A 115,343-nucleotide genomic window follows, 5' to 3' on the forward strand; every position below is an offset into this window, starting at 1 on the left:
CCGCACGGTCGTTACGGACCATCCGACGAACTCTCCCGCTTCTTCAAAGCGGGAACCGTCCGCTACCTGTTGCCAGAACGACTGAACAACCTCAGAAACCAAACGATTCGAGAACTTCACCACGGCAATCGACACCCTTCAATAATCAGGTGTTGCGATCACCGCATGATTCGAAGGGCTCAGAACAACCACAACTGCCAGCCAGTTGGGCGAATATCTGCAAGAGCTCTTTCACATATCGGTGGGCGCTACTAGTCTGCTGAGGGTGCACAATGAAGCAACCCGCCCTGCAGCCCTCCCGGAATCGCAGCACGAAACGTCCGCCATGAACCCACCCACCGTCATCCGCGCGCACAACCTCACCAAGACCTATGGTGAGCTCACCGCCGTGGATAACATCTCCTTCGAGGTCCCGGCGGGGGAGTCCTTCGGACTGCTCGGTCCCAACGGCGCTGGAAAGTCCACCACCATGAAAATGATCGGGGGTGTCTCCCAGCGCACCTCCGGGACCCTCGACATCATGGGCCTGGATCCCGAATCCCACGGTCCGGAAGTGCGGGCGCACCTGGGCGTGGTTCCGCAGCAGGACAACCTCGACGAAGAGTTGAAGGTCCGCGAAAACCTGATCGTTTACGGCCGGTACTTCGGGTTGCCGCTGAGCTACCTCAAGCCCAAAGCCGACGAGCTCCTGGAATTCGCGCAGCTCACGGACAAGGCGAACTCCAAAGTGGATGCCCTGTCCGGCGGCATGAAGCGCCGCCTCACCATTGCCCGCTCGCTCATTAACGAACCCCGCATCCTGCTGCTGGATGAACCCACCACCGGCTTGGATCCGCAGGCCCGCCACATCCTCTGGGACCGCTTGTTCCGGCTCAAGGAAAGCGGTGTCACCCTCATCCTCACAACCCACTACATGGACGAAGCCGAGCAATTGTGCGACCGGCTGATCGTGGTGGACAAGGGCCGGATCATGGCGGAGGGTTCGCCGGCCAACCTGATCCGCGAGCATTCCTCCCGCGAAGTACTGGAGCTGAGGTTCGGCTCCGAGCGGAACGCGACCATCGGCGTCGAGCTTGAAGGGATCGGCGAGCGGCTCGAAACGCTGCCCGACCGTGTGCTCATCTACGCCGACGATGGCGAAGCCGCTCTGGAGCAGGTCTCCGCCCGCGGCCTGCGGCCCTTGACCTCGCTGGTGCGCCGGTCCTCCCTGGAGGACGTGTTCCTGCGGCTCACGGGCAGGAGCCTCGTTGACTGAGGATGAGCTCACGACGGCGGCGCGACCGTTGCGCGCCCACTCACCTGCCGTCTCGGCCGCGAGGGCAAGGAGATGGGGTTCGTTCTTCTACGCCGAGCAAGTGCTCCGCGTCATGCGCAACTACGGCTGGTCCGTGGTCCTTTACAGCGTGGGGCAGCCGGTGGCGTACCTGTTCGCCATGGGGGTTGGCCTGGCCAGCCTGGTGGATGCCAACAGCGAATCGGTCTTCGGCGGGGTCAGCTACCTGGAATTCGTGGCTCCAGCGCTGCTCGTGTCGGCCGCGGTGATGACGGCCTCGGGGGAGTTTTCCTACCCGATCACGGACGGCTTCAAGTGGCGGCGGGTGTTCTACGGTCCGCACGCCTCGCCACTGATCCCGCAGCAGATCGCCACGGGCCACATCATGGCCAGCAGTCTGAGGTTCCTGCTGCAATCGGTGGTGTATTTCGCCGTGGTGGCCCTGTTCGGTGCCTCGCCCGGTCCGTGGGGTTGGGTCTCGGCGATCGTGGCGACGGTGGCGGCACTGTCCTTTGGCTTGCCACTCATGGCCTATGCCTCGAGCATCACGCAGGACAAGGGACAGTTCGCCTTGGTGCAGCGCTTCATCGTGATGCCGCTGTTCCTCTTCTCCGGCACGTTCTTTCCCCTGGACACGCTGCCGCTGGCCGTCCGGTGGATCGGCTGGATCTCCCCGGTTTGGCATGGGACGGAATTGGGCAGGGTGTTCACGTACGGCATGGACGAGAATCCGTTGCTGACGCTCACGCACGTGCTGTACCTCCTGGCCACCGCGGCCGTAGGATTTGTGCTGGTCCGCCGGCAGTTCGTGAAAAGGATGGGCTCATGAGTGTCCTGACCGGCGGCCACAGCGCCACCGACGTGGCCCGCGAACGGAAGTTCGGCCCCCTGTACTCCCGCAACGCCAAGGCCGTAGTAGCCCGGGGACTGATGGCGGCGAAGTCCAGCACATGGCTGGTGCTGTTGTCCGGCTTCTTCGAGCCGGTGTTGTTCCTGCTGGCCATGGGCGTGGGAATGGGCTCCATCGTGGGCACGGTCCAAGGCCCCGGCGGCGAGGAGATCAGCTATGCAGCGTATATCGCGCCGGCACTCCTTGCGGTCTCGGCCATGAACGGCGCCATCTACGACTCCACGTGGAACGTCTTCTTCAAGATGAACTTCGCCAAGCTCTACCAGGGCATGCTGTACACGTCCCTGGGGCCACTGGACGTTGCCATCGGTGAGATCTTCCTGGCCTTGCTCAGGGGCCTGCTGTATGCCACCGGATTCACGGCAGTCATGGGTGTCATGGGTTTGCTGACCACATGGTGGGCCATCCTGGTGATTCCGGCCTCGGTACTCATCGCCTTCGGTTTTGCGAGCTTCGGCATGGGCATCACCAGCTTCATGAAGACGTTCCAGCAAATGGACTGGATCAACTTCTTCCTGTTGCCCATGTTCCTGTTCAGTGCCACGTTCTACCCGCTCAGTGTTTACCCGCAGCCCATCCAGTGGTTCATCCAGGCAATGCCGTTGTGGCATGGCGTGGAGTTGCTGCGGCAAATCAGCGTTGGCGTCTTTACCCCTGCCACGGCCATCCACGTGGGCTACTACCTGGTGATGATCGTGCTGGGCATCATGTTGACCACGGGAAGGCTGCGCCGGCTGTTCCTCAAGTGACTGTTCGCCGTGCGTGGAAGCCGGTCCGGGCACCTGCGGGCGTTTGAGACAATGGATCCATGCAATCTCTCGGTGACCCGCACCCTTCCACGTCCACTTCCGCCCGCGGCCCCCTCAAGGGCTTCCGCATCGGCGGCCTGGGGATGACTGTCGTCATCATCGCCTTCCTGGTCGCCGTGATCTTCGCGGCCAACCAGAACGACGTCGTGGGCTGGGTCGTTGCTGTTGTCTCCTTCGGCTGGCTCGCGCTCGCAGCGTTCGTCGTCTTGAGCATCCAGCGGGCCGCAAAGCGGGCCGGGGCCAAGCTGACCGAAGCGCAAAATGCCTTTGCCGCGGCAACCGGCCGCGCGCCGTCGTCGTCCTCCGCGGACCATGGCGGCACCCGGGTGGTGGCCGAACGCAGCCAGGCGGACGAGGTTCGGGACCTCAAACTGGACCACTCCTTCAAGATCGTCCAGGTCCAGGTCCGGGTGGTGGAAGACGAGCGCGCCAAGGGTGCCGATGCCAACCAGGACACCATCAACCGTGCCCTCGAAACCATCGCCATCACGTCCACCAACGCACGGGACATGATCAAGTCCTCGGGTGACTCCGACGAGCCCGTGGCCGGAACCATCATCGACTAGAGTAGAGCGGGTGAGTACGGCATTGAAGAAGGATTTCCTTCGCATCGCATCGGTCAACGTCAACGGCCTGAGGGCTGCCTACAAGAAGGGCATGGCGGAATGGCTGGAGCCGCGCGAAGTCGACATCCTCTGCCTTCAGGAAGTCCGTGCACCTGACGAGATCGTCAACTCGCTGATCGGTGAGGGCTGGCACATCCTCCACTCCGAGGCGGAAGCCAAGGGCCGTGCCGGCGTAGCCATCGCTTCACGCCAGGAGCCCACCGCCACGCGGGTCGGCAACGGAGACGAATACTTCGATACTTCCGGACGCTGGGTCGAAGCCGACTTCGCCCTGCGGAACTCCTCAGGTGAGGCAACCACACTGACCGCCGTCAGCGCCTATGTGCACTCCGGCGAGGCTGGAACGCCCAAGCAGGATGACAAGTACCGTTTCCTGGACGCCATGACCACCCGCTTGCCTGAACTGGCCAAGCACAGCGATCACGCACTGGTGGTGGGCGACCTCAACGTGGGTCACACCGAACTCGACATCAAGAACTGGAAGGGCAACGTCAAGCGTGCCGGCTTCCTCCCGGAGGAGCGTGCCTACTTCGACCGCTTCTTCGGCGAAGAGATCGGATGGAGGGATGTCCACAGGGGCCTGGCAGGAAATGTCGCCGGCCCCTACACCTGGTGGTCCCAGCGCGGCAAAGCCTTTGACACTGACACTGGCTGGCGCATCGACTACCACCTGGCTACTCCCGCACTCGCTGCCGCGGCTTTCTCGGCAGTAGTGGACCGGGCGCCTTCGTGGGACACCCGCTTCTCCGACCATGCACCGGTGGTTGTTGACTACCGGCTCTAAAGCTTGACGAAAGTATCTACCCCATGACTACAGCTGAAACTGACGCAGCCGTTCTTCCCGCCGCCAACCCCGTGACCTCCACCAAGCTTGCTGCCGGGGCCAAGCACCGCGTGCTCTCCGGCATGCAGCCTTCGGCCGACTCCCTGCATCTGGGCAACTACCTTGGTGCCCTGGTCAACTGGGTCCGCATGCAGGACGAGTACGATGCCGTCTTCTTCATCCCGGACCTGCACGCCATCACGGTCCCGCAGGACCCGGCCGAACTCGCACGCCGCACCCGTGTCACCGCAGCGCAATACATTGCCGGTGGGGTTGACGTGGAGAAGTGCACACTGTTCGTCCAGTCCCAGGTTCCCGAACACGCGCAGCTCGCTTGGGTCCTGAACTGCATCACCGGCATGGGCGAAGCCGGCCGCATGACCCAGTTCAAGGACAAGGCCCAGAAGCAGGGCTCGGACCACGCCAGCGTGGGCTTGTTCACCTACCCCATCCTGCAGGCTGCGGACATCCTGCTCTACCAACCGCACGGCGTACCGGTAGGCGAAGACCAGCGCCAGCACGTGGAGCTTAGCCGGGACCTCGCCAACCGCTTCAACAGCCGGTTCGGTGAGACGTTCCAGGTGCCCGAGGCCTTCATCCAGAAGGAATCGGCCAAGATCTACGATCTCCAGAACCCCACGGCCAAGATGTCCAAGTCAGCGGAATCCCCGGCGGGCCTCATCAACCTGCTCGACGACCCCAAGACCGTGGCCAAGCGCATCAAGTCGGCCGTGACGGACACCGAGACCGAAATCCGCTACGACCGGGAGAACAAGCCCGGCGTTTCCAACCTGCTGACCATCTACTCGGCCATCAGCGGTACCCCGGTGGAGAAGATCGTGGCCGACTACCAGGGCAAGATGTACGGCCACCTCAAGGTGGACCTTGCCGAGCTCGTCTCAGGTCACTTGGCCCCCATCCGGGAGCGCGCCAACGAACTCCTGGCCGACCCCGCCGAGTTGGACCGCCTCCTGGCCGTTGGCGCGGACAAGGCCCGCGAGATTGCCGCCGCCACCCTCGCCGACGTCTACTCCAAGGTTGGGTTCCTGCCCTACCGCGGTGCAGAGCAGGGAGTCCGCTAAATCCATGTGCGCCGCTGGTCAGCTCAACGTCCAGGCCGACTCCCACCCGGGTGCCGGTCCGGACGATTCGCCCCAGCCCACTGTCACCGGCACCGGCTGCGGTGCCGGTGACGCCATGTGCGTTGGCGTGATCCTCGGATTCCCGCCGGACATCGCACAGGAACTGCAGGATTGGCGGGCGTCGTTCGGCGACCCCATGGCCGAGGTCATCCCGGCGCACATCACCCTGATCACCACGACGCCCACGCAGGACTGGGAAGCCACCCGGGACCACGTTCGGGCGGTAGCGCAGACCCAGCCGCCGTTCACCATCACCATTTCCGGTACCGGTTCCTTCCGTCCGGTCTCGCCCGTGGTGTTCGTGAACGTGGAGCAAGGCTTCGAGGAATGCGTGCAGCTCCACGAGAAACTGCAGTCCGGTCCCTTGGAGCGATTGCTCCCGTTCCCGTACCATCCGCACGTCACGGTGGCCCACGATGTCGCCCAGGAAAATCTTGACGAGGCCGAAACGGTGCTCAGTGATTACCGGGCTACCTTCCCAGTGGTTAGCATGGGACTTTACGAGCACGACACCAATGGAATTTGGCAGCTACGGGAAGAGCTCGACTTTGGCGGCGACAGTGACGAAGACCAGCAGGCGGAATCCACGTCAACAGGCGGACAGTCCTCCACTGCCAACTGAACTGGCGAAGCTTAAACTCGAACTCCTCCACAAGCGGCAGGACTGGGGCCACAGCAAGCGTGCCGGTGACGGCTTGGCCAAGAGGGCGGGCGCCTTTTTTGCGTTGGCCCTCGCCAAGTTGAATACCAACCGGGCCATGCGTTCGTTCCAGCATTACTCCCGCCAACATGGGCCGCTGTTAAGTGCCGGCATCGGATTCAACATGTTCTTCTCAGTGACCGGCCTTCTTACCACCGGCTTCGCCATTGCGGGCATTGTCCTGGGCGGCAACCCGGTTCTGGAAGACGCCGTGATCCGGAGCGTGGCTTCCGCGGCACCCGGCCTCCTGCAGGTCAACGGCGGGGAAGGCCTGGTGGATCCACAGACGCTCTTGAATCCGTCCGGCCTCGGCTGGACAGCCGCCATCGCCGCCGTCGTCACCGTCTTCACCTCGTTGGGCTGGATCGCGAGCGTCCGGGAAGGCGTGCGCGTGGTCATGCAGGCGGACCCCCTCCAGCGCAGCGCCGTGTTGCAGAAGCTCGTGGACGCCGGAACCTTGCTGCTCCTCGGGGTCATCCTGGTGGTCAGCGCCGGTGCCTCGCTGGTGTTCGGTACTGCTGCGGACTGGATCTTCGGGGTACTCCGTTTGGACGAGTCGATCGCCGGTCCTATCGCCGCCGTCGTCAAGATCGTGGTCCCGCTGCTCTTGAACTGCGCGACGGCGGCAGTGTTGTTCCGCTTGGCCGGCGGGCTGAAGCTGGGGCGCCAGGCGTTCCTGGAAGGGGTTGTCCTGGCCGGCGTCGGGACCACGGTCCTTCAGTTCTTCAGCACTGAACTCCTTGCGCGCGCAGGTAACAATCCGGTCCTGGCTTCCTTCGCGATCATCATCGGGTTGCTCATCTGGTTCAACCTGGTCAGCCAGGTGTACCTCGTCTCGGCAGCATGGTCGGCCATTCGGGAGGCTGACGTGCGGGCGGGGGAGACGCCCCGCAAGAGGTTCCTCGGGGCCCGCCGGGCCACCCCGCAAACCTGACCGGCCCCCTGGAGGCACCATGAACAACCAGTTGTGGATCGCTTGCCTCATCGGTGCTGCGGCGGGGCTCATTGTCGGCCAGCTCGTGTTCAACTCGCCGTTTCTGGGCATTCTCGTCGGCCTGGGTCTCGGGGCGCTCATTGGAGCATCCCTCGGCCCCAAACGCCCCTAGCAACCCCGCGTGGCGTTCGGCTACGGCGCCTTCACTAGGCCCTCCCAAGCCACGGTCCAACCCGGCGGGAACCCGGGGGCGTGGCGTTCGGGTCCGTCGTCCCACCCGGCGGCCATCAACGCCACTGCCGCCAGCAAGCCACCATTGCCGGGGAGATACAACGGCAGGGAATCGGTTTGCCGGTTGTGGCCGTTCGGTAGCACGGTGTTCTTTCCCGCGTCCAGCAGCAGCGCGTCCACCGCGGCTTCCGGGTCCTCCAGGCGCGCTGCCGTCATGGCCATCACCGGGTAGTCCCAGCCCCAGGTGCTGGCCCAATCCCAGTCCGCCAGTACGTCGTGCAGGGTGGCCCGCATGGTGTCCGGATCGATCAACCCGGTCGTGGGCACGAAACCCAGGGCACACAGCATGGACGGGTGGTCGGTGCGGATAGTGAAAGGCTCCACGTCGATCGCGGTATACACCCCATCCGCCACGTGCGGCTTGACCATACCTCCTGCTACGTCCTTCCAAGCGGCAACGGGCTCCAAGCCCAGCCGGTCACGCCAAGCAGATGCGATGCCCAGCGCCCACTGCCAGTAGGCCAGCTCGAACGTGGGGTTGCTGACCCTGCCGCGGATGGAACCGTAACTTTCCTGTGCGGGGACCAACGGCGGTCCGAGTTCGAATCCCCGCTGCGTCGGATGCGCAAAGCCGGCCATGAACGCCGCCGACTCGAACACCATCTCTGCGAATTCTTCCAGCACCTCGTGGCAGGGGTTGGCGCGGTAGGCCAGTTCCGCGAGGTAGATGGGGTGCGGCTGCTGCCAGATCAAAAAGGTGCCGATGGTGCTGGGGCTCTCGCGTCCATCCGGGCCGACCTGCTTGGGCCAACGCACTCCCTCGAAGCCCTGTTGCTTGGCCGTTTGCCGGGACCTCTCCAGCACCGTGGAGTACCAGCGCAACGAGGGCAGCAGCAGTTCCGGGCGGTTCCATTGGGCAAAGTGGGCAGCGTGCCACCAGTGCATTTCCAGGTGGAAGCGGCCGCGCCACGAGTTGCACACCAGCCCCGTTTCCTGCGGCGGCAGCGAGCCGGAGCAGTTGATCGCCGTCAGGTACTGGGAGAGGACAATCCGGCGTTCCAATTCCTTGGCCCGAGGGTCATCGGTGGCGTGGAGTTCGATCGCGCCACCGGAGTTCCACAAATTCGGCCAGTACGCGGCGGACGCTGCCGCGACGTCGCTGCCTGCCGCCGGTTCCAAGGAACGTACGACGCCGGATGCTGGCCCCGTGCCGGGGCTCGCCTCGGTTGCCGCCCGAGTCGGCTCGGGTGCCGGTGCCGCCTGCCCGATTCCGGCGGTGCCGCGCGGGATGCAGTCGCCATCGCCCGCGGAGAGGAAGGCAATGGACAGGTCCAGAATGGAACCCCGGGCGCCGGATTCTACGTGGTCGTCGGCGCCAATACGGAGGGAATGCTGGCCCGTCTGTTCGATCCGGAGGCTCTTTCCGGTAATGACCACCTCGTAACGCGAGTCATCCAGTTCCCGGTGCACCACCCAGCCCGTCTTCCCGGCGAGTGTCGGGGTGGGCTGCTCCAGGGTGGTCGTGTGCGCGTCCGGCCTGCTCCAATCAGCGGCGTCGTGCCAGGCCTCGGATCCGTACGGGAAGTCCAAGCCGACAACCAGGCGGGGCCCCATTCCCGGCGAGCCCAACGCAGCCGACTCCACGCGCAAGCCGAGCTGGTCGCGGTCCGGGTGGCACGCCGTCGTGACCGTCACGGGGTGGCCCGCCACGGTGAAGCGGCTGGTCACAATTCCGGACCAGAGGTCCAGTGTTTGTTCGGTTCCGGTGATGTCGGCCGGTTCGAGGGCGCGTTCCTTCCCGCCTTCCACCCACCGGAAGCCGATCCTGCCCAGGTCCAGGCGGTGCGCGTTGGCGCGGAGCCACGTTTCTGCCCGGGAAGTTCCGGTTTCCCGGTAATCCACGATCTCTCCCACCATGTCCACGTAGGGCACGGGCCCACGGGGTGAATCGTAGAGGACAGTGGACCCCGACAAGTCGTAGGAAGCTTCCGGCGGGACGGAGTGCCAGCCCCATTGTGCCTGGGTGCCCAGCAGTGTTCCGGGCGGGAGCTCGTCCCGGGCCCCCACGGGGTAGGAGCCGGGAAATGTCTGCAGGCCAGTGAGGTCCATGGTGAAGGCGAATTCGCCATTGCCCACTGAGACGGGGCTCCGTGGGTCCAGTTCCTTCTGCGTCACGTTGTGGCGCCTGACCAGCGACTCGCGGTCGATGCCGGCTCGGGCAGGCTCCAGCACAACGGTGTCCTCAAGCTCACGCAGGGGGAAGAAGGCCGCACGTTCGTTGGGACTCTGGTTGGGCTGGTGCAGGGTCAGGAACAGGCTTCCGTCGAGGGTCCGGGCGATCATGCCGTGGCCGCCGTCCTTGCTCCACAGGGCTTCAGGCTCCTGGATCCAAGGACCCAGCACGGTGCCGGATTGGCTGCGGGCGATGCCCATGGAATAGCCGTGGTCTCCGAAACTGGACCACAGCATGATGAGTTTGCCGCTGGCCAGCCTATGGAGGAAGGGGCCGTCGGTGACATGGACTGGAGCGCCCGTGTGGGACGGTTTGTCCAAGGGACGTGACCACGGAGCCTCGGAAGCCGTGAACAGGACCGTCGGTTCACCCACAGCGCTGCGCAGGTCCGGGCTGAGGCGCTGGGCGACGATGGCGCCGTCGTCGATCTGCTTCCACTCGTGGCAGAAGACCATCCACGGCTGCCTGTCGGCGTCCAGATGGAGTGTTCCGTCAAGGCATTCCCAATCGGGTGGGGTCACCGGCCCGTTGCTCCACGGTGTGTACGGCCCTTCGGCCTCGTCGCTGGAAAGTATCTGGGTTCCGCGGAAATGACCCGGTGCGGTAAAGGTGGCAAACAGGTAGAAACGCCCCTGGTATTCGTGTACTTCGGGTGCCCAGTACTGTTCGTGGCTCCAGAAACCGGGGTCTGGCCGAAAGGCTGGGATCGGCCCCTCCCACTCATTGAGGTCGCTGCTCCGGTAGCAGTCGAATCCTGTGGCGGGACCCGACCAGATGTTCTTGTCGGTGCTGCCGAAGAGCAGGTATTCACCTGTTGCGGGAAGGGTGAGGACGTAGGGATCGCGGATCTGGATGTCGGTAAGTTTCAGGGTCAAGACGGGGCCTCCGGGAAGCTTCCTAAATAGTTAACGATCAGAACTATTGACGCACATGAGAGCGCTTGATACGTTTCAGGAACCGTTTTCTGAGTCTGAAAGAAGCTTACCCAATGGCGCGTAAATCTCTAGGTAGTATCCGAAAATCGTTGGCATTCATTGCCGCACTGGGCCTGGCCGGCTTGGCCACAGGGTGCTCAGCAGGCAGCAACACCCAGGCCGAAAGCGGTCCGGTGGAGATCAGGTTCTCCTGGTGGGGGAACGCCGGCCGCGCAGAGTTGACCAACAAGGCCATCGCCGAATTCGAGGCAGCCAACCCCAACATCAAGGTCAAGCCGGAATACGGCGACATCGGCGGTTACTTCGACAAGCTCGCCACCCAGGTTGCGGCCAACGATGCCCCGGACGTCATCACCATGGGCGGCGCGTATCCCGCAGAATATGCCAACCGTGGCGCCCTCCTGGACTTGTCCAAGGTCAATGGTTCCCTGGATCTGTCCAAGCTGGACCAGGGAGCCCTGGAGAACGGCCAGGTGAAGGGCACGCAGTACGGCGTGTCAACGGGAGCCAATGCTTTGGCGATCGTCGTGAACCCGGCAGTGTTTCAGGCAGCCGGGGTTTCCCTCCCGGACGACAGCAAGTGGAGCTGGGACGACTTTGCCCGCATCGCCAGTGACATCACGTCCAAGAGTCCCAAGGGAACCTACGGCACCGCAACCGTCCTGACCCACGACTCACTCGATGCCTTCGCCCGCCAGCGAGGACAGTCCCTCTACACCCAGGAAGGACAGCTGGGGCTGGACAAGGGTACGGTCCAGGCCTACTTCGACTATTCGCTCAAGCTGAGTGAATCCGGGGCCGCTCCGAGTGCGTCCGAGACCGTCGAGAAGCTCAATGTCAGCACGGAGCAGACGCTCATGGGCATGGGCAAGGCCGGCATGATGCTCACGTGGAGCAACTCGCTCTCGGCGCTCAGCAAGGCATCCGGTGCCGAACTCAAGCTCCTCAAACTGCCGGGGGAGACGCCCACGCCGGGTATCTGGCTCCAGTCCTCGCAGTTCTACACCATCTCCGCCCGCAGCAAGCACGCGGATGCTGCTGCCAAGCTGGTGAGCTTCCTGGTGAACAATGAGCAGGCAGCCAAGATCATCCAGAGCGACCGGGGCGTGCCCAGCAACTCCGGCATGCGCACGGCCATCCAGGACCTGCTGACTCCGCAGGGCAAGGTTGAGGCGGCCTACATCGACCAGATCGGCAAGATGGACTTCGCGCCCACCTATATCGGCCCCACGGGTTCCACGGCGGTCTCCGAAATCACGGCGCGCATCAACACCGAGGTGCTGTTCAAGCGGCTGAGCCCGGACAAGGCGGCCGAGCAATGGATCAGCGAGAGCAAAGCCGCCATCGGCAAGTAGCCACCCAACTAAGTCGCAGTTAAGCGCGTTTTGGGCGCCCAGAACGCGCTTAACTGCGACCCAGTTGGGAGTCAGCCGGCGTCGCGGACCTCCAGGTACGGGTCAGCCCACGCACCAATAATCCGTGCCACGCGCGCCGCCTGCCCCTTACCTGTGAGCAGGTGTTCGCTGCCTTCGAGCGAAATGAAGCTCCGGGGATGCCGCGCGGTGCGGAAGATTTCGCTGGCATTGTCGATTCCCACTGTATTGTCCGTGGGGGAGTGCATCACCATCAGCGGCTTGTGGAGGGTCCGGATGCAGTCGCGCAGGTCGGCCCGCTCCACGTCTTCGACGAAATGCCGGCGGATCTCCATGGGCCGGCCGCCCAGGTCCACCACGGCGCTCCCATCCCGCAGGATCGCATCGATTTCGGCGTCGAACATGTGCTCCACGTGCTTGGGTTCGAACGGCGCGCCAACGGTCACCACGGCATTGAGTCCGGGAATGTCCCGGGTGGCCGCCAGGACGGCGGCGCCACCGAAGGAGTGGCCCACCAGCAGCGAAATCGCGCGGCCTTGCTCTTTCATGAACGCTGCGGCAAGGATCGTGTCGGCGACCTTGACGCTGAAGGACCCCGCAGACCATTCGCCCTCTGACCCGCCCAGCCCCAGGTTGTCGAAGCGCAGCATGCCGACGCCCTGCTCGGCCAGTCCCTTGCAGATGCGCGAAGCCGCCGGGCTGTCCTTGCCCAGGGTCAGGCCATGCGAGTACACGCCCCAGCCCCGGACGGGACCTTCGGGCACATCGACGATTCCCGCCAAGGCATCGCCGGTGCTTCCCGTGAAGCTGATCTTCTCAGAGCGTGACACGCTGGTCTCCTTGTTGTTCGGACGCCCGGTTCGGAGCGTCTCCGCTGATGATTAAAGCCCGACGGCGCCGCCCACCAAAAGTGGTGAGCGGCGCCGTCGTCGTGCTGTCCTTGGGGAACGGCTGACTAGATCTTGCGCGACAGGATAGCCTGCTTGACCTCGGCGATGGCCTTGGTGACCTGGATGCCACGCGGGCAGGCCTCGGAGCAGTTGAAGGTGGTGCGGCAACGCCACACGCCTTCCTTGTCGTTGAGGATTTCCAGGCGGATGTCGCCGGCGTCATCACGGGAGTCGAAGATGAAGCGGTGGGCGTTGACGATGGCTGCCGGGCCGAAGTACTGGCCGTCGGTCCAGAAGACCGGGCAGGACGAGGTGCAGGCAGCGCACAGGATGCACTTGGTGGTGTCGTCAAAGCGCTCACGGTCCTCGACGGACTGCAGGCGTTCCTTGGTGGGCTCGTGGCCCTTGTTGATCAGGAACGGCATCACTTCGCGGAAGGACTGGAAGAAGGGTTCCATGTCCACGATCAAGTCCTTCTCCACCGGGAGGCCCTTGATGGGCTCAACGGTGATGGGCTTGGTGGTGTCCAGGTCCTTGAGCAGCGTCTTGCAGGCGAGGCGGTTGCGGCCATTGATGCGCATGGCATCGGAGCCGCACACGCCGTGGGCGCAGGAGCGGCGGAACGAAACCGTGCCGTCAATCTCCCACTTGACCTTGTGCAATGCATCCAACACACGGTCCGTGCCGTACATGGTCAGCTTGTAGTCGTCCCAGCGGGCTTCGTCGGAGATCTCGGGATCGTACCGGCGCACGCGCAGGGTGATGTGGAACGTGGGGATTTCCCCGCCGCCGCCAACGCCCGCAGGAAGCTCGATCTTGGAAGCGGGTTCTGCCATTTCGGTCGTCATTAGTACTTACGCTCCATCGGCTCGTAACGGGTGAAGATCACGGGCTTCGTCTCCAGACGGATGCCCGCAACGGATTCCGCCGACGAGGCGGCTGTGACGGAATTGTCCAGGTAAGCCATGGAGTGCTTCATGAACTTTTCGTCGTCGCGGTCCGGGAAGTCCTCGCGGTAGTGGCCACCACGGGACTCTTCACGGTGCAGTGCACCGACGGTCATGACCTTGGCCATGTCCAGCAGGAAGCCCAGCTCCACTGCTTCCAGGAGGTCCAGGTTGAAGCGCTTGCCCTTGTCCTGGACAGTGACGTTCTTGTAGCGCTCCTCGAAAGAAGCGATGTCGCTGAGGACCTGCTGCAGCGACTCCTTGGTGCGGAACACCTGCATGTTGGCATCCATGGTGTCCTGCAGTTCCTTGCGGATCTGGGCCACGCGTTCGGTGCCGGTGCCGTTGAGCAGGCCGGACAGGATGCCACGGGTCATGGCCTCCGGATCCTCGGGAAGCTCGACGTAGTCGGCAGTCTTGGAGTACTCGGCTGCGGCAACGCCGGCACGCTTGCCGAAGACGTTGATGTCCAGCAGTGAGTTGGTGCCAAGGCGGTTGGATCCATGGACGGAAACGCAGGCAACTTCACCGGCGGCGAAGAGGCCCGGAACCACAGTGTCGTTGTCCTGGAGGACCTCGGTTGCGATGTTGGTGGGGATGCCGCCCATGGCGTAGTGCGCCGTGGGGAACACGGGAACCGGATCCGTGAACGGTTCCACACCCAGGTAGGTGCGGGCGAACTCGGTAATGTCCGGAAGCTTGGCTTCGATGTGCTCCGGCTCCAGGTGGGTCAGGTCAAGGAGCACGTAGTCCTTGTTCGGGCCACAGCCGCGGCCTTCGCGGACCTCGTTGGCCATGGCGCGGGCCACGATGTCACGGGGTGCGAGGTCCTTGATGGTGGGGGCGTAGCGCTCCATGAAACGCTCACCCTCGGAGTTACGCAGGATGGCACCTTCACCACGTGCACCCTCGGTGAGGAGGATGCCCAGGCCGGCGAGGCCGGTCGGGTGGAACTGGAAGAACTCCATGTCCTCCAGCGGAATACCGCGGCGGAAGGCGATGCCCATGCCGTCACCGGTGAGGGTGTGGGCATTGGAGGTGGTCTTGAAGACCTTGCCGGCGCCGCCGGAGGCGAACACCACGGACTTGGCCTGGAAGACGTGCAGCTCACCGGATGCGAGGTCGTAGGAGACCACGCCGGCAACGCGCTTCTGCTTGTACGGAGTACCGTCTTCGCGTACTGCGTCTTCTTCGACGATCAGCAGGTCAAGGACGTAGTACTCGTTGTAGAACTCAACGTTGTGCTTGACGCAGTTTTGGTACAGCGTCTGCAGGATCATGTGGCCGGTACGGTCGGCGGCGTAGCACGCACGGCGGACGGGGGCCTTGCCGTGGTCGCGGGTGTGGCCACCGAAACGGCGCTGGTCGATCCGGCCTTCGGGCGTGCGGTTGAACGGCAGACCCATCTTTTCCAGGTCCAGCACGGCGTCGATGGCTTCCTTCGCCATGACCTCGGCTGCGTCCTGGTCAACCAGGTAGTCGCCACCCTTGATGGTGTCAAAGGTGTGCCATTCCCAGTTGTCTTCTTCGACGTTGGCCAGTGCTGCACACATGCCACCCTGGGCCGCACCGGTGTGCGAACGGGTGGGGTAGAGCTTGGTCAGTACCGCTGTGCGTGCGCGCTGACCGGACTCGATCGCGGCGCGCATGCCGGCGCCACCTGCACCGACAATGACGACGTCGTACTTATGGACCTGCATACCAGATGCTCTCTCTTTCAAAATTCAGATGGTCGGCGGAGCCTGCTCCGCTAAGTCAGGTGCGGCCCACGGAACAGGCCCACCGGAGGAGCCGCTACGGCGCCGGGCAGAAACCGCCAGGCAGCTGAACGCCGTCGACGACGGGGCACGGGTTGAAGGTGAAGATCACCAGGGTGCCGAGAATGACGATCACCGCAGTAGCTGCGTACAGGACCACCTTGAGCCAGAAGCGGGTGGAATCCTTTTCCGCGTAGTCGTTGATGATGGTGCGGACGCCGTTGGTGCCGTGGAGCATGGCCAGCCAGAGCATGGCGAGGTCCCAGAACTGCCAGAAGGGATCTGCCCACTTGCCTGCCACGAAGCCGAAGTCGATCGCGTGGATGCCTTCGCCCACCAGCAGGTTCACGAACAAGTGGCCGAAGATGAGCACCACCAGGACGATGCCGGAGAGGCGCATGAAGAGCCACGCGATCATTTCGAAGTTGCCGCGGCTGCTGCCGGTCCGGTTGTACTTCGGGGCGATCTTGCCCGAACGGGGGGACTGGATGGTGGTCATGGCTTAGTGGCCTCCCAGCGCGAGGGAAAGGTGGCGGATGGCGAACCCTGCGAACGTAACCAGCCACAGCGCAAGTACGACCCACAGCAGTTGGCGCTGGTACTTCGCGCCCTTCTTCCAGAAGTCGATGGCGATCACGCGCAGGCCGTTGAAGGCGTGGAAGATTATCGCAGCGACCAGGCCCGTTTCACCCAGGGCCATCAGGGGGTTCTTGTAGGCGCCGATAACGGCGGTGTAGGCCTCAGGGGACACGCGCACCAATGAGGTGTCCAGCACATGGACCAACAAGAAGAAAAAGATCACTACACCGGTAATACGGTGTCCAACCCAGGACCACATGCCTTCACGGCCGCGGTACAAGGTGCCAGCTGGTTTTGTCGGCACTGAATAAACCTTCCTGCAACACAGCGGCGCTGGCATGGGATCCACGCGGGGGGAACGCCTGCTGCGAGAGCACTCGTAGCTCACGCCTAAATCTAGGCTTCGCTTACAGCTTATTCAATTTAGGACCGGCTTCTCTGCTTGTTAATTCTGTGTTTCCCGCCCGGGATTCCGGGAATTTTTCCGCTGCATGAGACTAATGCCACATGTGTGGCGCGCGGCGGGGCCTGGCAGCTGTGTCCGATAAAGTGTTGAGGTGAGTACAGAAGACGCGACATTCCCGGAATCACCCTTGGACCGCTTCCATGCAGTCATTCCGGCCGGCGGCGTGGGAACCAGGCTGTGGCCACTCTCGCGTGCCGCGGCACCGAAGTTCCTCCATGACCTGACCGGTTCCGGCAGCACTCTCTTGAGGGCTACCTACGATCGCCTCGAGCCCTTGGCCGGCGAGCGGGTCCTGGTGGTAACGGGCCAGGCGCACAAGGCCGCCGTGTGCCGCCAGCTTCCCGAAGTGGGGGACGACGAGCTGGTCCTCGAAAGCGAACCCAAGGATTCCGGCGCAGCCATTGGCCTGGCCGCGGCCATCCTCTACCAGCGGAACCCGGAGACCATCATGGGCTCCTTCGCCGCCGACCAGGTGATCAGCCCGGACGAGCTCTTCCAGGACACCGTCCGCGAGGCGATCTTCACCGCGGCCACGGGCAAGATTGTCACCATCGGCATCAAGCCCACGCACCCGTCCACCGGCTTCGGCTACATCCGTTCCGGCAAGGAACTTAAGGTTGATGGCGCGCCCAACGCCCTGGCCGTCGCGGAATTCGTGGAGAAGCCCAGCGAGGACGTTGCCCGCAAGTACGTCGAGGCCGGCGACTACGTCTGGAACGCGGGCATGTTCGTTGCTCCGGTAGCCCTCATGCTCCAGCACCTGAAAGCCAACCAGCCCGAGCTCTTCGCCGGCATCCAGGAGATTGCCCAGGCCTGGGACACTCCGGAGCGTGACGAGGTAACCGCCCGCGTGTGGCCCACCTTGCCCAAGATTGCCATTGACTACGCTGTTGCCGAGCCAGCAGCGGCAGCCGGCGATGTCGCCGTCGTACCTGGTACTTTCCGCTGGGACGACGTCGGTGACTTCGCCGCCATCGGACGCCTTAACAATGCCGGCGACGTTGACGAGGTGACCGTCCTTGGCGAAGGTGCGCGTGTCTTTGCCGAAAACGCCAGCGGCGTGGTTGTTTCGGACACCAAGCGCGTGATCGCACTGATCGGCATCAAGGACGTTGTCATCGTGGACACCCCCGACGCGCTCCTGGTGACCACCAAGGAACACGCACAGCGGGTCAAGGGCGCCGTGGATGCCCTGAAGGCCAGCGGCGACACGGACGTGCTCTAGCCCAGTCCGTATAACTTAAGCCACCTCTTTGGTTGTCCTGCGCCTGAACGCAGCGTAACCAAGAGGTGGCTTTCGTTCTTCCGGGGCCGTGCATGGCTAGAGTTGTGACGTGCGCAATTACACGACTGAAACCGAGCCCACTCCTGTTGTAGGTCCTTGGGTTGACGAGCTCTTGCCCGGACTCATCGAATTCAGGCGGGACCTGCACGCGCACCCTGAACTTTCCTTCAAGGAGTTCCGCACCACGGACAAGCTCGTGGAGCGGCTCGAGGCCGCCGGATTGAAGCCGCGCCGCCTCGAGAACACTGGCCTGACGGTGGATGTGGGGGAAGGCCCCATTGCCACGGCCCTCCGCGGCGACATCGATGCGCTGCCGATCATCGAGGAAACCGGACTGCCGTTCGCCTCCAAGAACCACGGGGTGACACATGCGTGTGGCCACGACATCCACACCACCACCATGCTCGGCATTGCCCTGACCCTGCAGCGCATGCACAAGAACAACCCGCTGGGCGGCACGGTCCGCATCATTTTCCAGCCGGCCGAGGAAACCATGCCCGGCGGTGCGTTGTCCTGCATCGAGCAGGGGGTGCTGCTGGGTGTTCCCCGTATCCTCGCGCTTCATTGTGATCCCCGGATCAATGTTGGCCAGATCGGCACGCGCATTGGCGCCATCACGTCGGCGTCGGACACCATCAAGATCGAACTGACGGGCCGCGGCGGACACACCTCCCGGCCCCACCTGACCGAAGACCTGGTCTTCGCGCTGGCGCAGATCGCCATCAACGTCCCCGCCGTCCTGTCGCGCCGAGTTGACGTTCGCAGCGGGGTCTCCGTGGTGTGGGGGCAGATCTCTGCGGGCTCAGCCCCCAACGCCATCCCGGGCAGCGGCTACATGGCCGGGACCATGCGCTGCCTGGACCGCGATGCGTGGCACAGCGCCGGAGAGTTGCTGGACGACGTCGTGAAGCAGGTTGCTGCCCCGTATGGCGTGGATGTTCACCTGGAACACACCCGTGGCGTTCCTCCCGTGGTCAACTCCGAGCACGAGACGGCGCTGATCGAGGCGGCCGCCCGGGCGGAACTTGGCGAGAACGCGGTGGTCCTGACCCCGCAGTCCATGGGTGGCGAAGACTTCGCATGGTTCCTCGCGGACCTCCCCGGCGCCATGATGCGCTTGGGGACCCACACGCCCGGCGGCGAGGAGTACGACCTCCACCGTGGCGACTTCATCGTGGACGAGCGGGCCTTGGGCTACGCGGTCCGCGTCCTGTCAGCTGCGGCCCTCCGGACCATCCGGGACCTCCAAAACTAAACCCAACCGGGGGACAGATGGAGGCCCACTGAGCGTTCAGTGGAGCGTGATCTGTCCCTCAGTTGGGTGCACTCGGCCAAATTGAGTTGTGCACAATTCAATTGTGCGCTACCGTTTTACCCATGAGTGATGCTCCCCGCCTCCGCCACCAGGTCTGCTTTGCGCTGTACTCGGCATCCAAGGCCGCGACGGCGGTCTACCGCCCCGTGCTGGACGATCTGGGCCTGACGTATCCGCAGTACCTGGTGATGCTGGTCCTGTGGGAGCAGGAGCCGCGGAGCGTACGAGAGTTGGGGGCCGAGCTCGGCCTGGATTCCGGGACGCTGTCACCGCTCCTGAAGCGCCTTGAGGCACTCGGCCTCGTGGAGCGCCACCGGTCCGCCGAGGACGAACGCCGTGTTGACGTGGTCCTCACCGAGGCGGGGAGCCGGCTGAGCGAACGTGCAGAAGCCGTTCCGCAGCGCCTCGCGGACGCCGCAGGACTGTCTGCCGCGGAGATCCAGCAACTGCACGCCACCCTCGGCAAACTCACTGCGGCCCTGCAGAAGTCACTCTGAAGACGTCGAACGAGAAGAAGATTTCACACCAGAAAGGGACACTACCCATGAAGACCCTCTACACAGCTGAGGCCCTTGCCTCCGGCGAAGGCCGCGACGGCAACGCCCGCACCAACGACGGCAAGCTTGACGTTGCTCTGGCAAGCCCGGTGGAACTGGGCGGCAACGGCCAGGGAACCAACCCGGAGCAGTTGTTCGCGGCCGGATACGCGGCTTGCTTCCACTCCGCGTTGCGCTTGGTGGGCCGGAAGGAACGCGTTGACCTGACGGACTCTGCGGTCGCCGCGAAGATCCACTTCGGAGCCTTGACCGACAGCGAAGGCTACGGCCTGGCCGCCGAACTTGAAATCGCGTTGCCCGCCCTGGGCAAGGAAAAGGCCGAGGAACTCATGGCCAAGGCGCACACGATCTGCCCCTATTCCAATGCCACCCGTGGCAACATCGCCGTGGACCTCAAGCTCGTGGAGTTCGCAGCATGAGCGCCCTGACGCAGGAGCTTCCTGCCGCAACCCGCGAAATCCAGCTCGCCTCCCGGCCTTCCGGCAGGCCTGTTCCGGACAACTTCCGCCTGGCCGAGGCTGGGCTTCCCCAGCTGGAGGAAGGCCAGGTCCTGGTGAAGAACCAGTTTATGTCCGTGGATCCCTACATGCGCGGCCGCATGAATGATGCAAAGTCGTACTCGGCGCCGTTCCGCATCGATGCAGCGCTCGACGGCGGTGCGGTGGGTGAGGTGATCGCGTCCCGTTCGGACGCGCACAAGGTGGGTGACGTCGTCGTGCATCAACTGGGGTGGCGTGAACACGCGGTGGTTGACGCCGCAACGGCCACCACGGTGCCGGCGGGGCTTGCGCCCGCATCGGCGTTCCTCGGGGCGTTGGGCATGACCGGCCTGACTGCCTACGCCGGACTGCTCAAGGTGGCCGAATTCAAGGAAGGCGACGTCGTCTTCGTTTCCGGTGCTGCCGGTGCCGTGGGTTCCATGGTGGGACAGATCGCCAAGGCCATGGGCGCCGGCAGGGTGATTGGCAGTGCGGGCTCGGCAGCCAAGGTTGCCAGGCTGTTGGAGCTCGGCTTCGACGCCGCCTTCAACTACAACGATGCCCCCGTGCTGGAGCAGTTGCGGGAGGCGGCGGGGGAGCGCGGGATCGACGTCTACTTCGACAACGTGGGCGGCGAGCACCTTGAGGCGGCCTTGGCTACGCTCAACGTTGGCGGTCGGGTCGCCATGTGCGGGGCCATTGCCCAGTACAACTCCACCGAGCCACCGGCAGCGCCGCGGAACCTCGCCGTGGCCATTGGCAAGCAGCTGACGCTTCGCGGCTTCCTGGTGGGCGGCCAGCGGCAGCATGCTGCGGAGTTCCGGCAGAAGATGGCCGGCTGGTTGGCTGATGGGACCGTGAGCTATGACGAGACGATCGTGGATGGACTGGAAAACGCGCCCCGTGCCTTCATTGATCTGCTGGACGGAATGAACACCGGAAAGATGCTGGTCCGCCTGTGACGCACGCCCCTGCCTACTGATTGGTAACAAAAAGTCAACGATCTGGGGCAGGGGCCAGCTTTGTGCTATCTCCGTGTGGTGTACGCCACTAGGGTGGTGGTTATCAATGCGCTACGGCGCAATGCTGCGAAGCATCAGTGAAAACAGAATTTCTGCCCCGGGGTTTTGGAAACGGACACTCATTGACCACCAGTCGTAGCGATCATCACTTTCTTCCTGGAGGAACATTGAAGAAACCACTGCGTGCCACCCTGAAGCGCGGTTCGATGGCCGGTGTGGCCACCTTGGGCGCCAGCGCGCTCCTGCTCAGCGGCTGCGGACAGGCTCCCGACGCCGGCTCCGCCAGCAATACCGCCAGCAACTACACCGGTTGCATCGTCTCCGACTCCGGTGGGTTTGACGACCAGTCCTTCAACCAGTCCTCCTTCGAGGGCCTCAAGAAGGCCGAAAAGGACCTGGGCATCAACACCAAGTCCGCGGAGTCCAAGGCCAACAGCGACTTCGAGACCAACCTGAACGGCATGGTGTCGGCCAACTGCAACATGACCATCACTGTCGGCTTCCTCCTCGGTGACGCAACCAAGGCCGCTGCCGAGAAGAACACCGACAAGCACTTTGCCATCATCGACTACTCGTACCAGACCCCCATCGCCAACGTGAAGCCGGTTGTCTACGACACCGCCCAGGCCGCCTACCTGGCGGGCTACGCCGCTGCCTCGGCCACCAAGACCGGCAAGGTGGGAACCTTCGGCGGTATCAAGCTGCCCACGGTCACCATCTTCATGGATGGCTTCTACGACGGCGTCCAGGCCTACAACAAGGCCAAGGGCAAGACCGTCCAGGTTGTCGGCTGGGACAAGGCCACGCAGGACGGCTCGTTCACCGGTGACTTCGAAAAGCAGGACACCGGAAAGCAGATCACCAAGAACCTGCTGGACCAGGGTGCAGACATCGTGATGCCCGTGGCCGGACCTGTTGGCAAGGGTGCAGGCGCTGCGCTCAAGGAAGCCAAGGCCGCCGGCAAGGACGTCAAGCTCATCTGGGTCGACTCCGATGGCTTCCTCACCGCTCCCGAATACAAGGACCTGATGCTGACCTCCGTGGTCAAGCAGATGGGCGAAGCGGTGGAAACCGTGGTGAAGGACGACAAGGACGGCAAGTTCAGCAACGAAGCCTACGTTGGCACGCTGGCCAACGACGGCGTGGCGATCGCCCCGTTCCACGACCTTGACTCGGCCATCTCCGCCGACACCAAGAGCGAACTCGACGCCCTGAAGGCGGACATCATCTCCGGGAAGCTGAAAGTCGAATCGGCGGCCAGCCCCAAGAAGTAGCAACTCCTGGACGCGCCGCCAGTACCGTTCCGCGGTACTGGCGGCTCGTTTTTGCCCTGACGTAGGCTGCTGCCATAGGTAGTGAGCAGTGCAGCCGTCCCTCGGACTCAAAGAACGGTGGGAGTTGTGAAACTCGAATTAAAGGGGATCTCGAAAGCGTTCGGGAGCTTCTACGCCAACCAAGACATCGACCTCGTGGTCGAATCCGGCCAGATCCATTGCCTCCTCGGCGAGAATGGTGCCGGAAAATCAACCCTCATGAATGTGCTGTACGGGCTCTATGAACCTACAGCCGGACAAATCCTGGTGGATGACCAGCCCGTGAACTTCCGCGGCCCTGGCGACGCCATGGCGGCGGGAATCGGCATGGTGCACCAGCACTTCATGCTGGTCCCGGTGTTTACCGTGGCCGAAAACGTGGCGCTCGGTGCAGAGCCGACGTCCTTCGGCGGCGTCCTCAGCATGGATGAAACCCGCCGCAGGATCCGCGAGATCTCGGCGAAGTACGGCTTCGACGTGGATCCCGACGCCCTGGTGGAAGACCTGCCGGTAGGTGTCCAGCAGCGCGTGGAGATCATCAAGGCGCTGGTGCGCGAAGCCAAGGTACTCATCCTGGATGAGCCCACGGCGGTCCTGACGCCGCAGGAAACCGATGAGCTCCTGGACATCATGCGCCAGCTCAAAGCCAGCGGGACCTCGATCGTGTTCATTTCCCACAAGTTGCGGGAAGTGAAGGCCGTTTCGGACGTCATCACCGTGGTCCGGCGCGGCAAGGTGGTGGGCGATGCTCCGCCGACCGCCTCGGCCACCGAACTTGCCTCCATGATGGTGGGCCGTCCGGTCAGCCTCAGCCTGGACAAGGCGGCCGCCCAGCCCAAGGAAACTACGTTCGTCGTCGAGAACCTCACGGTCCGTGCCCCCAACGGCACCAACGTGGTGGACGGAATCAGCTTCGATATCGCCCAAGGCGAGATCCTCGCCGTCGCCGGTGTCCAAGGCAACGGACAAACGGAACTTACCGAGGCGATCCTCGGAGTGCAGGAACACGTCACCGGTTCCGTCACCCTTGACGGCAAGCAGCTCTTGGGGTTGCCGGTGAAGGATGTCCTGCGTTCAGGTGTTGGCTTTGTTCCTGAAGACCGGACGGTTGACGGCCTCGTGGGTCCCTTCTCCGTCGCCGAAAACCTCGTCCTGGACCTGTATGACCAGGCTCCTTTCGCCAGCGGCGTGAGCATGAAGCCCGCCAAGGTGGCAGACAATGCCAAGGCCAAGATCGAGGAGTTCGATATCCGGACTCCGTCGGCAGGTGCCGCGGCCGGAACCCTCTCCGGCGGCAACCAGCAAAAAGTGGTCATGGCCCGTGAACTGTCCCGCCCGTTGCGGCTGTTCATCGCCAGCCAGCCCACACGCGGCGTGGACGTTGGCTCCATTGAATTCCTGCACAAGCGCATCGTCGCCGAGCGCGATGTTGGAACGCCCGTGATGATCGTCTCCACGGAGCTCGATGAAGTCATGGAACTTGCAGACCGCATCGCCGTGCTTTACAAGGGCAAGCTTGTGGGCATCGTTCCCGCCGGGACTCCCCGCGACACCCTCGGCCTCATGATGGCCGGCGTCAGCCCGGAAGGGGGCTCCGATGACAACCAGTGACCAGACCAGCAGCGATCAGTCCAAGAAGGACGCAGCACCCCAGGAATCCACCGCTGATGCCCGGGCGGCGGACGTCGCCCTGGACACAGCAGGCGGCACCCTGGAGCCATCAATCGTTCCGGTCTCCTCGCAGAGCGGGGATATCGGGCACCAGCAGGGGAGCCTGTTCCGCAGGATCGTCATGGGCAACGGGTTCGTTTCCGTCCTCGCCGTGATCGTGGCACTGATCCTCGGTGGCCTCCTGATCGCCAGTACGGATGCCCGCGTGGCAAGGACCGCCGGCTACTTCTTCGCCCGGCCCACCGACTTCCTGCTGGCCCTGTGGGACGCCATGACCAAGAGCTACGTGGCGCTCTTCCAAGGCGCGGTGTTCAACACCCGCCAGGGCTTCATGCCTTTGCTGGAAACCATGACCGTGGCTACGCCGCTGATCTGCGCCGGCCTGGGCGTTGCCCTGGCCTTCCGTGCCGGTTTGTTCAACATCGGCGCCCAGGGGCAGATCATCATCAGCGCCACCCTCGCCGCCTACGTGGGCTTCACCTGGCACCTGCCCTTCGGCCTGCACCTCCTGGTGGTCATCATCATGGGCGTCCTCGGTGGCGCCGTGTGGGGTGGAATCGTTGGTGTCCTCAAAGCCCGGACGGGCGCGCACGAGGTCATTGTGACCATCATGCTGAACTATGTTGCCCTGTTCCTGCTGGACTTTCTCCTCAACACGGCAGCGTTCCGCCGGCCGGGGGACAACAGCCCCATCTCGCCACGGCTGGACGAATCGGCGACCTACCCGGTACTGATTCCGGGCTCACGGCTCCACCTCGGCTTCCTCGTGGCCGTGTTGCTGACCTACGGCGTGTGGTGGATGCTGAACCGGTCCACCATTGGCTTTGAATTCCGCGCGGTCGGCGCCAACCCCGCCGCGGCGCGGACCGCCGGCGTCAAGGTTCCCCGCGCCACCATCCTGGTGATGGCCTTTGCGGGAGCCTTGGCAGCGTTCGGTGGCGTGGCCCAGGTTGCCGGAACGGAGAAGGTCCTCACTGGTGGCGTTGCCGCCCAGATCGGCTTCGACTCCATCACGGTTGCCCTGCTGGGCCGCAGTACTCCGTGGGGTACCTTCTTCGCGGGCCTGTTGTTCGGCGCGTTCCGGACAGGTGCAGTCCAGATGCAGATCCAGACCGGCACACCGATCGACATTGTCCTGGTGGTCCAGTCGCTTATCGTCCTGTTCATCGCCGCTCCGCCCCTGATCCGGTCCCTCTTCCGGCTGGACAGCAAGAAGAAGAAAAACAAGAAAGCGGCACCGCATGCCGCCGTTGCCACCGGAGGTGCCAAGTGAGCGCAACAACCACCGCTCCCCGGGCTGGAGCAACCGCACTGCCGGGCACGCGCCCCTCGTTGAAGGTTCCTGTTTCCCTGGGTGTCCTGGCCCTGCTGGCCCTGGTGTTCTTCGGACTGCTCGGCCCCGGACAGACTGCCGAAATGAAGATCAGCGATCCCGGCGACAGTGTCCAGGTTCCGGCCCTCATGATTCCCGGCCAGGTAGGCGGGGTGGTACTGGCCATCCTGCTGCTGGCCATGGCGGCCTACTCGATCTACCTCTGGACGCGCGGGGAACGCTCGCCCAAGTGGTTGCCGATCGCGTTCGCCGTGGTGTTCGTCTTCGCCCTGCTCGTGTGGATCGTGGCCGGCGCACGCCAGCCGTCCATCTCCCTTGCCGGCTTGGTGGCGGGTTCCGTGACGCTGGCCGTTCCCTTGGTGTTCGGTTCGTTGTCCGGCGTCCTGTGCGAACGGGTTGGCGTGGTTAACATCGCCATCGAGGGCCAGTTGCTGGGCGGAGCCTTCACGGCCGCGCTCGTGGCCACGGTGACGGGCAGCCCGTACATCGGCCTGCTTGCTGCTGCGGCGGCAGGTGCCGCGGTGTCCATGGTGCTGGCTGTGTTCAGCATCAAGTACCTCGTCAACCAGATCATTGTCGGCGTTGTCCTGAACGTCCTGGTCTCCGGCCTCACCGGCTTCCTGTTCGGCACGGTCATGGCTCCGAACAAGGACCAGTTCAATACCCCCGGGCGCCTGGATATCCTTCCGATTCCCCTGCTTTCCGACATTCCCATCATTGGCCCCATCCTCTTTGAACAGTCGATCGCCGGCTACCTGATGTACATTGCGGTGGCCGTAGTGTGGTTCGGGCTGTTCAAGACGCGCTGGGGCCTGCGTGTCCGTGCCGTGGGTGAGCACCCCCAGGCAGCAGACACCCTGGGCATCAACGTCAACGCCACCCGTTTCTGGAACGTGACCTTGGGTGGTGCCATTGCCGGCATCGGTGGCGCCGTCTTCACCTTGGTGACCATCGACTCGTTCACCAAGGAGATCTCCGGCGGTCGAGGCTTCATCGCTCTTGCGGCGTTGATCTTCGGCCGGTGGAACCCCATCGGCGCCTTCCTGGCCTCGCTGCTGTTCGGCTTCGCGTACAACCTGCAGTCCATCCTGGGCATCATCGGAACTCCGGTGCCCAGCCAGTTCATGGCCATGCTGCCGTACCTGGTGACCATCTTCGCCGTCGCCGGCTTGGTGGGCAGGTCGAGGCCACCGGCCGCGAGCGGCATACCGTACGTGAAGGGCTGACCGATGCGCGATGTCAATTGGCAGGTCCTGGAGGACGCCGCCAAGGAGGCCATGGCCAAGGCCTACGCACCGTATTCGAAATTCCCGGTGGGGGCTGCGGCCCTCACCGAGGACGGCCGGATCATCAGCGGCTGCAACGTGGAGAACGCCAGCTACGGCCTGACCTTGTGCGCGGAATGCGCGCTGGTGGGGCAACTGCACATGAGCGGCGGCGGCAGGATCGCGGCCTTCTACTGCGTGGATGGCCAAGGAAACGTCTTGATGCCCTGTGGCCGCTGCCGCCAGCTGCTGTACGAATTCCGCGCACCCGGCATGCAGCTCATGACCACCCAAGGCATCAAAACCATGGACCAGGTGCTGCCTGACGCCTTCGGTCCGGAACACCTGGAGGAAAACACGTGACCAGTACCGAAGCGTTCGACGCCGTCCAGATCATCACCATCAAACGGGACAAGGGCACCCTGACGCCCGAACAGATCGACTGGACCATGGATGCCTACACCCGGGGCGTCATTGCCGAGGAGCAGATGGCGGCGCTCAATATGGCCATCCTCCTGAACGGCATGGACCGGGAAGAGATCTCGCGCTGGACGTCCGCCATGATCGCCTCGGGGGAGCGGATGGACTTTTCGTCGCTGACAACGCCCGACGGCGGCAGGAAGGCTACCAGCGACAAGCACTCCACCGGTGGGGTCGGGGATAAGATCACGCTCCCGTTGGCGCCGTTGGTGGCTGTTTTCGGGGTGGCCGTTCCGCAGCTTTCGGGCCGCGGACTGGGCCACACCGGCGGAACGCTGGACAAGCTCGAAGCCATCCCCGGATGGCGGGCCAACCTCAGCAATGCAGAGATCATGGCCCAGCTCCAGGACGTCGGCGCAGTGATCTGCGCGGCGGGATCGGGGCTGGCTCCGGCGGACAAAAAGCTCTATGCCCTCCGCGACGTGACAGGGACTGTTGAAGCGATCCCGCTCATCGCCTCCTCGATCATGAGCAAGAAGATCGCCGAGGGCACTGGCTCCCTGGTCCTCGACGTCAAGGTGGGCTCCGGCGCCTTCATGAAGGACGAGGCCAAGGCACGGGAGCTCGCGGAGACCATGGTGGCCCTGGGCAAGGACGCCGGCGTGCACACCGTTGCGCTGATGACTGATATGTCCACCCCGCTCGGCCTGACCGCGGGAAACGCGATTGAGGTGGAAGAGTCAGTAGAGGTCCTTGCCGGCGGTGGTCCGGAAGACGTCGTCGAACTGACCGTCCGGCTCGCCGAAGAGATGTTGGCGGGTGCGGGAATCCATGACGCCGATCCCGCCGCCGCGCTCAAGGACGGCCGGGCCATGGACGTGTGGAACCGCATGATCGAAGCCCAGGGTGGCGATCCCCGGGCAGCCTTGCCGGTAGCCCGGGAATCCGAGGTGGTCTACGCGCCGGCAGATGGCGTGCTGGTGGAAATGGACGCACTCGCTGTGGGCGTGGCTGCGTGGCGGCTCGGCGCCGGGCGGGCCCGCAAGGAAGACCCGGTCCAAGCGGCAGCTGGTGTACGGCTCCATGCCAAGCCGGGTGCCCTGGTCCGGGCCGGTGAGCCGCTCATGACGCTCCTGACGGATACTCCGGAGAAATTCGGCCGTGCCAAGGAGGCGTTGCAGGATGCCGTGGTGATTGCGCCGGAGGGTTCCCGCCCGGCCCGGCGACTGATTATCGACAGGATCGCCTAGGCTTAATTCCTGTGCAGGCCATCAACGATTTCATCCTCGCCGCAGCCGGGCAGCCCTGGGTGCTGTTCCTGGTGTTGGCCTGTTGCGTCATCGACGGTTTCTTTCCGCCGATCCCCAGCGAATCGGTGGTGGTAGGGCTCAGCGCTGTCTCCGGAAGCAGCGGTTCACCGAATGTGTGGCTGCTGGCCCTGGTGGCAGCGCTGGGTGCTTTCTCCGGGGACAACATCGCGTACCTGATCGGCCGCCGCATCGGCATCCAGCGGTGGCGCTGGATGCGGACCCAGCGCATGCAGGGTGCCTTCCGGTGGGCGGGCAAGGAACTGCGACGCCGGGCCGCCTCCCTGATCATGGTGGCGCGGTTCATCCCGATCGGCCGCGTCGCGGTGAACCTCACAGCCGGGGCCACCCACTTCAACCACCGGCGCTTCGTGGCCCTGACGGCCTTGTCCGCCGTCCTGTGGGCCGGCTACTCGGTGGTCCTTGGCTACTTCTTCGGTGTGTGGTTCGAGCACAACCATTTGCTCGGTGCTGTCATTGCGATCGTGGTTGCCGTGATCCTGGGCATCGTGATCGACCGCATCATCAGCAAGGTCCGTGGCTCCGTGCCCTTGGACGGCAAGGACATCCCCGAGACGGAGATCCAGCCGGGGGAGAGCGCCCCGCCTCCACCCAAGGTATGAGACCCGAAACAGGGCAAGATCACCCCGCCGGTTGACGCCGGAACAACTCCCTCGCGGCTAGCGTTAAATGTGTGATCCCGAGGCTGGGGCGTAGCGAACGACGTCCCGGCCATGGGACACTAAGAGCGACTTCCGTCACAGTGTCAAGTCATATTCATCTAGGAGCTACCGCCGCGTGGAGTTTTTGAACCAAATGCTCGAGCATGCAGCCGGGCAGCCTTGGATTTACCCGGTGCTCCTGGTGTTCTTCTTCATCGACGGATTTGCCACCATCCTTCCCAGCGAAACAGCAATTGTTGGCCTCTCGGCGCTGTCCCTTCACAGCGGGGAACCCAACCTTTGGATCCTGGGGACCACGGCGCTTATTGGAGCCATGGCCGGTGACAACATGGCTTACCTCTTGGGCCGCAAGATTGGCCTGACGCGTTGGAAGTGGATGCGCCGCCCCAAGGTACAGAAGATGTTCGCATGGGCCCAGTACGAGCTGGACAAGCGCGGAGCCGTCCTGATCTTCACGGCACGCTATATTCCGTGGGGACGTGTGGCTGTCAACTACGTGGCCGGGCAGACCGGATTCCGGCACCGGACCTTCTTCTTCCTTGATGCCTTTGCCTGCATCACCTGGGTTGGCTACTCGATCGGCATCGGACTCCTCGCCGGTCAATGGGTCCACCACAACCCGTTGCTTGGCGTCGGTATTGCCGTGGCCTTCGCCGTGGTCCTTGGCATCGTCGTGGACCACGTGCTGCGCTGGTGGCACAAGTACCTCGAAAAGAAGGACCATGCCAAGGAAGCTGCCGCCCACGGGACCACTCCCGCGCCAGACGCAAGCGCCAAGGCGATTGCCGGCGTCGACCGTTCCAAGCCTGCTGGCTAAGCACCTGCCGTCCCCCTACAGTTGGGTACGTGACTGAGCCAATTCTTGACGCTGCCCCTGCCCTCGACTTCGATCTGAAGAGCCTGCCGAAGGTTTCCCTCCACGACCATCTGGACGGAGGACTGCGGCCCGCCACCATCATCGAACTGGCGGAGGCCGTCGGACACACCCTGCCATCAACGGATCCTGTTGCTTTGGGTGAGTGGTTCCGCGAATCCGCAGACTCCGGTTCCCTGGTCCGCTACCTCGAGACCTTCGACCACACCATTGCCGTGATGCAGACCAAGGAAGGCCTCTTCCGGGTGGCCCAGGAGTTCGTCGAGGACCTGGCCGAAGACGGAGTGGTCTATGGCGAAGTCCGCTGGGCCCCGGAGCAGCACCTGCAGAAGGGCCTCAGCCTTGATGAGGTTGTGGAAGCCGTCCAGGCCGGGCTTGAAGCCGGTGTGGCCGCCGCTGACGAGCGCGGACAGCAGATCCAGGTGGGTCAGCTCATCACCGCCATGCGTCATGCAGACCGTGGCCAGGAAATCGCCGAGCTGGCCGTCCGCCACCGCACCAAGGGCGCAGTTGGCTTCGACATTGCCGGTGCCGAGGACGGTTTCCTGCCTTCCCGCTTCAAGGAAGCCTTCACCTACCTGGCCGCCAACAACTTCCCGGCAACAGTCCACGCGGGCGAGGCCGCCGGCCTGGACAGCATCCAGTCCGCACTGGTTGACGGCCGCGCCCTGCGCTTGGGACACGGCGTCCGGATCGCCGAGGACATCACGGTCGAGTTCGAGGAAGACGCGGACGACGACGGCGAAGGCACCGTTGGGTTGGTGACCCTCGGCAACGTGGCCGGCTGGGTTCGCGACCGCGGTATCGCCTTGGAAATCTGCCCCTCCTCCAATCTCCAGACCGGCGCCATCGCCAACTTCGGTGAGGGCATCGAGAGCCACCCGCTGGACATGCTGTTCCAGCTCGGCTTCAACGTCACCATCAACACTGACAACCGCCTCATGGGCGGCGTCACCCTCACGGACGAGTTCGAGCTCCTGGTGGAGACCTTCGACTACGACCTCGATGATCTGCTCGAGCTGACGCTCAACGCCGCCGAGGCAGCGTTCCTGCCGCTGGACGAGCGCGAAGCCCTGGTGGAGTACATCAACGACGCCTATGCCAACCTCGGCTGACAAATCCAGCCTCGACACGCTGATCGGAACAATCGCCGCTCTTCGGGAACACTGCCCGTGGATGGGCGCGCTCACCCACGAATCACTGGTGGAGTATTTGATCGAGGAAGCCTATGAAGTGGTGGACTCCATCGAGGCGGGAGCTGTTGATGACGAGCTTCGCGGCGAGCTGGGCGATGTGCTGCTTCAAGTGGTGCTGCACGCCCGGCTCGCCGAGGAGCGCGGCAGCTTTGACTTCGCGGCGGTTGCACGGGACATCAACGCAAAAATGATCCGGCGGAACCGGCACGTCTTCAAAGCCGACGGCACGCTCCAGGACACTTTCCCCGCAACGGTGGAGGAAATCATCCTGAAGTGGGATGCGGCCAAGCGGGCGGAGAAGCCGGAGCGCACCGATCCTTTCGAGGGCATCCCGCCGCACCTTCCAGCTTTGGCAGCGGCACAGAAGTCCTTGGACAGGGCCGCCCGCGCGGGTTTTGCCGTCAATGCGCAAGGTGCCCAGGCCGGCGTCGTGGTTCCTGCCATCCCGGCCTCGGAAGAGGCACTCGGTGAGCTGCTGCTGGCGATCGTCGCCGGTGCCCGGGACCAAGGACTCGACGCCGAGCGGGCCCTTCGCGGGGCAGTGCGAACGTTCCAGGACGGCCAAGGCCGGCCTTCATGACGTGAGCGGTTGGAAGCCGTTCCGTAACCTAAGCCACTCTCGACTACGCTAGTAGCGACGAGGACGTCGAGAATTCCCCTCTAGATTCCTGTAAATCGCTTCACCATAAGGAGCACATCCATGGCGCTTATCGATGCCATCCACGCACGCGAGATCCTTGATTCCCGCGGTAACCCGACTGTAGAAGTTGAGGTCCTGCTCTCCGACGGCCAGATCGGCCGTGCAGCAGTTCCTTCCGGTGCCTCCACCGGTGAGCACGAGGCCGTTGAGCTCCGCGACGGCGACAAGGGCCGTTACCTCGGCAAGGGTGTCCAGAAGGCCGTAGACGCCGTCATCGACGAAATCTCCCCGGCCCTGATCGGCTTCGACGCCACGGACCAGCGCAGCATCGACCAGGCGATGATCGACCTCGACGGTACCCCGAACAAGGGCAAGCTGGGCGCCAACGCCATCCTCGGTGTTTCCCTCGCCGTTGCCAACGCTGCTGCCGCTTCGGCCGACCTGCCGCTCTACAAGTACCTCGGCGGCCCGAACGCACACGTCCTCCCGGTTCCGCTGATGAACATCCTCAACGGTGGTTCGCACGCAGACTCCGACGTCGACATCCAGGAATTCATGATTGCCCCGATCGGTGCAGAGACCTTCTCCGAGGGCCTGCGCTGGGGTGTCGAGGTTTACCACAACCTCAAGGCTGTCCTCCAGGAGAAGGGCCTCTCCACCGGCCTGGGCGACGAAGGTGGGTTCGCTCCCAACCTGCCGTCCAACCGCGCTGCACTGGACCTGATCCAGGAAGCCATCAAGAACGCCGGCTACACCCCGGGCACGGACATCGCCCTGGCCCTGGACGTTGCTTCCTCCGAGTTCTACAAGGACGGCGCCTACCAGTTCGAAGGCAAGGCCCTCAGCGCTTCCGAGATGAGCGCCTACTACGCCGGACTCGTTGCCGACTACCCGCTGGTTTCCATCGAGGACCCGCTGGACGAGAACGACTGGGAAGGCTGGAAGACCCTCACCGACACGATCGGCGACAAGGTCCAGTTGGTTGGCGACGACCTCTTCGTCACCAACCCGGTCCGCCTGCAGCAGGGCATCGACGCTGCCACGGCCAACTCGCTCCTGGTCAAGGTGAACCAGATCGGTTCCCTCACCGAGACCCTGGACGCTGTTTCCCTGGCCCAGCGCTCGGGTTACACCACCATCACCTCGCACCGCTCCGGCGAGACCGAGGACACCACCATCGCCGACATCGCCGTTGCCACCAACGCCGGCCAGATCAAGACCGGTGCCCCGGCCCGCTCCGAGCGCGTTGCCAAGTACAACCAGCTCCTGCGCATCGAAGAGGAACTCGACGACGCCGCACGCTACGCCGGCCGCAGCGCTTTCCCGCGTTTCAAGGGCTAGCCTTCAGCGAAAACAGCTGACCGGTGGCTATGGTGGAAAGACCATAGCCACCGGTTCTGTTTAACGCTTGCCTGCTGAACCGCGGGCGCACCAGGACTTCGGTCACGTACCCAGGCGCAGGGCAAGCGCAGCAACCCGCCAGGCAAGCACCGGGCATTACAGGAGTGTCATGGCCACCCGTCGTCCCAAGGTACCCAAGGCTGATGCCCTCGGCAGGCCGTCAGGACAGGCCACTTCAGGCAAAGGGCCGGGGAAGACCCCGGCTGCCCCGGAGCCCACGCGCCAGGGTTCTGCGGGCCAGGGTCCTGCGGGCCAGGGTCCTGCGGGCCAGGCTGGCGGAGATCTCATCGAGGCCGAGTTCGGCGCTACCCGCGCAAGCGCCGCAGGTGGTTCGAACGCCAAGCCCGCTCCCCGCGTTGAGGCCCACGGCAAGGCTGCCGGGCCCCGCAGGCCCGGTGCGCCCAGGACTCCCGTCCGTCCAAGGGTCTCGACTGCCGGAAAACCGACGTCCACCGGCGCGGCAGCGGCCGCGACAAAAGCCCCGGCCACCGGATCCGGCGCCAAAAACAAGGCATCTCAAGGGACGCCGGCGAGCGATCCCGTACCGGCCAAGGCGTTCTCCGGCCGTGTTTTGGCGCTGGCCGTCGTGATGATTGCGATCACCATCATGCTGGCCCCGACGGTGAAGATTTTCCTGGAGAAGCGCTCCGAAATCTCGGCGCTGGAAGCCGAAATCGCCAGCAAGGAAGCCGAGCAGGCGGACCTCAACAAGCAGCTCTCCCGGTGGCAAGACCCCAACTATGTGAAGCAGCAGGCCCGCGACCGCATTAACATGGTTATGCCGGGTGAAACGGGTTACTGGGTATTTGGCGGGGATGAAGCCGCTGGAACCCCTGGGGGCCGCACCGGCTCCGGATCATCTGCGAACCCGGCAAACCTGCCTTGGGTGGATGCACTTTGGGAGTCCATCAGACGATCGGCAACAGACTAGACGCGGTGCCCGCCGCCGTCGTGCCCTGACGGGAGGCGACCAAAAGGGCAGGAAGGTTGGCAGCGCAAGTGGAAGAGAACACGGCAGCAATGCCGCAGGAATCCCGCCAGCCATCAGCACATGACCTCGATGTCCTGAGCCGTCAGCTTGGCCGGCCCGTCCGTGACGTGGTGGAGATCCCCGCGCGTTGCGTGTGCGGCAACCCGCTGGTTGCGGCAACGGCACCGAGGCTCAGCAACGGAACACCGTTTCCCACCACGTTCTACCTCACGCATCCCGTGATCACCTCGGCTGTTTCCCGGCTGGAGGCCGGTGGCCTGATGAACCGGATGAACGATCGCCTGGTCGAGGACCAGGAGTTGGCCACCGCTTACCACGGTGCCCACGATGCTTACCTGCAGGCGCGCAACGGGATTGCCGAACGTTCCGGAACCGGAGCCGTTCCGGAAATCGCCGGCGTCTCTGCCGGCGGCATGCCCACCCGGGTCAAGTGCCTGCACGTGCTCGTGGGGCACTCGTTGGCCGCCGGTCCCGGGGTGAACCCCCTGGGCGACGAGGCGCTGGAGGCCATCTCCGAGTGGTGGACCAAGGACCGCTGCTATTGCGACGGGGCCTGGGACACCGCGGGGGAGACCCCATCGAGGGACCTCAGCCGCCACGGCCCGCAGGGCCTGCCGGACATCGTGGGCAGGCCTGCCCCGGTCCGGAAATCGAAGACCTCCCTTTCCACCCCGGAATCGACGGAAGAGCGTACATGAGCCGCGTTGCCGCCATTGACTGCGGAACCAATTCCATCCGCCTGCTGATCGCCGATGTGTCGGCTGACAGTGCGGCAGGTCCATTGACCGACGTCGTCCGGGAAATGCGCGTGGTGCGCCTGGGGCAGGGTGTGGACGCCACCGGCGAACTCGCACCGGAGGCCCTGGACCGCACGTTCGCCGCGGCCAAGGACTACGCTGCCCTCATCGGTGACCACTCAGCCGGATCTGTCCGGTTCGTTGCCACGTCCGCTACCCGCGATGCCCGCAACCGCCAGGTGTTCGTGGATGGCATCCGGGACCTGCTGGGGGTTGCCCCCGAAGTCATCTCGGGTGACGAGGAAGCTTCACTGTCATTTGCCGGAGCCAGCAGTGTCCTGCCCATCAAGGGCGACGACGCTGTCCTGGTGGTTGACCTGGGCGGCGGCAGTACCGAATTCGTCCTGGGCGACGCGAACGGAGTGATAGCCGCCCGTTCGGTGGATATCGGGTGCGTCCGGCTGACCGAGCGGCACCTCACGAGTGACCCACCGACGGCGGCCCAGATCGCCGCTGCGGAGGCCGACGTCGACGCTGCCCTGGATCTCGCGGCACAAACGGTACCGCTTGGCCGCGCCACAGCCGTGGTTGGCGTGGCGGGTTCCATCACCACCATCACCGCGCACGCCCTTGGGCTGGGCGAATACCAGCCCAACAAGATCCATGGCGCGTACCTGGACATTGAGACCGTCGGCGATGCCGCCACCAACCTGCTGGAGATGAGCAGGTCCGAGCGGGCTGCCCTGCCCTACATGCACCCCGGCCGGGTGGACGTCATCGGTGCAGGTGCGTTGGTGTGGCGCAGGATTCTGCGGCGCCTGGGCCAGGCCAGTGACGGCCGCATCCACGGGGCTACCTCCAGCGAGCACGACATCCTTGATGGCATCGCGCTCAGTATCCGGGGAGTTGCATGACCATGCGGCACAGGCGGCTCCTTTCGGCCTCGTTGGCTGCCTTCCTGGCCGGAGGATCCCTGGTGGGGGGATTGGCCTCCGCTCCTTCGGCCATGGCAGATTCCTGGCGTGACAAGGAGCAGTGGCTTAAGGACTCAGGCATCACGAATGCCTGGCAGGTCTCCAAGGGCGCCGGTGTCAAGGTTGCCGTCATCGATAGCGGCGTCGACGGCAACCACCCGGACCTCAAGGGCGTGGTGACGGGCGGGGCCGATGCTTCCGGAGCCGGAGCCGCCAACGGCCAGAAGAGCATCGGGGCAAAGCCGGAGCACGGAACCCTGGTGGCCACCATGCTGGCCGGACGCGGCCACACGACGCCGACTGCCTCGCCCACCGCTTCTCCGCCCGCGACCCCTACGGTTCCACCTGCAGGGGGACCGGATGGCATGGTGGGCGTAGCCCCCGAGGCTGACATCCTGTCCGTTTCCACGTGGCTTGGCTCGCCCAACCCAGGAGGCAAGACGGACCAGGAACAAATTCCTGTGGCCGTTCGCTGGGCGGTGGACAACGGCGCCAAGGTCATCAACATTTCCTTGGGCAGCACGTCTCCGGATTGGCCGCAAAGCTGGGATGCCGCGTTCCTGTACGCCGAGCAGAAGGACGTGGTGATCGTCGCAGCCGCGGGCAACCGCGTGGGCGGCAACGTCCAGGTGGGTGCACCGGCCACCATTCCCGGTGTCCTCACCGTGGCCGGCCTCGACAGTGACGGAAAGGCCAGTGTCGACTCCTCGTCGCAGGGCATCAGCATTGGCGTTGCGGCTCCCGCTGAAGACCTCGTAGGTGGCGTTCCGGGTGGTGGGTACGCCGAATGGGCCGGCACCTCGGGCGCTGCCCCGATCGTGTCCGGCGTGGCCGCATTGATCCGCTCCAAGTGGCCGGACATGAGCGCCAAGCAGGTAATCAACAGGATCGTCAGCACGGCCAAGGATGCCGGCGCCCCAGGCAAGGACCCCATTTACGGTTACGGAATCCTGGACGCCGAGGCTGCGTTGAAGGGCGACGTGCCCACCACCTCCGTGAACCCCCTGGGCTCCATCGCGGACTGGATCCGCGTGCACCGCCGCGGCGACTTCAGCACACCTTCGCAAGCCCCGGTGGCCAGTCCGACGAGTGCGCCTCCAACGCTGGCCGACCCCACGGTTCCTTCAGCGAAGACGCCGGCGGGCGTCGACGACGCCCTGCCTGCCGCCGTCGTGCTTGGTTTCGGTGGCCTTTTCGCCGCCATTATTACGGGCGCAGCGCTGCAGTTGCGGCGTGCTTACAAGAACCCGCCGACGGTGCCGGAAGAGGCCGAAACGGGGGCCGTGGAAGTGGTGGATCCACCCGCGAAGAAGTAGCTAGTGAAGATTTTCACAAAGTGCTGTACTCTGGATTCATGGCAACCACCCCAGAGCTCATTGACCGTCCGCGCGTTCTTGTCGTCGGCGGCGGCTACGTCGGCCTGTACGTAGCCCTCAAACTGCAGAAGAAGATCGCGAACGCAGGTGGCATCGTCACCGTCGTGGATCCACTGCCCTACATGACTTACCAGCCGTTCCTCCCCGAGGTGGCCGGTGGCAACATCGAGGCCCGCCACGCTGTGGTCTCGCACCGCCAGCACCTGAAGCAGACTGAGCTCATCCAGGGCCGCGTCACCGGCATCGACCACGCCAACCGCACTGCGGTGGTGGCTCCCTCCGACGGCGGCGAGCCGTTCGAGATCCCGTACTTCGACGTCGTGATCGCCGCGGGCGCCATTACCCGTACGTTCCCCATCAAGGGCCTCGCGGACAAGGGCATCGGCCTGAAGACCATCGAGGAAGCTGTTGCACTGCGCAACAAGGTCCTGGAGCGCATCGAAGCAGCGTCCACCATGACCGATCCCGCAGAGCGTGCCAAGGCCCTCACCTTCGTGGTTGTCGGTGGCGGTTTTGCCGGCATCGAGTGCCTCACCGAAATGGAAGACCTCGCCCGCGCTGCCGTCAGCAACAACCCGCGCGTCCGCCAGGAAGAAGTCCGCTTCATCCTGGTCGAGGCCATGGGCCGCATCATGCCCGAGGTCACCGCACCCCAGGCCGAGTGGGTTGTGGAGCACCTCCGCAGCCGTGGCATCGAGGTTCTCCTCAACACCTCCCTGGACAGCGCCGAGGGCAACCTCAAGCTCATCAACCTGCCGGACAAGACCTCCGCAGGTGAAGTTGAAGCCGACACCCTGGTCTGGGCTGCCGGCGTGCAGGCCAACCCGATGATCCGCTCCACCGACTTCCCGCTGGAACCGCGTGGCCGCGTCCGCGTTCTCCCGGACCTGCGCATCGCGGGCGACGAAGGCATCATCGAGAACGCCTGGGCTGCCGGTGACATCGCCGCTGTTCCGGACCTCACGGGCAAGGGCCTGCCGGACGGCACCTGCGTGCCGAACGCACAGCACGCGCTTCGCCAGGCCAAGAAGCTCGCCAAGAACCTCTGGGCTTCCCGCTGGGACAAGCCGCTCCACGACTACAAGCACAAGAACCTTGGTGCTGTAGCCGGCTTCGGCGAGTGGAAGGGCGTTGCCAACATCAACCTCCTGGGCCGCATCGGCCTCAAGGGCGGTCTCGCCTGGCTGGCACACCGTGGCTACCACGGCATGGCCATGCCCACGGTTGAGCGCAAGTTCCGCGTGATCTTCGGTTGGATCCTGTCCTTCTTCGCAGGCCGCGATACCACCCAGCTGATCGACCTGGACAACCCGCGCGGTGCTTTCGTGGCCGCAGCGACCCCGGCTCCCAAGCCTGCTGCTGCTCCCGCACCGGCCCCGGCTGCTGAAAAGCCCGCCGAGGAAAAGACCCCGGTCACGGCTGACGCCAAGTAGTACCACGCCCGACGGCGGCTGCTCCCCCAGGGGAGTGGCCGCCGTCGCGCATTTAACCGGGACGCCGCCCCTAGACTGTTCCCATGGCTGGCGAAACCGACCTCCAAACACTTCTTGGTTCCATGCACCCCGTGATGCGGGACGGAGACTATGTCTACGCTCTTTGGCCGCACGGAAGACCCCTGGAGGGTGACGTGGAGGCCGCCGTCCGCGAGGCCGAGGGCCTGACGGTGGTCCTTGGCCGCGCTGAGGCTGAGAGATTGGGGCTCAGCTACGATTTCGTGGCGGCCTGGATTACCCTCCAGATCCATTCGGCGCTTGAAGCCGTGGGCTTGACGGCCGCGGTCAGCGCCGCCCTGACGCATGCGGGGATCAGCTGCAATGTCCTGGCCGGTTTCCACCATGACCACTTGCTGGTGCCTGCCACCGATGCGGGCAGGGCCATGGAGGTCCTTCACTTGCTTGGCCGCGGCATTGTGCTGCGGAGTGAGCAGCCCGAGGACCGGCCGGCCATCCTGGCGCTGACCGCGCAGGCGTTCTCGGTCTCGCCGGTGACGGGCGAGCCGGTTGAAGGGGTGCCGGTGGAGGTCGGCCTGCTCCGCGAATTGTTCGACTGCGAAGAGTACGTTCCTGATCTCAGCATCGTGGCCGAGATCGGCGGTGACATTGTGGGGCATGTGATCAGTACCCGAGGCTCGGCGGGCGGCCTGGAGTTGGTAGGCCTCGGCCCGATCGGTGTAGCTCCAACCCTGCAGCGCCGGGGGATAGGCGCGGCTCTCATGCGCGAAACCGCGGTTCGCGCGGCTGCCGCCGGGATCCCGGGGATCGCGCTCCTGGGCAGTCCGGCCTACTATCCGCGGTTCGGCTATGTACCGGCGGCCTCGTTGGGCGTCGAACCGCCGGTTCCCGCCTGGGGAGACCATTTCCAGCTTCTTCGGCTGCCGGGGTGGCCCGACGGCGTCACGGGCACCTTCCGCTATGCGGCGCCGTTCGATCGTCTCTAGCTGGGATACCATGGTCCGGGCGCCCCAGTAGCCCAATTGGCAGAGGCATCAGACTTAAAATCTGCGTGTTGTGGGTTCGAGTCCCACCTGGGGCACTGCAGGGAAGGGGAGGAATATCCTCCCCTTCCTTTTTTCGTGTGCCTCTCAGAGGATTTTCCCAGTTGGCTCGTAGATTCCCCACAGGCAACGAGTGTTATAGGGATGTGACCTGAATCACTTATCTTCACGGATCAATTGCACTAGTTTGAGCAGTAATCAGGAATACCTGAGCAATCGCATCAAAGGCAGTTCGCACCTTTCGATCGAGGAGATTACGCATGTTTGATCTTTCCCAAGCGGCGCCCAGGGCCGCCAAGCTAACCGCGCTTGGCATTGGGGTCGCTCTTCTCGCCACGGCCTGTGGCGGGTCTTCCACGCCGAGCCAGACCGGCTCCGGTTCCAGTTCCGCAGCCTCGGCAGGGATATCCTGCCCGGCTCCCAGTGCAGGTGCGGGGGCCGGCAACAGCCAGGCCGCTACCAACACGGGACCCGTGCCTCCTTCGACCACCACCACGTCCACGCCACTGAAGCTTGGTTCGCTCCTGCCGACAACGGGGTCGCTGGCGTTCCTCGGCCCACCTGAAATTGCCGGCGTCAACCTTGGCATCAAGGAAGTCAACGACGCCGGTGGCGTCCTGGGTGCTCCCGTTTCCGTGATCCACCGCGACTCCGGTGACACCAAGACGGACATCGCAACGCAGTCCACCACGGCCTTGCTCGGCCAGGGTGTCAGCGCCATCATCGGTGCGGCTTCGTCCGGCGTTTCCAAGACGGTCATCAACCAGATCACGGGTGCCGGGGTTATCCAGTTCTCGCCTGCGAACACGTCGCCCGACTTCACCACCTGGGACGACAAGGGCCTGTATTGGCGTACTGCACCCTCGGACGTCCTCCAGGGCAAGGTGCTCGGCAACTACATGGCCACGTGTGGCGCCCAGACCGTTGGCATGATCGTGCTTAACGACGCTTACGGCACCGGCCTGCAGAAGAACGTGAAGGAAGCCTTCGAGGCAGCAGGCGGCAAGGTTGTTGCCGAGGAACTCTTCAACGAAGGTGACTCGCAGTTCAGCAGCCAGGTGGACAAAGTTCTTGCCGCCAAGCCGGACGCCATCGCACTGATCACGTTCGACCAGGCCAAGAGCATCGTCCCGCTGATCACCGGCAAGGGCATCAAGCCGACGCAGCTTTTCATGGTTGACGGCAATACTTCCGATTACAGCAAGGACTTCCAGCCCGGCACCCTCAAGGGCGCACAGGGAACCATTCCCGGTACGTTCGCCAAGGATGCCTTCAAGCAGAAGCTCCTGGCCATCGATCCCGCACTGAAGGATTACAGCTACGCAGGCGAGTCCTACGACGCCGTGAACCTGATCGCCCTGGCAGCTGAGGCCGCCAAGAGCACCAAGGGCACGGACATCGCGGCCAAGCTGAAGGAAGTCTCCGAAGGCGGCGAGAAGTGCACCAGCTTCGCGGCCTGTGTGACGCTCCTCCGCGAAGGCAAGGACATCGACTACGACGGCCAGTCCGGCCCCGTAACGTTCTCCGACGCCGGTGACCCCACCGAGGCGTACATCGGTATCTACGAGTACCAGGATGACAACACCTACAAGCCGGTTCGCGAAGAGTTCGGCAAGCTGTAAGCCACACTCTTTCCACTCACCCGAACAGGTCCCCTTCCAGCAGGAAGGGGACCTGTTCTGCGTCCGGATCTCCCGAAGCCCGTGTTGCGGGGCCTGCACTGCGGGCTGTGGGCGGAGTTTGGGGCGCAGGGCGGCCTCCGCAGCGCGGCTCGTGTGCGGCCACGACCCACATTGCGGGCACCGCCAGCACTTGGGCATCCCTATCTCGGCGTGTCGAGCCTCAGCGGCCGCAAAGCAGGTCGTGACGGTACACGGGCCGCCGGGTGGCATGCTGGTGGGGTGACTGATGGGATCAGCGAAAGACAACACGGCCTGCTTGTCTCGTGGTTGGGTAGCTTCACTGTGGTCACAGACCATTCCTGGCCCTTGCAGGACACCACGGTGCTCCGTGTGGAAACCCCGGATGGCTGCCAATATATCGTCAAGGCCAGTCAGACAAGCCACCATATCCGCCGTGAAATCGCCGCCTATTCGCGGGGAATGCCGGCCCTCGAAGGACTTGTTCCCACGTTGGCCCACGCGGCTCCCGAGGCTGGCCTTCTGGTTACGAGATACCTCCCTGGTGCACTGGTTGCCGGCAGCATTGCGGAAGTCACCCCCGATACATATCGCCAGGCGGGAGAACTCTTGGCGCGACTCCATCGCCCCGCCGGGACGTCGGCAAGCTACATGCGGTCGCTGCGTGCCAGGACCAATTCTGTGCTGGAAAAGGCCGGGGGACTGCTTCCCGAAGACACGGTGCGGCGCCTGTCCGAGGTGGTGGCCGCCGTCGAACTTTCGCCTGTGGAGCTGGTAACAACCCACGGCGACTACCAGCCTCGGAACTGGTTGCATGACTGCGGGCAGGTGAAAGTCATCGACTTTGGCCGCGCGGACCTTCGCCCATGGGTCCATGACCTGGTTCGGCTGAGTCATCAACAGTTCCTGACGCACCCCGAACTCGCGCCGGCCTTCCACGAAGGGTACGGAAGGGTTGTTGCAACGGATCTCGATCGACGATTGTGGACACTCGAAAACGTGGACCAAGCCGTTGGAACAGTCGTTTGGGCCCACCGCGTAGGAGACGGATCGTTTGAGCAGCAGGGGATCGCCATGGTCGAAAGGTTGCTGGTCCGAAACCATGCCCTGGATTAACGAGGGCACGGCCCCATCCACGCGGAAAGGGCCTCTTTCTTTGGTGTTGTGAGGCCTGCTCTGCGGGCTGTGGGCGGAGTTTGGGGCGCACGGCGGGCTCCGCAGCGCGGCTCGTGTGCGGCCACGACCCACTTTGAAGGTGCATCCCTCCATTGGGCATCCCCATCCCGGCGTGTCGCGTCTCAACGTCCCCAAAGCAGGTCGTGACGGCACGCGAGCCGCCGGGTGTGCCCCGCCATCAAGAGCGGGAGGTTCGACGACGGCGCGCGCGTGAGTGCCGACGTCGTGCGTCTGCGTTCATGGGAGAGGAGCGGGCGGTCACCACCCACTTTGGGCCTCGCCCAGGCGGACACGCCGGGTTTCCGGGCCCCTAAGGGACTGTGCGTCCGCAAAGTAGGTCGTGACGGTCCGCACCCCCGAGGCAGATGCCCGTTGTGGGGCCTGCCCTGCGTTCTATTCGCGGGGCATGGGGCGCAGAGCGGGCGCCGCCAGGGGCAAAGCGTGTCCCCGGGTCAGTTGCCTGAACCGGGGACCACGTGGTGTTGGCGAGCTCCTAGACCTCGTCGGCCAGGGTGCCCAGGTAGAGCTGGATGACCTTGGGATCCTTCATGAGTTCGCGGCCCGTGCCGGTGTAGGCGTCGCGGCCTTGGTCCAACACGTATCCGCGGTCGCAGATCTGCAGGCAGCGCCGGGCGTTCTGTTCAACCATGATCACCGAAACACCGGCGCGGTTGATCTCGTGGACACGGAGGAACGTCTCGTCCTGCTTGACGGGGGAAAGGCCTGCCGAGGGCTCGTCGAGAAGCAGCACTGCGGGATCCATCATGAGCGCCCGCCCCATGGCTACCATTTGGCGTTCGCCGCCGGACAGAGAGCCCGCCCGCTGTGCACGCCTCTTGCCGAGCTCAGGGAAGAGTCCTGTGACAAAGTCGAAGCGCTCGGCGAAGACCTTGGGCCGCTGGAACAGGCCCATCTGGAGGTTTTCCTCGATGGTCAGCGTGGCAAAGACGTTGTTGGTCTGGGGGACGAAGCCAACGCCCTGGGTGACAAGCTTGTTGGCCTTCAGCCCCGTGAGGTCCTGGCCACGCACCACCACGGTGCCCGAGTGGACCTTCACCAAACCGAACATGGCCTTCAGGAGCGTGGACTTGCCGGCGCCGTTGGGGCCAATGATGCCGATCAGCTCACCCTTGCGGGCCTCGATGCTGCAGCCGTTGAGGATGTTGACGCCCGGCAGGTACCCGGCCACGAGGTCGGTGACTTTGACGACGGCGTCTTCCGTGGGATTGCCTGCGGGGGCGGGCATTGCGCTGGTGGCGCTCATTTCTCGTCCTCCTGCTTGGTTTCGGTCACGCCGGTTGCGGTTGTTTCGGTGGACAGCATGCCGGCGTCTTCGGTGCCGACCACCGACTCCTCGTCGGCGACGAGTTCGGCTTCCAGCTCCCGGATGCCCTGGGCGTCGCCCAGGTCCACGTCGTGGTGGGCGCCCAGATAGGCGTCGATCACGGCGGGGTTCTTCATGACTTCGCCCGGAGGACCCTCGGCTACAACCTTTCCTTCGGCCATGACCACCACCCAATCGGCAATGTGCCGGACCATGTTCATGTCGTGCTCGACGAAGAGGACGGTCATCCCTTCGGCCTTGAGGTTCTTGATGTGGTCCAGCAGGGACTGGGTCAGGGCCGGGTTGACGCCGGCCATGGGCTCGTCGAGCATCACCAGCTTGGGGCGGACCATGAGGGAGCGTGCCATTTCCAGCAGCTTCCGCTGGCCACCGGACAGAGAAGCCGCGTAGTCGTCCTTCTTGGCATCGAGCTTGAACTTCTCCAGCAGGACGTTGGCCTGGGCGGTGATCTCCTTTTCCCTGCCACCCCAGATCCCCTTGAAGAGGGCCTTGGACAGGCGCTCGCCGGGCTGGTCGGAGGCACCGAGGCGCATGTTCTCCATGACGGTCAGCTTGCCCATCACCTTGGTGAGCTGGAAGGTACGGACCATGCCCATGCGGGCCACTTTGTAGGAGGAGACCCCGGCGAGGCTGTTGCCTTCGAACTGCCACTTGCCGGAGTTCGGAGTGTCGAATCCCGTGAGCAGGTTGAAGAGTGTGGTTTTGCCGGCGCCGTTGGGCCCGATCAAAGCGGTGATCTTGTGGCGGGGGATTTCGAGGTACTCGACGTCCACGGCGTTGATGCCGCCAAACGAGCGGGTCACGTTCTCTGCCACCACGATGGGATCGCGCTTCTTGCAGCCGGGGGTATTCTCCCCGACGGCGATGGGCCGCGAGTCTGTCATGTAATCGATGTTTTCGGTCGGCTGACCGTTGCTTTCACTCATGCGAATGCAAGCTCCTTCTTATTGCCGAAGACGCCTTGCGGGCGGAAGATCATCAGGAGCATCAGGGCCACGCCCACCAGGATGTAGCGCAGCTGGCCGGCTTGGACCGTGGTAAGCCAGGTGACTGCTCCGGATTCGATGAGCCCGTACAGCAGGCTCTGGGTCAGGGACAGCACCACCCAGAAGATCATGGCACCGATGACGGGTCCCAAAACGGTGGCCATGCCGCCCAGGAGGAGGCAGGTCCAGAGGAAGAACGTCAGCTCGGTGCCATAGTTGGACGGTTGGACTGCGCCGCGGGGGAGCGTGAAGATCATGCCGGCGAGGGCGCCGAGTACACCGCCGATCACCAGGGCCTGCATCTTGTAGGAATAGACGTTCTTGCCGAGGGAACGCACCGCGTTCTCGTCTTCGCGGATACCCTTCAGGACGCGTCCCCACGGGCTGCGCATGAGCAGCCACACCAGGAGGCAGCAGACGATGACCAGTCCCCACCCAACCACGCGGATGAAGAAGTCCCTGTTGTTCATGCCCATGTAGGACCCCTCGGGGAAGGGGTTCATGGAGTAGAAGCCACCTTCGAAGGCGGCGAGTCCGTTGGCCGAACCCGTAACGCTCGTCAGTTGGTTGGTGGTCACGACATACCGCACGATTTCAGCCGCGGCGATGGTGACGATGGCCAGGTAGTCCGCTCGAAGCCGAAGGGTGGGAATGCCGAGGATGAAGGCGAAGATTACCGAACACAAGACGGCGATGAGCAGGCCGATGAAGAACGGCGTTTTGAAGGTCAGCGTCGAGATCGCGAAGCCGTAGGCTCCCACGGCCATGAAGCCGGCCTGGCCGAAGTTCAGCAGGCCGGAGTAGCCGAAGTGGACGGCGAGGCCCAAGGCGGCAAGGGCGTAGGCCGCCGTCGTTGGACTGAACAACTCACCGGCGGCGCTGGAGAAGATAAATCCGAAATCCATGGCCCGCTCCTAACCCACACGCTCACGCCGGCCGAGGATGCCCTGCGGTCGGAACAGAAGGACAACAATCATGATGAACAAAGCGCCGACGTACTTCAGGTCGGCCGGCAGCCCGAACACGGTGGTCAGTTCCACAAAGATGCCAACGACGATCGAACCGATCAGCGCACCGAAGACGGTCCCCAGGCCACCTAGCGTCACGCCGGCGAAGATGAGGAGCAGGATCTGCGAACCCATATCGAACGTGACTCCGGGACGGTAGTAGGCCCACAGGATGCCACCGAGGGAGGCAAGCACGCCGCCGACGATCCAGACGATGCGGATCACCGAGTCCACGTCGATGCCCGAGGCTGCCGCGAGGGCTGGGTTGTCCGCCACTGCACGGGTGGCTTTGCCCAGGCGCGTTTTGAGCAAAACGATGCCGATCAGGGCGATGACGACGGCACTGATCACCAGGGACCACAAGTTGTTGGGCGAGATGGAAATGGGGCCGAGTTGGATTTCTGCGCTCTGCGCGCCTGGCAGTTGCTGGGTGGCTCCACCGAAGTAGAACTGGATCACATAGCGGATGGCCAGGGCCAAGCCGATGCTGACGATCATCATGGGAACCAGGCCGGTGCCGCGGCGGCGCAGCGGACGCCAAAGGCCGGCATCCTGGGCGTAGCCGAAGAGGCCGCCGCACACCAGGGCCAGCAGTATCGCGAGCCAGAACGGGAACCCGAATCCATTGAAGAGGAACACCAAGACGGCGCCGAGCGTGACCATCTCGCCATGGGCAAAGTTGGTCAGGCCCGTGGTTCCGAAAATGAGCGACAAACCAACGGACGCCAGGGCCAGCAGGAGGCCGAAGCTGAGGCCTGCAACCAGGCGGTTGAGGAGATTTTGGCCGAAGTCCTGTTGCTGGACCACGATGCCTTTGCCGAAGGCGAAGATCACGGACAGGTTGGACGTTTGGCTGAACGTGACATTGCGGGGATTTTCCTGGCCGTCGGCCAGTTTGATGCCGTCCGGCAGGGTGGAGGTATCGAGTTCGATCTTGTAGGTGCCTTGGACCGGGACTCCGATGTTCCATGCACCATTGGTGCCGGAGGTCGCCTCGCCTTCGAATCCGTTTCCTGAGGCTTTGATCTTGACGCCGGCTATGGGCGCCCGGGCGTCGTCGCGGAGGAATCCGCTGATGCTGTTCTGGAAATTGGTGGCTGATGGCGAAGGCGAGGGGGTGGTTGCCTCCGCCGCGGGAGCGGCGATCAACAGAGTGGCGATGAGGGCCGCGAAGAACGCCCCCATTGCTCTCCGTAGTCCCTTGGACCGTCTGATGGACGGGTCGCGCAGTGTGCTTCTCAAAATGGAAACCTCCACAGTGGGGGTGGTCCCGGCTGCGCCATTGCAACCGGTGCGAACGGACACGGGGCTTGGCACATTTCCCGCCTGCGTCTCAAAATGTGACCCAAGTCACCCATGCTGTGGCTATGTTACCGCTCAGTGCGGCCAAAAAATGCAGGGCCAAGGGGTCCAAAGGTCGCGATCAGGTAACAAAAGTGACGCAGGAGGCAACTGCCCTCCACTCTTCCAGCGCCGTGTCACGGTTGGGTTTCTTCTGGATGAACAAGGGAACTTTCCCTGCCGCGCGTGCGTGGTAATTGGTACCGTGAATTATCACTCAGCCCTTTTTCAGGAGGACACCCGCAATGGCACTTGGCGGAAACCCGATCTTCAACGGAAAGAATTTCCGTGGAGCCAAACAGGCACCGTCTGTACCGCAAAATCCGTATGGCAACCCCTACGGCCAGCAGTTTAACCAGGTACCCGGACGTGCCCCCAGCCAGGTCATGGATGGCCAGGCAGCATGGTCTGCCCAGCAGCAGAGCATGACCAACGAACAACTGCAGCAGATGTACAACCAGCCTGCCGCAGGTCCGGCCGATACCGGCCGCATGACGTACGACGACGTCATCATGAAGACCGTCATGTGCCTCGTCGTCCTGGTCCTGGGCGCTGGCGTCACCTTGTTTGTCGCCCCGACGTTGGCTACAACGCTCATGATCGTGGGCGCGTTGGGTGGCTTCGTGCTCGCCCTCGTGAACACCTTCAAGAAGCAGCCCTCACCTGCGCTGATCCTTGCGTACGCAGGACTTGAAGGCCTGTTCCTTGGTGGCCTTACCCGCATCCTTGACGGAATGTTCCCCGGCGTCGGCCTCCAGGCAGTCATCGGTACCCTGGCAGTCTTCGGCGTCACGCTCCTGCTCTTCAAGAGCGGCAAGGTCCGTGCCACGCCCAAGATGATCCGCTTCTTCATGATTGCCACCATCGGTTACGCAGTGTTCGCGCTGATCAACCTGGTGATGATGTGGACCGGTGCCGTGCAGGAGCCCTTCGGCCTGCGCACCAGCATCACCATTGCCGGCATCCCGCTGGGCGTTTTCATCGGCATCCTCGCGATCGGCCTCGCTGCCTTCTCCTTGATCATGGACTTCACCAGCATCGAGGAAGGCGTCCGCGCCGGCGCTCCGGAACGCTATTCCTGGGTTGCCGCTTTCGGCCTGACAGTCACCCTGGTTTGGCTCTACGTTGAAATCATCCGCCTCCTCGCCATATTGCGCGGCGACGACTAAAGACGACCAAGCGAGCCATGCGGAAGATGCCCCCGGAGATATCGGGGGCATTTTCCCTTTAAAGCAGTCAGCCCAGGCGTTCGAAAACCACGGCCATTCCTTGGCCGCCGCCCACGCACAGGGTGGCCAGCCCCAGTGTCCCGTCGCGTTCCTTGAGCCCGTTGAGCAGGGTGGTGGTCATGCGTGCTCCCGTCATGCCGAAGGGGTGGCCCACGGCGATGGCACCGCCGTGGACGTTCAGCTTCTCCGGGTTGATGCCCAGTTCCCTGGCGCTCGCGATCACCTGAACGGCAAAGGCCTCGTTGATTTCCACCAGGTCCATGTCATCGATGGTGAGCCCGGCCTGGGACAGTGCGCGCCGAGTGGACTCGACCGGGCCCATTCCCATGAGCTCGGGTGAGAGGGCGCTGACGCCGGTGGAGACCACCCGGGCCACTGGCTCAAGGCCCAGTTGGCGCGCACGCACGTCGCTCATGACTACCAGTGCCGCAGCACCGTCGTTGAGCGGACAGGCATTGCCTGCGGTGACGGTTCCCTCGGCCCGGAAGACAGGCTGTAGCGCAGAAACCCCGTCCAACGTGACGCCGGCACGTGGGGAGTCATCGGCACTGACCACTGAGCCGTCCTTGCGTGTGTACGGGGTGATTTCCCGCGCGTAGAAGCCCGAGGCAATGGCCTCTTCTGCCCGGTTTTGGCTCAGCACGCCCCATTCGTCCTGCTCGGCCCGGGTGATCCCGTAGGTGGTGGCCACGTTTTCCGCGGTCTGTCCCATGGCGATGTAGATATCCGGAAGCCTGCCGCCCAGCCGTGGGTCGGTCCAGGGAATGTTGGACGCCGCACGCGCTGCCGTCCGTTGGGCAGCGGCATCAAAGCGGGGGTTGTGGTTGGCGGCGTCTGTTTCACCGGCACCCTGCCAGTTCTGGTATCGGGAAACACTTTCGACGCCGGCGGCCACCACTGCGTGCGCCTCGCCGGCCTTGATGGCGTGGAAGGCCATGCGCAAGGTTTGCAGGCTCGAGGCGCAGAACCGGTTGACGGTGGCTGCGGGCACGCTGTCCAGGCCGGCCAGGACGGCTACCACCCTGGCCATGTTGGAGCCGGCCTCACCGCTGGGTTCGGCACAGCCAAGCAGGATGTCGTCCAAGCCGCCCACATGGAGGGCAGCGGCGTCAAAACCCGGGATTTTGGCCAAAGCGGCCTGCACCATGGCTGCGGCAAGATCGTCGGGTCGTTCGTCCTTGAGGGAGCCTTTGAAGGCCCGGCCGATTGGACTTCTGGCAGTGGAAACAATGACGGCCTCGGTCATGGCCCCAGCTTACGCCCGGTATCGGTACGCAAACCGGGGCCAGGCCCGGCCTTTCACGCCAAGCGAAGCGCTCCCGCCGCCGGAGTGACGGTGAAGATGTCCGGTTCAGTGAAGCCGGCCTGGGCAAAAGCACGTACGACGGCGTCCCGCACCTGCTGCTCCTGGCGCACCGGAGTGAGGGCGATCGCCGAGCCGCCGAAGCCACCGCCTGTCATCCGGGCACCGATGGCGCCGTGAGTCTTGGCCGCCTCGACGGCCAGATCCAGTTCCGGGCAGGAAATCTCGAAATCATCCCGCATCGAAGCATGGCTGGCATCGAGCAGGAGGCCGATGCTGGCAGGGCCGTGGCTGCCCAGCAGCTCTACGGTTTGCAGCACACGGTCGTTTTCCGTCACCACGTGGCGGACGCGGCGCAGCGTGGTTTCGTCCAGGACGCCGGAGGCTTCTTCGAGGTCTTCCACGCCAACATCGCGCAGGGCGGTGACGCCCAGGACCTCTGCGCCCAACTCGCAGGACGCCCGGCGCGAGGCATACCCGCCGTCGGCGTGGGAGTGCGAGACTTTGGTGTCGATGACCAGCAGCACCAGTCCTGCGGATTCTGCATCGAAGGGGACCAGGTCCACGTGCTGGTCACGGCAGTCAAGGAACACAGCGTGGCCCTTGGCGCCGCGGAGGGAAGCCGATTGGTCCATGATCCCCGTAGGGGCGCCAACAAAGATGTTCTCGGCCCTTTGCGTTTCCAGGACCAGTTCTTCAGCATTGAGACCAGCGTCCGTGAGTTCGTTCAGGGCCGTGATCACTGCGCACTCAATGGCGTGCGAGGAGGACAGTCCGGCGCCCAGGGGCACGTCGGAATCCAGCAGGAGGTCGAAGCCAGGCACTGTGATTCCGCGTTCCTTCAGGACCCAGGCCACGCCCAAGGGGTAGCGGGACCACCCTTGGCCTGAGCCGGGTTCCAGGCCCTCCAGCGACGTTTCCACCAGTCCGTGGCCGCCGAAGGTGGAGAGCAGGCGAACGGTGGCGTCGTTGCGGAGCCTGAGGGCAACTTTGGCGGTCTTGTCGATCGCGAACGGCAGGACGAAGCCTTCGTTGTAATCGGTGTGCTCGCCGATGAGGTTCACCCGACCCGGTGCCTGCCACACGCCGTCGGGGGCTGTTCCGAACGTCTCTTGGAAGCGTTCGGCCAGGGCGCTGGTGTCTGTGGTGGTGGTCATGCGGGGGAGCCTTCCAGGGTCTTGACGGAGGGGGCGCCGGCGACGCTGCGCAGGCGTTCTGCCACGGCCTCCGGAGTGGTGTCGTTGATGAACGCACCCATCGCCGCCTCCGAGCCGGCCAGGTACTTCAGCTTATCCGCGGCGCGCCGGGGTGAGGTGAGCTGCAGGTGCAACTGGCCGGCGGGACGCAGCGAAGAATCCAGGGGAGCTTGATGCCAGGCCGAGATGTAGGGCATGGGCGTTGGATACAGGGCGTCCAGGCGCTTGAGCAGGTCCAGGTACACGTGTGCCAGTTCGTCCCGTTCCTCCCCGGTCAGGGCCGCAAGATCGGGAACGTGCCGGTGTGGAACCAGGTGGATCTCCAGGGGCCAGCGGGCAGCGAAGGGAACGTAGGCGCTGAAGTGGCGTGCTTCCAGCACCATGCGGCTTCCGTCTTCCCGTTCGGCCCTGAGCAACGACGCCGCGAGCGTTTCCTTCGCGTCGACGTCGTCGTAATACTTCCGGGCAACAGCGCCCAGGCTGGCGGCGCGCGGAGTGACGTAGGGGTAGGCGTAAATCTGGCCGTGCGGGTGGTGCAGCGTCACTCCAATGTCTGCGCCGCGGTTCTCGAAAGGAAACACCTGCTTGATGCCGGGCAGGGCGCTCAAGGCTTCAGTGCGCTGGGCCCATGCTTCGATGACCGTGCGTGCCCTGGTCTCGCCAAGTCCGGCGAACGAGCCCGTGTGCTGCGGGGTGAAGGCCACTACCTCGCAACGGCCGAACGCGGCTCCCTTGATGCCGTGGCCTCCGCTGGCAGGGGCTTGTGGAATATCGCCCAGCGCAGGACCCAACGAGGGGAAGCGGTTCTCGAAGACCACCACGTCGTAGTCAGGAGCAGGTATCTCCGACGGGTTGGCGGCTGTGGTGGGGCAAATGGGGCACTGCTCAGCCGGCGGGAGGTGGGTGCGGCTCTGGCGGTGGGCAGCCACCGCAACCCACTCTCCGGACAAAGCGTCGTACCGCACCTCGCCGGGTTCCCCGCGGGCCGGAAGGTCCCGGTGGTCCACCAGGGACCCAGGTGTCCGTTCGGGAGTCCCGGGGTCGTCGAAGTAGATCAGCTCGCGGCTGTCGGCGAGGCGGGTAAGGGTGATGCGACTCATGAACCCATCATTCCATAAGCAATCAAAAACGCATAGTTTCTAACAAAAGTTAACATTGTTCGAATCCAATCAAGTATCGGGGTGCAGTACGGTATTCCCATGCCTGACTCTTCCCCCACTCCAGATGCAGAACCCCGGTCCGAGGCGCGCCGCTTTGCCACAGGCCGCCAATTCGAGTTGCGCCGCGGCGATGCGCTCGCAATTGTCACGGAACTGGCTGCCGGCCTCCGCTTGTACTCGCGCAGCGGAGTCCAGTTGACCGAAAGCTACGGGGACGCCGATATTCCTCCCGGTGCCACGGGAATCACCCTGGCGCCGTGGGCCAACCGCGTGGAAGACGGCGTATGGCGCCTCGAGGGCAAGAAGCAGCAACTCGACGTCACGGAGGTGTCCCGCAACAATGCCAGCCACGGCCTGCTGAGGAACGCCGGGTACGCGCTGGTGGATGAATCCGAGTTTTCCGTGACCTTGGAGGCCACGGTCTTTCCGCAGCACGGCTACCCGTTCCTGGTCCGCCACCGGGTCCGCTACGAACTCGATGCCAACCAGGACCTGCACGTCGAGCAAACCCTGGTGAACGATTCGGATGCCCAGGCACCCTTCGTTCTCGGGGCCCATCCTTACCTGCGCCTCGGTGACGTTGCTCCGGAAGACCTGACGTTGAGTGTCAAGGCGGGAACCCGGCTGGTTGCCGACGAGCGGTTGATTCCACGGAGCACCGCCCCCGTGGAAGGCGATTTCGACCTGTCCGGGGGCCGCTCCGTGGGCAGCTTGGACATAGACGTCGCCTTCACCGATTTGGCGTACGACGGCGGCGCTGCCCGCCACACGCTGAGCGCACCGGATGGGCGCAGCGTGAGCCTGGTGCAGGACCGGAACTGCCAGTATGTCCACGTGTTCGTGACCGACACGTTCCCGGGCCGGAGCAAAGCCGTGGCGCTGGAACCCATGACGGGTCCGGCCAACGCTTTTAACAGCGGAGACGGCCTGCGTTGGCTGGCGCCCGGTGGATCCTTCGCCATGACCTGGGGTATCAGCGCTTCGCTTTAGCCGGTTTGCGGGTAGTGCCGGTTTCCCATACGGCCCGGGCTGCGGAAGTATGGGTTCATGACGCCAACACCGGACGCCAAAACCCGTTCAGACCGCCAAATTGCCGAGGATATACCGTACGGTGTGCGCATAGCGGCCGCATGGTCCTGGCGTGCCGGCCTCATTCTGGTGATGATCGGCATCCTCGTCTGGCTGCTGGGCAAGGTCAGCTTCCTCATCATCCCGGTCATGGTTGCTGCCCTGCTGGCAGGCCTGCTCTACCCCGTGGTGGTTTGGCTGCGCAACCTGAAGGTGCCCAACGGGCTTGCTGTGGCCATCACGGTGCTGGCCTTTATTGGGGTGATCGCAGGGGCCTTGGCCCTGGTGGGACGCCAGTTGGCAGCCGGCTTCGGGGAGCTGTGGCAGGAGGCGCTTACCGGCATCCAGCAGGTCCAGACCTGGCTTGCCGACGGTCCACTGCACCTGACCGCGGACCAGATCGACAAGTACATCGCCGACGCAGCAAACGCCCTGCAAAACAACAGCAGCAGCATCCTGAGCGGAGCGCTCTCCTTCGGCAGCACGGCAGGCCATTTCGCGGCCGGACTGGTGCTGGCACTCTTCATCCTGATCTTCTTCCTGCTGGAGGGGAGCCGGATCTGGGCCTTCCTGGTCCGGCTGCTCCCCAAGAAAGCCCGGCGGGCCACGGATGGGGCCGGCCGCCGCGGGTGGACCTCCATGGTCAATTACGTGCGGATCCAGATGTTCGTCGCTTTCGTGGATGCCGTGGGCATCGGCGTCGGAGCTGCAATCATCCAGGTTCCCCTGGCATTGCCCTTGGCTGTACTGGTGTTCATCGGCTCGTTCATCCCCGTGGTGGGTGCGCTGGTGACCGGTGCCATCGCCGTCCTGCTGGCCCTGGTAGCCAATGGACCGGTCAACGCCTTGATCATGCTGGCGATCGTGCTGTTGGTCCAGCAACTCGAGAGCCACATCCTGCAGCCACTGGTCATGGGCAAGGCCGTAGCGCTGCATCCGGTCGCCGTCATCCTCACTGTGGCGGCCGGTTCCTACCTCGCAGGCATCCCGGGAGCACTCTTTGCCGTTCCAATCCTCGCCGTAGCAAATACGGCCGTTCGCTACATTGCCGGGCGGACGTGGGAACATGATGGGGGACTGGGAGCGGCTGAGGCCGCCACCGCCGAAGGTTCACCGGGGCCTGACGGCGACTCCAATTTCAAGGACGTCGCCCTTCCCGCCGGTCATACCCGAGGCGGCGCCAGTTCCGACAGCAAGGCCAAGGTTTCAGGAAGCGTCCCCACGGAGCCTTCTGACGCCGACACCAACAAAGGAGAATAGCCAGTGAATACCCTCGAAACCCTGCCCGTCACGCTGGACGATGTCCTCAAGGCGCAGGAGCTGCTCGAGGGCATTATTACGAAGACTCCGGTGGAGTCCTCACGGGCACTTGGCACCCTCGTTGGCGGCAACGTCTTCTTCAAATGCGAGAACCTGCAGCGCGCCGGTTCGTTCAAGGTCCGCGGTGCCTACGTCCGCATGGCCCGCCTCTCCGAGGACGAAAAGAAGCGTGGCGTCGTAGCGGCCTCCGCCGGTAACCACGCCCAAGGCGTAGCAGTCGCCGCGAAGAGCCTGGGCATCAACGCCCGCATTTACATGCCGCTCGGCGTGGCCCTTCCGAAGCTCGCCGCCACCCGGAGCCACGGCGCGGAGGTGGTGCTTCACGGCCACAACGTGGATGAAGCCCTGGCCGAGGCGCAGCGCTACGCAAACGAGACCGGTGCAGTCTTCGTTCACCCCTTCGACAACGTGGATGTAGTGGCAGGGCAGGGAACCATCGGGCTGGAAATCCTGGACCAGATCCCGCACGTGGACACCATCCTCATGGGCGTCGGCGGTGGCGGCCTGCTGGCCGGGGTGGCGGTGGCCATCAAGGCCAAAGCCAAGGAGCTGGGCCGCGACATCCGTGTCATCGGCGTCCAGGCCGAAAACGCTGCCGCCTACCCGCCGTCGTTGGCTGCCGACGCCCTGGTACCCCTCAAGAAGGTTTCCACCATGGCAGACGGTATCGCCGTAGGCCGGCCGGGACAGCTCCCGTTCAGCATCATCCGCGAACTGGTGGACGACGTCGTAACTGTCAGCGAAGACTCGCTGGCACGGGCGCTGATCTTCCTGCTGGAGCGGGCCAAGATGGTGGTGGAACCGGCCGGCGCGGTGGGAGTAGCCGCACTGATGGACGGCAAGATCGAAAACCCGGGGAACACCGCCGTCGTGCTCTCCGGCGGCAACATCGATCCGATGCTCATGCTGAAGGTCATCCAGCGCGGTCTCTCCGCAGCCGGGCGGTTCATGACCGTCCGGATGATGCTGGACGACCGGCCCGGTTCCCTGGCAACGATCGCCCGCATCATCGCGGAAAACGACGCCAACGTCACCGGGCTGGACCACACGCGCCTGGGCGGCTCCATCAGCATGGGCGACGTTTCGATCACCATCAACCTGGAAACCAAGGGCCACGAACACGGGGAACAAGTGCTGGGCGCGCTCCGCGCCGAGGGCTTCCAACCGATCGTGGTGCACTGACAGGAGGCCGGCATGGTGCTCGAAACGCCCGATGGTTCAAAGGCCGAGGCCCGCGATTCGCTGGCGGGAAGGGCCAAGGGAGGGTTGCTCTTCATGGGCGGCTTCGTGGTGCTGCTCTACGTCATTGAGTTCCTGAATACGCTCATGTCGCATGGGCTCAACCGCACGTTTGGCTTGCGATCGCGATCTCTCGACGGTGTCCTGGATATCCTGACCTTCCCGCTGCTGCATGCCAACCTCAACCACTTGCTTTCCAATACGCTGCCGCTGCTGATCTTCGGCTTCCTGGTGTTCCTGGCGGGGCTGAGGGTGTTCATCACGGCACTTGCGTTCAGTTGGCTGGGGTCCGGCCTGACCGTCTGGCTCATCGGCGGGGGAGGAGTCACCGTTGGCGCCTCCGGACTGGTGTTTGGATTCTTTGCCTTCCTGCTGGTCCGGGGATTCTTCAACCGCAGTTGGTGGCAGATCCTGTTGTCAGTGGTGCTCTTCATGGCCTATGGCAGCATCTTGTTCGGCGTGCTGCCCACCGTGATGGGGTACGTTTCGTGGCAGGCCCACCTGGGCGGCGCGATCGGCGGCATCGTCGCGGCGATCCTCCTGCGCCCCAAATCCACAGCCACCACCCCCTGACCCAACTAGGTCGCAGTTGTGCGCGTTTTGAGGGTTCAAAACGCGCACTAATGCGACGCAGTTGGGTGAGGCGGGGATGAAAAAACGCCGGCCCTTCCGCGAAACGGAGGGGCCGGCGTTCGTCTTCCAATAAGCGTTAGCCTGCGTACGGCTTGGCGGAAACGATCTCCACGGAGATTTCCTTGCCGTTGGGGGCGGTGTAGCTGAGCTTGTCGCCCTCCTTGTGGCCGATGATCGCAGCACCGAGCGGGGACTTTTCGGAGAAGACGTCGATGTCCGAGTCGCCGGCGATCTCACGGGAGCCGAGGAGGAACTTCTCCTCGTCTCCGGCGATCCTGGCAACCACCAGCATGCCGGGCTCAACAATTCCGTCGTCGGCGGGGGCTTCGCCAACCTGGGCATCGCGCAGGAGCACGGTGAGCTGGCGGATGCGGGCCTCGATCTTGCCCTGCTCCTCCTTGGCTGCGTGGTAGCCGCCGTTTTCCTTGAGGTCGCCTTCCTGGCGCGCGGCTTCGATCTTCTGGACGATATCCGCCCGGCCGGCGCCGGAAAGGTGGTCCAGCTCAGCCTTCAAGCGGTCGAAAGCTTCCTGGGTAAGCCAAGCTGCTGTGGCGCTGTTGGTGGTAGACACGGATTTCTCCTCTTGATCTGACAAAACAAAAGACCCCGCCGAGGTGGCCACTCGTGAAACTCAGTAACCAACTAAACGGGGGTGAAGGTTCTATCCATTGTAGTAAATCCTTTGGATGAACCCAAACCGGTTGAGTGCTGCGTCACATGATTGTTATTTGCCGCTGTCGGTGATCCAGCAATTGTCAACCACGCCGGACACAGCCGCGGATTCGGTGATGAGGACCGTCCGCTGGGCGGTTGTCCGCCCGCCGTCGGCGTCCTGTTGGGGATCATTCGGTCCGATCTCCACCACTTTCCACCCCACGACGGCGAACTTGGAGTCCATGGCCTTGATGGCGCATTTCGCTGTGGCTGTGGGGGACTTGGTGACCTGGTAATCCACCTCGGCCTGGGTGTCATCCACGGTGCTGTAGCCGATGTCCTTGAAGGTGACGGGAGCCGTGGCGGAGCCGGTGGCGACGTAGGCGGCAAAACCGATGCCCACCACGAGGGCTCCGATGATGATGTTCCTCTTGGACTTCCGGGTCAATCCGCGCTTTTGGCCACCGTAGCGATTGGCTAGGCTGTTGTCTGCCGGAAGTTTGGTGGCCGATGCGTCCTCTGAAGTCACCCATCCAGTTTAGTGCGGATCCCGGCAGTCCCTAATTTGCACCATCCATGAAAGAGGAGCCGTCCCGTGACTGCGTCCACCGAGACAGAGCAGCTTCGCCTGCTTGCCGTCCATGCCCATCCGGATGATGAGTCCAGCAAGGGTGCGGCAACCATGGCGATGTATGCCGCGGCCGGAGTTGAGGTCATGGTGGCCACGTGCACCGATGGATCGCGAGGAGACATCCAGAACCCTGCCATGGAGGATGCTCCGCACCCCAAGCGGGACATGGCGGGTGCACGCAGGTTGGAGATGGCGAACGCCGCGGCAGTCCTCGGCATCCAGCAGAGGTGGTTGGGATTCGTGGATTCGGGCCTTCCGGAGGGTGATCCGCTGCCTGCGCTGCCCGCGGGTTGCTTCGCCCTGCAGCCCTTGGAACGAGCCGCTGCGCCACTGGTACGTTTGGTGCGCGACTTCAAGCCGCACGTGATCATCAGCTACGACGAAAATGGCGGCTATCCGCACCCGGACCACATCATGGCGCACAAAGTGGCCGTGGAAGCGTTCGAGGCAGCCGGAGACCCCGGGCGGTATCCGGGCATCGGCGAACCGTGGGCGCCCAGCAAGCTGTACTACGACCGCGCCTTCAGTCCCGAACGTTTCCGTGCACTGCATTTCGCGCTGGAAGAAGCCGGTTTGCAGTCACCGTACGCCGAGCGGCTTGCAGCCTGGCTCGAAGCGGACGCCGAGGGCCACACGCCGCCTGTGCCGGCACACCAGACCACCACGCAGATTGATTGCGGCGACTTCTTCGAGGCGAGGGACGATGCCCTCAGGGCGCACCGGACCCAGATCGACCCGGTGGGTTTCTTCTTCGCCGTTTCTCCGGACCTGCAGCGCACCGCATGGCCGTGGGAGGACTACACGCTGGTCCAGTCCAAGGTCACGTCCGAGCTGCCGGAAAAGGACCTCTTCGCAGGGATAAGATAGAGAAGGCCCGGGTTTCTATCGCTCGTAGAAGTCTCCCGGGGCCAACCAGATCCCAGCCCGCTGGACCGGCATGCATCAGCTCCCATAGAAGGTTTGAACGTGCACCACTTGATCCTCGCCCTGACCGTCAGCCCGTCGCCCGACCCCACCGGCACGCTGCGTCCGGGCCTGTCCGAGGACCAGGTGACGCCGGGTACGTGGGGCTTTGTCCTGACCGCCTTCATCGTGATCCTTACCACTTTCCTTATTGTGGACATGGTCCGGCGCATCCGCCGCGTCCGGTACCGCGCACAGGTGGAGGAAGCGCGACTGGCCGCCGAGTCAGGATCGGCTGACGCTCCGACGGATGAGAACGGCGATGCCGCTCCCGGGCCGCGCTGACCCGCAGGAAAACACGTGGCCCGGGGCGTCCAATACCTTGGGCTTGGAGCCGAGCGCCTACTTGCGCCAGCATGCCGGCAATCCGGTGTTCTGGCGGCCTTTCGGCGATGAAGCCTTTGCCTTTGCGGCGGAACGCGACGTTCCGGTCTTCCTCTCGATCGGCTACGCGGCATGCCACTGGTGCCACGTCATGGCCCATGAGTCCTTCGAGGACCAGGCCACGGCCGACTACTTGAACGCACACTTCGTTCCCGTCAAGGTGGACCGCGAAGAGCGCCCGGACGTCGATTCGGTGTACATGGCAGCCACCCAGGCCATCAGCGGCGAGGGCGGCTGGCCCATGTCCGTCTTCCTCACTCCGGTTGGGCTCGCCTTCCATGCCGGCACTTATTTCCCGCCCACACCCTTGCCCGGCAGGCCCTCCTTCCTCAACGTCCTTGAAGCAGTCCACGAAGCCTGGGCGGAGCGGCGCGAAGCCGTTGAGCAGAACGCCCGCGGTTTGGCGTCGAACATGGCCAACGCCCAGATGTCCGCCGCGGTACGGCTTGATGGGCCGCCCGAAGTTCTTGATGCCGGGTTGCTGTCCGATGCCGTCGGCCTGTTGGCACGGTCCGAGGACATGGCCGCCGGTGGCTTTGGCACCGCCCCCAAGTTCCCGCCGTCGGCCGTCGTGGAATTCTTGATCCGGCACGCGGCGGCACCCTCCGAAACGGCCGAAGCAGCGCGGGACATGGCCGGTCGGACCCTGGCAGGCATGGCACGCTCCGCCTTGCGGGACCAGCTCGACGGCGGATTCGCCAGGTACTCGGTGACGGCGGACTGGTCCGTTCCCCACTTCGAAAAAATGCTCTACGACAACGCCCAGCTCCTGCGTGCCTATACGCACTGGATCAGGCTGGGCGGAAATGCCGTGTTCCCTGTTGAGGAAGCCGCTGCCGTTGCGTCGGACTGCGCCGACTGGATGGTGTCTGCCCTTGCCGTGGAAGGGGGCGCCCTGGCATCTTCCCTCGACGCGGATACCGTGGTGGACGGCGTCCATCACGAGGGGGCGGCCTATCTCTGGACGCCTGACTCGCTGCAGGAGGTGCTGGGCACAGGCGATGCCGAGGCCGTTGCGCGGATCATGAACGTAGGTAGTGCGGGCACCGTTTCCGCCCTCGGCTCGCCTCTGCATCCCGGGAAGCTGCTGACCGGCACCGAATCCAGGACGTGGGAACGCGTGCGCCCGGCGCTTCTGGCCGCGAGGAACAAGCGCAACCAGCCCGCACGGGACAACAAGGTGGTGGCCGGATGGAACGGCTTGGCGGTAGCAGCCCTGGCAGAAGCCGGAGCCGTCCTGGAACGGCCGGGACTGGTCACGGCTGCTGAGAGCATCGCCGGCTACCTTGAATGTGTCCATTGGAATTCCGGCGAAAGCCTGCTGACACGCGTCTCGCACGATGCCGCGCCGAGAGGGATCGGTGGACTCCTGGAGGACTACGCCTTCTGCGCGGACGGCTTCTTTGCGCTCTACGCCGTGACAGGCAAGAAACGCTGGTACGGCCTGGGCGAAAGCCTGGTCCTGGCCGCCAGCGAACGCTTTGTGGCAAACGGCCGGCTCGCAGACTCGGCCGGTGAATCTGCCCAGGTCTTCAATGCCCAGGGGCAGCATGCCGCGCTGGATCCGTTCGACAACGCCACGCCCAGTGGTGCCGCCGCGTTCGCCGGTGCGTTGCTGACCTACTCGGCCTACTCGGGATCCCACGATCACCGCCTCATGGCCGGCAATATCCTGGGCTTGCTTCCGCCGATCGCCAGCCGCGCGCCCCGGGTGGCTGGCTGGCTCCTGGCCACGGCGCAGGCCGCCCTTGCCGGGCCGGTGGAGGCCGCCGTCGCCGGTCCGGACACGCCGTCGCGGCGCGAACTCCACCTAGCGTTGCTGGCTTCGGCCAGCCCGGGTCTGGTGGTCGCCGTGCAAACCGCGGACGACGGCGGGTCCACGGCAGCCGCCGTCGACGTTCCGTTGCTGCGGCACCGCTCAGGCGGCGCTGACGGTTCGGCGCAGGTGTACTTGTGCCGCGGGATGGTGTGTGAAAGGCCCGTGGGGACAGTGGCCGAGGTGGAGGCCAGGCTGGCCGCGATGGTTTCCGGCGACTGAGCCGCGGGGCCCTAGCTTAGGACGGCGATCATGATCGCCACGAAGTGAGCCGCAAAAGCGAACACCGTGAAGGCGTGGAACAGTTCATGGAAACCGAAGTGCTTCGCGCTGAAATTTGGTTTCTTGATTCCGTAGAACACGGCTCCGGCGATGTAGAGGGCGCCGCCAACGCAGATGAGCACGGCGGAGGCCGCGTTGGCGGCGAAGAACTGCGGCAGGTAGAACAGCGCACCGCAGCCGAGGGCAACATAGATGGGCACGTACAGCCACCGCGGTGCGTGGGTCCAGAGCACCCTGAAGAGCACGCCGGCTATGGCTGCGGACCAAATGGTCCACAGCAGCGTGACCGCCGCGGGCCTGTCCAGCAGTGACCAGGCGAGGGGCGTGTAGCTGCCCGCGATGACCAGCATGATGTTGGTGTGGTCCAGCCGCTTGAGCACTATCCGGACCCTGTCATTCCAGTTACCGCGGTGGTACACAGCGCTGACCCCGAACAACATGACTCCCGTCAGGGCATAAATGGCCGAGGTGACCTTGCGGTCCGCGGTGGGCGCAAGAGCTACCAGGACAATCCCGGCCGCAAGCGCAAACGGCGTTGCCACCGCGTGGATCCAGCCGCGCCACAAGGGCTTGATGTTGAGCGTGTCAGCCATTGTTAAAGGGTAACCTACGGTCCGGTAAGTTACTTGCGGGTAATAGTGCTTCGCCCTGTTCCTGGGCACCTGCTGCACCAGCCTGCCAGCTCGGGCAGGTAGCCTTGGATGTGCGCGTCGTTCGATTGATCAGAGCAAGGAAGTCAGGTGAGAGTCCGGTGGAGCTGCCCGGTTTCCTCTACGGCTTCTACGAACGCAGGCTCCTCAGATCGCTCGACCACCAGAAGATTCCGCGCCACGTCGGCGTCATGGTGGACGGCAACCGCCGGTGGGCGCGCCAGTTCAACGCACCCACCAGCGAAGGGCACCAAGCGGGAGCGGACAAGATCCACGAGTTCCTGGGATGGTGCCAGGAGCTGGGCGTCAAAGTAGTGACCCTGTACATGCTCTCCACGGACAACATGAGCCGCTCCGGCGAGGAGCTGGACCTGCTGATGGGCATCATTGCCAACACCATGGACCGCCTGGATGAGAACGAGGATATTTCAGTCCATGCCATGGGGGCGCCGGAACTCCTTCCCGACTACCTTGCCGAGCGGCTCAACAAGCTCACTGCCCGGACGCCGGTCCACGAGAAGATCCACGTCAACGTGGCCGTGGGCTACGGTGGGCGACGGGAAATCGTTGATGCCGTCCGGGAACTCCTCCAGGACGCCGCTGCCAAGGGCCGTAACATGTCCGAGGTTGCAGATGAACTCTCGGTGGACGACATTTCACGTTTCCTCTACACCAGGGGCCAGCCCGATCCCGACCTCGTCATCCGCACCTCCGGTGAACAGCGGCTCTCCGGCTTCCTGATGTGGCAGAGCGCCTACAGCGAGTTCTACTTCTGCGAGGCCCTGTGGCCGGCTTTCCGCAAGGTCGACTTCCTGAGGGCACTCCGCGATTATGCGGGACGCCAACGCCGCTTCGGTTCCTGAGGCGCCTGATTCCTCATGCTCTTTGCAACCGCCGCTGGGTGAACTTCCGTTAATACCGAATTCACTCGTGGAGAAACGACTTGCCGACGCCACAAAGAGGAATTTCCTGTGGCGGGGATTACGTTAAACCCATCAGCAGGCAAAACCGCCCGCTGATCGGGGAGGCCAGTAGATGGAGCGGATCATCGCACCAGTTACAGGGGAGGCCACGCCCGGCCTTCCGGCCGAGCCGCTTCACCATAAGGCCGGGCGAACGCCCGGGGCTGGAGTCGATGTGGCTATTTCAGAGCAACTGCCCGCAATGGTTTCCGACGGGGAAAGTGCAGCTACCTCTCGCGCCAAGCGCGCCACCAAAGGGACAAAGAAAACCGCGGCTCCCACAGGCCACAGCTACGTCATAGATACCTCCGTCCTGCTCTCCGATCCGCACGCACTGCTGCGCTTCGCCGAGCACGAGGTCATTGTCCCGATCGTGGTCATCAGCGAACTTGAGGGCAAACGCCACGATCCGGAACTGGGCTATTTTGCCCGGAAAGCCTTGCGGCTGCTGGACGACCTGCGGATTGAGCATGGCGGCCTGGACCACCCCATTCCTTTGGGAAACGATGGTGGCCTGCTCAGGGTGGAAATGAACCACATTTCGCCGGACGTACTCCCAGCGGGCTTCCGCGGCGGCGACAACGACAGCCGGATCCTGGCCGTCGCGAAGAACCTTGCCAACGAGGGCCACAACGTCACCGTGGTCTCCAAGGACCTTCCCATGCGCGTCAAGGCTTCGGCCATGGGCTTGCATGCCGATGAGTACCGGAACGAGCTGGTCAAGGACTCCGGCTGGACCGGTCTTGCAGAAATCGAAGCCAGCGAACAGGAAGTCAGCACCCTTTACGGCCACGAACCGGTCTTCATCCCGGCCGCGGCCGAACTTCCCGTGAATACCGGCCTGGTGGTCCTCTCCAACCGCGGCTCGGCGCTGGGCCGGGTGGGTTCGGACAAGCAGGTCCGGTTGGTCAAGGGAGACCGGGATGTCTTCGGCCTCCACGGCCGCTCGGCAGAACAGCGGCTCGCCATCGACCTTCTCATGGACCCGTCCGTGGGCATCGTTTCCATTGGCGGGCGTGCGGGCACCGGTAAGTCCGCCCTAGCCCTCTGCGCGGGCCTCGAAGCCGTCCTCGAACGCCGCGAGCACCGCAAGGTAGTGGTCTTCCGTCCCCTGTACGCAGTAGGTGGACAGGAGCTCGGCTACCTGCCCGGCTCCGAATCCGAGAAAATGAACCCGTGGGCGCAAGCGGTGTTCGATACCCTCGGTGCGTTGGTCAGCCAGGAAGTAGTGGAAGAAGTCATGGACCGCGGAATGCTGGAGGTCCTGCCGCTCACGCACATCCGCGGACGCTCCCTTCACGACGCCTTCGTCATCGTGGACGAAGCACAGTCACTGGAGAAGAATGTCCTGCTGACGGTCATGAGCCGCATCGGGCAGAACTCCAAGATTGTCCTCACCCACGACGTCGCCCAGCGTGACAACCTCCGCGTGGGCCGGCACGACGGCGTGGCAGCCGTCGTCGAAACCCTCAAGGGACACCCGCTGTTCGGCCACATCACGCTGACCCGGTCTGAGCGGTCGCCGATCGCAGCCCTTGTGACGGAGCTGCTTGAAGGGGCAGAAATCTAGAGTGCCGCCGGCCGCGCGGTGGTTACCACCGCGCGGCCGGCGGCCTCCTGTGTGGCCGGGTTCCGGCCGGCCCCGCACTTTCGCCGTCCATCGGTTGGGTCCGCGCGTCAGCGGCCTCCCGCCGTCGCTTAGACACAACGCATAAGGCCCCCTTCGGTCGCTGGGCGACCTTAGGGGGCCGATGCGTCGCGATGCGCTCCTTTCCGGGAGCCCGCTGTCGCGCTAGTGCCGTCGGCGCCGGTCAGAGACCGAGGTAGGTGGAAAGTCCTTCGTGGCCTTGGACGTGGAGGGTCCAGTCGGGGCGTTTGAAGGTCTCTGGGGTGAGGCGGACTTTTTGGACGTCTTCCACCTTGGTGCCCCAAGCGTCGCGGGTCAGGCCGTTGGGCTGGTAACCGAGGCTGGTGGAGACGCCCAGGGATTGTTGGTTCCACGTTGCGGCTTCGGATTCGGCCACTTCTGCCTTCAGGTAATCGAAGGCGTAACTGACGACGGCGGCGCGCATCTCCTTGCCGACGCCGCGGCCTTGCGCCGCTTGCTTGAGCCATGAACCCGTGCTGACCGTCTTGAGGACCGCGAAGTTCTTGGCAGCGAGGTCCTGGACGCCCAACAGTTCACCGTCCTGCCAAACGCCCAGGAGGAGGGTCCACTCGTCCGGGGTGAATCCCGCCCGGCATCGCCAGTACCACTGGGCCATCTTGGGAGCCAGTTCGTCGTCCGGGAGTTCGGCCCACGGCGTGCTGAAAGGACTCTTTCCAGGTTCGTGGACGCCGGAGCGGGCGGCAGAGACGGCGGCCGGGATGTCGGCGTCGAGAAGGGGGCGCAACTGCAAGCGGGGCGTGGTGAGGGTCAGTCCGAAAGGGGGCCAGATGTCTGCCAGCGAGGTCATCGCCGCAGTCTAGCGTGGCTGGAGCGGGGCTCGATGTCACGCGGCTTCCTGCAGGGCCGCGCAGCGTCAGGCCGCCGGGCCGATGTCCCAGGAGATGTGGCGCCGGACATCGGTCAAGTTCATGGACTCGGCGAGGAAAAGGTCATCCAGCATGTACTCGTCCACGGCCAGGATCTTGAGCCAATGGCCCTTGCCGGAGGATTCGCCATCCAGCGATTGGCTGGCGACGCAGACTCCTGTGGCAGCGTCTACACGGACCAGCGTCCGTCCCGGGTGCGCCAACGGTTCGGCGGGATCCGAAGGCTTGTAGGTCCGGCCCCGGGTGATTACTGCCTCCAGTGCCAGGCGCCCCTCGTGGTCCACCTCGCGGGGTTCATCGAAGGACACCGGGTTGGTGTCCGGGAATTCCAGGGGTACGGGCGCGTTGCCGGCAAGTTCCACGGGGTCCAGGGCGGCGGCGAGCCGGCCGTTTCCGAAGGAAGGCTCACCGTAGGCGGCTTCCGGACGGCGCCGAACCAGGCCGCCGTCGTCGTAAACAGGTGTCACCAGATGCGGCGGAAGCAGCCACGAGCGGCGCGTGGCGCTGACATAGAACTCATCCCTGGAGTCGTTGATCCCCGTGGTGCTGTAGAGCAGTTGGCCATCGGGAGCCTCCAAGCGGAGAGCTCCCGGACGCCTGAGCCAGGCCCGCACGATGTTGGCGCCCGTCCCCGGCCGCTCAAGGTATTCGAACCGAAGGCTGGTCCACTTCCAGGGCGATGAACGGCACAGGTTCCGGAACGTGGAGGACAAGTCGGAATGATCCCCTGAATGCCCGTTTGAGGGTCCAAATCCCGGCGGCAGGCCGGGTCCATCTGTACTGTAGCGCCCCATATCCACAGTGTACCCAGAGGTTCACGCCGGGCCCGGAGATAATCCGGGGTAGCATCCGAGGGTGATCCGACGACTCGCCGACCTCTGGGACGCCGCCCCTTTTGCCTTCTGGCTGGTGCTGTTGGCGTCCCTTTATTTCGTGGTCATGGCGGTGCGGCTCACGGTGATCGACGTTCGAAGCCATTTGCTGCCCAACCGCATCGTCTTCCCGTCGTACGGGGTGGCCGGGATCCTGCTCCTGGCTGCGGCCCTGCTCTCCGGGTCACGCATGGACGGCGCGCTGGCCGGAATTCCGGGGCTCGGGGTGCTTGCCGGTGCTGCTGCCCTGTGGGTCCTCTATTTCCTGCTCCGGCTCGTCTATCCGCCAGGCATGGGATTCGGGGACGTGAAGCTGGCCGGGGTGTTGGGTTTGTACTTGGGCTACCTTGGCTGGGGCCACGTATTCGCGGGAACCTTCCTGGCGTTCCTCCTGGGCGGGCTGTGGGGGCTGGTCATCATCGTGACCAGGAGGGGCAGCCTCGCCTCGGCGATTCCCTTTGGACCGTTCATGCTGGCAGGGGCTGCCGCAGCCATGGTTGTCCTGCCTGCATGACGCCGTAAGCTGGCTGCATGGGTGCACCTGAGTTTGTGCTGAAGCTGCGGGAAAAAATCGGGAATGACCCGTTGTGGCTGCCTGCAGTCCGGGGCATCGTGTTGGATGACGAAGGCAGGGTGCTCCTGTGCCAACGATCGGATAACGGACACTGGACACCGATTACGGGGATCCTGGACCCGGGGGAGCACCCGGCCCCGGGTCTGGTCCGGGAAATCTTCGAGGAAACAGCCGTGGTAGCCGAGACCGAACGGATCATCGGGGTCGGAGTGGTAGGTCCGGTGACCTTTCCGAACGGCGACGAATGCGATTTCCTCGATATCACGTTCCGCTGCAAGTATGTCTCCGGTGAGGCCCGGGTCAACGACGACGAGTCGCTGGATGTCCAGTGGTTCCACCTGGACGATCTCCCCGAAATGAGCCACGGACACCTGCAGGCCATACGGCTCGCCACGGAGCCCGAAGGCCCCGTGGCGTACCAGACGGAGTAGCAGATCAGCGGCGGGCGGCTTCGAGTTCCTCGGCCTCGGCGCCGCCGATCGCCTCACCGCGGGCAACCATGCCGGCCGTGTCCGAGAGCGGGATCTGCTTCAGGGTGATGGCCAGGATCAGGGCGATGGCGATGAACGGCACGAGGTACCAGAACACAGGTGCCAGGGAGTCGGCGTAGGCGTTCACGATCGCGTCCCGAAGCTGTTCCGGCAGCTGCGCCAGGGCCTGCGGATCCAGGGTGCTGGTGGACTGCGAGGCCTGCTCGGATGAAGCTCCGGCGCCGGTGAAGGCCTTGGTCAAGGACTCAGCGAGGCGGTTGGTGAAGATCGAGCCAAAGACCGCTACGCCCAAGGACGCACCTACTTCGCGGAAGTAATTGTTGGTGCTGGTTGCGGTACCGATCTGGTCCGCAGGGACCGAGTTCTGGACCACCAGGACAATGACCTGCATGATCAAGCCCAGCCCGGCGCCGAAAATGAACAGTTGTACGCAAATCATCCAGATGGGCGTCTCGGCGGTCAGGGTGGTCAACCAGAGCATGGCAAGGATGGTCAAGGCCGCGCCCAGGATGGGGTAGAGCTTGTACTTGCCCGTCTTGGAAATCCTGATGCCGGAGAAGATGGACGTGCACATGAGGCCCACCATCATGGGGAGCATGAGCAGGCCGGACTCGGCCGCTGAGGTTCCGGAGGACATCTGCAGGAACGTCGGCACGAAGGCGATTGCAGCAAACATGCCCAGGCCCAGCGTGAAGCCGATGGCCGTGGCGTTGATGAAGATCGGGTTGCGGAACAGACTCAGCGGAATGATGGGATCCTCGGCGCGGCGTTCAGCCATGACGAAGGCGAATGCGGCCAGGACCATGCCGGCGCCAAAAGCCCACGTCAACGGTGAATCCCAGCCTTCGTCCTTCTTGCCACCAAAGTCGGTGAAAAAGATGAGGCAGGTGGTGGCAGCGGAAAGGAAGACGACACCAAGGATGTCGATCTTCTTTTCGGCCTTCTTGTTCGGCAGGGTCAGGGTGAACCAGGCCGTGATAAAGGCGGCGATGCCGATGGGGATGTTGATGTAGAAAGCCCATTCCCAGGTCAGGTGGTCCACGAAGAATCCACCCAGCAGTGGACCGGCAACGGCGGAGAGGCCGAAGATGGCGCCCAGCGGACCCATGTACTTTCCGCGTTCCTTGGCCGGCACAATGTCCGCGATGATGGCCTGCGACAGGATCATGAGGCCACCGCCGCCCAGGCCCTGGATGGCCCGGAACACCACGAAGCCCCAGAACTCCGTAGCGAAGGCACAACCGACCGAAGCCAGGGTGAACAGGGCGATGGCGACGAGGAACAGGTTCCGCCGGCCAAGGATGTCACCGAACTTGCCGTAGATCGGCATGACGATCGTGGTGGCCAGGAGGTAGGCCGTGGTGATCCAGGCCTGGTGTTCCACGCCGCCGAGCTTGCCTACGATGGTGGGCATGGCCGTGGAGACGATCGTTTGGTCCAGGCTGGACAACAGCATGCCCGCTATCAGGGCAGAGAAGATGATCCAGATCCTCTTCTGGGTCAAGAGCAGCGGCTCGGCTGCCTTCGAGAGTGTACTCATGCGGGGTCCTTCGGTGTCTGTGCGGGGGTGGTGTCCAGCGGTTGCGAAAAGAGTTTCCGGGCCGCGGCGAGGTTCTGGTCAAGAAGCTCGCGGTAGGGCCGGGTGTTGTCCTCCGAGAAGAACTGGTGGGAGGTCTTCTTGGAAACGGCTCCGAATACGGCCGATGCCATGACGATTTCCGGGTGCCCGGGAGAGAGGCCTTCGCGGTGGGCGATCAGTTCCATGAACTGCAGTTCCCGGGCCTCGCCCTCCAAGGTCATGCGGCCAAGGAGTTGGGGCTCGGCCTTGATGGCGGCGATCAGTTGGTGGACCTCGGTGCGGCTGATGGTTGATCGCTCCACGATGTCCACGGTGAGGTGGTAGAGGGCTGCCAGCAGGGTGTCCGAGATGCCGTCGGGGCGACGTTCGGGATCGCGGTTGAAGTCATCCAGCGCATCCTGGGGAAGGTCGTCGGAGAAGGCCCCGATCACGGCGTCTTCCTTGGAATGGAAGTAGTTGAAGAAGGTACGCCGCGAAATGCCCGCCGCTTCGCACACCTCTTCAACGGTGTAGCCGTTCAGACCCCGTTCGGCGGTCAGGGTGCGGGCGACGGCGGTGATCGCTAACCTCGTGGCGGCGCGCTTGCGCTCGCGGAGGCCGCCGTCGATATTTGCACTATTGCTCACAGAGTAAAGTTTTGCACTAAGTATTCAATAGTGCAAAAAGAAAGTGGAGTGTCGTTCCCCACATGGTTCGGGTAGCGGAAAGGGCCGGGGACGACGACGGCCGGCACCTTCCGTGCGGAAGGTACCGGCCGTCGTCGTACTTGCGGGTTGGTGCGCCTAAGCCTTGTGGGCCGGGGACGTCATGGTGGTGACGTCGAGGGCCTTATCGAGGTCGGCCTCGGAAACCTTGCCCTCGCCCTCGCCGACGAAGCCGAGCTTCTCGGTGGCCTGGCGGATGGTCAGGCCTTCCTTGACGGCGATCTTGGCGATCTTGGCGGCGTTCTCGTAGCCGATGTACTTGTTCAGCGGGGTCACGATGGACGGGGAAGCCTCGGCCAGGAAGCGGGCGCGCTCGACATTGGCGGTGATGCCGTCGATCATCTTGTCGGCCATGACGCGGCTGGTGTTGGCCAGCAGGCGGATGGACTCCAGCAGGTTGGCGGCCATGACCGGGATGCCGACGTTGAGCTCGAAGGCACCGTTGGTACCGGACCAGGCGATGGCGGTGTCGTTGCCGATGACCTGGGCGCACACCATGATGGAGGCTTCGCAAATCACGGGGTTGACCTTGCCCGGCATGATGGAGGAGCCCGGCTGCAGGTCAGGGATGGCAATTTCGCCGAGGCCCGTGTTGGGGCCGGAACCCATCCAACGGAGGTCGTTGTTGATCTTCATGAAGGAGATCGCGATGTTGCGGAGCTGGCTGGAGCCTTCGATCAGGCCGTCGCGGTTGGCCTGGGCCTCGAAGTGGTCCCGGGCTTCGGTCAACGGCAGGCCGGTGTCTGCAGCGAGCAGTTCGATCACGCGCTCCGGGAAGCCTGCCGGTGTGTTGATACCGGTGCCCACCGCGGTGCCGCCGAGGGGAACTTCGGCGACGCGGGGGAGTGCGGCGTTGATGCGCTCAATGCCGTAGCGGACCTGCGCGGCGTAGCCGCCGAACTCCTGGCCCAGCGTGACGGGGGTGGCGTCCATGAGGTGGGTGCGGCCGGACTTGACGACGTCCTTGAACTCCGCGGCCTTGCGGTCCAGGGACGCGGCCAGGTACTCCAGGGCCGGGATCAGGTCGTTGATCAGGGCAGAGGTGGCTGCAACGTGGACGGACGTCGGGAAGACGTCGTTGGAGGACTGGGAAGCGTTCACGTGGTCGTTGGGGTGGACCACCTTGTCGCTGCCTGCTGCGGAGAGGGCACGCGAAGCCAGCTCTGCGATGACCTCGTTGGTGTTCATGTTCGAGGACGTGCCGGAGCCGGTCTGGAAAACGTCGATCGGGAAGTCGCCGTCGTACTTGCCGGCCGCAACCTCGTCCGCTGCGGAAGCGATTGCCTTGGCGAGCTCTTCATCGAGCACTCCCAGTTCGGCGTTCGCGAGTGCAGCGGCCTTCTTGACGCGTGCAAGTGCTTCGATGTGCGTGCGCTCCAGCGTCTTGCCGGAGATGGGGAAGTTCTCCACAGCACGCTGCGTCTGGGCGCGGTACAGGGCGTTCACGGGGACGCGAACTTCGCCCATCGTGTCATGTTCAATACGGAACTCAGTGGTGGAAGTCATGGGGCTAGCTTAGGGCGATTGCGGGCTCCACCGAAAACCCGGAAGGCAGTGCTACGTGCCCCGGCCGAGGGGCCGGGGCACGTTGTCCTAGACCTGTCCGATGGCGGAAACAAGGGCCGCTTGGCCCTCACCGAGCTTGTAGGAGAGACCGATCATGGCCACGCGGCCGTCCTCAATGGCGTCGGAAATCACACGTGAGCTGTCCGCGAGGCGATCCGCGGTCTGCTTGACGTGTTCCACCACCATGTCGTTGACGTCTTCCTGGCCGTTGCGCTTGGCGGTCAGCACAGAGGGGGTGATGCGTTCCACGAGGTCGCGGATGAACCCCGGTGGCATCTCACCCGTTTCCACGGCTCCCTTGGTGGCTGTCACGGCGCCGCAGCTGTCGTGGCCCAGGATGGCGATCAGGGGAACCTTGAGTTCGCTGATGCTGTACTCCAGGGAACCGAGGACCGCGTCATCGATCACCTGGCCGGCCGTGCGGACCACGAAGGCATCGCCCAGGCCAAGGTCGAAGATGATCTCGGCCGCGAGGCGCGAGTCGGCGCAGCCAAAAATGACGGCGAAGGGATTCTGTCCCTCGAGGAGGGAGGAGCGGCGGGAAGCATCCTGGTTGGGGTGCTGGGATTCGCCGGAGACAAAACGTTCGTTACCCTCGCGGAGGCGTTGCCAGGCCAGGGCCGGAGTCAGATTAGTAGGCACCTGATTACTTTACGGCGCGGGGGTGGCAGGCTGCGAAAGTGTTGCGCCGGGTTGTGGGGAAGTGGAGCCTGCTGCGGGGGCCTGGTCCGCGGACTTTACGACGGCGGCCGCCAGGGTGGCGAACTCGTCGAGGTTTGCGGTGCCGCTCAGGATGATGGTGGTTCCTTTGTATTGCAGCGTCATGCTGCGCTTGTCCTTGCCGGAGTCGCGCAGTTCCCAGTCCTGGCCGCCGGCGTTCCGGGTTCCCGTGACCGGGAGGTTGCCCGTCTGTTGCAACACCCAGGTGGGGTTGGCCTGCCGCGTCTGGATCAAGCCGATGAACGCCTCCTTGGGCGTCAGGTAGCCCACCTCCCACGTGGGGACGCCAGTGGCGGTGCCGGTTTCCCACCGGGCATAGTTTGGCGTGAATGTGTCGCCGGTATCCGGGGTGACGGGTGTGAATCCCGCCACATCGGTGGCGTTCCGGGCGATGCCTGCGACGTCCACTGCGGGTCGGAAGTTCTCACCTTTGGGTGCGGGGTTCATGAGAACGACGGGAAGGAAGGCCAGGACACACAGCACCAGCGCGATGATCATGCCAATGACCGAGGCGTTGGCCCGTTTGGCGGCTTTCGCCGGAATGACGGGCTTGTACGGGGCGTCCGGGTTACTGGTGGGGCTGGCCTCATTGGCGTTGGGGCCATTGCCGGCCGCGGGCTTGTCCTGCGTTTCACTCACTCTTCCATAGTCCCTTATCGCTGCTGTGAACACACAACCGGGAACCTCACCAGGCCCAACGGATGCGGTGGTCATCAACCGCCCGGTAGGAGCTCCGGCGACTATGATCAATGGAGAGGGACCACAGGTGGCCTCGTGCAACCGTGTCCGGTCCCGTGAATCGTCACTCGAAGAAGAGGTTCAAGTGTCTCCTGCACCAATGACCCAGCAGTTTTCCACGATTTCGCCGTCGCTCGCCGTCGGAATCGACGAGCCTGACCGTAACCTCGCACTGGAACTCGTCCGTGTCACCGAAGCCGCAGCCATTGCCGGCGGCCACTGGGTTGGCTTCGGCGACAAGAACAAGGCAGACGGTGCCGCCGTCGACGCCATGCGCTCATTCCTCCACACCGTCCACTTCAACGGCGTCGTAGTCATCGGCGAAGGCGAAAAGGACGAGGCCCCCATGCTGTTCAACGGCGAACAGGTTGGCGATGGCACCGGACCGGAGTGCGATGTTGCCGTAGACCCCATTGATGGAACGCGTCTGACTGCCCTGGGCATCAACAATGCCCTTGCCGTCCTGGCCGTGGCCGAACGCGGTTCCATGTTCGATCCCTCCGCCGTGTTCTACATGGAGAAGCTCGTCACCGGTCCCGAGGCTGCCGACATGGTGGACCTCCGCCTTCCGGTCAAGCAGAACCTGCACCTGATCGCCAAGGCCAAGGGCGTCAAGGTCAGCCAGCTCAACGTCATGATCCTGGACCGCGACCGCCACCGCCCCCTCGTGGAGGAAATCCGTGAAGCCGGCGCGCGCACCAAGTTCATCATGGACGGCGACGTCGCGGGTGCCATCGCCGCGGCCCGCAGCGGTACCGGCGTGGATGCCCTCATGGGCATCGGCGGCACGCCGGAAGGCATTGTTGCTGCTTGTGCCATCAAGTCCCTCGGCGGCGTGATCCAGGGCCGCCTGTGGCCCACTTCCGACGACGAGAAGCAGAAGGCCATCGACGCCGGCCACGACCTTGACCGCGTCCTGTCCACCAATGACCTTGTCACTTCGGACAACTGCTACTTCGCAGCCACCGGCATCACCGACGGCGACCTCCTCCGCGGCGTGCGCTACCAGAAGGACCGCGTGCTGACGCAGTCAATCGTGATGCGTTCCAAGTCCGGCACGGTGCGCTTCGTCGACGCCGAGCACCACGCATCCAAGTGGGAGACGTACGCGCGCAAGGCGTAGTACCCCGGACTTGTCGCGCCCTGGGCGCGAAAGGCGCCCCATCGCTCTGCGGCTATCTCCTCGTACCTCGTCGATTTGATGCCGCTGACGCGATGGGGCGCCTTCCGCTAATTCCGGGGGCGTTGGTGCCGAGGCCCTGGCCTTCGCGCTGGGAAGAGAGAATCAGCGGAGCCGGTCGCGGACTTTGCGTGCCAGTTGATAAGCGCCGTAGCGGAGTTTGTTGACCGGAAGGTCCCACGTACCGGGGTAGGAGACTTCACGGCCGCCAAAGGACTTCTTGAAGGCCGTGAAGCCTGCCCATTTGTGGTCCGGCTTGTCTTCGGGGGCCACGCCCCACAGGTCCACGTGCTTGAGGCCTTTGTCCTTGGCATCGGCCATGAGGGTGACCAGCAGCGGGATGCCTGCACTGAGCTTGCGGTGGGTGTCATCCAAGGCGGCGTGGGCGTAGACGCGCGTATCCGAGGAGTCATACGCAAAGGCCGCCGCGATCGGTTCGCCTTCCAGCTCTGCGATGAAGAGGGTTCCGGCGCCCGCGGGGAGCAGGGACTGCGCCACACTGGTGAGGTACTCGTCGCTTTGCGGCTTGAAGCCGTTGCGCGCTGCAGTGAGGTGCAGGAAGTGCAGCAGCACGGAAATGTCCGCGGGGTCCTGTGACGCCCGGAAAGTGACACCCTTTTTGTGGATGTTCCGGTACAGGTTCCGGTTGGTGGGCTTCATGCCCGCCAGGACGTCCTTGAAGTCACCTTCAAGGTCCACGATCCAGCTCAGTTCCGGTTGCTGGTTGGCCGGAGCGGGCTGCAAGCCGCGCGCCCGAAGGAGGGGGCCGGCGTCGGACGCGGAGAACCCGGCGGAGACGGGCTCCATGCGGACGAACACGGCGCGTTCTTCCTTCGCCAAAGCCATCAAGGCGGCAGTAGCGGCGTCGAAAGCTTCCACGGAGTCCGCCACGGGGCCGTAGGGCGCATAGATCACTTTTCCGGCGGGGTTCTTTTCCTCGATGGCCAGGAAGCTCCAGCCGGGACCGGACTGCTCGTGGACGCGGCGGCCCAGGGAGCGTTGCACATCGGCCCAGGCGGACGTTTGGAGGAAGTGGTCCATGCTTAGTTCCCTTTCGCCCAGGATGACAGTCCCGTGGTGACGGCGAAGGCCACGCTGGTTTCGGTGGCTCCCTGGACAGGATGGACGTTCACGGGATTCTCCACCTCGGGGATGAACGCGGCGGCGCCGCGTTCCAGGCGGAGATCGCTCTTGGGGGAGTCGAGGACCACGGACCCGGACACGACCACGACGACGGCGGGCCCGGTTTGCGCCAAGGGCACGGGCTCGGCCGTGGGGCCCAGTTCGATGCGTTGCAGCTGGAACTCCTTGAACGGCGGGCGGTACAGTTCCTGGCCGAACTCGGTGCCTTCGGCCACCACGTGGGGAACCCCGAGGGCCTCGAAACGAACGGTTTTCAGCAGTTCGGGGACATCGACGTGCTTGGGCGTCAGGCCGCCGCGCAGCACATTGTCCGAGGTGGCCATGACTTCCACGCCCAGGCCGTGGATGTAGGCGTGCACGTTTCCTGCGGGCAAGTACACGGCATCGCCGGGCTCGAGGGTCAAGTGGTTCAGGAGCAGCGAAATGAGCACTCCGGGATCGCCGGGGAAGGCCTCGTTGATGCCCAGCATCGCGGTCAGTGCCTCTTCGTGCGGTTCGCGTGGGGCACCCGAACGGAGCACCGATTCGACTTCCACCACGGCCTCGGACACTTCACGTCCGCCTTCGATCAGCCGCGTGAAGGCCGCTTTCAGGGCCGCGGATTCCTCTGCCCGGCCGAGGTCTTCGATCACGCCGGTGATGATGGCCGGTACGTCCATGGCCGCGGAGTCCATCACCGTTGCCAGGTGTTCAAAGATGCTCCGGGACTGCGCCGCGGGCCGGAATCCACACAGCGCCCTGAACGGGGTCAAGGCATAGATCATTTCCGGCTTGTGGTTGTCGTCCTTGTAGTTGCGTTCGGCAGAGCCGGCCGCAAGCCCTGCGGCGTTCTCCCGCGCCCAACCCTCCCGCGCTTGTTCCAGGCTGGGATGGACCTGCAGCGACAACGGCTGCTCGGCCGCCAGGAGCTTGGTCAGGAAAGGCAGCCGCGGACCGAATTCCGCCACGCTCTCCTCGCCCAGGAAATGCCCGGGATCCGAGGCAATGAGTTCATCCAGCGCCTGCCTTACACCGTTAGGGTGGACCGCCGTCGAGGGGGAATCAGGATGCGCCCCGATCCACAGCTCTGCTTCCGGGCCGCCCGAGGCGGACCGGCCCAGCAACTCCGCGATCGCCGTCGTCGAACCCCAAACATAGGGCCGCAAAACATTCTCAATCTGGTACACGAAAGAAAGTCCTTTAGGTTGCGTGAACGTGGGCGGGAGGCTGCGTGGCTACAGCGGGGCGCACTGGCCGTTGGTGGCCACAAGGTCACGGATGCCTTGTTCGTCGCCTTGCGCTTTGAGCCCGTTGAGCAGCTCCTCGGTGATGGGTGTTCCATCGGGCGTGGTGGTCACCGGCGTGAAGTCCGACGACGACGGCGACGGCTGCTGGCCGGCTGGCCGGACGCTGGACTGCTGGGCAGGAACCGCGCCGGCGGCAGTAACGGTGCCTGCTCCCGGCTTGGTGCCGGGCACCATGGCGTCGTCCGCTTTGGGACTGTTCTGCGAGGCCAACAGTTGCTGGACCCTGGAATGGATAAGGTCGAAGTCCGGAACCGTGGAGAACGAGGCCTCGAAGTCCGGTGGTCCTATGGTGAGCCGCTGGACGGGCTGCCCCTTGGACTTCAGTGCCAGGTCCACGAAGCTGCCCAACTGCGAGGATGAGATGTTGGAATCCACCACCTTGGTGCCTGCGTTGGCGATGTCCTCGAACTTGGTCAGCAGCGTCGCAGGGTCGAGTTGCTTCAGCATGGCCTGCTGGACGCATTGCTGGCGTGCAATCCGGGCATAGTCATCTACGAATTCGCGCGAGCGGCCATACCACAGAGCGTGGAACCCATCGAGGTGGACATCACCCGCGGGGATCCAGCCGTCGGGCATGCCGTGGATTCCGTTGGCTTCGTCGGTGACGGGACCGCTGATGGGTACCCAACCACCTGCCTTGACGCGGATGCCGCCCATGGCGTCGATCAGCTTGGCGAAGCCGTCCATGTCCACCAGGACGTAGGCCTGGACAGTGATGCCCAGTGTTCCGGACACGGCCTCCAAAGTCGCCTGCGCTCCAGGATCGGCAACGCCGGGATAGAGGTTCTGGTAGTTGTTGGTGACCTCGGTGTTGACGGCGTTGATGAGGCACTCATCGCCGCAGTTGTAGCCGTCCGGGTAGATCTTCCGCATGGGGGAACCCTCGCTGAACTGTGCGTTCTGGAGGTTGCGGGGGACGGAAATAATGGCGCTTTCACCGGTTTTGGCGTCAACGCTGATCACCGAGAGGCTGTCCGGGCGGCGACCCGTGCGATCATCTCCGGCGTCGCCGCCCATCATCAGGAAGTTGTAGCGGCCGTCCACCGGGTCGATGGCCGGACCGGCGTCGAAAATGCTGCCGATCGCGTTGCGGCTGACATTCAACACGTACGCGAGGTAGCCCAAGGAGCCACTCGCCAGGACGGTGGCGGCCACCAGCACCACGGCAATGATGGGCCGCATTCCCGGGGCGAGCAAGGTGGGGCGGATGATCCGCAGCGTGTTGATGAACAGGAACGCCCAGCCGAGGGCCAACGCCACCAGGACCACAATGAGCAGCAACGAGCCCACGGGATGCGTTGCAATGCTCAGCAGGACACTGCGGTTGACCAACGCAAGGACCAAGGTCAGCAGCAGCAAGGCCCAGACAACCAAGGTGACGCGGAGGGCGATCCGGCCCAATTTGCGGTCGCCCGCGACAATCTGGGCGCTGCCCGGGATGAAAAGGGTGAGCAGGACCAGCACGAAGGCGCGTTTGGTCCGTACCGGGGCGCTGGCCCCGGACGGATAGCGGACAGGATCAGTCAGCGTTGCCCCCGACTGAAACGTATTCTTTTGCATGCTGGTCATCCGCTGCCTTCCTAGCGGGTGCTCCGTGCGGAATCGCCGGCAGGTGCGAAGACTTCTTCGACCTTTCGCCGGAGGTTCTGGCCCTTCTTGGTGGCAACGTCATTGAGTTCCTGCGCAAAGGTGAGGAGGTCTTCGCGGAGGCGGCCGGCGAGTTCGTCCGTGCCGGAGGCCAGCATCCGGACGGCAAGGAGGCCCGCGTTGCGTGCACCTGCGATGGATACCGTCGCCACGGGAACGCCGGCGGGCATCTGCACGATCGAGAGCAGGGAATCCATGCCGTCGAGGGTCTTCAGGGGAACCGGTACACCAATGACCGGCAGGGGAGTGACCGAGGCGAGCATGCCCGGAAGGTGGGCCGCGCCGCCCGCGCCGGCAATGATGACGCGAAGGCCGCGCTCATGGGCCGTCTGGCCATAGCGGATCATTTCGGTGGGCATCCGGTGGGCGGAGACCACATCAGCCTCGAAGGGAATGCCGAATTCAGCCAGGGCGTCGGCGGCAGCCTCCATCACGGGCCAGTCGGAGTCCGAACCCATGACGAGTCCAACAAGGGGAGCGGTGTTTTCAGAAGTCATGCGGTCTCCTCGGAGGTGGACTGTGCCGGCAGGCGGCCGTCGCGGATGGTGTTGGCTACGGCTGTGGCCCGCTCGCGCACGGAGTCGACGTCGGAAGCAGAGGTGCCCACCAAGTTGACGTGCCCGATCTTGCGGCCCGGACGGACGGATTTTCCATAGCAGTGGACCTTGGCGGCGGGTTCAAAAGCGAGGGCCATGGGGAAGGCCTCGAACAGGTCCTGGTTTTCGCCGCCGAGGAAGTTCTTCATGACCGTGACCGGAGCCAGGGCATCGGTGGCACCGAGCGGAAGGTCCAGGACAGCCCTCAGGTGCTGTTCGAACTGGCTGGTGATGGAGCCGTCCTGTGTCCAGTGCCCGGTGTTGTGCGGGCGCATGGCGAGTTCGTTGATCAGGAATCCGGCACCCACGCCCGGGGTTTCAAAGAGTTCCGCTGCCATGACTCCGGTAACGCCAAGTTCGTTGGCAATGCGCAGTGCCGCTTCTTCGGCTGCCGCTGCGACCTCCAGGGAGATGTTCTGTGCCGGAGCGATGACTTCGTCGCATACGCCATCCACCTGGATGGTGTGAACCACAGGCCAGGCGCGCGATTCGCCGCTGGGGGTGCGGGCCACCAAGGCTGAGAGTTCGCGGCTGAAGTCTACCTTGGCTTCGGCGAGCAGCGGGCTCATGGTCTGGAACCAGTCAGCCGTTTCCGTGGCTTCCTCTGCGGAGTCCACGATGCGCACGCCCTTGCCGTCGTAGCCGCCGCGCGGAGTCTTCAGCACGACGGGCCAACCGATCTTGTCGCCAAAGGAGACGAGTTCGTCCACCGAGTGAACTGCCGACCATTCCGGGTTGGGCAGGCCAAGGCGGTCAATGGCCGCCCGCATGACCAGCTTGTCCTGGGCGTTGACCAGTGCATCCGGACCTGGCTGGACGTTGACGCCGGCGTCCAGGAGCGCGCGGAGGTGCTGCGTGGGGACATGCTCGTGGTCGAACGTGAGGACGTCCACGTCCTTGGCGAACTCCAGGAGGGCATCGAGGTCCTTGTAGTCTCCAATGGGCGCGGTGGCCACTGCGGCAACGGCCGAAACGTCCTCACCTTCAGCCAAAACGCGGAGTTCGAATCCCAAAGCGGTAGCGGGCGGGGCCATCATGCGTGCGAGTTGGCCGCCGCCAACAACGCCAATAACAGGAAAAGTCACAAGGTTCAGCCTACCGAACCAGTGGCGGGATCATTGATTCTGCGGCTTTTCGTACCAACTTTTCCGCCTTTAACGTGGTGCGGCGCACAGGGGTATAGGCGTTCTCACAGCCGACTCCCGGGCAGCCCTTGGAATTCGGCGCTAAAATGGATGAGGCCCATCGGCCCACTTTTCAACGGCCTTGGAGGGTCATGATCACCACACTTGCAGATCGCATCCGCGGACTTGCCTCGCTCTTTTGGCGCGAAGTAGCCAAGTTCGGGGCTGTTGGTGGTATCGCGTTCGTCATCGACAACGGGCTGACGTACTACCTGATGCATGGCCCTATGACGGACAGCCCATCCAAGGCGCGATTTGCCGGTGCAGTCGTGGCTACGATCTTTTCCTGGATTGCCAACCGTTTCTGGACCTTCCGCCACCGCAGGCAAGACAACGTGTTGCGGGAGTTCGTGATGTTCGTGATCATCAACGGAATCGGCATTGGTATCTCGACGGGTTTTACGTTCATTGCCAACTACGGTCTGGGAGTCACTGACAAGAACCTCCTGTTTGCCGCAGGCGTGGCGGGTATTCTCGTAGCCACCGTGGTTCGCTTCTTTGCCTACCGCTTCTTGGTCTTCAACAAGGAGCTCGACCAGGAGCCCGCCTACTCCCACGACCACGAGCTCATCGAGGTCCACCACAAGGCAAAGGCAAGCGTTGCCGAGTCGGGCAGCGCAGGGCCGCCGACGGGCGAGGTACCGTCCATCAAGAACGGCTGACGCGCTCGTTCTCCAGCAGGTGCTGCGTGACGTCCACATCCGGGTGAACCAGGACAATTGAACCGTCCTGGTTCCAGGCGCCCAAAGCGGCCGCAAGCCCGGGCTCCAAGCCTTCGGCCGCGCGAACCAGCAGGCGCACGCCGGGCTCCTGCGCCGCTGCGAAGCCATCCATCAGGGCCTCGTGGGCACACGGGGACGTGCCGCGCACTGCGGGATCGTCGGCCGAACCCTCGGTGTGCGCCATGAAAACGTCCCCGTGGGAGCGCACTTCAGCCGCGTAGTCCACGACGCCGGCAGGCAGCTCACCGGGCCAACGCATGGCGAGTGCGGCGAGGGGTACGGCAACCACCGCATCGAAGCCGGCGCCAGCGCCGCCGTCGGGCTCGTTGGTCACCAAAAGGTGGGCGTCCGAACCGTCCAGCACCACCTCCATGCCCAGCTGCCAGGCGGCCAAGGCCCATACGAACGACTTCCAGTGGGCCGGCAGGTCCAGCCGCACGGCCATGCCGGGTTCGGCGTCCAGTTCGTCCTGGAGAAGGTTGCTGGTCTTGGCTACCCAGTTGTCCAAAACCCGGCCCGAGAGTTCCACGCGTTCGGCGTCGGGGCCGTACCACGTGAGCCTGGGGGAGGTGGCGTGGCCGGATCGCAGGGTGGTCATCAGGTTCGCTGCCGGGATGCTCATGGCTCAATCTTGTCACGGCCCGCGGACGGCGTCCCGTGGGTCTGTGAATTGCGGCACACGCGATTTATCAGGTTCCTGTGCATCATGTAGCGCAGATGCGGATTTCCGCGGAAGTTCCGCTGATGTTCACCTGAAGTGATTCGGTGCTTCCGATTTCCCTGACCCGCGTTGTGGCGGGGGTGGAAAACGTTGGGCGTGGCGCATCCCACTTTTCTACAGATTCTTGATTATTATCCCGGCGCGGCTTGACTGGCGGGTAGTTACACACGTGTAATTAGTAATCAAACGCCGCTGCACAGATGACCGGGCACATGATCGGGAATCGGAAAACATCCAGGCAGCAGCTGCAAAATCAGGAGGGACGCCATGGGGCAAGCGTTGCGTATCCAGGAAGATGCAGTCGTCGCAGAACAAGCGTCGGTGAAGTACCGTTCACGGGACGTGCCAGGGGACTGGTATGTGGATCCCGCGGACCCGGAAGCGGCAGAGAGATACAACCAAAACGTGCAGCAGACTTTGGAGGACCAGGCAACAGCCCTCCTCGCAGCACACGAAGCATTGATCGGCGATGTACCCGAGGGTCCGGACGATGACGTGGACGATCCTCCCATGGAGCTTCGACGCCCGCTCGAAAACCCCGGACAGCCGGTGTGGATCGGGCTTCCCAGCCAGGCGGACTTCGATGATGAAGGCGAACTTGGCTGGCAGACGGACGCCTTGTGCGCCCAGACGGACCCCGAAGCCTTCTTCCCTGAAAAGGGCGGCTCCACCAGGGACGCCAAGAAGGTCTGCGGTGCGTGCAATGTCCGCTCCCAGTGCTTGGAATATGCCCTGGCGAATGATGAACGGTTTGGTATCTGGGGCGGGCTCTCCGAGCGCGAACGCCGTCGGCTGAGGAAGCGAGCAGTCTAATTCTTAAGGAAGTACACGTCACCGCCGTCGTGGTAGCCCACGACGGCGGGGCCTATCTCCCCAGGACTTTGGCGGCACTGTCGGACCAGACGCGTTCGGCAGATGCCGCCATTGGCGTTGATGCAGGATCCACGGACTATTCAGCAGAGCTGCTCCGGGATGCACTCGGCGATTCGAACGTGGTGGAACACCACCAGCCCAAGTCAGGCTTCGGTGCGGCTGTTCAGGCCGGCTTGCAGCGGTTGGCCCCGGCAGGAGCACACGGCAATGCGGACGTGGTGGAGTGGATCTGGCTCCTGCATGACGATGCCGCTCCCGCACCCGATGCCCTGGCCGAGTTGTTGCTTGCAGTGGAGCGCACCACCTCGGTCACCATTGCCGGGTGCAAGCAGCTCGACTGGAACGACGAGCGACGCCTGGTGGACGTGGGACTTTCCACGAGCCGCTGGGCCGAGCGGTTGACGCTGATCGATGCCGACGAAGTTGACCAGGGCCAATACGATCCGCGATCGGATACGCTCGCCGTGAACTCCGCGGGCATGCTGATCCGGCGCGACGTGTGGGAACTCCTCGGAGGTTTCGATCCGGCCCTCCCCGGCAGCGGCGACGATGTTGACCTGTGCTGGCGCAACTGGCTGGTCGGCAACCGCGTGGTGGTGGTGCCCGGCGCACGGATGTTCCACGTCGAGAACAGGCCGAACGCCTTGGGCACGTCATCGGCAGCACGCAAGGCCCAGATCCATTTGCGGCTCAAGCACACGCCATGGTGGAACGTACCGTTCCAGGCCGTGGGCGCCCTGTTCGGCGCCGTGGTCCGGCTGGTCCTGAGCATCCTGCTCAAGGAACCCGGCTATGGCTTCACGCAATTCACCGCCACTCTCGCCGCGCTTGCACGGCCCGTGGCTGTATCCCGTGCCCGCCGTTCAGCGGCCAGGACGCGGCGCCGGCAGCGGTCACTGGTTCGCGGCCTGCAGAAGTCCTCACGGGAGGTGCGTGCCCACAGGAGGTCGCTCCTTGAGGCCATCCGCCCGGCTGACGACCGGCAGGTCACCTCGGATCTCCTGGCCGCCGAGCCCAGCGGTGACGCCGTTGATGATTTTGCCGCCTTGGCCACCAATGACCGCGGCTGGGTAGGGACCGGTGCCGCAGGAGCAGCGCTGACTGCCTTGGCGGCTGGCTTGATTGGCTTGCTGGGTCTGTTGCGCACCGGCGTTGTTGCCGGTGGCGGCCTCCTGCCCGTTTCCGGATCTCCCGGAGACATGTGGGACAACGCCTCGGGTTGGTGGATCTCCTTGGGCGCCGGACTGCCCGGGCACGGGGACCCGTTCGGCTATGTCCTGTGGCTTCTCTCGCTCTTCGGTGGGGGCGATGGGAATTCAGCCATCGCCTGGCTCCTGGTCCTGGCCATGCCCTTGTCCGGTGTAGGCGCCTGGTTTGCCGTGGGCGCGCTCACCAAGCGCCGTCGGTTCAGGACCGTTGCAGCCCTGGCCTGGGGCGGTGCGCCGGGCCTGTTGATAGCCATCAACGAGGGCAGGCTGGGGGCCCTGTTGGCCCATCTGGTGATGCCGCTCCTCCTGCTGGCGCTCCTTCGGGCTACCGGGACGGCCATCGGCGGCACTGCCACCCAGGCACCCTTCAGCCGCAGGCCGACGCCGGTGCGTGGGAAGCCGGGCATCAACGGGACTCCATCCTGGACTGCCGCGGCAGCCGCCGGGCTTGCCATGGCCGTTGTGACCGCTGCGGCTCCATCGCTCCTGGCTCCCATCACTGTGGCAATCGTGCTTGCCGCCGTCGTCCTGGGATCCCGCGGGAAAACGCTCTGGTGGTCGCTCCTTCCCAGCCTGGTGCTTTTTGTCCCCTACGCCGTCTCGGCGCTGGACCGTCCCCGCTCGCTGCTTGCCGATCCCGGCCTGCCGCTGGACTTCGCGGCCGCCCCGCTGTGGCAGCAGATCCTGGGCCAGCCACTGGCGTTCAAGCCCGACGGCGGCCTCACCGGACTTGCGCTCTTTGGACCCGGTCCCGTGCCTTGGGCACTCATGCTGGCCCTGCTGGTCAGTGTTCCAACGCTTCTGCTCGCCGTGGCGGCCCTTTTCCTGCCAGGAAAGCGTACGGCCCTGGCCCGCGTGTTCTGGCTGGTTGCTTTGGCTACCTTGGCCAGCAGCTGGTTGGTAGGTCACGTGGCAACGGGCGTCAACAGCACCGCCCTGGTGGGTCCGTTCACGGGTCCTGCGGTGTCCGCCGCAGGAATGCTGTTCCTGGGAGCGGCGATGATCGGTGCGGACAGGATTTTCTCGGCGCCGCGATCCGCTCCGGACCCAACGCGCTGGAGGTTGCCGTTGCGGGGCCTTGCGTCTGCCGTAACAGTGGCATTGTTGGTGGCCGGTCCTTTGGCGGCGATGGCGGCCTGGACAGCGCAGAACATTCTGCAGCCTTCCTCGGAAACCGGCGGTACGCCAGTGGCGGCCCCGGCAAACGGTTCCCTCGGCGCCAGTCGGTTGGTGGGGGCAGTGACCAGCGATACGTTGCCGGCCACCGCCGTCGACCGCGGTACGGGACCCGAGCGGACGCGGACGCTGGTGATCACCAGTGGCGAGCAGGGCTCGTTCGCTTCGTCCCTCATGCGGGGTTCCGGAACCACGCTGGACAGTTTGTCCACCATTGCCTCGGCACGGACGATTATCGGAGCGCCGGGCCGTGAGGAGATTGTTACCGACGATTCCGCCACCGCTTCCATGCGGCGCGCCGTGGCCACGATCGTGGCGAGCACCGGGGTTGATCCGCGGGCGGACCTGGAACAGCTGGCCGCCGGATTTGTGGTCCTCAAGGCCGCGGACAGTGCTGCCCAACTGACGGCCAGCAGGATCGACGCCGTTCCCGGCCTGGTGGCCGTGGGACAGACGGACGCCGGGTGGTTGTGGAGGGTGACTCCGCGGAACACCGGTGGCCCTGCGGCTCCGGACACCATGAACCGGGTCCGCATTGTTGACGCCAACGGAGCCGTGGTGGGCGCCCTGCCATCGGACGACGTGGCCGTGGATGCCGAGGTGCCCGCCGGTAAAGAGGGCAGGAAAGTGGTGCTGGCCGAGCGTTCGGACCAAGGCTGGAACGCGTGGCTGGATGGCCGGGCATTGACTTCAACGTCTTCCGGCTGGGCCCAGGCCTTCGAGCTCCCTGCCGCCGGTGGAACGCTGGAAATCCGCTATACGGCTCCCTGGGCGCTGTGGTTCGGAATCCTCCAGGCCGTGGTCTTCGGCCTGACGGTGCTGCTGGCCGTTCCCGTCCCCGCCCGCCGTTCGCGCACCGGCATGTCGAGGGACGAAGTTTCCCTCCGTAAGGAGTACAGCAGTGTCTGACGACCAGAACAACGGCGTCGAAAGAACGACGGATCACGGAAAGCCACGGACGGAATCCGCCAAAGCTCCCAAGCCGTCCAAGGAGCGCGCTGGAAGCCGGCGGAGTTCGAACAAGGGCATCGTCACGGGCGTCTTGTCCGCCGTCGTCATCCTGGCCGCCGGTGGCGGCGCGGTGGCGGCCGCGGGCATGGTTCCAGGACCATCCGGCGGGTCCAACCTCGAAGCCCGCCAGGCAGACGTCCCCGCCGGGCGCTCCCTGGGCGTTTGCCCCGAGCCGGCGCGGCTGGTCACGGGCACGGAGGTAGGGACGGACGCGCAGTTCAGCCCGGTCTCAACTACCGCAACCAGCGCCCTCAATGCCGTGGTCCTCAGCAACCCGGCCGGAACCGTCCCCGGCAGCAGCATCACGGCACTGGGCGGGAAGAACGTGGCCGAGATTGCCAAGGCCCCCACCAGCACACCGTCGCCCACACCTGGTCCGCCCGTGCTGGCCGCAGCGGCGGCATCCGTCAGCCCCGTGGATTCGCCAACCGTGGTAGGCGCCGACCCCATCGGCAACGAAAAGGCCTCGCTGTCGGCGAACCTCAGTTACTCAGCCACGGACGGCGACCTCCGGGGATTGGCCGCAGCGCAGTGCCAACAGCCCGGCAACGACGCCTGGCTCCTGGGCTCAAACACGGCCTTGGGCCGCACTGCAGTACTGAACCTGAGCAACGCCTCCGAGACCCCGGCCACCGTTAACCTGGACCTGTTCGGCCATCAAGGGCAGATCCAGGCGCCCGGCGCCCGAGGGCTCCTGATCGCCCCGGGAACAACCCGCTCGGTCAACCTCGCAGGCCTCGCGCCGAACGAATCCGAGTTGGCGGTCCACTTGCGCAGCACCGGCGGTCCCGTGGCAGGAACCATCCAGCAGAGCGTCCTGCGTGGGCTGGTTCCCGGTGGGGTCGACTTCCTGTCGCCGGGTGCCGCACCATCCAACCTCCAGGTGATGACCGGCGTCGACATCCAGGACGCGGCGGCCGTGAAGGCGCTGGGTGGCAAGTCCGGCTTCAGCGACGCGGTGCCGGCCCTGCAGATTGCCGTTCCGGGGTCCACGGATGCCGTGGTCCAAGTGAAGCTATACGGGGCCAATGGCGAGCGGCAGCTTCCCAACGGGGGAGTGGTCACCGTCAAGGGTGGCACCGTTGCCAGCCTGGACCTGGACGGAGTGCCTGCGGGGAGCTACACCGTGACCGCAAGTTCCGATGTTTCCTTCGTGGCCTCCACCCGGATTGCACGCGGGGCCAAGGCCGAATCGCCCACCGACTTTGCCTGGTCGCCGTCGTCCGCGCGGCTGGGCAGCCAGCATCTGGTGGCGGTTCCCCGCTCGGGCCAGCGCTTCTTCAGTTTCGGCGTTCCGGAGGGGCGGGCAAGCGTCAGTTACGCCCCTGTCACCGCCGACGGGAAAGTGGGGAAGTCCGTGGACATCGACATCTCAGGAGGAACCACGTCGCTGATTGAACTCCCGGCAACCGCGGACGGCGCTGCGGTGGCAGGCTTCGTGGTTTCCGCCTCCGGCGATCCCGTCTACGGAGCCATGCTGCTTGGCACCAAGGACCGTGCCGATGTTTCCGTGCTGGCCATCCAGGACGCTGCTGCCGGCCTGGAGAAAGTTCCGGTCACGGTGGGCTACTGAGCCTTGGCCTGCTGGTAATGGCTTACTGGTAACGCCGCCGGTACACCGGGTCCAGCGTCTCCGGCGGCACCCCGAGCATTTCGGCGGTGTACTCCACCACGACGTCGTGGACCAGGTCCTGGAGTTCCTCCTTGGTTCCGGCGGTCTGTTCCACCACGCGCCGGTACACCGTGATCATGGGCGCTGCACCCCGGACACCGGGAGTGTAGGCGCCCATGGGTGCCGGCGTTGCCGCGGCCACCAGTTCTTCGAGGTTTGGCGGTATTTCATCCACGGCGAAGAGCACGCCGTCCAATTGCTTGCCCCACATGTCCTGCAGGCGTTCCGCGGAATCCAGCACGAGGTCGTCGAAGCGTTCCGAGCGGGAGCGGAAACCGGGCAGGTTGGGAAGCATGAGGTCCCCTCGCAACCCCCGACCGTGCCGGTTCCGCCGGCGCGTCCGGAAGCCTTTGGCCTTCGGCGCGGCAAGGTCCGGCTCACCGGATGCTTCGGCGTCTGTCCACCGGATGGAGAAGCCGGGAACATGTGGCTGTGACTGCATATATCGACTGTAGTCCCGGGAATCCGCCAGCGCGACATCATGGGCGGCACCGCGCCGACCATGGAACCGCGGGGCAGAATCCACGCGGCCACACGCCGTCAATGCGGCGTCCAAGGGCCACATGCGGCTAATCTGGGATGTTGTGGGTGCTATTCGCCAGTGTTCCAGATCCGCTTGCCGCCAGTCCGCGGTAGCTACTTTGACGTACGTGTACGCCGAGTCGACTGCCGTGCTCGGTCCTTTGGCGACCTACGCAGAACCCCACGCCTATGACCTGTGTGCGCAGCATGCCGAGACCCTGACGGTTCCCCGCGGTTGGGAAGTCCTGCGGCTGGCCATGCCTAGCTCGCCTCCCGAGCCGGGACCCGACGATCTCCTGGCGCTTGCCAATGCCGTTCGCGAGGCTGCTTCCAACGCCAATTCCGCTCCGGAAACGTCCACACGCCAGCACCGCCAGCCGGTGGAGCCACCCGCCGCGGTTGAGGGAACGCGACGCGGACATTTGCGGGTTCTCCGCGAGCCTTCCTGACCGGACGCAAAACGTCGCGGGCTCCGAAGGGCCTGCCCCGGCGCGGTAGGCTGGAGGCTGCAGATAAGTCCGCCAGCGGCGCCATGCCCGGCGCCACCCAGGGAGCATCATCCATGCCAAAGGTCAGTCCTGAATTGTTGTCCATCCTGCGTTGCCCGGTGACAAGTTCACCGCTGCTCCAGGAGGGTGAGGAACTCGTGTCCACCGAGGCTGCTGACACTGGGGAAAAGCTCCGCTACGCGATCGAGGACGGCATCCCGCTCCTCTTGCCCCCGGACCTTCTCGCCGCCGCCAACGCCTGACGGCGCCCCAGACACCAAACGCACACGGTCTACCTAAGGACACCCATGACTTTCGACTACAAAGTGGCTGACATTTCGCTTGCCGAGGCTGGCCGCCACCAGATCCGCCTGGCCGAGCATGAAATGCCCGGCCTGATGTCCCTGCGCGCCGAGTTCGGCGCGTCGCAGCCGCTCAAGGGTGCCCGCATCGCCGGTTCGCTGCACATGACGGTCCAGACTGCCGTGCTGATCGAGACCCTCACGGCCCTCGGCGCTGAGGTTCGCTGGGCTTCGTGCAACATTTTCTCCACCCAGGACGAGGCAGCTGCCGCCGTCGTGGTTGGAAAGGGGACCACGGAGGACCCGCAAGGCGTCCCGGTGTTCGCCTGGAAGGGCGAAACCCTGGAGGAGTACTGGTGGACCGCCGAGCAGATCCTCACCTGGCCTGGCGCGGACGCCAACCCGGAACTCGGCCCCAACATGATTCTCGACGACGGCGGTGACGCCACGCTGCTGCTGCACAAGGGGGTGGAGTTCGAGGCTGCCGGCGCTGTTCCCGCGGCCACGGACGACGACCCCGAGGAATACCACCTCATCCTTGACCTGCTCCGCCGCACGCTTGCCGTCGACCCGCAGAAGTGGACGCGCATTGCCGCGCGGATCGAGGGCGTTACCGAAGAGACCACCACGGGCGTGCACCGCCTGTACCAGCTGGCAGAGCAGGGCAAGCTCCTCTTCCCGGCCATCAACGTCAACGACTCCGTTACCAAGAGCAAGTTCGACAACAAGTACGGCATCCGGCATTCACTGCCGGACGGCATCAACCGCGCCACCGATGTCCTCATGGGCGGCAAGGTCGCCGTCGTTTGTGGCTATGGCGACGTCGGCAAGGGTGCCGCGGAAGCGCTGCGGGGACAGGGTTCCCGCGTGGTGGTAACCGAGATCGACCCCATCTGTGCACTTCAGGCCGCCATGGACGGCTACCAGGTTGCCAAGCTCGAGTCCGTCCTGGCCCAGGGTGACATCTTCATCACCACCACAGGCAACAAGGACGTCATCCTCGCCGAGCACATGCTGGGCATGAAGAACAAAGCGATTGTGGGCAACATCGGCCACTTCGACAACGAGATCGACATCGCCGGCCTCGCCAAGGTTGAGGGCGTCAAGAAGGTGGAGATCAAGCCGCAGGTCCACGAGTGGGTCTTCGATTCCGGAACCGGCGACGAGCGCTCCATCATCGTGCTTTCCGAGGGCCGGCTGCTGAACCTGGGCAACGCCACGGGCCACCCGTCGTTCGTGATGAGCAACTCCTTCGCGAACCAGACCATCGCGCAGATCGAGCTCTGGACCAAGAAGGACCAGCCCGAGGGGGAACGCGAGTACGGAAAGCAGGTCTACGTCCTTCCCAAGATCCTCGATGAGAAGGTGGCACGCCTGCACCTGGACGCCTTGGGCGTGGAGCTCACTGAACTGAGCAAGGAACAAGCCGACTACCTGGACCTCGACGTTGCCGGACCGTACAAGCCGGAGCACTACCGCTACTAGGGCGACATCGCTCTTGACGGAAGCGAAAGGCCGGACGCGCACCATGCGTGGCCGGCCTTTCGGCTAAAATTGGGTGTTCAGTATTGCTTGCCGGGGGACAGGAAGACAGGGCCATGACGGAAGTCGCCAAGCGGAAGACGGGCAAGATCCTTGCCATCGTGGGGATCTGCGCTGCCATTGCCGCGGGCGGAATCGGTGTTGCAACCGTTCCGGGCCTGTTGGCAGGCTCCGCGCAAAACCAGGCCGGAACGGCTCCTTCTGCTCCGGCTCCCGAGGCCAAGCCCGTGGAACTGGGGGTCACGCCGCTTGACGGCGCGGTTGAGTGGAACCCGGTGGTTGGTCCGCAAGTGAAGGCTGTCAACGGCAAGGTCAAGGATGTGGTCCTCGCTCCGGTGGGCGGTGGCACGCCCGTTCCAGGCAAGACCAGCGCCGACGGCAGCACGTGGACCACCCTGGAAGTCCTGAAGTTCAAGACGCAGTACAACTACTCCTTCACCGTAGTGGATACCGCCGGCAAGGAAACCAAGAAGTCCCAGACCTTCACCACGGTGTCCGCCGCCTACGAAGCCGATGCTTCCATCTATCCGCGGAACGGTTCGGTGGCGGGATCGGGCCAGCCCATCGAGATCAACTTCAGCGAGCCGGTACTGGACAAGGCGGCCATGGAGAAGCGCGTTGGCATTACCGTATCCTCCGGTCAGCCCGTGGCGTGGCACTGGTATTCGGACAAGAAGGTCCGCATCCGGCCCGAGGCTTTCTGGGCGTCGGGGAGTACTGTCACTGTTGACATGAAGCTGCTGGGCGTGGACTTCGGCAATGGCATGATCGGCAACGGGAATGTCACTTCCACCTTCACCACCGGACCCCAGCGCATTGCGGTGGTGGATGACACCACCAAGACCATGAACGTGTACATCAACGGCCAGTTGGAACACACTGCCCCCGTTTCGCTCGGCGGGGAGGACTGGCTCTCGCCCACGGGCTACGCAGTGATCATGGAGCAGGAACGCCACTCGAACTTCAACGCTGGAACCATCGGCCTCAAGCCCGGCGACAAGGGGTATTACCCTCCGCTGGTTGTGGAGTATGCCAACCGCCTGACCTGGTCCGGAGTGTATGTTCACCAGGCCCTCGAAGCTGCATGGGGTGCCATTGGAAGGGTCAACGTTTCCCACGGTTGCGTTGGCTTGCTGCCCGAGGACGCCGCGTGGTTCTTCAACAACATGAAGACCGGCGATGTGGTGCAGATCCTGAACACCGGAGCTCCGCCGGTTGAGCCGCTTGAAGGCTTCGGGGACTGGAACATTCCCTGGGCGAGCTACGCGCAACGCTAGTACTGCTGTTAAGATCGAAGCAGTGATTATCTCCTGCGCTCTTTGATCAGTCCTTTCGGCGCCGGCCATTCCCCGGCCCCTCCTTCCGTGCTGCCCTCTGTGGTGATTCCGGGTGTCCCGTTAGGGAACCCGTTGATGGGTTCCCCGGCTCCTGCCCCCGGATCCTTTTCACCCCTTTGGAGCACCTGTGACCATTTCACCTATCTTTCGCCCCGACTGCGGCAACTGCTTTGCGCTGTGCTGCACAGCCCTGGGTTTCGCCCGTTCGGCTGACTTTGCCATCGACAAGGCCGCGGCCGCACCATGCCCCAATATGGCGGGCGACTTCAGCTGCACCATCCATGATCGTTTGCGCCCGCGCGGCTTCAGCGGCTGCACCGTGTTTGATTGTTTCGGTGCGGGGCAAGTGGTGTCCCAGCAGATCTTCCGCGGCGTCAGCTGGACGGACGACCCCTCTGCCCGAACGTCCATGTTTGCTGTCTTCAAAGTGGTCCGCCAACTCCATGAGATGCTCTGGTACCTGGAGGACGTGCCGCAACGCACCTACGACCCTGAACGCGCGGACGTCGCGCTCCAGTTGTCGCGGACCATCCTGGCCATCACGGGCGGTGACCCGGCCGCCGTCGTGCGGGCCGACGTCGAACGCCTCCACGGCGAGGTCCGCAGGCTTCTTCTGGAGGTGAGTGAGGAAGTGCGGGGTTCGTACGGCGCTGAAGGGAGCAGAACGTACGACGGCGGACTTCGGCCGGGTGCGGACCTCGCCGGAGCGGAACTGGCCCGCCGCCGGCTGTGCGGCGCCGATCTCCGGGGAGCTGTGCTCATCGCGGCGGACCTCAGGGCGAGCGACCTCGCGGCCGTGGATCTTCTGGGCGCAGACCTTCGCGGAGCCCGGCTGGAGAACGCCGATGTGTCTCTGTCCCTCTACCTGACCCAGCAGCAGCTCAACGCCGCGGAAGGGAACGGTGCCACGCTGATCCCGGCGCGGCTTGAACGGCCCGGGCATTGGGGGTGAACGTCAGCGGTCCGTGAACGGAAGCTTTCCCAGTCTTTCACCTACGGCAATGTTGCGTTGCTCCGCTTGCCGCAGCCTGACGAACTCGCGGTTCCTCCGCTCGCCCAGGACTGCCCCGATGTAATCCGCGGGGTTGGTTCCAGGCGGCGGGGGAGGAGCGACGTAGCGCGACAACTCGGAGGCCAAAGCGATGGCCATGTTGTTCCGCGAAACGGGGGCCATCCGGTATGCGTGCTGGACGAATGTTCCGGCTCTGCGGGCCGTGGCGTCCGGGACGCGGCCAATGTCCGCCATGGCCACCCAGCCCTGGAGGTACGGAGGGGCCGTGGCGAGAATGTGCGGTTCGGCAGGGACGCGGAGACGCAATGAGTAGGTTCCGGCAACAATGTCGCCCAGTCGCTTCGACTTCTCGTTGAACAGGGCCACGCCGATGGCCAGGCCACCAAAGGTCAGGTAGATCTCCAGGAATCCGAGCAGGCCCCGGATCACAGCGTGCCTGAACCGGATGGCGCCGCCGTCATCGCGGACGATCCTCAATCCAGCAGCAAGCTTGCCCAGGGAGCGCCCCCGGGTAAGGGTCTCAACTGTCACCGGAACAATGACGAAAGTGAAGACCACAGCTGCCAGGATCATGGCCCGCATGGCGGCCTCATCAACATCGCCGGCGGCAGCTCCCAGGAGGACGATCAGGAGGATCAACAGGAGGATGTGCGCGATGACATCGATGATCAGTCCCAACGCACGTGCTGCGAACGAGGCCGGGCGCAACTCAAGGACAACGGCCTCGCCTGTGATGATCGAACTCAAGCCGTCCCCCGGTCCAGTATGCTGACAGGCACTCCTGCGGCGGGCCAAGAGGGCCCACTTCACCGAGTCTAGCGGCGCTCCTGCCTCAACGGGCCACATCACGGGCTAGGGTGGTGCCGTGGACATCGATGCCTTCTCAGCCGTCAACCAGGGCAAATGGTCACGGCTGACGTACCTGGCCCAGAAGCGGCGGCTTTCCGGAACCGAAGCCGATGAGCTGCTGCGCCTCTACCAGACGGTGTCCGCCCACCTGTCACTCATTCGTTCCGTGGCACCGGAGACGGCCTTGTCGTCGTCGTTGTCCGCGGCGCTTGCGCAGGCACGAACACGGTTCACCGGCGCGCGGTCAAATTTCATGGAGGACCTGGCCCGCTTCTTCGTCATCTCGCTTCCAGCCGCCTTCTACCGGGTCCGCTGGCTCACCGTGTGGTGCGGGGTTTTCTTCGTCCTGGTTGGCGGCGCCTACGCCTGGTGGATCGGCACCTCGCCTGAGGCTTTGCGCGCGGTGTACGGAAGTGATGCAAGCATCCGCCAGTACGTCGAGGACGACTTCATCAATTACTACTCCGAGAACCCCGCAGCCTCCTTTGCCGGAGCCGTGTGGACCAACAACGCCTGGATATCCGCCCAGGCCGTAGCATTTGGCGTGACCGGATTCTGGGTGCCGATGATCCTGTTCCTCAATGCCCAGGGAGTGGGCGTGGCCGCGGGCGTGTTCGCCGCGTCCGGCAAGCTGGACGTCTTCTTCAGCTATATCCTCCCGCACGGCCTGATGGAACTCACCGCAGTCTTCATCGCCTGTGCCGCCGGACTGAAGATCTTCTGGGCGATGGTCCAGCCAGGTCCGCGAACCCGCTTGCAGGCCGTAGCCGACGAGGGGCGTTCGCTGGTGACCGTCGCGCTGGGGCTGGTCCTGGTGCTGCTGGTCTCAGGCGTCGTAGAGGCGTTCGTGACACCGAGTCCGCTCCCTGTCTGGGCGAAGATCACCATTGGTGCCCTGGTCCTTGCCGGCTATTGGGTCTACACGCTGCTTTTGGGCGGACGGGCCGCCCGCGCCGGCGAGACCGGCGACCTGGACATCAACGACGCCGGTTACCGCGGCATTTCGGCGTAGCACCTTACAGTTACGTTTCAATCCGGCCGCAAGCGGGGTGGCTCCTGTCTCGGTGCATGGGCGGACTGTAGGCTCGAAAGCAGACAAGAATGCCGGCAGTCCCCAACCGCCGGTGGATGCCTACGGAAGTGAAACCGCTGTGAGCGACAAGAGCCCGAAACCACAAGAACCGGATACGGACGTCCATGACGACCCCGACGAGCCGGCTTTCGACTGGATGAAGCCCAAAGCTTCCGGTGGAACGTCCCCAGCCACCGGGTCCGCCGCCGCTTCCGCTTCCAAGGCTTCTGCTGCTCCCGCGACCCCCACGGGCAAACAGCCCCCCACGGGCAAACAGCCCGCCGCGGCGGCTGCCAGCCAGCCATCGATGCCCACCACCGGCCAGCCCGGGAGCCGTGCCGACCGGAAGGCGGCAGAAGCTGCCGACGCCGAGCCGGAGCCGCCGCTTTTCGCGGACACCGTTGCGGGCCGCCCGTCGCACTATTCGGAACCGTTGCCGACGTCGGCCCTTTCCGTCCGTCCTCCCGAGGAGGAAGTGGCGCGGCGGAATGCCGAGCGCGAGCAGGCCGCGAACGTGAAGCCGATCGGTCCTCGTGTTTTCCAGGTCCTGCTGGCGGTTTTCTACCCTGTGATCCTGCTGGTCCTGGCGGTACGTGCCGTGACCAGCCCACTGTTCCTTTGGGTGGAGTACAACCGCCCGGGATTCCCCGGTGACGGCTATGGGTTCAGCACCGATGACCGCATGACCTACGGATCCTACGCCGTGGACTACCTGAGCAACTGGGCCGGACCACGCTACCTCGGCGGGCTGGTCAACCAGGACGGCGCCAAACTGTTCAAGGACTCCGAAGTCTCGCATATGGCCGATGTCAAAGTGGTCATGCTGTCCTCGTTCGGTGCCGGCCTGCTGCTCATCATCCTGAGCATCATCGCCATCATTTATCTCCGGAAGCGGAGCGCTGGCGGTGTGCGCCGGGGGCTGTTCGCCGGATCCATCGTGACGCTGGTGATCATCATTGGCCTGGCTGTACTGGCCGTCCTCAGCTGGCAGCAGTTCTTCACGGAGTTCCACCGGATTTTCTTCGCCAACGGTACGTGGACGTTCTCATTGGAAGACACGCTGATCCGCCTGTTCCCGGGACAGTTCTGGTCGGACGCCGGAATCGTGATCGGAGGGCTGGTCTTCCTGGCCGCGACGCTGACGTTCATCTTCACGTGGCCAACCCGCCGGCGTCGTGGTGTGGCCACCGAACCCGTGGCCGACACTGGTGACGAGGAACAGGAAGAAGAGCCGGCATCCGGGGAAGAGGCTGTCCGCCGCTAGGCCGATTGCCCTGCAGGTGGTGGCTTTACTTCGCGTAGAGCCTGTCCACCAAGGCTGAGAAATCGTTGACCACGGCTGCCCGCTTCAGCTTCAGCGAGGGCGTGAGGTGGCCAGATTCGATGCTGAGCTCGGCATTGATGAAGTCAAACTTGCGGATCGACTCGGCGGCCGAGACCAGCTTGTTGGCCTCGTCGACGGCGGATTGCACGGCCGCCCGCACGCGCGCGTCAGCACCGGCTTCCTGGAGGGACAGGGCTCCGGTCTTGTTCTCGGCGCACCAGTCGGCGAGCCCCTCAGGGTCCAGGGACACGAGGGCTGCGACGAACGGACGCCCATCGCCGACCACCACGGCCTGGCCCACGAGTTGGTGTTCACGGAGCTTCTCCTCCAAAGGAGCCGGCGCTACGTTCTTCCCGCCGGCAGTTACCAGGAGGTCCTTCTTGCGGCCTGTGATGGTAAGGAAGCCGTCCTGGTCCAGCTCACCGAGGTCTCCGGTGCGGAAGAACCCGTCAACAAAGGCCTCTTGAGTCGCAGCTGGATTGGCGTGGTATCCCTTGAACACTCCGATGCCTTTGACCAGTACTTCGCCGTCGCCGGCCACACGGATGGTGGTGCCGGGCAGGGGAATTCCTACAGTGCCGATGCGGGACATCGTGGGGGTGTTAACGGTGCAGGGCGCCGTGGTTTCCGTGAGCCCGTAGCCTTCCAGGACGGGAACGCCCGCGCCGTGGAAGAAGTGGTTTTCCCGAAGGCTCAAAGGGCTGGCACCGGAGACGGTGTAACCGACCGCCCCGCCGAACACCTCTCGGACTTTCGGGTACAGCAGTCTGTTGAACACGGCGTGCTTCAGCCGCAGGAGCAAACCTGGCCCCGTTCCCTGCCCCCGCGACGCGAGGTCCACCGCCGTCGAATATTCAACAGCGGTGGCCGAAGCGGCCGAGAAGAGCGCCGACTTGCCGCCCATGGCCGCCTTGTGGCCTGCACCGGCGTACACCTTCTCGAAGATACGTGGCACGGCAAGGAGGAAGGTGGGCTTGAACGCGCCGAGGTCAGCCATGAGGCCGTTGGCGCCGGCACTGTGGCCCAGGGTGACACCGGCTGAGAGGCACACCACCTGCACGGCGCGGGCCAACACATGGGCCAGCGGCAGGAACATCAATGTACGCGCATCCTGCTGCATGAGCAGCTGCGGAAGGAAAGGGATGACGTTCCTGGCCACCAGCACAAAATTCCCGTGCGTGATTTCGCAGCCCTTGGGTTTGCCCGTAGTTCCCGAGGTATAGACGATGGATGCGACGTCGGCCAGGGTCGCGGCGCTGCGTTGCCGTTCCAGCTCCGTGTCCGTAATGCCGCTTCCGACGGCGGCCAGGCTGGTCAGGTTGGGTACCTCGCCTTCGTGCTCCATCCGGATGATGGTCACGGGATCGTCGCCCAGGGTGGCTGACTTGTCCACGACGCCGCGGACCACCTTCGCCTTGCCCGCGTCCTCCACGAAGACCCGGCGGGCACCGGAGTCAACCAGGATCCACTCGATCTGGCTGGGGGAGGATGTCTCATAGATGGGCACGGTCACACCGCCGGCCATCCAGATGGCGAAGTCCACCAGCGTCCACTCAAAGCTTGAAGCGGAGAGGACGGCTACGGGATCGCCGGGATTGAGGCCGCCTGCAATCAGTCCCTTGGCCAGCGCGTTGACGTCGGCCTGGAAACGGGAAGCAGTGACGTTCAACCAGCCATTGGCGGTCTTGTGCGCGTAGAGCGTCCCGAACGGGTCCTTGGAACACCGTTCCAGCAGGAGGTCCGTGACATTGCTGTTCTCATCGGCCTCGACCAGAAGCTCCGTGCTTGCTTCCCTCACGACCCTCCTCATTTCCTTGCCTTTGCTGCGCACTTGCGGGGGCTTGCCACCCGACCCCGGTGAATTGCCTCCATGGATCAGCCTAGATCCACGAGGGCATCCACATCCTCATCCGCCAGTCCTGGTAACTGATCACTTCGGCCGTCAACACCGGGTAGAAGAAGGCCGTGGCAATGACGGCCAGCACCACGATGAGCGCCACGACGTAGAGGCCGGATCTGCGCCGCCAGGGTGGATCGCTGCTCCGGCCCAGCGCCAACCCCAGTACGTACGTCAAGGCCAGCACCAGGAAGGGTTCAAAGGACACCGCGTAGAAAATGAACATGGTGCGTTCGGGGTACATGAACCACGGAAGGTAGCCGGCAGCAACCCCGGCCAGGATGGCACCGGCCCGCCAGTCCCTGCGCCCGGCCCACCAGAACAGCAGGATCACCAGGGCGATGGTTCCACCCCACCACACCACGGGGTTGCCGACCGGGAGGATAGCCGAGGAACAGGTCTCCACTACGCACCCGGCGGTTCCCTGTTTGGGCGACTGGTAATAGAACGATGTTGGGCGGCCCATGATGAGCCACGTCCAAGGACTGGATTCGTAGGGGTGGTCCGAAGACAGGCCCTGGTGGAACTTGTAGGCCTCAAGGTGGTAGTGCGCCAGCGATCGAACGGAGTTGGGCAGCCAGTCCCATCCGGGGGCCGGGTTGGTGGCAGCCCACTGCCGATAGTAGGCGTCCTTGGAAAGGAACCAACCCGTCCAGGTGGCGACGTACGTGACGCACATGGCGGGAATGATGGTGACGAACGCCGCAAGGCCGTCCTTGATGATGGAGGCGCTGGGCCAGCTTCGGATCCCGGCAACGCGGCGGGCGTTCATGTCCCAGAAAACGGTCATGAGTCCGAAGGCAACCACGAAGAAGAGGGCCGACCATTTGGTTCCGACGGCAAGCCCCAGGCAGATCCCGGCCACGAGCCGCCACCAGCGCATGCCCAGCCACGGGCCGGAGAGCAGCTGGACGGGGGAGGGGCGGCCATCGCGTGAAGCAGCCGCTTGCGCGGCAAGCCGGGAAGCAAGACGACGGCGGCCGTCGTCGCGGTCCAACAACAGGGCACCAAAGGCCGCGAAAAGCCAGAAAGCCAGGAAAATGTCCAACAAGGATGTCCGTGACAACACCAGGTGGTGGCCATCGATGGCGAGGAGGAGCCCGGCGACCAGCCCGAGTATGTGGGACCGGAACAGCTTCAGGGCGATGAGCGAGATCAGGAAGACCGTGAGCGTTCCGGTCAGGGCAGCCCCGAACCGCCAGCCGAAGGGGTTGTCCGAACCGAACAGCCACATGCCGAAGGCGATCATCCACTTGCCCACGGGCGGGTGCACCACGTATTCGGGAGTGTTCAGGAGGACGTCCGGATTGCCGATGTTGAACGAGTCGTTGGCTTTGGCCGGCCAACTGCGTTCGTAGCCGCTCACCAGGTAGGAGTAGGCGTCCTTGACGTAATACGTCTCATCGAAGACCAAGCTGTGGGGTGCGTCCAGCCGGTAGAAGCGAAGGATGCCCCCGAGCGCGGCCGTCAGGGTAGGGATCAGCCAGAACCACAGTCGCAAGGACGGCGGATAGTCCCGCCAACTCTGGATGCTGCCGATGAGCCGGGACCGCAAGGCCTCCGCGGCGAACGCCTCAGCCGGACGCTCAATCCAGCGGTGGCCTTCCAAGCCACGCTTTGGTCCACGATTGTCGGGGCTGCGCCGGCCAGGGGGCTGCCAAGCGGTCAGTTTACTTACCGTTTGTCCGCCAGCAGCACCCTGTGCTGTCTCTTCGGTCTCTTCAGGCGAGGACGGCATCCCGGAAGTTCCGGAAGCTGTTGCTGGGACGGGCGACTGGTTCACCCGCCCATGCTACCTTTCGATGCTTGGTGCGAAGCCGGATGCCTCGCGGGGCGTCCCGGGCATTAGGCTTGGCAGGTGGACGAAGAACGCAGTGTGCCGGCCGAAGCCCCCTTGGATGACGAGTTTCCCGACGACGAGCTCGAAGCGCCGGTACCCGGAGGCACCTCCGGAATTGGAAGGATCGTCCTGGCCGCGACCCCTATTGGCAACGTGGGCGACGCTTCCTCCCGTTTAATCGAGCTCCTGGGGACCTCGGACATCATCGCGGCCGAGGATACCCGGCGGCTGCATCGTTTGGTTCAGGCCCTTGGGGTCCAGGTCACCGGCAGGGTCATCAGCTACCACGAACACAATGAGGTGGCGAAGACCGGCGACCTGCTGGAACAGGTCCGCGCGGGCAAGAACATCCTCATGGTCAGCGATGCGGGGATGCCCGCGGTCTCCGACCCCGGGTTCCGGCTGGTTGAAGGCGCAGTCGCGGCCGGGCTGACGGTGACGGCAGTGCCCGGTCCTTCGGCTGTGCTGACCGCCCTGGCGTTGTCCGGGCTGCCGACAGACCGTTTCTGCTTCGAGGGCTTCCTGCCCCGCAAATCCGGGGAGCGCAGTTCCCGGCTCGGGGAGTTGGCTGGCGAGCGCCGCACCATGGTGTTTTTCGAAGCCCCCCACCGCCTGGAAGCCATGCTGCGCGCCCTGCACGAACGTTTTGGGCCGGACCGCCCTGGAGCCGTCTGCCGGGAATTGACCAAGACCTATGAAGAAGTGATTCGCGGATCGTTGCGGGATCTCTTGGAGTGGGCCGAGGCCAATGAGGTCCGGGGCGAGATCGCCGTAGTGGTGGGTGGTGCACCTGAACAGGCGCCTGCCAAGCCGGAGGACCATGTTGCTGCGGTCAATGAGCTGGTTTCGCAAGGCATCCGCCTGAAGGAAGCCGTGGCGGCGGTGGCCGACGATGCCCGCATCAGCAAGCGTGAACTGTACGCGGCGGTGCTCGCAGCGCGCTGACGAGCTCCTGTGCAGTTGCACAAATTGGGAGGCGCAGGGCAGTGCGCGAAGGCGTAGACACTCTTTCCGGCCGGGCAGTACCGTGGCAGTAATTCAAGCCACTTCTGGCAAGGAACCCTAGTGGTGCAACACTCCAAAAGCACCCAAGACGAAGGAGTCGCCATGACTGTCACGGTTGAACGCGAAAGCGAACTGCTGGCTTCCGTCCCCACTGGCCTGCTGATCAACGGTCAGTGGCGTCCGGCGGGATCCGGGAAGACCTTTGATGTTGAGGACCCGGCCACGGGCAAGGTCCTGCTCAGCATCTCCGACGCCGGCGCGGAAGACGGCGCCGCTGCCCTGGATGCTGCCGCTGCCGCGCAGGCTGACTGGGCACGCACGGCCCCGCGCGAACGCGGTGAAATCCTGCGCCGTGCCTTCGAGCTGGTCACTGAGCGTGCTGAGGACTTCGCGCTGCTGATGACCCTGGAAATGGGCAAGCCCCTGGCCGAGGCCCGCGGCGAAGTGACCTACGGTGCCGAGTTCCTGCGCTGGTTCTCCGAAGAAGCCGTCCGTGTTTCGGGCCGCTACTCCGCAGCCCCGGACGGCAAGAACCGCCTCCTGGTCCAGAAGAAGCCAGTGGGACCGTGCCTGCTGATCACGCCGTGGAACTTCCCGCTGGCCATGGCCACCCGCAAGATCGCCCCGGCCGTTGCCGCCGGCTGCACCATGGTCCTCAAGCCGGCCAACCTGACCCCGCTGACCAGCCTGCTGTTCGCCCAGGTCATGCAGGAAGCCGGCCTCCCGGCAGGTGTCCTGAACGTCATCCAGACCTCCACCGCCGGTGCGGTGACCGGTCCGCTGATCAAGGACGACCGCCTCCGCAAGATCTCCTTCACCGGCTCCACGCCGGTGGGCCAGGCCCTCATCCGGGAAGCCGCGGACAAGGTGCTGCGCACGTCCATGGAACTGGGCGGCAACGCGCCGTTCGTCGTGTTCGAGGACGCGGACCTGGACAAGGCCGTCGAAGGTGCCATCGCCGCGAAGATGCGCAACATGGGCGAGGCCTGCACTGCAGCCAACCGCTTCATCGTCCAGGAATCCATCGCTGATGAGTTCGCTGAGAAGTTCGCCGCGAAGATCGCTTCCCTGACCACCGCCCGCGGCACCGAGCCCGAATCCAAGGTTGGCCCGCTGATCGACGGCAAGGCCCGCGACGGCGTCCACGCCCTCGTTGCCGACGCTGTCGCTGGTGGCGCCGAGGCAGTCACCGGTGGTGCCGCCGTCGACGGTCCTGGCTACTTCTACCAGCCCACCGTGCTGAAGAACGTCGCCGAAGACGCCCGCATCCTGCAGGAAGAAATCTTCGGCCCGGTAGCCCCGATCGTCACCTTCTCCACCGAAGACGACGCGATCCGCCTGGCCAACAACACTGAATACGGGCTGGTGGCCTACGTCTTCACCAAGGACCTCAACCGCGGCCTGCGCGTCAGCGAACGCCTGGAGACCGGCATGCTCGGCCTGAACGCCGGCGTGATCTCCAACGCAGCGGCACCGTTCGGTGGCGTCAAGCAGTCCGGGCTGGGCCGCGAAGGCGGCTCCGAAGGTATCGAAGAGTACCTCTACACCCAGTACGTAGGTATCGCGGACCCCTACGCCGACTAAGGGCTGCTCTCCACCAAGGAGCCGCATGCACCGCTCTCGCAACAAGAATGGTGCGGCACCGACGAAGGGCCCGGCCCGGAACCACAAGTTCCGGGCCGGGCCTTTCGCTGTCCTAGCGGCGCTGGGGGAGCAGCCCCCGCATGGCACGCCACGCCCTCAAGATTCCGTAGCCGAAGTGCCGGAAGAGGGCCGCCATGGCCCGGAACGGCGCCCCGAGTGCACGGAACCACCGACGCATCAACGACGGCGGCAGCCAGGTTGCCCGGAAGCGGACCCACCAACTGGAGTTGTTCCGCAACGATTCGCGGACGATGGCGATCCTCGCCGCGGCTGCCTTGCTCGCCTCAGAGGGCCTTCCGTAGCGTTGCCTTTCGAAATCCGAGGTCAGCGACGAGACGGCGCTGTGGGCGGCATCGTCGAGCCCGCCCACCTCACCCAAGGCGGTGCTGGAACGAAGCCGGGAGGAGAAGTGCCTGGGCGTTTCGCTCGGGGTGGACGGCAGCCCAAAATCTGCGGAGAGGTCCAGGAGCTCCGCCCAGGCATGGGCGGCCGACGGGTCCACGTACCCGGGTGGCCGCTCGTCCTCCGGAGGCGGCTTGCGGTTCAGGCGACGACGCCGCAACAGGGTGCGGCTCAGCCACGGCGATCCGAGGAAGGCCGCGATAACCACGGCAGCGGCCGCAAGGAGGCCGATGGTCGGGAAGGGGTTGCTCTCCACGGGCCCTGTGGCAGGGGTTTCCGCTCCCGGCAGCGGCAGCGGGGTGGGTGCCGGTGTGGCCGGCGTGGTGGGGACGTCCTTCTCATCGGCGTTGGTGCTCAGGTTGCCGGTGACGGAAGAATCAGTGGCGTAATCGGGAACTACACCACGGGAGGGAGTTGGTTCGAAGGGAACCCAGCCGAGGCCCTCGAAATACAGTTCAGGCCAGGCATGGGCATCTCGTGCATCCACTTCGTATTCGGGGAACGACCCCTGGCCCACCAAGGCCACCGACTCGCCCGTTAGCCGGCCGGGAGCGTAGCCCACGGCGATACGGCTCGGGATGCCTTCCACGCGTGCCATGACTGCCATGGCCGAGGAAAAGTGGACGCAGTAGCCGGCTTTGACGGAAAGGAAGTCCGCCAACACCGAAAGGCCGTTGCCGTCATATCCGTTCTGCACCGGGGCCTGGAGAGAATAGCTGAACTCTCCCGACCGCAGGAACTTCTGGATGGCCAGGGCCTTGGCGTAGTTGTTCCCGGAAGACGCCGTCACCTTGTCCGCTGTCTCGCGGACAATCCCCGGAAGGTTGCCGGGAATGCGAAGGAAGTCGTCCGAAATGGAGCGGGGGGCTGCATTGGCTTGGAAGAGGGCCTGGGCCGTCACTTTGGGGGCGGCAGAAAACACCACATAGCGCTGGGCCAGGGTGCTGGTTTCCGTGCTCATGATGCTGAGCGTGTTGGGGTCCCACGTCCAGCGTCCGTTGAGCCCGTTGACGGACACGGGTGCGAACGGAGTTGGAAGGTACGGGCTGGTGAACAGGCCGGCATTGATGGATGTCACGGCATTCACCACGTCGCCTTGGACTGCGTACCCGGTTTCGATCCTGTCCGCCCCGGCGCGGCGCGTGGCGGTGCGGTCGTCCGGAGCCCAGGTTTCGCCGTCGAAATGGTCAATGGTGACCGACCTCAGGTACAGCGGTGCGCTGGAACTGGTGGCGTACGTGATGCGACCCGAGCCCGTAGGGCTGCGGAGGCTGTTGCCCAAGGTGATCATGGGATTCAGCCCGTTCGATGTGCCCCAGGGGCTGAGCCGCGATCCCTGCGGAAAGGTCCCCGAGTCGAAGCCCGGGATGGCCAGCGGAACCGCCAAGGCCAATCCGAGCGTCAGGACACCGGTCACCAGGGACCGTTTGAACTGGCCGGAACTCCGCGGAGCGCCGGACTGCAGCCTTGAATCAGGGGCGAACCACTGGCTGCAGCCGAGGATGAGCAGGAAGCCGACGGTCGCACCGATGAAGCCCGGCATCCCCACGCTTTGCGGTTTGATGGTGGCGGGAACCACCATCACTGCCAACAGGCCCACACCGCTGGCTGCCGGCATGGAAAGCGGGACGGCCAGCGCGTCGATGAGGATCACCAGGAGGCCCAGGCACGCGCAGGTGACGAACACGATTCCCGCGTTGGGGGCCACCGGAGCACTCTCCGACACCACCGTTTCGCCCGCCCGCTTAATGAGCCGTCCCACGGCCGCGAACGTGCCAGGGGTGGGAATGAAGCCCAGCAGGCTGTCCGGGCGGCAGAACGTGAAACTCAGGATGCCGGCCAGGGCGGCAAATGAACCGAGCGTGGACACGAGGGGTGGGAGGCGGAGCGAGCGCAGGATGGCCAGTGTCAAGGAAACAGCCACCACGGTGGTGATCAAGGGCAGGAGCCAGGCCCAACCACGGAACACGCCGTTCAGGGACAGGGCGGCACCGAGGACACCTGCCGAGATGGCGCCGGCCATGGCCCAGGGGTACAGGCCGGCGCTTGGCTTGCGCTGGCGCTTCGATGGGGGGCCGGTCGGCCGGCCCCGGAGACCGTCACCGGTGTTCGCGGCGTCGGGCCGGGATGTCACCGTCACCGGGGCACCGCCGCTCCACGCCTGACGTCCATGGCCGCCCCGGCCGCGGCGACGATGCCGCCCTCGTCGAATCCGGACCAGGCCGCTGCCAACGGTGTCTTGGCCGTCACTGCCAGGGCGCGCCACCCGCCTTGCCGCAGGATCTCCAGGACCTCGTCGTTGTTCCGGGCCGGGTCGGTGACCATCAGGGCGAAGGCGTTGGCTCCGTAGGCCGCTGCCGGAGCCAGAGATTTGGCCTCCGCCACGGTCAGCGTGCCAAGGAGGGCCAGGAGCGGCCCGCGCAGGCGGTGGGCGGCCAACTTGTCCATGAGCCGATCGTCGAAGGCTGCGTCCAGGCCCTCGGCCCCGGGCGCTTCAGGCCCCGGAGTTCCGCGGCGTGGGTCCTGGCGCGTCGGCTCCTTCTGCCTGGCGTCCGCCCTGACGTACTCGGCCCTGTGATGCCGGGGACCGCCGAGTTCAATGGCCGCAAGGCTCTCGGCAATGGCATGCAATCCGCCGGATCCGATGAATTCCTCGTCTCCCGGGTCGGGCGCCGAGCGGGAATGGGCGAAAGCAGGGTGGCCAAAGGCATCCAGGACCCGGAGGGAATAATTCCGATCGGAAAGGTGCGCGCTGATGGACATCGCCGCCGTCACCACCCACTCGAAATTGGGCGACGTGACAAGGTCCGAGTCTTCGTCGTGGCTCCCGAAAACCGTCCCGGTCCCCGAGGCAAACGCCGTGAACCTCTGGTCCATGACGATGGTTGCTTCCGGCGTGGTCACCGACTCTTCCTGGCGTACCATGAGCTGCCCGTGGCGTGCTGTCGCCGGCCAATGGACCCTGCGCATGGGGTCACCGTGCCGGTACTCGCGCGTCATGATGTCGTCATCGCTCGGATTTGCCCGGATACGGGTGGCGGTGACGCCGTCGTTGCCGCGCGCCCCTGCCAGGCCCGTTGCGGGAAGTTCGACGGCGGCCGGTGTCACGGTGAGGAGGTCGCCGTCGTCGATTGAATGGCGACGCAACGACAAACCAAAGGGGTCGCTGAACTCGGCGGTGACCGGGCCAATCCTGAACTGCCCGCGCTTTCCCGAACGCAGATGGTACTCATAGCGGCTGGTACCGCCCGAGGCGGAACGGGCAGGGAAGCGGAACGCCGGCGGCTCGCCGAAACGCGGCGGCAGTTGCTCCTCCATGATCACGTGCCCTGTGGCGAACGAGGTGCGGGCCACCGCCAAGCGGACGGTTGTGGCCGTTGCGGTCTCCACAGTGGAGGGATTGAACTCCCGGTACACCTGGAACCGTGGTTTGAGGATCCGAACGCCAGCCAGCGCAACCAGCGGCAGGAGGAGAAGGAACACTGCCAAGGTGAGGAGGTCGCGCCGGCCCATCACTTGGGCGCAGGCCAACGAGGCCATTCCGGCAGCAAGAAGTCCCCACCCGCGGTTGGTGAACAAGTGCTTGGGGAGCCGGTCCACGAGTGCCATGCGCTTCTCCTCTGCGGTTCCGGTCCTACGCGGTCTGCTTGTCCCGGCGCCAGGCGCCGGGTGGTTCCTGGGCAACGGGCAAGGAAGCGAGGATGCCCCGGATGATGGTCTGCGGCGTATCGCCGGCGCTCGCGGCCTTGCGGTCCAGGATGATCCGGTGGGCGAGGACGGACTCCGCCACATCAACCACGTCGTCCGGCAGCACGAAGTCGCGACCGTCCAAGGCCGCAGTGGCCTTCGCAGCCCGCAGCAACTGGAGGAGGGAACGTGGGCTGGCGCCCAGCCTCAGCCGTGCGCTGTCCCTGGTGGCGCGGCCAATTGCCACCGTGTATTCCTTGATGGCCGTGGAGACGTATACCTGCTGGACCGTGGCGATCATGGCCGCGACATCGCTGGCTGTGACAACGGGGGTGACCTTGGCCAGGGGGGAGACGGCCTGGTGTGTCTCCAGCATTTCGATCTCGGCTTCCTGGTCCGGGTAGCCCATGGAAATCCTGGCCATGAACCGGTCGCGCTGGGCCTCCGGCAGGGGATAGGTGCCTTCCATCTCAATGGGGTTTTGCGTGGCCACCACCATGAATGGCAAGGAGAGCTGGTAGGAATTCCCGTCCACCGTGACTTGGTGTTCCTCCATGCACTCCAGGAGCGCCGACTGGGTCTTGGCCGAGGCACGGTTGATCTCGTCGCCGATCACGATGTTCGCGAAGACCGCGCCCGGCCGGAACTCGAACTGGCGCGAGGACTGGTTGTAGATGGACACTCCCGTCACATCTGAAGGGAGGAGGTCCGGGGTGAACTGGATGCGCGAAACCGTACAGTCCACCGTCCGGGCCAGGGTTTTTGCCAACATGGTCTTACCCACGCCGGGAACGTCCTCCAAGAGCAGATGCCCCTGGGCCAGCAGCACAGTGAGGGCCAGCTTTGCGGCGTCAGCCTTGCCGTCGATGACCTTGCCAATGGCGGCCAGGATCCGTTCGCTGGCATCGTGGAACCGTTCAGGGTCCATGACCTGCGGCTTGTGCCCGTTGAGGACGGCATCCCGGGGCGCAGCGGCGTATGCCTCGCCCTGGAAGGCAGCGGGTTCAACGGTGACGTGTCGCTTGGACTCCATGGATTGCCCTTCAGCCGTGGCCAACGTCCCCCGTGTGGCCTCCTTGTCCGTTCCAGCCTACCCAGAGTTTGGGCGTGGCTCACATAGTGGCAGGCGAATTTATGTACCAACTGGAATTTATGCGAAGTGCTGCGGCGGCACGGGCGGGACCGCGGTCCGGTTAAGGTGGGAGCATGTGCAACTCCCTCGCTCCTGCTCCCTACCGCAGCAACGTTGACGCGACCGGGGCCAAGGATTCCCGCAAAGAGTACCCGCCGGCCCCGGAACCGCTTCCCGTGCCCGTGATGGACAATCACACTCACCTCGACTTCCGGCACGGACTGATCGCGGTCAACGTTGCCGATGCCATGGACTCCGCGGAAGCCGTTGGTGTCCAAGGGGCGGTGCAGGTTGGCTGTGACCTGGAGTCCTCGCGATTCACCGTGGAGGCCGTGGAAGCCGACCCGCGCCTGCTCGGAGCGGTGGCGATCCATCCCAACGATGCTCCCGTCTACGCTGGCCGGGGCGAACTCGACTCGGCGCTCGCCGAGATCGAGGAACTGGCGCGCCACCCCCGCGTTCGCGCCATCGGAGAGACAGGATTGGACTTCTTCCGGACCCACGGAGAAGGACTGGCCCACCAGCGGTACTCCTTCCGCAGGCACATCGACATCGCCAAACGGCTGGGACTCACCCTGCAGATCCATGACCGGGACGCACATGACGACGTGATTCAGGTGCTGCGGGAAGAAGGCGCTCCGGAGACCGTTGTCTTCCACTGCTTTTCGGGCGGCGCCGAATTGGCCCGGATCTGCAACGAGAACGGGTGGTACATGTCCTTCGCCGGAACCATGACCTTCAAGAATGCAGACAACCTCAGGGAAGCGCTCGCCATCGCAGAGCCGAGCCGGATCCTGGTGGAAACCGACTCGCCGTTCCTCACCCCGCACCCTCACCGTGGCCGGCCGAACGCCAGCTACATGGTTCCGTACACCGTCCGTTCCATGGCGGATGTGACAGGAAGTGACCTGGCCGGTCTGTGTTCGCGATTGGCCGAAAACACCGTCAACGCCTACGGAACATGGGCCTGAGCGCCGCTTCTCCTCGCCCCACGGAGCTGCTCGGCTGAATACCCGGTATGCAGATTTCTTGGCCGCTTTATAACAGATCGGTTACTGTGTACAAGAAATAGCCGGGGTCGGGGAAGGCCTCCGGACAGCTGGTTCGGTTATCCCGGACAACCCAGTTGAATGTTTTGGCGGCACAGATGGCCGCCGCGCGTGTGGGACCAGGCTCGTTTGCCTGGCCCCGTTCCTGCGCGGCCGGGCATGTTTGTTCTGTGCTTATCCCCGTGCCCGGATGGTCTGAGAGTTATGGGCAAACGTGATCAAGTTCTTCACAACGGATGGAAAGTTCAGCTTCCTCAAAGTTGGTGCGCAGGCACTGGTTTTGGTGGCCTTGGTGGCCGGCGTTGTTGCCTTTGTGGGCAACAACAAGACCGTCACCCTCAACGTTGACGGCAAAGTGAGCTCCATCCAGACCTTCGGCGGCACAGTTGACCAAGTGGTCAAGGCCGCCAAGGTGGAATTGAAGAACGACGACCGCGTCACTCCTGCCCTGGACACGCGCGTGGAAAACGGTTCGGTGGTCAACGTCAACCTCGCCAAGGCCGTGTCCATTGAACTGGACGGCGCCCGCAAGACCGTGAACACGAACGCCCCAGACGTCGCAGGGCTGGTCAGCGAACTCGGCGTGGCCAGTTCGTCCGAGATTTCCCAGCCCAAGGACGCTTCCCTGGCTGTGGAGGGTTCCTTCGTTTCCATCTCCACCCCCAAGACCATCAGCCTGGTGGCCGACGGCAAGGACACCAGCACCACCACCACGGCGTCCGATGTTGCCGAGGTCCTCAAGGACGCGGGGATCACCGTGGGTGCCAGCGACCGTGTCTCCCAGCCGGGCAACGCTCCCGTCATTCAGGACATGGTGATCAAGGTCTCCCGCGTGGACACCAGCAAGACAGCCGACGCCACCGAAGAAGTTCCGTTCGACAGCGTCCGCACAGACAGCGCCGATCTGTTCAAAGGCGAAGAAAAGGTGACCCAGAAGGGCGTTGCCGGTTCCGTGGTGAAGACGTTCAAGCTGGTCCTGGTGGACGGACGCGAAGCTTCCCGGACGCTGGTCTCCAGCAACGTCACCACCCAACCGGTCACCGAAAAGGTGGCCGTCGGCACCAAGGCCCGCCCCGCAGCCACCCCCGCCAAGGCTGTCTCCGGTGCCGCTACCGGCGCGCCGAACGAGGCCATGTGGGACAGGATCGCCCAGTGCGAGTCCGGCGGCAACTGGGCCATCAACACCGGCAACGGCTACTACGGCGGCTTGCAGTTCTCCAGCCCCACCTGGCTGGCCAACGGTGGTGGCGCCTACGCCCCGACGGCAAACCTCGCCAGCAAAGCACAGCAGATCGAGATCGCCAACCGCCTCTACGCCAAGAACGGCCTGCGTGACTGGGGCTGCGCCGGCGCTGCCTGATCCCGCGCAGGCGATACGATACCTAGGTGACTGAACCGAATTCCGAACCCGCCGCCGTCGCGCCTTTGCTGGGCGCAACTGACATCCGACGGTTAGCCGAGGAAATCGGTGTCCGCCCCACCAAAACGCTGGGGCAGAACTTCGTGATCGACGGCAACACCATTCGCAGGATCGTGTCGGCGGCGAACATTGATGCCTCGGAGACCGTCCTGGAAGTGGGGCCCGGCCTGGGCTCGTTGACGCTCGGGCTGCTCGACGCGGCACGTGAGGTTGTCGCCGTCGAAATCGATCCTGTGCTGGCGCAGAAGCTGCCCGAGACGGTGCGTGCTTGGCGTCCGCAGGCTGAAGAGCGCTTCCACTTGGTCCTCTCTGACGCCATGAAGGTAACTGAGCTGCCGGTTGAACCTACCGCCGTCGTAGCCAACTTGCCGTACAACGTGGCAGTTCCCGTGGTCCTGCACCTGCTCCAACACTTCCCGAGCCTCCGCCATGGCCTGGTCATGGTCCAGGACGAGGTGGCGGACCGCCTTGCCGCAGGTCCCGGCTCCAAAATATACGGAGTTCCGTCGGTCAAGGCAGCTTGGTACGGACAGATGCGCAAAGCCGGAGTGATCGGCATGAACGTCTTCTGGCCGGCCCCCAAGATCCATTCCGGACTGATTGCCTTCACCCGGCACGAGCCCCCCGCCACGCACGTGACGCGGGACCAGGTCTTTGCCGTGATCGACGCCGCATTCGCCCAGCGCCGGAAAACCCTCCGCGCCGCCTTGGCCGGCTGGGCAGGAGGCGCTGTGGAGGCCGAACGGTGCCTGGTCGAAGCCGGCGTGGACCCCACTGCCCGCGGCGAAGTGCTGGACATCTCCGCCTACGTACGCATCGCCGAAGCCCGCCACCCAAGGGACGCATGAGCGCGGGCACCCGTGGTTTGCCTTTCGTGGGGGAGCGGTTCCACCCGCGCACTGTCCGAGTGAAGGCTCCGGGCAAAGTCAACGTCTCCTTGAGCGTTGGCCCGCTCAGGCAGGACGGCTACCATTCCGTTGCCAGCGTTTACCTGGCGGTGTCGCTGTATGAAGAAGTTGCTGCCACCAGCACGGAAACCCCGGGAATAACTGTCAGCATCAGTCCTTCCAGCACCCTGGACCTGGACGGCGTGGATATACCGCTGGACAAGCGCAACCTCGCCTACAAGGCGGCGGCCCTCATGGCCGAGATGTCCGAGAAGCCGACGGGTGTGCACCTGGAAATTACCAAGCGCGTACCCGTGGCTGGCGGCATGGGTGGCGGATCCGCGGACGCTGCGGCCACGCTCCTGGCCTGTGACGCCCTGTGGGACAGCGGCCTGTCACGCGAGGAACTGGCCCACGTGGCCGCCGAGCTTGGCGCAGACGTGCCTTTTTCGCTCCTGGGCGGGACCGCCGTCGGGCTTGGCGTGGGCGACAAGTTATCGCCGGCGCTGGCCAAGGCACAAATGGACTGGGTGCTGGTGTTCGCCGACTACGGGCTCTCCACCCCCGAGGTGTTCCGGACGCTCGATGGCCTCCGTGACTCCGAAGGCAGCGAAATCCCGGAGCCCGTGGACGTGGATCCCACGATTTTGCAGGCACTCCGGAATGGCGACCCCGAAACGCTGAGTCGGGTGCTGGTCAACGACCTCCAACGTGCATCGATTGCCCTCGCCCCGGGATTGAGGGACACGATCGGGCTCGGGGAGGCCAAGGGAGCGCTGGCCGGAATGGTCTCCGGTTCCGGACCCACCATCGCCCTGCTGTCCCGGGACCCGGACTCCGCAGCCGTCCTCGCTGAAGAGCTTTCACACCGGGGCCACACGGCCAAGGCGGTCCATGGCCCCGTACCGGGTGCCCGGATCATCTCCGATACCCTCCTTTAGTACGCATTTCCAGCTGTAGAAAGTAGTACCTCTTGGCCCACCTTCTTGGCGGCGAAAACCTGACGGTTTCCTTCGCAACCCGCACAGTCCTCGACGGCGTCACCCTCGGTTTGGAGGACGGTGACCGGATTGGCATGGTGGGCCGCAACGGTGACGGCAAATCCACGCTCATGCGGCTGCTCGCGCAGCGCTCCACCCCGGATTCCGGCCGTGTCACCAAGCGCGGCGACGTCAACGTCGGCTACTTGGACCAAGGTGACGTGCTCGACGGCGACCTGACGGTTGGCGCAGCAATCGTCGGCGACCGCGCGGATCACGAATGGGCCGCCAACCCCAAGATCCGCGAAATCATGGGCGGCCTGGTGGGCGACGTCGACTGGCACGCGAACGTCCACTCGCTGTCCGGTGGCCAGAAGCGTCGTGTGGCGCTGGCAAAGCTCCTCATCGAAGACCACGACGTCATCATGCTCGACGAGCCCACCAACCACCTTGACGTCGAAGGCGTTGCGTGGCTCGCCCGGCACCTCAAGTCACGCTGGCGTGCCAACCAGGGCGCCTTCCTGGTGGTCACCCACGACCGGTGGTTCCTGGACGAAGTCTGCAACTACACCTGGGAAGTCCACGACGCCATGGTGGACATGTTCGACGGCGGATACGCCGCCTACGTTTTGGCGCGCGCCGAGCGGGACCGGATGGCCGCCGTCGTCGAGAACAAGCGTCAGCAGCTCGTCAAGAAGGAACTGGCCTGGCTCCGGCGAGGGGCGCCCGCCCGTACGTCCAAGCCCAAGTTCCGCATCGAGGCCGCCAACGAGCTGATTTCCGATGTCCCGGAGCCACGCGACTCGGTGGCGCTGAACAAAATGGCTAACGCCCGGCTGGGCAAGGACGTGCTGGACCTCGAGGGCGTTTCGCTCGATTTCGAAGGTGGCGAGGCCGGGCAGAAACTCTTCAACAACATCACCCTGCGCCTTGCTCCGGGCGAACGTCTCGGCCTGGTGGGCGTCAACGGTGCCGGCAAGTCCACGCTCCTGAAGCTGCTCAACGGGGACATCCAGCCGAGTGCCGGCAAGCTCAAGCGCGGCAAGACCGTGGTGACCGCCGTCCTGACCCAGGATGTGAAGGAGCTCGACGAAGTCTCGGATCTGCGGGTCATTGAGGTCATTGAACGCGAAAAGCGGTCCTTCAACGTCGGTGGCAAGGAATTCACCGCCGGGCAACTCGTGGAGCAGTTGGGCTTCACCAAGGAAAAGCAGTGGACCCCCGTCACGGATCTCTCTGGTGGGGAACGTCGTCGGCTGCAGCTCTTGCGCCTGCTGGTGGGCGAACCCAACGTGCTGATGCTCGACGAGCCCACCAACGACCTCGATACCGATACCCTGGCCGCCGTCGAGGATGTCCTGGATGGCTGGCCCGGAACGTTGGTTGTGGTCAGCCACGACCGCTACCTCCTGGAACGCGTCACGGACCACCAGATGGCGCTGCTGGGCGACGGCAAACTTCGTGGCCTGCCCGGTGGCGTGGACCAGTACCTGGAACTGCGGGAAGCTGCCTTGGCTTCGGGTGCCGTTGTGGGTGGATCCGGCGCGCCCACAACGTCTGCTTCCGGAGGCACCTCAGCTGCTGCCTCCGGACCCAGCGAAGCCGAGAAGCGTGAGGCACGCAAGGACCTCAACAGGATCGACCGCCAACTGGGCAAGATCGCGCAGCAGGAGGAAAAGCTCCACACCCAGATGGCCGCCAAGTCCGAATCCGGCGACTTCGACGCGCTCGGGGAACTCAATGCCAAGCTGCAGGAGTTGCTTGACGAGAAGGAAGGTCTGGAACTGGAGTGGCTGGAGGCCGCCGAGGTCCTCGGCGAGTAGGACGCTCTCTCACCGAATCGCCCGTTTTGCCGGATGCTCTCTCAGGGAGTCGTCCGTTTTGGCGGGCGCTCTCTCAGGGAGTCGTCCGTTTTGCCGGGCGCTCTCTCAGGGAGTCGTCCGTTTTGGCGGGCGCTCTCTCAGGGAGTCGTCCGTTTTGCCGGATGCTCTCTCAGGGAATCGTCCGTTTTGCCGGATGCTCTCTCAGGGAGTCGTCCGTTTTGCCGGATGCTCTCTCAGGGAGTCGTCCGTTTTGCCGGATGCTCTCTCACAAACGGGCGTTCCTAACCGCCTTCGTAACCGATCAGCCAGTGCAAGCCGTAGCGGTCGATCACCTGACCGTCGCTGGCTCCCCAGGGTTTGGGGCCGAGAGGGTCGATGACCGTGCCGCCGTCGGCGAGTCGTTCGAACCATCCGTGCAGTTCCGTTGGCGCGGCTGCGCCCAGCAGCGAGAGCATCAGTCCTTCCGTGCGGATGCTCGTCTCGCCTGCCGCCGCGTCTGCGCCGGCTAAGGCAACTGCACCGCCGAGGACGCCGTGGGCGACCGCGTCCTCGGGGCCATCGGTGCGCCCAAACTCTCCGTAGCTGTGGAGGGTGAGTTCTCCGCCGAAGACTCCCTGGTAGAAGGCAAGGGCTTCACGCGCAGTACCGGGGAAAAGGACATAAATCTGCAAGGCAGTCATACGTCCGACCCTACTTCGTCCGTGAGAGAGGGTTGGGGTTTTGGGGTGGTTTGGTGAGAGAGGGTTGGGGTTTTGGGGTGGTTTGGTGAGAGAGGGTTGGGGTTTTGGGGTGGTTGGGTGAGAGAGGGTTGGGGTTTTGGGGTGGTTGGGTGAGAGAGGGTTGGGGTTTTGGGGTGGTTTGGTGAGAGAGGGTTGGCTTAGGTTTCGGTGCGGAGTTCGGGTTCCTTCTGCAGGCCGGTGAGGCCGTTCCAGGCCAGGTTCACCAAGTGCGCTGCAACGGCGCGTTTGTCCGGTTCGCGGCTGTCCAACCACCATTGCCCCGTCATCGCCACCATGCCAACGAGCATCTGGGCGTACATGGCGCCGTCCGCCGCGCTGAAGCCCCGCCGGGCGAATTCGTCCGAGAGCAAGTGCTCTACGCGGGCCGTGACGTGGGAGAGCAACGTGGAGAACGCGCCCTCGGGTTGTGAGGGCGGGGCGTCGCGCATCAGGATCCGGAATCCGTCGGTGCGTTCCTCGATATAGCCCAGGAGGGCCAACGCGGCGCGCTCAACGAGGACCCGGGGTTTGGCGTCGGTACTGAGGGCCCCGGTGATGGAATCCAGAAGGATCCGGAATTCCGTATCCACGACTTGCCGGTACAAGCCTTCCTTGGAGCCGAAGTGCTCATAGATCACAGGCTTGGAAACGCCCGCAGTGGCCGCGACTTCTTCGATGGTGGTGCCGTCCAGGCCCCGTGCGGCAAACAACGCACGGCCGATGCCGATGAGCTGCGCACGCCTCTGCTGGCCCGTCATCCTGGCCCGGACAGGGGACCCGCCGGTACGGGGTTCCAAGGACTCGGGGACAGCGGTGTGCAGGGGAAGTTCGGTGCGCTTGCTCACTTGTCCATCATGCACCAAGGGCAGCGGCGGGAGGCCGGACGCGCAGTTCACAACCCGGCAAAAGAGGGTCAAGTCGCGAAGCACGCAAAGGTCATGGCAAACTAGTTTCTTGTGTGTGCATCCCGGTGATCCGGGAACGCCTCCGGACCCTGCCGTCCGGATGTGGAAAGCATGCACGGTCCGCTCTGGTGTAACGGCAGCACCCCGGCCTTTGGAGCCGTGGAGTATAGGTTCGAATCCTATGGGCGGAACGGTCGGAAATGCGCTCCACTCTGTACCTGGAACGGCTTGAGCAGTGCCTGGGTCCAAAGCTTGGATGGCAGCATTCCGAAGCCGGAATATCCGGGACAAACCGAGCAAGGAGAGCCAGTACGTGAGCCCCGAAACCACCGGTCCCGCAGCGGTCATCGTCTTGGCGGCA

Annotated in this window: 104 protein-coding genes, 2 tRNA genes and 1 pseudogene (1 of these 107 running past the window's edge); 68 read left to right on the forward strand and 39 right to left on the reverse strand. The window is 64.5% G+C overall.

What is annotated here, in order from left to right; genetic code table 11:
- Positions 1-325: 325 nt before the first annotated feature.
- The 9 genes from ACIPY3_RS04570 to ACIPY3_RS04610 are packed head-to-tail and all read left to right on the forward strand — an operon-like array spanning position 326 to position 7,389.
- Entirely contained in the window at positions 326-1,255 is a 930-nt protein-coding gene (locus ACIPY3_RS04570) for an ABC transporter ATP-binding protein (protein ID WP_400331618.1), read from the forward strand.
- The gene (locus ACIPY3_RS04575) at positions 1,248-2,102 is read left to right on the forward strand and encodes an ABC transporter permease (RefSeq protein ID WP_400330667.1); all 855 of its coding nucleotides are present in this window, start codon (positions 1,248-1,250) and stop codon (positions 2,100-2,102) included. Before ACIPY3_RS04570 ends, ACIPY3_RS04575 begins: the two co-directional genes overlap by 8 nt.
- Positions 2,099-2,932: an ABC transporter permease gene (locus ACIPY3_RS04580; protein ID WP_400330670.1), complete on the forward strand. Its 834-nt coding sequence runs from the start codon at positions 2,099-2,101 to the stop codon at positions 2,930-2,932. The genes ACIPY3_RS04575 and ACIPY3_RS04580 overlap by 4 nt, the downstream gene beginning before the upstream one ends.
- A gap of 59 nt (positions 2,933-2,991) precedes the next feature.
- Positions 2,992-3,558, forward strand: a complete 567-nt coding sequence (locus ACIPY3_RS04585) for a hypothetical protein (RefSeq protein ID WP_400330673.1) — start codon at positions 2,992-2,994, stop codon at positions 3,556-3,558.
- A gap of 10 nt (positions 3,559-3,568) precedes the next feature.
- A complete protein-coding gene (locus ACIPY3_RS04590) occupies positions 3,569-4,402 on the forward strand; it encodes an exodeoxyribonuclease III (protein ID WP_400330676.1) in 834 nt (277 codons plus the stop codon).
- A gap of 23 nt (positions 4,403-4,425) precedes the next feature.
- Complete coding sequence (gene trpS / locus ACIPY3_RS04595; RefSeq protein ID WP_400330679.1) at positions 4,426-5,523, forward strand: tryptophan--tRNA ligase; 1,098 nt, start codon at positions 4,426-4,428, stop codon at positions 5,521-5,523.
- A gap of 4 nt (positions 5,524-5,527) precedes the next feature.
- Entirely contained in the window at positions 5,528-6,205 is a 678-nt protein-coding gene (locus tag ACIPY3_RS04600; RefSeq protein WP_400330682.1) for a 2'-5' RNA ligase family protein, read from the forward strand.
- On the forward strand, positions 6,132-7,217 hold the full coding sequence (locus ACIPY3_RS04605) for a YihY/virulence factor BrkB family protein (protein ID WP_400330685.1): 1,086 nt from the start codon (positions 6,132-6,134) through the stop codon (positions 7,215-7,217). Before ACIPY3_RS04600 ends, ACIPY3_RS04605 begins: the two co-directional genes overlap by 74 nt.
- 19 nt (positions 7,218-7,236) lie before the next feature.
- Entirely contained in the window at positions 7,237-7,389 is a 153-nt protein-coding gene (locus ACIPY3_RS04610) for a hypothetical protein (protein ID WP_400330688.1), read from the forward strand.
- A gap of 20 nt (positions 7,390-7,409) precedes the next feature.
- Here ACIPY3_RS04610 and ACIPY3_RS04615 read toward each other — a convergent pair whose 3' ends face one another.
- Complete coding sequence (locus tag ACIPY3_RS04615) at positions 7,410-9,677, reverse strand: hypothetical protein (protein ID WP_400331621.1); 2,268 nt, start codon at positions 9,675-9,677, stop codon at positions 7,410-7,412.
- A gap of 69 nt (positions 9,678-9,746) precedes the next feature.
- Positions 9,747-10,556: pseudogene (locus tag ACIPY3_RS04620) on the reverse strand (glycoside hydrolase family 43 protein); the annotation flags it as partial.
- Positions 10,557-10,669: 113 nt separating this feature from the next.
- On the opposite strand from ACIPY3_RS04620, the gene ACIPY3_RS04625 reads away from it, so the two are divergent.
- Positions 10,670-11,971: an ABC transporter substrate-binding protein gene (locus tag ACIPY3_RS04625; RefSeq protein WP_400330691.1), complete on the forward strand. Its 1,302-nt coding sequence runs from the start codon at positions 10,670-10,672 to the stop codon at positions 11,969-11,971.
- A 71-nt stretch (positions 11,972-12,042) separates the two neighbouring features.
- Here the strand turns inward: ACIPY3_RS04625 and ACIPY3_RS04630 are convergent, their stop codons facing one another.
- The 5 genes from ACIPY3_RS04630 to sdhC form a co-directional block, all read right to left on the reverse strand.
- Positions 12,043-12,819, reverse strand: coding sequence for an alpha/beta hydrolase family protein (locus tag ACIPY3_RS04630; RefSeq protein WP_400330694.1), 777 nt, complete (start codon positions 12,817-12,819; stop codon positions 12,043-12,045).
- Positions 12,820-12,944: 125 nt separating this feature from the next.
- Positions 12,945-13,727: a succinate dehydrogenase iron-sulfur subunit gene (locus ACIPY3_RS04635; RefSeq protein WP_400330697.1), complete on the reverse strand. Its 783-nt coding sequence runs from the start codon at positions 13,725-13,727 to the stop codon at positions 12,945-12,947.
- A complete protein-coding gene (gene sdhA / locus ACIPY3_RS04640; protein WP_400330700.1) occupies positions 13,727-15,526 on the reverse strand; it encodes a succinate dehydrogenase flavoprotein subunit in 1,800 nt (599 codons plus the stop codon). Before sdhA ends, ACIPY3_RS04635 begins: the two co-directional genes overlap by 1 nt.
- Positions 15,527-15,620: 94 nt before the next feature.
- Positions 15,621-16,082: a succinate dehydrogenase hydrophobic membrane anchor subunit gene (locus tag ACIPY3_RS04645; RefSeq protein ID WP_387433251.1), complete on the reverse strand. Its 462-nt coding sequence runs from the start codon at positions 16,080-16,082 to the stop codon at positions 15,621-15,623.
- 3 nt (positions 16,083-16,085) lie between these two features.
- Positions 16,086-16,466: a succinate dehydrogenase, cytochrome b556 subunit gene (gene sdhC / locus ACIPY3_RS04650; RefSeq protein ID WP_011773978.1), complete on the reverse strand. Its 381-nt coding sequence runs from the start codon at positions 16,464-16,466 to the stop codon at positions 16,086-16,088.
- A gap of 253 nt (positions 16,467-16,719) precedes the next feature.
- Between sdhC and ACIPY3_RS04655 the strand changes: the two genes are divergently transcribed.
- The 25 genes from ACIPY3_RS04655 to ACIPY3_RS04775 all read left to right on the forward strand — a co-directional run bounded on the left by ACIPY3_RS04655 (position 16,720) and on the right by ACIPY3_RS04775 (position 42,717).
- Positions 16,720-17,853 carry a mannose-1-phosphate guanylyltransferase gene (locus ACIPY3_RS04655; protein WP_400330703.1) on the forward strand — a complete coding sequence of 378 codons (1,134 nt, stop codon included), beginning with the start codon at positions 16,720-16,722 and terminating at the stop codon, positions 17,851-17,853.
- 109 nt (positions 17,854-17,962) lie between these two features.
- On the forward strand, positions 17,963-19,168 hold the full coding sequence (locus ACIPY3_RS04660) for an amidohydrolase (protein WP_400330707.1): 1,206 nt from the start codon (positions 17,963-17,965) through the stop codon (positions 19,166-19,168).
- 122 nt (positions 19,169-19,290) lie between these two features.
- Positions 19,291-19,725 carry a MarR family winged helix-turn-helix transcriptional regulator gene (locus tag ACIPY3_RS04665; RefSeq protein WP_400330710.1) on the forward strand — a complete coding sequence of 145 codons (435 nt, stop codon included), beginning with the start codon at positions 19,291-19,293 and terminating at the stop codon, positions 19,723-19,725.
- A 47-nt stretch (positions 19,726-19,772) separates the two neighbouring features.
- Entirely contained in the window at positions 19,773-20,204 is a 432-nt protein-coding gene (locus tag ACIPY3_RS04670; RefSeq protein ID WP_400330713.1) for an organic hydroperoxide resistance protein, read from the forward strand.
- Positions 20,201-21,226, forward strand: coding sequence for an NADP-dependent oxidoreductase (locus tag ACIPY3_RS04675; RefSeq protein WP_400330716.1), 1,026 nt, complete (start codon positions 20,201-20,203; stop codon positions 21,224-21,226). The genes ACIPY3_RS04670 and ACIPY3_RS04675 overlap by 4 nt, the downstream gene beginning before the upstream one ends.
- 266 nt (positions 21,227-21,492) lie before the next feature.
- The gene (locus tag ACIPY3_RS04680; protein ID WP_400331623.1) at positions 21,493-22,560 is read left to right on the forward strand and encodes a BMP family protein; all 1,068 of its coding nucleotides are present in this window, start codon (positions 21,493-21,495) and stop codon (positions 22,558-22,560) included.
- A 126-nt stretch (positions 22,561-22,686) separates the two neighbouring features.
- On the forward strand, positions 22,687-24,210 hold the full coding sequence (locus ACIPY3_RS04685) for an ABC transporter ATP-binding protein (RefSeq protein ID WP_400330719.1): 1,524 nt from the start codon (positions 22,687-22,689) through the stop codon (positions 24,208-24,210).
- Positions 24,197-25,543 carry an ABC transporter permease gene (locus ACIPY3_RS04690; protein ID WP_400330722.1) on the forward strand — a complete coding sequence of 449 codons (1,347 nt, stop codon included), beginning with the start codon at positions 24,197-24,199 and terminating at the stop codon, positions 25,541-25,543. Before ACIPY3_RS04685 ends, ACIPY3_RS04690 begins: the two co-directional genes overlap by 14 nt.
- On the forward strand, positions 25,540-26,829 hold the full coding sequence (locus tag ACIPY3_RS04695) for an ABC transporter permease (protein ID WP_400330725.1): 1,290 nt from the start codon (positions 25,540-25,542) through the stop codon (positions 26,827-26,829). The genes ACIPY3_RS04690 and ACIPY3_RS04695 overlap by 4 nt, the downstream gene beginning before the upstream one ends.
- Positions 26,830-26,832: 3 nt before the next feature.
- Entirely contained in the window at positions 26,833-27,231 is a 399-nt protein-coding gene (locus tag ACIPY3_RS04700; protein WP_400330728.1) for a cytidine deaminase, read from the forward strand.
- Positions 27,228-28,538, forward strand: a complete 1,311-nt coding sequence (locus ACIPY3_RS04705; protein WP_400330731.1) for a thymidine phosphorylase — start codon at positions 27,228-27,230, stop codon at positions 28,536-28,538. Before ACIPY3_RS04700 ends, ACIPY3_RS04705 begins: the two co-directional genes overlap by 4 nt.
- A gap of 11 nt (positions 28,539-28,549) precedes the next feature.
- Positions 28,550-29,218 (forward strand): DedA family protein, encoded by a 669-nt coding sequence (locus ACIPY3_RS04710; RefSeq protein ID WP_400330734.1) that lies wholly within the window; start codon positions 28,550-28,552, stop codon positions 29,216-29,218.
- Between the two features lie 193 nt (positions 29,219-29,411).
- Positions 29,412-30,095 (forward strand): DedA family protein, encoded by a 684-nt coding sequence (locus tag ACIPY3_RS04715; RefSeq protein WP_400331626.1) that lies wholly within the window; start codon positions 29,412-29,414, stop codon positions 30,093-30,095.
- A 29-nt stretch (positions 30,096-30,124) separates the two neighbouring features.
- Complete coding sequence (locus tag ACIPY3_RS04720) at positions 30,125-31,267, forward strand: adenosine deaminase (RefSeq protein WP_400330737.1); 1,143 nt, start codon at positions 30,125-30,127, stop codon at positions 31,265-31,267.
- The gene (locus ACIPY3_RS04725; protein WP_400330740.1) at positions 31,251-31,928 is read left to right on the forward strand and encodes a MazG nucleotide pyrophosphohydrolase domain-containing protein; all 678 of its coding nucleotides are present in this window, start codon (positions 31,251-31,253) and stop codon (positions 31,926-31,928) included. The genes ACIPY3_RS04720 and ACIPY3_RS04725 overlap by 17 nt, the downstream gene beginning before the upstream one ends.
- Before the next feature lie 120 nt (positions 31,929-32,048).
- On the forward strand, positions 32,049-33,329 hold the full coding sequence (eno, locus tag ACIPY3_RS04730; RefSeq protein ID WP_387433287.1) for a phosphopyruvate hydratase: 1,281 nt from the start codon (positions 32,049-32,051) through the stop codon (positions 33,327-33,329).
- A gap of 169 nt (positions 33,330-33,498) precedes the next feature.
- Positions 33,499-34,320 carry a septum formation initiator family protein gene (locus tag ACIPY3_RS04735; protein WP_400330742.1) on the forward strand — a complete coding sequence of 274 codons (822 nt, stop codon included), beginning with the start codon at positions 33,499-33,501 and terminating at the stop codon, positions 34,318-34,320.
- A gap of 68 nt (positions 34,321-34,388) precedes the next feature.
- Positions 34,389-35,078: a DUF501 domain-containing protein gene (locus tag ACIPY3_RS04740; RefSeq protein ID WP_400330745.1), complete on the forward strand. Its 690-nt coding sequence runs from the start codon at positions 34,389-34,391 to the stop codon at positions 35,076-35,078.
- Positions 35,075-36,031, forward strand: a complete 957-nt coding sequence (locus ACIPY3_RS04745; protein WP_400330748.1) for an exopolyphosphatase — start codon at positions 35,075-35,077, stop codon at positions 36,029-36,031. Before ACIPY3_RS04740 ends, ACIPY3_RS04745 begins: the two co-directional genes overlap by 4 nt.
- Positions 36,028-37,407, forward strand: coding sequence for a S8 family serine peptidase (locus ACIPY3_RS04750; RefSeq protein ID WP_400330751.1), 1,380 nt, complete (start codon positions 36,028-36,030; stop codon positions 37,405-37,407). Before ACIPY3_RS04745 ends, ACIPY3_RS04750 begins: the two co-directional genes overlap by 4 nt.
- 38 nt (positions 37,408-37,445) lie before the next feature.
- Positions 37,446-38,900: an NAD(P)/FAD-dependent oxidoreductase gene (locus ACIPY3_RS04755; protein WP_400330754.1), complete on the forward strand. Its 1,455-nt coding sequence runs from the start codon at positions 37,446-37,448 to the stop codon at positions 38,898-38,900.
- Positions 38,901-38,983: 83 nt separating this feature from the next.
- A complete protein-coding gene (locus ACIPY3_RS04760) occupies positions 38,984-39,904 on the forward strand; it encodes an N-acetyltransferase (protein WP_400330757.1) in 921 nt (306 codons plus the stop codon).
- 21 nt (positions 39,905-39,925) lie between these two features.
- A tRNA-Leu gene (locus ACIPY3_RS04765) sits at positions 39,926-39,999 on the forward strand.
- 222 nt (positions 40,000-40,221) lie between these two features.
- Positions 40,222-41,583 carry an ABC transporter substrate-binding protein gene (locus ACIPY3_RS04770; RefSeq protein WP_400330759.1) on the forward strand — a complete coding sequence of 454 codons (1,362 nt, stop codon included), beginning with the start codon at positions 40,222-40,224 and terminating at the stop codon, positions 41,581-41,583.
- Positions 41,584-41,862: 279 nt separating this feature from the next.
- The gene (locus tag ACIPY3_RS04775) at positions 41,863-42,717 is read left to right on the forward strand and encodes an aminoglycoside phosphotransferase family protein (RefSeq protein ID WP_400330762.1); all 855 of its coding nucleotides are present in this window, start codon (positions 41,863-41,865) and stop codon (positions 42,715-42,717) included.
- 553 nt (positions 42,718-43,270) lie between these two features.
- On the opposite strand, the gene ACIPY3_RS04780 is transcribed toward ACIPY3_RS04775, so the two are convergent.
- From ACIPY3_RS04780 to ACIPY3_RS04795, 4 genes are read right to left on the reverse strand one after another with little or no spacing between them, the layout of a single operon-like run.
- Positions 43,271-44,041, reverse strand: a complete 771-nt coding sequence (locus tag ACIPY3_RS04780; protein WP_397324710.1) for an ABC transporter ATP-binding protein — start codon at positions 44,039-44,041, stop codon at positions 43,271-43,273.
- Positions 44,038-45,048, reverse strand: coding sequence for an ABC transporter ATP-binding protein (locus ACIPY3_RS04785; RefSeq protein WP_400330765.1), 1,011 nt, complete (start codon positions 45,046-45,048; stop codon positions 44,038-44,040). The genes ACIPY3_RS04780 and ACIPY3_RS04785 overlap by 4 nt, the downstream gene beginning before the upstream one ends.
- Positions 45,045-46,013, reverse strand: coding sequence for a branched-chain amino acid ABC transporter permease (locus tag ACIPY3_RS04790; protein ID WP_400330768.1), 969 nt, complete (start codon positions 46,011-46,013; stop codon positions 45,045-45,047). The genes ACIPY3_RS04785 and ACIPY3_RS04790 overlap by 4 nt, the downstream gene beginning before the upstream one ends.
- A gap of 9 nt (positions 46,014-46,022) precedes the next feature.
- Positions 46,023-47,300 (reverse strand): branched-chain amino acid ABC transporter permease, encoded by a 1,278-nt coding sequence (locus ACIPY3_RS04795; RefSeq protein WP_400330771.1) that lies wholly within the window; start codon positions 47,298-47,300, stop codon positions 46,023-46,025.
- A 401-nt stretch (positions 47,301-47,701) separates the two neighbouring features.
- On the opposite strand from ACIPY3_RS04795, the gene ACIPY3_RS04800 reads away from it, so the two are divergent.
- Positions 47,702-48,625 carry a Bax inhibitor-1/YccA family protein gene (locus tag ACIPY3_RS04800; protein ID WP_397324718.1) on the forward strand — a complete coding sequence of 308 codons (924 nt, stop codon included), beginning with the start codon at positions 47,702-47,704 and terminating at the stop codon, positions 48,623-48,625.
- 67 nt (positions 48,626-48,692) lie between these two features.
- Here ACIPY3_RS04800 and ACIPY3_RS04805 read toward each other — a convergent pair whose 3' ends face one another.
- Genes ACIPY3_RS04805 through galT form a run of 3 tightly spaced genes read right to left on the reverse strand, consistent with a single transcriptional unit; the run spans position 48,693 to position 52,284 of the window.
- Positions 48,693-49,931 carry an acetyl-CoA C-acetyltransferase gene (locus ACIPY3_RS04805; protein ID WP_400330775.1) on the reverse strand — a complete coding sequence of 413 codons (1,239 nt, stop codon included), beginning with the start codon at positions 49,929-49,931 and terminating at the stop codon, positions 48,693-48,695.
- Between the two features lie 53 nt (positions 49,932-49,984).
- Positions 49,985-51,145: a galactokinase gene (gene galK, locus ACIPY3_RS04810; protein WP_400330777.1), complete on the reverse strand. Its 1,161-nt coding sequence runs from the start codon at positions 51,143-51,145 to the stop codon at positions 49,985-49,987.
- The gene (galT, locus tag ACIPY3_RS04815; protein ID WP_400330780.1) at positions 51,142-52,284 is read right to left on the reverse strand and encodes a galactose-1-phosphate uridylyltransferase; all 1,143 of its coding nucleotides are present in this window, start codon (positions 52,282-52,284) and stop codon (positions 51,142-51,144) included. The genes galK and galT overlap by 4 nt, the downstream gene beginning before the upstream one ends.
- A 99-nt stretch (positions 52,285-52,383) precedes the next feature.
- On the opposite strand from galT, the gene ACIPY3_RS04820 reads away from it, so the two are divergent.
- Genes ACIPY3_RS04820 through ACIPY3_RS04835 form a run of 4 tightly spaced genes read left to right on the forward strand, consistent with a single transcriptional unit; the run spans position 52,384 to position 56,544 of the window.
- Complete coding sequence (locus tag ACIPY3_RS04820; protein ID WP_400330782.1) at positions 52,384-53,334, forward strand: aldose 1-epimerase family protein; 951 nt, start codon at positions 52,384-52,386, stop codon at positions 53,332-53,334.
- A gap of 57 nt (positions 53,335-53,391) precedes the next feature.
- Entirely contained in the window at positions 53,392-54,672 is a 1,281-nt protein-coding gene (locus tag ACIPY3_RS04825) for an AI-2E family transporter (RefSeq protein ID WP_400330785.1), read from the forward strand.
- Positions 54,673-54,675: 3 nt separating this feature from the next.
- Entirely contained in the window at positions 54,676-55,914 is a 1,239-nt protein-coding gene (ilvA, locus tag ACIPY3_RS04830) for a threonine ammonia-lyase (protein WP_400270495.1), read from the forward strand.
- A 12-nt stretch (positions 55,915-55,926) separates the two neighbouring features.
- Positions 55,927-56,544 carry a rhomboid family intramembrane serine protease gene (locus ACIPY3_RS04835; protein ID WP_400330788.1) on the forward strand — a complete coding sequence of 206 codons (618 nt, stop codon included), beginning with the start codon at positions 55,927-55,929 and terminating at the stop codon, positions 56,542-56,544.
- Between the two features lie 136 nt (positions 56,545-56,680).
- On the opposite strand, the gene greA is transcribed toward ACIPY3_RS04835, so the two are convergent.
- Together greA and ACIPY3_RS04845 are read right to left on the reverse strand one after the other, a co-directional pair.
- On the reverse strand, positions 56,681-57,175 hold the full coding sequence (gene greA / locus ACIPY3_RS04840) for a transcription elongation factor GreA (RefSeq protein ID WP_400330791.1): 495 nt from the start codon (positions 57,173-57,175) through the stop codon (positions 56,681-56,683).
- A 153-nt stretch (positions 57,176-57,328) separates the two neighbouring features.
- Complete coding sequence (locus ACIPY3_RS04845) at positions 57,329-57,787, reverse strand: DUF4307 domain-containing protein (protein WP_400330794.1); 459 nt, start codon at positions 57,785-57,787, stop codon at positions 57,329-57,331.
- A gap of 66 nt (positions 57,788-57,853) precedes the next feature.
- On the opposite strand from ACIPY3_RS04845, the gene mca reads away from it, so the two are divergent.
- From mca to ACIPY3_RS04860, 3 genes are all read left to right on the forward strand, one after another.
- The gene (mca, locus tag ACIPY3_RS04850) at positions 57,854-58,756 is read left to right on the forward strand and encodes a mycothiol conjugate amidase Mca (RefSeq protein ID WP_400330796.1); all 903 of its coding nucleotides are present in this window, start codon (positions 57,854-57,856) and stop codon (positions 58,754-58,756) included.
- Between the two features lie 99 nt (positions 58,757-58,855).
- On the forward strand, positions 58,856-59,137 hold the full coding sequence (locus tag ACIPY3_RS04855) for a hypothetical protein (RefSeq protein ID WP_397324735.1): 282 nt from the start codon (positions 58,856-58,858) through the stop codon (positions 59,135-59,137).
- The gene (locus ACIPY3_RS04860; protein ID WP_400330799.1) at positions 59,103-61,274 is read left to right on the forward strand and encodes a thioredoxin domain-containing protein; all 2,172 of its coding nucleotides are present in this window, start codon (positions 59,103-59,105) and stop codon (positions 61,272-61,274) included. Before ACIPY3_RS04855 ends, ACIPY3_RS04860 begins: the two co-directional genes overlap by 35 nt.
- Positions 61,275-61,285: 11 nt before the next feature.
- Here ACIPY3_RS04860 and ACIPY3_RS04865 read toward each other — a convergent pair whose 3' ends face one another.
- A complete protein-coding gene (locus ACIPY3_RS04865; protein WP_400330802.1) occupies positions 61,286-61,927 on the reverse strand; it encodes a hemolysin III family protein in 642 nt (213 codons plus the stop codon).
- A 158-nt stretch (positions 61,928-62,085) separates the two neighbouring features.
- On the opposite strand from ACIPY3_RS04865, the gene ACIPY3_RS04870 reads away from it, so the two are divergent.
- Entirely contained in the window at positions 62,086-62,847 is a 762-nt protein-coding gene (locus tag ACIPY3_RS04870; protein ID WP_397324740.1) for an isoprenyl transferase, read from the forward strand.
- Positions 62,848-63,121: 274 nt separating this feature from the next.
- Positions 63,122-64,516: a PhoH family protein gene (locus tag ACIPY3_RS04875; RefSeq protein WP_400330805.1), complete on the forward strand. Its 1,395-nt coding sequence runs from the start codon at positions 63,122-63,124 to the stop codon at positions 64,514-64,516.
- A gap of 241 nt (positions 64,517-64,757) precedes the next feature.
- On the opposite strand, the gene ACIPY3_RS04880 is transcribed toward ACIPY3_RS04875, so the two are convergent.
- Both ACIPY3_RS04880 and ACIPY3_RS04885 read right to left on the reverse strand, forming a co-directional pair.
- Positions 64,758-65,402 (reverse strand): GNAT family N-acetyltransferase, encoded by a 645-nt coding sequence (locus ACIPY3_RS04880; protein WP_400330807.1) that lies wholly within the window; start codon positions 65,400-65,402, stop codon positions 64,758-64,760.
- 66 nt (positions 65,403-65,468) lie between these two features.
- Positions 65,469-66,275 (reverse strand): hypothetical protein, encoded by an 807-nt coding sequence (locus ACIPY3_RS04885; protein ID WP_400330810.1) that lies wholly within the window; start codon positions 66,273-66,275, stop codon positions 65,469-65,471.
- 61 nt (positions 66,276-66,336) lie between these two features.
- Between ACIPY3_RS04885 and ACIPY3_RS04890 the strand changes: the two genes are divergently transcribed.
- Together ACIPY3_RS04890 and ACIPY3_RS04895 are read left to right on the forward strand one after the other, a co-directional pair.
- Complete coding sequence (locus tag ACIPY3_RS04890) at positions 66,337-66,867, forward strand: prepilin peptidase (protein WP_400330813.1); 531 nt, start codon at positions 66,337-66,339, stop codon at positions 66,865-66,867.
- Positions 66,868-66,884: 17 nt separating this feature from the next.
- A complete protein-coding gene (locus tag ACIPY3_RS04895) occupies positions 66,885-67,358 on the forward strand; it encodes an NUDIX hydrolase (protein WP_400330816.1) in 474 nt (157 codons plus the stop codon).
- A gap of 4 nt (positions 67,359-67,362) precedes the next feature.
- On the opposite strand, the gene ACIPY3_RS04900 is transcribed toward ACIPY3_RS04895, so the two are convergent.
- The 5 genes from ACIPY3_RS04900 to ACIPY3_RS04920 form a co-directional block, all read right to left on the reverse strand.
- Complete coding sequence (locus tag ACIPY3_RS04900) at positions 67,363-68,958, reverse strand: MDR family MFS transporter (protein WP_400330819.1); 1,596 nt, start codon at positions 68,956-68,958, stop codon at positions 67,363-67,365.
- The gene (locus ACIPY3_RS04905) at positions 68,955-69,623 is read right to left on the reverse strand and encodes a TetR/AcrR family transcriptional regulator (protein WP_397324753.1); all 669 of its coding nucleotides are present in this window, start codon (positions 69,621-69,623) and stop codon (positions 68,955-68,957) included. The genes ACIPY3_RS04900 and ACIPY3_RS04905 overlap by 4 nt, the downstream gene beginning before the upstream one ends.
- A 156-nt stretch (positions 69,624-69,779) precedes the next feature.
- A complete protein-coding gene (locus ACIPY3_RS04910) occupies positions 69,780-71,207 on the reverse strand; it encodes a class II fumarate hydratase (protein WP_400330822.1) in 1,428 nt (475 codons plus the stop codon).
- Positions 71,208-71,294: 87 nt separating this feature from the next.
- Complete coding sequence (locus tag ACIPY3_RS04915; protein ID WP_400330825.1) at positions 71,295-71,909, reverse strand: carbonic anhydrase; 615 nt, start codon at positions 71,907-71,909, stop codon at positions 71,295-71,297.
- 9 nt (positions 71,910-71,918) lie between these two features.
- The gene (locus ACIPY3_RS04920) at positions 71,919-72,626 is read right to left on the reverse strand and encodes a DUF4245 domain-containing protein (protein WP_400330828.1); all 708 of its coding nucleotides are present in this window, start codon (positions 72,624-72,626) and stop codon (positions 71,919-71,921) included.
- Between the two features lie 199 nt (positions 72,627-72,825).
- On the opposite strand from ACIPY3_RS04920, the gene glpX reads away from it, so the two are divergent.
- On the forward strand, positions 72,826-73,848 hold the full coding sequence (gene glpX / locus ACIPY3_RS04925) for a class II fructose-bisphosphatase (protein ID WP_387433369.1): 1,023 nt from the start codon (positions 72,826-72,828) through the stop codon (positions 73,846-73,848).
- A gap of 162 nt (positions 73,849-74,010) precedes the next feature.
- On the opposite strand, the gene ACIPY3_RS04930 is transcribed toward glpX, so the two are convergent.
- Genes ACIPY3_RS04930 through ACIPY3_RS04950 form a run of 5 tightly spaced genes read right to left on the reverse strand, consistent with a single transcriptional unit; the run spans position 74,011 to position 79,662 of the window.
- Positions 74,011-74,946: a lipid II:glycine glycyltransferase FemX gene (locus ACIPY3_RS04930; RefSeq protein ID WP_400330831.1), complete on the reverse strand. Its 936-nt coding sequence runs from the start codon at positions 74,944-74,946 to the stop codon at positions 74,011-74,013.
- 2 nt (positions 74,947-74,948) lie between these two features.
- Positions 74,949-76,214 (reverse strand): mannose-6-phosphate isomerase, class I, encoded by a 1,266-nt coding sequence (gene manA, locus ACIPY3_RS04935; RefSeq protein ID WP_400330834.1) that lies wholly within the window; start codon positions 76,212-76,214, stop codon positions 74,949-74,951.
- Positions 76,215-76,262: 48 nt separating this feature from the next.
- A complete protein-coding gene (locus tag ACIPY3_RS04940; protein WP_400330837.1) occupies positions 76,263-77,903 on the reverse strand; it encodes an LCP family protein in 1,641 nt (546 codons plus the stop codon).
- A gap of 11 nt (positions 77,904-77,914) precedes the next feature.
- The gene (gene purE, locus ACIPY3_RS04945) at positions 77,915-78,478 is read right to left on the reverse strand and encodes a 5-(carboxyamino)imidazole ribonucleotide mutase (RefSeq protein ID WP_400330840.1); all 564 of its coding nucleotides are present in this window, start codon (positions 78,476-78,478) and stop codon (positions 77,915-77,917) included.
- Positions 78,475-79,662, reverse strand: coding sequence for a 5-(carboxyamino)imidazole ribonucleotide synthase (locus ACIPY3_RS04950; RefSeq protein ID WP_400330843.1), 1,188 nt, complete (start codon positions 79,660-79,662; stop codon positions 78,475-78,477). Before ACIPY3_RS04950 ends, purE begins: the two co-directional genes overlap by 4 nt.
- Positions 79,663-79,853: 191 nt before the next feature.
- Between ACIPY3_RS04950 and ACIPY3_RS04955 the strand changes: the two genes are divergently transcribed.
- Entirely contained in the window at positions 79,854-80,423 is a 570-nt protein-coding gene (locus ACIPY3_RS04955; RefSeq protein WP_400330845.1) for a GtrA family protein, read from the forward strand.
- Here the strand turns inward: ACIPY3_RS04955 and ACIPY3_RS04960 are convergent.
- Complete coding sequence (locus ACIPY3_RS04960; RefSeq protein ID WP_400330848.1) at positions 80,410-81,105, reverse strand: TIGR03089 family protein; 696 nt, start codon at positions 81,103-81,105, stop codon at positions 80,410-80,412. The two genes, ACIPY3_RS04955 and ACIPY3_RS04960, sit on opposite strands and share 14 nt — an antisense overlap.
- A gap of 366 nt (positions 81,106-81,471) precedes the next feature.
- Here ACIPY3_RS04960 and ACIPY3_RS04965 point away from each other — a divergent pair, with 366 nt between their 5' ends.
- From ACIPY3_RS04965 to ACIPY3_RS04975, 3 genes are read left to right on the forward strand one after another with little or no spacing between them, the layout of a single operon-like run.
- Positions 81,472-82,017 (forward strand): WhiB family transcriptional regulator, encoded by a 546-nt coding sequence (locus ACIPY3_RS04965; RefSeq protein ID WP_400330851.1) that lies wholly within the window; start codon positions 81,472-81,474, stop codon positions 82,015-82,017.
- Between the two features lie 29 nt (positions 82,018-82,046).
- Positions 82,047-85,370: a glycosyltransferase gene (locus tag ACIPY3_RS04970; RefSeq protein ID WP_400330854.1), complete on the forward strand. Its 3,324-nt coding sequence runs from the start codon at positions 82,047-82,049 to the stop codon at positions 85,368-85,370.
- Positions 85,363-87,045 carry a DUF5719 family protein gene (locus ACIPY3_RS04975; protein ID WP_400330857.1) on the forward strand — a complete coding sequence of 561 codons (1,683 nt, stop codon included), beginning with the start codon at positions 85,363-85,365 and terminating at the stop codon, positions 87,043-87,045. Before ACIPY3_RS04970 ends, ACIPY3_RS04975 begins: the two co-directional genes overlap by 8 nt.
- A 22-nt stretch (positions 87,046-87,067) precedes the next feature.
- Here the strand turns inward: ACIPY3_RS04975 and ACIPY3_RS04980 are convergent, their stop codons facing one another.
- A complete protein-coding gene (locus ACIPY3_RS04980; RefSeq protein ID WP_400330860.1) occupies positions 87,068-87,586 on the reverse strand; it encodes a metallopeptidase family protein in 519 nt (172 codons plus the stop codon).
- Positions 87,587-87,707: 121 nt separating this feature from the next.
- On the opposite strand from ACIPY3_RS04980, the gene ACIPY3_RS04985 reads away from it, so the two are divergent.
- The 5 genes from ACIPY3_RS04985 (at position 87,708) to ACIPY3_RS05005 (ending at position 92,287) form a co-directional block, all read left to right on the forward strand.
- A complete protein-coding gene (locus tag ACIPY3_RS04985) occupies positions 87,708-88,115 on the forward strand; it encodes a DUF3499 domain-containing protein (protein ID WP_400330863.1) in 408 nt (135 codons plus the stop codon).
- Between the two features lie 113 nt (positions 88,116-88,228).
- Positions 88,229-88,417 (forward strand): Trm112 family protein, encoded by a 189-nt coding sequence (locus ACIPY3_RS04990; RefSeq protein WP_400330866.1) that lies wholly within the window; start codon positions 88,229-88,231, stop codon positions 88,415-88,417.
- 45 nt (positions 88,418-88,462) lie between these two features.
- Entirely contained in the window at positions 88,463-89,941 is a 1,479-nt protein-coding gene (gene ahcY, locus ACIPY3_RS04995; RefSeq protein ID WP_400330869.1) for an adenosylhomocysteinase, read from the forward strand.
- 113 nt (positions 89,942-90,054) lie between these two features.
- A complete protein-coding gene (locus tag ACIPY3_RS05000) occupies positions 90,055-91,275 on the forward strand; it encodes an Ig-like domain-containing protein (protein ID WP_400330872.1) in 1,221 nt (406 codons plus the stop codon).
- A gap of 187 nt (positions 91,276-91,462) precedes the next feature.
- The gene (locus ACIPY3_RS05005) at positions 91,463-92,287 is read left to right on the forward strand and encodes a pentapeptide repeat-containing protein (RefSeq protein ID WP_400330875.1); all 825 of its coding nucleotides are present in this window, start codon (positions 91,463-91,465) and stop codon (positions 92,285-92,287) included.
- A gap of 3 nt (positions 92,288-92,290) precedes the next feature.
- Here the strand turns inward: ACIPY3_RS05005 and ACIPY3_RS05010 are convergent, their stop codons facing one another.
- Positions 92,291-93,094, reverse strand: coding sequence for an RDD family protein (locus ACIPY3_RS05010; protein ID WP_400330878.1), 804 nt, complete (start codon positions 93,092-93,094; stop codon positions 92,291-92,293).
- Between the two features lie 118 nt (positions 93,095-93,212).
- Here ACIPY3_RS05010 and ACIPY3_RS05015 point away from each other — a divergent pair, with 118 nt between their 5' ends.
- Both ACIPY3_RS05015 and ACIPY3_RS05020 read left to right on the forward strand, forming a co-directional pair.
- Positions 93,213-94,208, forward strand: coding sequence for a stage II sporulation protein M (locus ACIPY3_RS05015; RefSeq protein WP_400330881.1), 996 nt, complete (start codon positions 93,213-93,215; stop codon positions 94,206-94,208).
- A gap of 139 nt (positions 94,209-94,347) precedes the next feature.
- On the forward strand, positions 94,348-95,532 hold the full coding sequence (locus tag ACIPY3_RS05020) for a TIGR01906 family membrane protein (protein WP_400330884.1): 1,185 nt from the start codon (positions 94,348-94,350) through the stop codon (positions 95,530-95,532).
- A gap of 25 nt (positions 95,533-95,557) precedes the next feature.
- Here the strand turns inward: ACIPY3_RS05020 and ACIPY3_RS05025 are convergent, their stop codons facing one another.
- Together ACIPY3_RS05025 and ACIPY3_RS05030 are read right to left on the reverse strand one after the other, a co-directional pair.
- A complete protein-coding gene (locus ACIPY3_RS05025; RefSeq protein WP_400330887.1) occupies positions 95,558-97,390 on the reverse strand; it encodes an AMP-dependent synthetase/ligase in 1,833 nt (610 codons plus the stop codon).
- A gap of 82 nt (positions 97,391-97,472) precedes the next feature.
- Complete coding sequence (locus tag ACIPY3_RS05030) at positions 97,473-99,272, reverse strand: dolichyl-phosphate-mannose--protein mannosyltransferase (protein ID WP_400330890.1); 1,800 nt, start codon at positions 99,270-99,272, stop codon at positions 97,473-97,475.
- Between the two features lie 111 nt (positions 99,273-99,383).
- On the opposite strand from ACIPY3_RS05030, the gene rsmI reads away from it, so the two are divergent.
- Positions 99,384-100,274: a 16S rRNA (cytidine(1402)-2'-O)-methyltransferase gene (gene rsmI / locus ACIPY3_RS05035; RefSeq protein WP_400331629.1), complete on the forward strand. Its 891-nt coding sequence runs from the start codon at positions 99,384-99,386 to the stop codon at positions 100,272-100,274.
- A gap of 162 nt (positions 100,275-100,436) precedes the next feature.
- Complete coding sequence (locus ACIPY3_RS05040; protein ID WP_400270529.1) at positions 100,437-101,918, forward strand: NAD-dependent succinate-semialdehyde dehydrogenase; 1,482 nt, start codon at positions 100,437-100,439, stop codon at positions 101,916-101,918.
- A gap of 112 nt (positions 101,919-102,030) precedes the next feature.
- On the opposite strand, the gene ACIPY3_RS05045 is transcribed toward ACIPY3_RS05040, so the two are convergent.
- The 3 genes from ACIPY3_RS05045 to ACIPY3_RS05055 all read right to left on the reverse strand — a co-directional run bounded on the left by ACIPY3_RS05045 (position 102,031) and on the right by ACIPY3_RS05055 (position 107,100).
- Complete coding sequence (locus ACIPY3_RS05045; RefSeq protein WP_400330893.1) at positions 102,031-104,403, reverse strand: DUF3488 and DUF4129 domain-containing transglutaminase family protein; 2,373 nt, start codon at positions 104,401-104,403, stop codon at positions 102,031-102,033.
- 113 nt (positions 104,404-104,516) lie between these two features.
- Positions 104,517-105,989: a DUF58 domain-containing protein gene (locus tag ACIPY3_RS05050; protein WP_400330896.1), complete on the reverse strand. Its 1,473-nt coding sequence runs from the start codon at positions 105,987-105,989 to the stop codon at positions 104,517-104,519.
- A gap of 25 nt (positions 105,990-106,014) precedes the next feature.
- Positions 106,015-107,100: an AAA family ATPase gene (locus ACIPY3_RS05055; RefSeq protein ID WP_400330899.1), complete on the reverse strand. Its 1,086-nt coding sequence runs from the start codon at positions 107,098-107,100 to the stop codon at positions 106,015-106,017.
- Positions 107,101-107,273: 173 nt separating this feature from the next.
- Here ACIPY3_RS05055 and ACIPY3_RS05060 point away from each other — a divergent pair, with 173 nt between their 5' ends.
- The 5 genes from ACIPY3_RS05060 to ACIPY3_RS05080 all read left to right on the forward strand — a co-directional run bounded on the left by ACIPY3_RS05060 (position 107,274) and on the right by ACIPY3_RS05080 (position 113,358).
- Positions 107,274-108,170 carry a TatD family hydrolase gene (locus tag ACIPY3_RS05060; RefSeq protein ID WP_400330902.1) on the forward strand — a complete coding sequence of 299 codons (897 nt, stop codon included), beginning with the start codon at positions 107,274-107,276 and terminating at the stop codon, positions 108,168-108,170.
- A 292-nt stretch (positions 108,171-108,462) separates the two neighbouring features.
- Positions 108,463-109,608: a transglycosylase family protein gene (locus tag ACIPY3_RS05065; protein ID WP_400330904.1), complete on the forward strand. Its 1,146-nt coding sequence runs from the start codon at positions 108,463-108,465 to the stop codon at positions 109,606-109,608.
- A gap of 26 nt (positions 109,609-109,634) precedes the next feature.
- Positions 109,635-110,516 (forward strand): 16S rRNA (adenine(1518)-N(6)/adenine(1519)-N(6))-dimethyltransferase RsmA, encoded by an 882-nt coding sequence (gene rsmA / locus ACIPY3_RS05070; RefSeq protein ID WP_400330906.1) that lies wholly within the window; start codon positions 109,635-109,637, stop codon positions 110,514-110,516.
- Positions 110,513-111,496: a 4-(cytidine 5'-diphospho)-2-C-methyl-D-erythritol kinase gene (locus ACIPY3_RS05075; RefSeq protein ID WP_400330909.1), complete on the forward strand. Its 984-nt coding sequence runs from the start codon at positions 110,513-110,515 to the stop codon at positions 111,494-111,496. Before rsmA ends, ACIPY3_RS05075 begins: the two co-directional genes overlap by 4 nt.
- Positions 111,497-111,528: 32 nt before the next feature.
- A complete protein-coding gene (locus ACIPY3_RS05080) occupies positions 111,529-113,358 on the forward strand; it encodes an ABC-F family ATP-binding cassette domain-containing protein (RefSeq protein WP_400330912.1) in 1,830 nt (609 codons plus the stop codon).
- 281 nt (positions 113,359-113,639) lie between these two features.
- Here ACIPY3_RS05080 and ACIPY3_RS05085 read toward each other — a convergent pair whose 3' ends face one another.
- Positions 113,640-114,038, reverse strand: a complete 399-nt coding sequence (locus ACIPY3_RS05085) for a VOC family protein (RefSeq protein ID WP_400330915.1) — start codon at positions 114,036-114,038, stop codon at positions 113,640-113,642.
- A 197-nt stretch (positions 114,039-114,235) separates the two neighbouring features.
- Positions 114,236-114,835: a TetR/AcrR family transcriptional regulator gene (locus ACIPY3_RS05090; protein ID WP_400331632.1), complete on the reverse strand. Its 600-nt coding sequence runs from the start codon at positions 114,833-114,835 to the stop codon at positions 114,236-114,238.
- A gap of 266 nt (positions 114,836-115,101) precedes the next feature.
- Here ACIPY3_RS05090 and ACIPY3_RS05095 point away from each other — a divergent pair.
- Both ACIPY3_RS05095 and glmU read left to right on the forward strand, forming a co-directional pair.
- Positions 115,102-115,173, forward strand: a tRNA-Gln gene (locus ACIPY3_RS05095).
- 122 nt (positions 115,174-115,295) lie between these two features.
- Positions 115,296-115,343, forward strand: the beginning of a protein-coding gene (gene glmU, locus ACIPY3_RS05100) for a bifunctional UDP-N-acetylglucosamine diphosphorylase/glucosamine-1-phosphate N-acetyltransferase GlmU (RefSeq protein WP_400330918.1). It continues 1,458 nt past the right edge of the window; the window shows 48 of its 1,506 coding nt (coding positions 1-48); its start codon is at positions 115,296-115,298; its stop codon lies beyond the right edge, outside the window.

This window comes from Paenarthrobacter sp. NPDC089714, assembly GCF_044748905.1.
Lineage (GTDB): Bacteria > Actinomycetota > Actinomycetes > Actinomycetales > Micrococcaceae > Arthrobacter.

Coding starts and splice junctions, on each gene's coding strand:
- ACIPY3_RS04570 (WP_400331618.1), top strand. CDS start 326: ATGAACCCACCCACCGTCATCCGCGCGCACAACCTCACCAAGACCTAT.
- ACIPY3_RS04580 (WP_400330670.1), top strand. CDS start 2,099: ATGAGTGTCCTGACCGGCGGCCACAGCGCCACCGACGTGGCCCGCGAA.
- ACIPY3_RS04585 (WP_400330673.1), top strand. CDS start 2,992: ATGCAATCTCTCGGTGACCCGCACCCTTCCACGTCCACTTCCGCCCGC.
- trpS (WP_400330679.1), top strand. CDS start 4,426: ATGACTACAGCTGAAACTGACGCAGCCGTTCTTCCCGCCGCCAACCCC.
- ACIPY3_RS04600 (WP_400330682.1), top strand. CDS start 5,528: ATGTGCGCCGCTGGTCAGCTCAACGTCCAGGCCGACTCCCACCCGGGT.
- ACIPY3_RS04610 (WP_400330688.1), top strand. CDS start 7,237: ATGAACAACCAGTTGTGGATCGCTTGCCTCATCGGTGCTGCGGCGGGG.
- ACIPY3_RS04625 (WP_400330691.1), top strand. CDS start 10,670: ATGGCGCGTAAATCTCTAGGTAGTATCCGAAAATCGTTGGCATTCATT.
- ACIPY3_RS04635 (WP_400330697.1), bottom strand. CDS start 13,727: ATGACGACCGAAATGGCAGAACCCGCTTCCAAGATCGAGCTTCCTGCG.
- sdhA (WP_400330700.1), bottom strand. CDS start 15,526: ATGCAGGTCCATAAGTACGACGTCGTCATTGTCGGTGCAGGTGGCGCC.
- ACIPY3_RS04645 (WP_387433251.1), bottom strand. CDS start 16,082: ATGACCACCATCCAGTCCCCCCGTTCGGGCAAGATCGCCCCGAAGTAC.
- ACIPY3_RS04665 (WP_400330710.1), top strand. CDS start 19,291: ATGAGTGATGCTCCCCGCCTCCGCCACCAGGTCTGCTTTGCGCTGTAC.
- ACIPY3_RS04670 (WP_400330713.1), top strand. CDS start 19,773: ATGAAGACCCTCTACACAGCTGAGGCCCTTGCCTCCGGCGAAGGCCGC.
- ACIPY3_RS04675 (WP_400330716.1), top strand. CDS start 20,201: ATGAGCGCCCTGACGCAGGAGCTTCCTGCCGCAACCCGCGAAATCCAG.
- ACIPY3_RS04680 (WP_400331623.1), top strand. CDS start 21,493: ATGGCCGGTGTGGCCACCTTGGGCGCCAGCGCGCTCCTGCTCAGCGGC.
- ACIPY3_RS04690 (WP_400330722.1), top strand. CDS start 24,197: ATGACAACCAGTGACCAGACCAGCAGCGATCAGTCCAAGAAGGACGCA.
- ACIPY3_RS04700 (WP_400330728.1), top strand. CDS start 26,833: ATGCGCGATGTCAATTGGCAGGTCCTGGAGGACGCCGCCAAGGAGGCC.
- ACIPY3_RS04715 (WP_400331626.1), top strand. CDS start 29,412: ATGCTCGAGCATGCAGCCGGGCAGCCTTGGATTTACCCGGTGCTCCTG.
- ACIPY3_RS04725 (WP_400330740.1), top strand. CDS start 31,251: ATGCCAACCTCGGCTGACAAATCCAGCCTCGACACGCTGATCGGAACA.
- eno (WP_387433287.1), top strand. CDS start 32,049: ATGGCGCTTATCGATGCCATCCACGCACGCGAGATCCTTGATTCCCGC.
- ACIPY3_RS04735 (WP_400330742.1), top strand. CDS start 33,499: ATGGCCACCCGTCGTCCCAAGGTACCCAAGGCTGATGCCCTCGGCAGG.
- ACIPY3_RS04745 (WP_400330748.1), top strand. CDS start 35,075: ATGAGCCGCGTTGCCGCCATTGACTGCGGAACCAATTCCATCCGCCTG.
- ACIPY3_RS04750 (WP_400330751.1), top strand. CDS start 36,028: ATGACCATGCGGCACAGGCGGCTCCTTTCGGCCTCGTTGGCTGCCTTC.
- ACIPY3_RS04755 (WP_400330754.1), top strand. CDS start 37,446: ATGGCAACCACCCCAGAGCTCATTGACCGTCCGCGCGTTCTTGTCGTC.
- ACIPY3_RS04760 (WP_400330757.1), top strand. CDS start 38,984: ATGGCTGGCGAAACCGACCTCCAAACACTTCTTGGTTCCATGCACCCC.
- ACIPY3_RS04770 (WP_400330759.1), top strand. CDS start 40,222: ATGTTTGATCTTTCCCAAGCGGCGCCCAGGGCCGCCAAGCTAACCGCG.
- ACIPY3_RS04780 (WP_397324710.1), bottom strand. CDS start 44,041: ATGAGCGCCACCAGCGCAATGCCCGCCCCCGCAGGCAATCCCACGGAA.
- ACIPY3_RS04785 (WP_400330765.1), bottom strand. CDS start 45,048: ATGAGTGAAAGCAACGGTCAGCCGACCGAAAACATCGATTACATGACA.
- ACIPY3_RS04790 (WP_400330768.1), bottom strand. CDS start 46,013: ATGGATTTCGGATTTATCTTCTCCAGCGCCGCCGGTGAGTTGTTCAGT.
- ACIPY3_RS04795 (WP_400330771.1), bottom strand. CDS start 47,300: ATGGGGGCGTTCTTCGCGGCCCTCATCGCCACTCTGTTGATCGCCGCT.
- ACIPY3_RS04800 (WP_397324718.1), top strand. CDS start 47,702: ATGGCACTTGGCGGAAACCCGATCTTCAACGGAAAGAATTTCCGTGGA.
- ACIPY3_RS04805 (WP_400330775.1), bottom strand. CDS start 49,931: ATGACCGAGGCCGTCATTGTTTCCACTGCCAGAAGTCCAATCGGCCGG.
- galK (WP_400330777.1), bottom strand. CDS start 51,145: ATGACCACCACCACAGACACCAGCGCCCTGGCCGAACGCTTCCAAGAG.
- galT (WP_400330780.1), bottom strand. CDS start 52,284: ATGAGTCGCATCACCCTTACCCGCCTCGCCGACAGCCGCGAGCTGATC.
- ACIPY3_RS04820 (WP_400330782.1), top strand. CDS start 52,384: ATGCCTGACTCTTCCCCCACTCCAGATGCAGAACCCCGGTCCGAGGCG.
- ACIPY3_RS04825 (WP_400330785.1), top strand. CDS start 53,392: ATGACGCCAACACCGGACGCCAAAACCCGTTCAGACCGCCAAATTGCC.
- ACIPY3_RS04835 (WP_400330788.1), top strand. CDS start 55,927: ATGGTGCTCGAAACGCCCGATGGTTCAAAGGCCGAGGCCCGCGATTCG.
- ACIPY3_RS04860 (WP_400330799.1), top strand. CDS start 59,103: ATGAGAACGGCGATGCCGCTCCCGGGCCGCGCTGACCCGCAGGAAAAC.
- ACIPY3_RS04865 (WP_400330802.1), bottom strand. CDS start 61,927: ATGGCTGACACGCTCAACATCAAGCCCTTGTGGCGCGGCTGGATCCAC.
- ACIPY3_RS04880 (WP_400330807.1), bottom strand. CDS start 65,402: ATGACCTCGCTGGCAGACATCTGGCCCCCTTTCGGACTGACCCTCACC.
- ACIPY3_RS04885 (WP_400330810.1), bottom strand. CDS start 66,275: ATGGGGCGCTACAGTACAGATGGACCCGGCCTGCCGCCGGGATTTGGA.
- ACIPY3_RS04895 (WP_400330816.1), top strand. CDS start 66,885: ATGGGTGCACCTGAGTTTGTGCTGAAGCTGCGGGAAAAAATCGGGAAT.
- ACIPY3_RS04900 (WP_400330819.1), bottom strand. CDS start 68,958: ATGAGTACACTCTCGAAGGCAGCCGAGCCGCTGCTCTTGACCCAGAAG.
- ACIPY3_RS04910 (WP_400330822.1), bottom strand. CDS start 71,207: ATGACTTCCACCACTGAGTTCCGTATTGAACATGACACGATGGGCGAA.
- glpX (WP_387433369.1), top strand. CDS start 72,826: ATGACCCAGCAGTTTTCCACGATTTCGCCGTCGCTCGCCGTCGGAATC.
- ACIPY3_RS04930 (WP_400330831.1), bottom strand. CDS start 74,946: ATGGACCACTTCCTCCAAACGTCCGCCTGGGCCGATGTGCAACGCTCC.
- ACIPY3_RS04940 (WP_400330837.1), bottom strand. CDS start 77,903: ATGACCAGCATGCAAAAGAATACGTTTCAGTCGGGGGCAACGCTGACT.
- purE (WP_400330840.1), bottom strand. CDS start 78,478: ATGACTTCTGAAAACACCGCTCCCCTTGTTGGACTCGTCATGGGTTCG.
- ACIPY3_RS04955 (WP_400330845.1), top strand. CDS start 79,854: ATGATCACCACACTTGCAGATCGCATCCGCGGACTTGCCTCGCTCTTT.
- ACIPY3_RS04960 (WP_400330848.1), bottom strand. CDS start 81,105: ATGAGCATCCCGGCAGCGAACCTGATGACCACCCTGCGATCCGGCCAC.
- ACIPY3_RS04965 (WP_400330851.1), top strand. CDS start 81,472: ATGGGGCAAGCGTTGCGTATCCAGGAAGATGCAGTCGTCGCAGAACAA.
- ACIPY3_RS04980 (WP_400330860.1), bottom strand. CDS start 87,586: ATGCAGTCACAGCCACATGTTCCCGGCTTCTCCATCCGGTGGACAGAC.
- ACIPY3_RS04985 (WP_400330863.1), top strand. CDS start 87,708: ATGCGGCTAATCTGGGATGTTGTGGGTGCTATTCGCCAGTGTTCCAGA.
- ACIPY3_RS04990 (WP_400330866.1), top strand. CDS start 88,229: ATGCCAAAGGTCAGTCCTGAATTGTTGTCCATCCTGCGTTGCCCGGTG.
- ahcY (WP_400330869.1), top strand. CDS start 88,463: ATGACTTTCGACTACAAAGTGGCTGACATTTCGCTTGCCGAGGCTGGC.
- ACIPY3_RS05000 (WP_400330872.1), top strand. CDS start 90,055: ATGACGGAAGTCGCCAAGCGGAAGACGGGCAAGATCCTTGCCATCGTG.
- ACIPY3_RS05040 (WP_400270529.1), top strand. CDS start 100,437: ATGACTGTCACGGTTGAACGCGAAAGCGAACTGCTGGCTTCCGTCCCC.
- ACIPY3_RS05045 (WP_400330893.1), bottom strand. CDS start 104,403: ATGGCCGGCGCCATCTCGGCAGGTGTCCTCGGTGCCGCCCTGTCCCTG.
- ACIPY3_RS05050 (WP_400330896.1), bottom strand. CDS start 105,989: ATGGCACTCGTGGACCGGCTCCCCAAGCACTTGTTCACCAACCGCGGG.
- ACIPY3_RS05055 (WP_400330899.1), bottom strand. CDS start 107,100: ATGGAGTCCAAGCGACACGTCACCGTTGAACCCGCTGCCTTCCAGGGC.
- ACIPY3_RS05060 (WP_400330902.1), top strand. CDS start 107,274: ATGTGCAACTCCCTCGCTCCTGCTCCCTACCGCAGCAACGTTGACGCG.
- ACIPY3_RS05075 (WP_400330909.1), top strand. CDS start 110,513: ATGAGCGCGGGCACCCGTGGTTTGCCTTTCGTGGGGGAGCGGTTCCAC.
- ACIPY3_RS05085 (WP_400330915.1), bottom strand. CDS start 114,038: ATGACTGCCTTGCAGATTTATGTCCTTTTCCCCGGTACTGCGCGTGAA.
- ACIPY3_RS05090 (WP_400331632.1), bottom strand. CDS start 114,835: ATGACGGGCCAGCAGAGGCGTGCGCAGCTCATCGGCATCGGCCGTGCG.